The 85759-nt window shown below is 66.2% G+C and carries 63 protein-coding genes, 1 tRNA gene and 1 pseudogene; 44 read left to right on the top strand and 21 right to left on the bottom strand.

Annotated features, from left to right (window positions below):
* The 17 genes from AC1DOQ_RS24430 to AC1DOQ_RS24350 form a co-directional block, all read left to right on the top strand.
* The coding region (locus AC1DOQ_RS24430; protein ID WP_477370148.1) for an EF-Tu C-terminal domain-related protein at positions 1-271 on the top strand (271 nt) is incomplete at its 5' end.
* Between the two features lie 106 nt (positions 272-377).
* Positions 378-453: transfer RNA gene (locus AC1DOQ_RS24425), tRNA-Trp, on the top strand.
* 37 nt (positions 454-490) lie between these two features.
* Positions 491-880, top strand: a complete 390-nt coding sequence (gene secE / locus AC1DOQ_RS24420) for a preprotein translocase subunit SecE (protein WP_442124886.1) — start codon at positions 491-493, stop codon at positions 878-880.
* Entirely contained in the window at positions 880-1491 is a 612-nt protein-coding gene (gene nusG / locus AC1DOQ_RS24415; protein ID WP_442124885.1) for a transcription termination/antitermination protein NusG, read from the top strand. The genes secE and nusG overlap by 1 nt, the downstream gene beginning before the upstream one ends.
* A 110-nt stretch (positions 1492-1601) precedes the next feature.
* Positions 1602-2033: a 50S ribosomal protein L11 gene (rplK, locus tag AC1DOQ_RS24410; protein ID WP_258846865.1), complete on the top strand. Its 432-nt coding sequence runs from the start codon at positions 1602-1604 to the stop codon at positions 2031-2033.
* Positions 2034-2729, top strand: coding sequence for a 50S ribosomal protein L1 (gene rplA, locus AC1DOQ_RS24405; RefSeq protein WP_442124884.1), 696 nt, complete (start codon positions 2034-2036; stop codon positions 2727-2729).
* 355 nt (positions 2730-3084) lie between these two features.
* Positions 3085-3618 carry a 50S ribosomal protein L10 gene (gene rplJ / locus AC1DOQ_RS24400; protein ID WP_477370145.1) on the top strand — a complete coding sequence of 178 codons (534 nt, stop codon included), beginning with the start codon at positions 3085-3087 and terminating at the stop codon, positions 3616-3618.
* A gap of 54 nt (positions 3619-3672) precedes the next feature.
* On the top strand, positions 3673-4053 hold the full coding sequence (gene rplL, locus AC1DOQ_RS24395) for a 50S ribosomal protein L7/L12 (protein ID WP_036239073.1): 381 nt from the start codon (positions 3673-3675) through the stop codon (positions 4051-4053).
* Positions 4054-4342: 289 nt separating this feature from the next.
* Positions 4343-8452 carry a DNA-directed RNA polymerase subunit beta gene (rpoB, locus tag AC1DOQ_RS24390; protein WP_477370142.1) on the top strand — a complete coding sequence of 1370 codons (4110 nt, stop codon included), beginning with the start codon at positions 4343-4345 and terminating at the stop codon, positions 8450-8452.
* A 124-nt stretch (positions 8453-8576) separates the two neighbouring features.
* Positions 8577-12824, top strand: a complete 4248-nt coding sequence (rpoC, locus tag AC1DOQ_RS24385; RefSeq protein ID WP_477370139.1) for a DNA-directed RNA polymerase subunit beta' — start codon at positions 8577-8579, stop codon at positions 12822-12824.
* Positions 12825-13144: 320 nt separating this feature from the next.
* Complete coding sequence (locus AC1DOQ_RS24380) at positions 13145-16168, top strand: outer membrane beta-barrel protein (RefSeq protein ID WP_477370136.1); 3024 nt, start codon at positions 13145-13147, stop codon at positions 16166-16168.
* A gap of 108 nt (positions 16169-16276) precedes the next feature.
* Positions 16277-16834, top strand: a complete 558-nt coding sequence (locus tag AC1DOQ_RS24375; RefSeq protein ID WP_477370133.1) for a cysteine hydrolase family protein — start codon at positions 16277-16279, stop codon at positions 16832-16834.
* Positions 16835-16885: 51 nt separating this feature from the next.
* Positions 16886-17470 (top strand): helix-turn-helix domain-containing protein, encoded by a 585-nt coding sequence (locus tag AC1DOQ_RS24370; protein ID WP_477370131.1) that lies wholly within the window; start codon positions 16886-16888, stop codon positions 17468-17470.
* On the top strand, positions 17467-17988 hold the full coding sequence (locus AC1DOQ_RS24365) for an N-acetyltransferase family protein (RefSeq protein ID WP_477370128.1): 522 nt from the start codon (positions 17467-17469) through the stop codon (positions 17986-17988). The genes AC1DOQ_RS24370 and AC1DOQ_RS24365 overlap by 4 nt, the downstream gene beginning before the upstream one ends.
* Positions 17989-18080: 92 nt before the next feature.
* Positions 18081-18665, top strand: coding sequence for a superoxide dismutase [Cu-Zn] SodC (gene sodC, locus AC1DOQ_RS24360; RefSeq protein ID WP_477370125.1), 585 nt, complete (start codon positions 18081-18083; stop codon positions 18663-18665).
* A 176-nt stretch (positions 18666-18841) separates the two neighbouring features.
* Positions 18842-21493: a hybrid sensor histidine kinase/response regulator gene (locus AC1DOQ_RS24355; RefSeq protein ID WP_477370122.1), complete on the top strand. Its 2652-nt coding sequence runs from the start codon at positions 18842-18844 to the stop codon at positions 21491-21493.
* 149 nt (positions 21494-21642) lie between these two features.
* Positions 21643-22659 (top strand): helix-turn-helix transcriptional regulator, encoded by a 1017-nt coding sequence (locus AC1DOQ_RS24350; RefSeq protein ID WP_477370118.1) that lies wholly within the window; start codon positions 21643-21645, stop codon positions 22657-22659.
* Between the two features lie 60 nt (positions 22660-22719).
* On the opposite strand, the gene AC1DOQ_RS24345 is transcribed toward AC1DOQ_RS24350, so the two are convergent.
* From AC1DOQ_RS24345 to AC1DOQ_RS24335, 3 genes are all read right to left on the bottom strand, one after another.
* Positions 22720-24357 (bottom strand): M28 family peptidase, encoded by a 1638-nt coding sequence (locus AC1DOQ_RS24345; RefSeq protein ID WP_477370115.1) that lies wholly within the window; start codon positions 24355-24357, stop codon positions 22720-22722.
* A 52-nt stretch (positions 24358-24409) separates the two neighbouring features.
* Positions 24410-26758, bottom strand: coding sequence for a M28 family peptidase (locus AC1DOQ_RS24340; RefSeq protein ID WP_477370112.1), 2349 nt, complete (start codon positions 26756-26758; stop codon positions 24410-24412).
* A gap of 73 nt (positions 26759-26831) precedes the next feature.
* The gene (locus AC1DOQ_RS24335) at positions 26832-27515 is read right to left on the bottom strand and encodes an energy transducer TonB (RefSeq protein WP_477370109.1); all 684 of its coding nucleotides are present in this window, start codon (positions 27513-27515) and stop codon (positions 26832-26834) included.
* A 195-nt stretch (positions 27516-27710) separates the two neighbouring features.
* Here AC1DOQ_RS24335 and AC1DOQ_RS24330 point away from each other — a divergent pair, with 195 nt between their 5' ends.
* From AC1DOQ_RS24330 to AC1DOQ_RS24315, 4 genes are all read left to right on the top strand, one after another.
* The gene (locus AC1DOQ_RS24330; protein ID WP_477370106.1) at positions 27711-28361 is read left to right on the top strand and encodes a response regulator transcription factor; all 651 of its coding nucleotides are present in this window, start codon (positions 27711-27713) and stop codon (positions 28359-28361) included.
* Between the two features lie 128 nt (positions 28362-28489).
* A complete protein-coding gene (locus AC1DOQ_RS24325) occupies positions 28490-29380 on the top strand; it encodes a hypothetical protein (protein ID WP_477370103.1) in 891 nt (296 codons plus the stop codon).
* Positions 29377-30894, top strand: a complete 1518-nt coding sequence (locus AC1DOQ_RS24320) for a sensor histidine kinase (RefSeq protein ID WP_477370100.1) — start codon at positions 29377-29379, stop codon at positions 30892-30894. The genes AC1DOQ_RS24325 and AC1DOQ_RS24320 overlap by 4 nt, the downstream gene beginning before the upstream one ends.
* A 41-nt stretch (positions 30895-30935) precedes the next feature.
* Complete coding sequence (locus tag AC1DOQ_RS24315; protein WP_477370096.1) at positions 30936-32624, top strand: M14 family zinc carboxypeptidase; 1689 nt, start codon at positions 30936-30938, stop codon at positions 32622-32624.
* 6 nt (positions 32625-32630) lie between these two features.
* On the opposite strand, the gene AC1DOQ_RS24310 is transcribed toward AC1DOQ_RS24315, so the two are convergent.
* On the bottom strand, positions 32631-33164 hold the full coding sequence (locus AC1DOQ_RS24310; protein WP_477370093.1) for a hypothetical protein: 534 nt from the start codon (positions 33162-33164) through the stop codon (positions 32631-32633).
* A 72-nt stretch (positions 33165-33236) separates the two neighbouring features.
* On the opposite strand from AC1DOQ_RS24310, the gene AC1DOQ_RS24305 reads away from it, so the two are divergent.
* Entirely contained in the window at positions 33237-34937 is a 1701-nt protein-coding gene (locus AC1DOQ_RS24305; protein ID WP_477370090.1) for a PQQ-dependent sugar dehydrogenase, read from the top strand.
* Between the two features lie 134 nt (positions 34938-35071).
* On the opposite strand, the gene AC1DOQ_RS24300 is transcribed toward AC1DOQ_RS24305, so the two are convergent.
* From AC1DOQ_RS24300 to AC1DOQ_RS24290, 3 genes are all read right to left on the bottom strand, one after another.
* Positions 35072-36883 (bottom strand): DUF885 domain-containing protein, encoded by a 1812-nt coding sequence (locus AC1DOQ_RS24300; protein ID WP_477370087.1) that lies wholly within the window; start codon positions 36881-36883, stop codon positions 35072-35074.
* Between the two features lie 86 nt (positions 36884-36969).
* Entirely contained in the window at positions 36970-38109 is a 1140-nt protein-coding gene (locus AC1DOQ_RS24295; RefSeq protein WP_477370084.1) for a branched-chain amino acid ABC transporter substrate-binding protein, read from the bottom strand.
* 50 nt (positions 38110-38159) lie between these two features.
* Positions 38160-38645 (bottom strand): Lrp/AsnC family transcriptional regulator, encoded by a 486-nt coding sequence (locus tag AC1DOQ_RS24290; protein ID WP_477370081.1) that lies wholly within the window; start codon positions 38643-38645, stop codon positions 38160-38162.
* 162 nt (positions 38646-38807) lie between these two features.
* Between AC1DOQ_RS24290 and AC1DOQ_RS24285 the strand changes: the two genes are divergently transcribed.
* Positions 38808-40886: an aminotransferase class V-fold PLP-dependent enzyme gene (locus AC1DOQ_RS24285; protein WP_477370078.1), complete on the top strand. Its 2079-nt coding sequence runs from the start codon at positions 38808-38810 to the stop codon at positions 40884-40886.
* Between the two features lie 110 nt (positions 40887-40996).
* Positions 40997-41890 carry an outer envelope protein gene (locus tag AC1DOQ_RS24280; protein WP_477370075.1) on the top strand — a complete coding sequence of 298 codons (894 nt, stop codon included), beginning with the start codon at positions 40997-40999 and terminating at the stop codon, positions 41888-41890.
* A 3-nt stretch (positions 41891-41893) separates the two neighbouring features.
* Here the strand turns inward: AC1DOQ_RS24280 and AC1DOQ_RS24275 are convergent, their stop codons facing one another.
* Entirely contained in the window at positions 41894-42379 is a 486-nt protein-coding gene (locus AC1DOQ_RS24275; protein ID WP_477370072.1) for an Lrp/AsnC family transcriptional regulator, read from the bottom strand.
* A 75-nt stretch (positions 42380-42454) separates the two neighbouring features.
* Between AC1DOQ_RS24275 and ilvB the strand changes: the two genes are divergently transcribed.
* The 3 genes and pseudogenes from ilvB to AC1DOQ_RS24260 all read left to right on the top strand — a co-directional run bounded on the left by ilvB (position 42455) and on the right by AC1DOQ_RS24260 (position 47021).
* Complete coding sequence (gene ilvB, locus AC1DOQ_RS24270; RefSeq protein WP_477370069.1) at positions 42455-44197, top strand: biosynthetic-type acetolactate synthase large subunit; 1743 nt, start codon at positions 42455-42457, stop codon at positions 44195-44197.
* Positions 44194-45177, top strand: a pseudogene (gene ilvA / locus AC1DOQ_RS24265) (threonine ammonia-lyase, biosynthetic); the annotation flags it as partial. The gene ilvB and the pseudogene ilvA, both read left to right, overlap by 4 nt.
* 179 nt (positions 45178-45356) lie before the next feature.
* The gene (locus tag AC1DOQ_RS24260; RefSeq protein WP_477370066.1) at positions 45357-47021 is read left to right on the top strand and encodes a CehA/McbA family metallohydrolase; all 1665 of its coding nucleotides are present in this window, start codon (positions 45357-45359) and stop codon (positions 47019-47021) included.
* On the opposite strand, the gene AC1DOQ_RS24255 is transcribed toward AC1DOQ_RS24260, so the two are convergent.
* Complete coding sequence (locus tag AC1DOQ_RS24255; protein ID WP_477370063.1) at positions 47018-47593, bottom strand: TMEM165/GDT1 family protein; 576 nt, start codon at positions 47591-47593, stop codon at positions 47018-47020. The two genes, AC1DOQ_RS24260 and AC1DOQ_RS24255, sit on opposite strands and share 4 nt — an antisense overlap.
* Positions 47594-47741: 148 nt before the next feature.
* Between AC1DOQ_RS24255 and AC1DOQ_RS24250 the strand changes: the two genes are divergently transcribed.
* The gene (locus AC1DOQ_RS24250) at positions 47742-49358 is read left to right on the top strand and encodes a serine hydrolase (protein WP_477370060.1); all 1617 of its coding nucleotides are present in this window, start codon (positions 47742-47744) and stop codon (positions 49356-49358) included.
* Positions 49359-49361: 3 nt separating this feature from the next.
* Here AC1DOQ_RS24250 and AC1DOQ_RS24245 read toward each other — a convergent pair whose 3' ends face one another.
* The 3 genes from AC1DOQ_RS24245 to AC1DOQ_RS24235 all read right to left on the bottom strand — a co-directional run bounded on the left by AC1DOQ_RS24245 (position 49362) and on the right by AC1DOQ_RS24235 (position 52693).
* A complete protein-coding gene (locus AC1DOQ_RS24245; protein ID WP_477370057.1) occupies positions 49362-50291 on the bottom strand; it encodes a hypothetical protein in 930 nt (309 codons plus the stop codon).
* Positions 50292-50293: 2 nt separating this feature from the next.
* Entirely contained in the window at positions 50294-51829 is a 1536-nt protein-coding gene (locus AC1DOQ_RS24240; RefSeq protein WP_477370054.1) for a S1C family serine protease, read from the bottom strand.
* 87 nt (positions 51830-51916) lie between these two features.
* On the bottom strand, positions 51917-52693 hold the full coding sequence (locus tag AC1DOQ_RS24235; protein ID WP_477370050.1) for a class I SAM-dependent methyltransferase: 777 nt from the start codon (positions 52691-52693) through the stop codon (positions 51917-51919).
* A 324-nt stretch (positions 52694-53017) separates the two neighbouring features.
* On the opposite strand from AC1DOQ_RS24235, the gene AC1DOQ_RS24230 reads away from it, so the two are divergent.
* The 10 genes from AC1DOQ_RS24230 to AC1DOQ_RS24185 all read left to right on the top strand — a co-directional run bounded on the left by AC1DOQ_RS24230 (position 53018) and on the right by AC1DOQ_RS24185 (position 66145).
* Positions 53018-54655: a TldD/PmbA family protein gene (locus AC1DOQ_RS24230; protein ID WP_477370047.1), complete on the top strand. Its 1638-nt coding sequence runs from the start codon at positions 53018-53020 to the stop codon at positions 54653-54655.
* 17 nt (positions 54656-54672) lie between these two features.
* Positions 54673-56010 (top strand): TldD/PmbA family protein, encoded by a 1338-nt coding sequence (locus AC1DOQ_RS24225; protein ID WP_477370044.1) that lies wholly within the window; start codon positions 54673-54675, stop codon positions 56008-56010.
* A gap of 84 nt (positions 56011-56094) precedes the next feature.
* The gene (locus AC1DOQ_RS24220) at positions 56095-57732 is read left to right on the top strand and encodes a TldD/PmbA family protein (RefSeq protein ID WP_477370042.1); all 1638 of its coding nucleotides are present in this window, start codon (positions 56095-56097) and stop codon (positions 57730-57732) included.
* 12 nt (positions 57733-57744) lie between these two features.
* The gene (locus AC1DOQ_RS24215) at positions 57745-59082 is read left to right on the top strand and encodes a TldD/PmbA family protein (protein ID WP_477370039.1); all 1338 of its coding nucleotides are present in this window, start codon (positions 57745-57747) and stop codon (positions 59080-59082) included.
* A 5-nt stretch (positions 59083-59087) separates the two neighbouring features.
* Positions 59088-59708 (top strand): DUF4159 domain-containing protein, encoded by a 621-nt coding sequence (locus tag AC1DOQ_RS24210; RefSeq protein WP_442124167.1) that lies wholly within the window; start codon positions 59088-59090, stop codon positions 59706-59708.
* Positions 59709-59711: 3 nt separating this feature from the next.
* Complete coding sequence (locus tag AC1DOQ_RS24205) at positions 59712-60704, top strand: AAA family ATPase (RefSeq protein WP_477370036.1); 993 nt, start codon at positions 59712-59714, stop codon at positions 60702-60704.
* Positions 60705-61598, top strand: a complete 894-nt coding sequence (locus AC1DOQ_RS24200) for a DUF58 domain-containing protein (RefSeq protein WP_477370032.1) — start codon at positions 60705-60707, stop codon at positions 61596-61598.
* Positions 61595-62578: a BatA domain-containing protein gene (locus AC1DOQ_RS24195; RefSeq protein ID WP_477370029.1), complete on the top strand. Its 984-nt coding sequence runs from the start codon at positions 61595-61597 to the stop codon at positions 62576-62578. The genes AC1DOQ_RS24200 and AC1DOQ_RS24195 overlap by 4 nt, the downstream gene beginning before the upstream one ends.
* Positions 62562-64598: a hypothetical protein gene (locus tag AC1DOQ_RS24190; protein WP_477370026.1), complete on the top strand. Its 2037-nt coding sequence runs from the start codon at positions 62562-62564 to the stop codon at positions 64596-64598. The genes AC1DOQ_RS24195 and AC1DOQ_RS24190 overlap by 17 nt, the downstream gene beginning before the upstream one ends.
* A 5-nt stretch (positions 64599-64603) precedes the next feature.
* Positions 64604-66145 carry a hypothetical protein gene (locus tag AC1DOQ_RS24185; protein ID WP_477370023.1) on the top strand — a complete coding sequence of 514 codons (1542 nt, stop codon included), beginning with the start codon at positions 64604-64606 and terminating at the stop codon, positions 66143-66145.
* On the opposite strand, the gene AC1DOQ_RS24180 is transcribed toward AC1DOQ_RS24185, so the two are convergent.
* A complete protein-coding gene (locus AC1DOQ_RS24180; protein ID WP_477370020.1) occupies positions 66146-68599 on the bottom strand; it encodes a TonB-dependent receptor plug domain-containing protein in 2454 nt (817 codons plus the stop codon). It abuts the gene before it with no gap.
* A gap of 196 nt (positions 68600-68795) precedes the next feature.
* Here AC1DOQ_RS24180 and AC1DOQ_RS24175 point away from each other — a divergent pair, with 196 nt between their 5' ends.
* Entirely contained in the window at positions 68796-69998 is a 1203-nt protein-coding gene (locus AC1DOQ_RS24175; RefSeq protein WP_477370018.1) for a M48 family metalloprotease, read from the top strand.
* Positions 69999-70002: 4 nt separating this feature from the next.
* On the opposite strand, the gene AC1DOQ_RS24170 is transcribed toward AC1DOQ_RS24175, so the two are convergent.
* The 7 genes from AC1DOQ_RS24170 to AC1DOQ_RS24140 all read right to left on the bottom strand — a co-directional run bounded on the left by AC1DOQ_RS24170 (position 70003) and on the right by AC1DOQ_RS24140 (position 78273).
* Positions 70003-70770 (bottom strand): spermine/spermidine synthase domain-containing protein, encoded by a 768-nt coding sequence (locus AC1DOQ_RS24170; RefSeq protein ID WP_477370015.1) that lies wholly within the window; start codon positions 70768-70770, stop codon positions 70003-70005.
* 138 nt (positions 70771-70908) lie between these two features.
* Entirely contained in the window at positions 70909-72270 is a 1362-nt protein-coding gene (locus AC1DOQ_RS24165; protein ID WP_477370012.1) for a sensor histidine kinase, read from the bottom strand.
* 19 nt (positions 72271-72289) lie between these two features.
* Positions 72290-73633, bottom strand: coding sequence for a sigma-54-dependent transcriptional regulator (locus AC1DOQ_RS24160; protein WP_477370009.1), 1344 nt, complete (start codon positions 73631-73633; stop codon positions 72290-72292).
* A 28-nt stretch (positions 73634-73661) separates the two neighbouring features.
* A complete protein-coding gene (locus tag AC1DOQ_RS24155) occupies positions 73662-74894 on the bottom strand; it encodes an ABC transporter permease (protein WP_477370006.1) in 1233 nt (410 codons plus the stop codon).
* A gap of 17 nt (positions 74895-74911) precedes the next feature.
* The gene (locus AC1DOQ_RS24150) at positions 74912-76222 is read right to left on the bottom strand and encodes an ABC transporter permease (RefSeq protein ID WP_477370002.1); all 1311 of its coding nucleotides are present in this window, start codon (positions 76220-76222) and stop codon (positions 74912-74914) included.
* Between the two features lie 13 nt (positions 76223-76235).
* Positions 76236-76949, bottom strand: a complete 714-nt coding sequence (locus AC1DOQ_RS24145; RefSeq protein ID WP_477369999.1) for an ABC transporter ATP-binding protein — start codon at positions 76947-76949, stop codon at positions 76236-76238.
* A 19-nt stretch (positions 76950-76968) separates the two neighbouring features.
* Positions 76969-78273: an efflux RND transporter periplasmic adaptor subunit gene (locus AC1DOQ_RS24140; RefSeq protein ID WP_477369996.1), complete on the bottom strand. Its 1305-nt coding sequence runs from the start codon at positions 78271-78273 to the stop codon at positions 76969-76971.
* Positions 78274-78418: 145 nt separating this feature from the next.
* On the opposite strand from AC1DOQ_RS24140, the gene AC1DOQ_RS24135 reads away from it, so the two are divergent.
* Positions 78419-80032: a MutS-related protein gene (locus tag AC1DOQ_RS24135; RefSeq protein WP_477369993.1), complete on the top strand. Its 1614-nt coding sequence runs from the start codon at positions 78419-78421 to the stop codon at positions 80030-80032.
* A 27-nt stretch (positions 80033-80059) separates the two neighbouring features.
* Here AC1DOQ_RS24135 and AC1DOQ_RS24130 read toward each other — a convergent pair whose 3' ends face one another.
* Positions 80060-81898: a phosphoethanolamine transferase gene (locus AC1DOQ_RS24130; protein WP_477369990.1), complete on the bottom strand. Its 1839-nt coding sequence runs from the start codon at positions 81896-81898 to the stop codon at positions 80060-80062.
* Between the two features lie 374 nt (positions 81899-82272).
* Between AC1DOQ_RS24130 and rpsL the strand changes: the two genes are divergently transcribed.
* From rpsL to AC1DOQ_RS24110, 4 genes are all read left to right on the top strand, one after another.
* Positions 82273-82656 (top strand): 30S ribosomal protein S12, encoded by a 384-nt coding sequence (gene rpsL, locus AC1DOQ_RS24125; RefSeq protein ID WP_036240557.1) that lies wholly within the window; start codon positions 82273-82275, stop codon positions 82654-82656.
* 135 nt (positions 82657-82791) lie between these two features.
* Positions 82792-83262 (top strand): 30S ribosomal protein S7, encoded by a 471-nt coding sequence (gene rpsG / locus AC1DOQ_RS24120; RefSeq protein WP_141835730.1) that lies wholly within the window; start codon positions 82792-82794, stop codon positions 83260-83262.
* Positions 83263-83351: 89 nt separating this feature from the next.
* A complete protein-coding gene (gene fusA / locus AC1DOQ_RS24115; RefSeq protein ID WP_477369987.1) occupies positions 83352-85457 on the top strand; it encodes an elongation factor G in 2106 nt (701 codons plus the stop codon).
* An 89-nt stretch (positions 85458-85546) separates the two neighbouring features.
* On the top strand, positions 85547-85759 hold a 213-nt coding region (locus AC1DOQ_RS24110; RefSeq protein ID WP_477369984.1), incomplete at its 3' end, for a GTP-binding protein.

The following is an 85759-nucleotide window of genomic DNA, read 5'->3' as shown; positions in this document are numbered from 1 at the left end:
CACCGGCGAAGTGTACGTGCTGTCGAAGGACGAAGGTGGTCGTCACACCCCGTTCTTCAACAACTACCGTCCGCAGTTCTACTTCCGCACCACCGACGTGACCGGCTCGATCGTTCTGCCGGCCGACAAAGAAATGGTGATGCCGGGCGATAACGTGTCGATCACCGTCAAGCTGATCGCCCCGATCGCGATGGAAGAAGGTCTGCGCTTCGCAATCCGCGAAGGCGGCCGTACCGTCGGCGCCGGCGTGGTTGCCAAGATCATCGCCTAAGTAACGTAGTACCTCCGGGAGGAACGTTTCTGTTCCTCCCAACAACAGAGTGTTGCGCGGTGCGTCCGCACCGCGTATAATACTCGATTCAGCTAGAAGTTTATGTAGGGGAGTAGCTCAATTGGCAGAGCGTCGGTCTCCAAAACCGAAGGTCGCGGGTTCGATTCCCTCCTCCCCTGCCACCGAATTCGGTGCTCAGCACCCGAAAGTAAATTAAGTATGTCTAATCAATCCGTGCAAACCGTCAGCACCTCGAACGACAAGTTCAAGGTTGCGCTGGCAGCGATTGCTACGATTGCAGGCGTGGTTGGCTTTTTCATTCTGAAAGGCCAGAACAAACCAGCTCTGGTGTGCGCAGGCGCACTCGTGGCTGGTTTGGTCGTTGCCGTCCTGCTGTTGTGGACTTCCGCTACCGGGCGCGACTTCCTGGGCTTCGCAAAAGAAGCCGTGCGCGAGACGAAGAAGGTTGTTTGGCCCACGCGCAAGGAAGCGACCCAGATCACCATGGTGGTCTTCGGCTTCGTCCTCGTGATGGCGATTTTCCTGTGGGGCACGGATAAGATTCTCGAATTCCTGATGTACGACGTGATCCTGGGGTGGAAACAATAATGAGCGAAAACGTACAAGATAACGTGCCGGGCGACGCCCCGGCACAAGACGCTGGTGCGCCGCTGAGTACTCCGGTCAGCAACAAGCGCTGGTACGTCGTGCATGTCTATTCCGGCATGGAAAAGAGCGTGATGCGCGGCCTGACCGAGCGCATCGAACGCGGCGGCATGCAAGAACAGTTCGGCCGCATCCTGGTCCCGACCGAAGAAGTGGTCGAGGTCAAGAACGGCAGCAAATCGGTGTCCGAGCGCCGCTTCTTCCCGGGTTATGTGCTGGTCGAGATGGAAATGACCGACGAGTCCTGGCACCTCGTGAAGAACACGCCGAAAGTCACCGGCTTCATCGGCGGCAAGAGCAACAAGCCGACCCCGATCCCGGCCCGCGAAATCGACAAGATCATGCAGCAGGTCCAGGAAGGCGTCGAGAAGCCGAGGCCCAAAGTGCTGTACGAAGTGGGCGAGCAGGTGCGGATCAAGGAAGGCCCGTTCACCGACTTCAACGGCAACGTCGAAGAAGTCAACTACGAAAAATCGAAGGTGCGTGTCACTGTCACCATCTTCGGCCGCGCAACTCCGGTGGAACTGGAGTTCGGGCAGGTAGAAAAAGTCTAACAGCGCTTAATCGGAGCGTCGCAGCAGCAAGGCGGAATCCGGTAAGAGGAGCCCCGCCGGATAAGTAGTAGCGGTGGGGCGCTACTACTCAATCGAGATTAGGAGCCATCATGGCAAAGAAAATCATCGGTTTTATCAAGCTGCAAGTGCCGGCTGGTAAAGCAAACCCCTCCCCCCCGATCGGTCCGGCCCTGGGCCAGCGCGGTCTGAACATCATGGAATTCTGCAAGGCCTTCAATGCCAAGACCCAAGGCATGGAACCGGGCATGCCGATTCCGGTGGTGATCACCGCCTTCGCGGACAAGTCCTTCACCTTCGAGATGAAGACCCCGCCGGCGACCTACCTGATCAAGAAGCTGTCGGGCGTCACCAAGGGTTCGGCCAAGCCGCACACCGACAAGGTCGGCACCCTGACCCGTGCCCAGGCTGAAGAAATCGCAAAAACCAAACAGCCGGACCTGACCGCTGCCGACCTGGACGCCGCTGTGCGCGTCATCGCCGGCTCGGCACGTTCGATGGGCATCACGGTGGAGGGTATCTAAATGGCTAAGCTGTCCAAGCGCGTCAAAGAAATGAAAGCCAAAGTGGATCGTAACAAGGTCTACGCTTTCGACAACGCAGTCGCAATCGTCAAAGAATTCGCTACCGCCAAGTTCAACGAGTCGATCGACGTCGCCGTCCAGCTGGGCGTGGACCCGAAGAAGTCGGACCAGGTCGTTCGCGGTTCCGTCGTTCTGCCGGCAGGTACCGGCAAGACCGTCCGCGTCGCTGTGTTCGCACAGGGCGACAAGGCCGAGCAGGCTAAAGCCGCCGGCGCCGACATCGTCGGTATGGAAGACCTGGCAGAGCGCGTGAAGGCCGGCGACATGCCGTTCGACATCGTGATCGCTTCGCCGGACACCATGCGTATCGTCGGTACCCTGGGTCAGATCCTGGGCCCGCGCGGCCTGATGCCGAACCCGAAGGTCGGCACCGTGACCCCGGACGTCGCCACCGCCGTCAAGAACGCCAAGGCCGGTCAGGTTCAGTACCGTACCGACAAGGCTGGTATCGTTCACGCCACCATCGGCCGCAAGTCGTTCTCGGACGAACAGCTGAAGACCAACCTGGTCGCGCTGATCGACGCCCTGAACAAGGCCAAGCCGGCATCGTCGAAAGGCGTGTACCTGCGCAAGGTTGCTCTGTCGTCGACCATGGGCGCTGGCGTCCGCGTCGACCAGGGCACCCTGGCTGCCTAAGAAATAACGGAGCGTTAGCGCTCTTCGACGAAGCCAGGTTGACTGGCTTCTTCGACGAAGCCAGGTTGACTGGCTTCGTCGTCCCCGCGAAGGCGGGGATCCAAGTTTTAGACCCTGTAGTCGTTATGCGGGGCAGATCTTTGGGCTGGCGGGGCAACCCGCCAGGCAATCAAAGACCGTTGGGCCGAAAGCAGAGCAAGTTTTAGCACTGGCCGGAGGTTAATAAAGCAAACCCAACGCAGATGGCGAACCCGAACAAGTTTTGTAGTCGATGCTTTGTCGTACTTCTTAACTTCGGACGCCGTGTTCGAACCGATGCGGGGGATGTCCCTCACATCATTTAAGGAGATTGACCGTGGGTCTTAATCTGAATGACAAAAAGGTCGTCGTCGAAGAAGTTAGCGCAAAAGTAGCAACCGCGCAAACCATCGTCGTCGCCGAGTACCGTGGCATCCAGGTTAGTGCTCTGACGAAACTCCGTGCAAATGCTCGTTCGCAGGGTGTGTACCTGCGTGTTCTGAAGAACACGCTGGCACGTCGCGCTGTGGAAGGCACCCAGTTCGCCTCCCTGGCTGACACCATGGTTGGTCCGCTGATCTACTCGATCTCGGACGACGCCGTGGCAGCAGCCAAGGTCATCAGCGACTTCTCGAAGACCAACGACAAACTGGTGGTCAAGGGCGGTAACTACGCTGGTAAGAACCTGGATGTCGCTGGCGTCAACGCGCTGGCAAGCATCCCGAGCCGTGAAGTCCTCATCGCCCAGCTGCTGGGTGTCATGCAGGCTCCGGTTTCCGGCTTTGCACGAGTTCTGGCTGCCGTGGCAGCACAAAAAGGCGAAGGCGCCGCTCCGGCAGAAGCCGCAGCGGAACCGGCAGCGGCTGAATAAGCCCTGGCCTTTTTGCTCAAGTACTAATCACACATCAAATATTTGGAGTTTCAAATGGCAATTAGCAAAGAAGAGTTCCTGGACGCAGTTGGCGCAATGTCGGTCATGGAACTGAACGACCTGGTCAAGGCTTTCGAAGAGAAGTTCGGCGTGTCGGCAGCTGCAATGGCAGCCCCGGCAGCTGGCGGTGCCGCTGGCGGCGCAGCTGCTGCTGCTGAAGAGCAGACCGAATTCAACGTCGTGCTGGCTGAAGTCGGCGCGAACAAGGTCGGCGTCATCAAGGCCGTCCGCGAAATCACCGGTCTGGGCCTGAAAGAAGCCAAGGACCTGGTCGACGGCGCACCGAAGACCGTCAAGGAAGCCCTGCCGAAAGCTGACGCTGAAGCCGCCAAGAAGAAGCTGGAAGAAGCTGGCGCCAAGGCCGAGCTCAAGTAATACATATGCAAAGGGCGCTGGCAACGGCGCCCCGAGCCGGAGTCAAAGCTTGCAGACCCCCGCCGGAAGGTAGGGTATGCGGCTTTGGCTCTTTTGTCGTCCCTGCAGCACTTGTAATACCCCGGCGGGGCCGGCAGCACAGCAGTAATCAGCAGTAATCGTATCACAGCAGTACCGGCTGTCCCTTAATACCTGGCGGACCGCGACGAGTTTTGAGGCCTTGCATGTGGTGCGTCGACCACTGGCAATTCCTGAAGTCTCATCCCTTTCTGTCACTCACGGAGTGTCCATGCACTACTCATTTACTGAGAAGAAACGCATTCGCAAGTCGTTCGCGAAGCGCGCCAACGTTCACAACGTTCCCTACCTCCTGGCTACGCAGCTGGAGTCCTACGAGAATTTCCTGCAGGCGGACGCTGGTCCCTCCGCACGCAAGAACGAAGGCCTGCAGTCGGCTTTCAGCTCCATTTTCCCGATCGTGTCGCACAACGGTTTTGCGCGCCTCGAGTTCCTCTCATACGTGCTGGGTGACCCCGCTTTCGACGTCAAGGAATGCCAACAACGCGGTCTGACCTTTGCGTCGCCGCTGCGCGCCAAGGTGCGTCTGGTGATCCTGGACAAGGAATCGCCGACCAAGCCGGTCGTGAAAGAGATGAAGGAACAGGAAGTGTACATGGGCGAACTGCCGCTCATGACCGCCAACGGCTCGTTCGTCATCAACGGCACCGAGCGCGTGATCGTCTCGCAGCTGCACCGCTCGCCGGGCGTGTTCTTCGAGCACGACCGCGGCAAGACCCATTCGTCGGGCAAGCTGCTGTTCTCGGCACGTATCATTCCTTACCGCGGCTCCTGGCTGGACTTCGAGTTCGACCCGAAGGACATCCTGTTCTTCCGCGTCGACCGCCGCCGCAAGATGCCGGTGACGATCCTGCTGAAAGCCATCGGCATGACGCCGGAGCAGATCCTCGCCAACTTCTTCGTGTTCGACAACTTCAATCTGCGCTCGGAAGGCGCGGAACTGGAATTCGTGGCCGAGCGCCTGCGCGGCGAAGTCGCGCGCTTCGACATCGTCGATCCGAAGACCGGCAAGACCCTGGTGCAGAAAGACAAGCGCATCAACGCCAAGCACGTGCGCGACATCGAAGCCGCCGGCATCACCTATATCTCGGTGCCGGAAGACTACCTGGTCGGCCGCGTGCTGGCCAATAACGTGGTCGACGGCGAAACCGGCGAGATCATCGCCAACGCCAACGACGAGCTGACCGACGAGCTGCTGGGCAAGCTGCGCGACGCCAACATCGCGTCGATCCAGACCCTGTACACCAACGACCTGGACCAGGGCGCCTACATCTCGCAGACCCTGCGCACCGACGACACCGCCGACCAGACCGCCGCACGCGTGGCGATCTACCGCATGATGCGTCCTGGCGAACCGCCGACCGAAGAGTCGGTGGAAGCCCTGTTCAACGGCCTGTTCTACAGCCCGGAACGTTACGACCTGTCGGCCGTCGGCCGCATGAAGTTCAACCGCCGTATCGGCCGTGACGAACTGGTCGGCGACATGACCCTGTCGAACGAAGACATCCTGGCCGTGATCAAGATCCTGGTCGAGCTGCGCAATGGCCGCGGCGAAGTCGACGACATCGACCACCTGGGTAACCGCCGCGTGCGTTGCGTGGGCGAACTGGCCGAAAACCAGTTCCGCGCCGGTCTCGTCCGCGTCGAGCGCGCCGTCAAGGAGCGCCTGGGCCAGGCCGAAGCCGACAACCTGATGCCGCACGACCTGATCAACAGCAAGCCGATCTCGGCCGCGATCCGCGAGTTCTTCGGTTCGTCGCAGCTGTCGCAGTTCATGGACCAGACCAACCCGCTGTCGGAAATCACGCACAAGCGCCGTGTTTCCGCACTGGGCCCGGGCGGCCTGACCCGCGAACGCGCCGGCTTCGAAGTGCGCGACGTGCACCCGACCCACTACGGCCGCGTGTGCCCGATCGAAACGCCTGAAGGCCCGAACATCGGCCTGATCAACTCGCTGGCACTGTATGCCCGCCTGAACGAATACGGCTTCCTGGAAACCCCGTACCGCAAGGTCGAAGGTTCGAAAGTCACCGACAAGATCGAATACCTGTCGGCGATCGAAGAAGGCCGCTACATCATCGCCCAGGCAAACGCCGCGATCAATGCCGAAGGCCAGCTGGTCGACGAACTGGTGTCGGCACGTGAAGCCGGCGAAACCATCCTGGTCTCGCCGGAACGCATCCAGTACATGGACGTGGCCCCGGGCCAGGTCGTGTCGGTGGCAGCTTCGCTGATTCCGTTCCTCGAGCACGATGACGCGAACCGTGCACTGATGGGCGCCAACATGCAGCGCCAGGCCGTGCCTTGCCTGCGTCCGGAAAAAGCCTTCGTCGGTACCGGCATCGAGCGCACCGTGGCGGTCGACTCGGGCACCACCGTGCAGGCAACCCGTGGCGGCCTGGTCGACTACGTCGACGCCGGTCGTGTGGTGATCCGCGTGAACGACGACGAGGCGCAAGCCGGCGAAGTCGGTGTGGACATCTACAACCTGATCAAGTACACCCGTTCGAACCAGAACACCAACATCAACCAGCGTCCGATCGTGAAAGTGGGCGATCGCGTGGCACGCGGCGACGTCATCGCCGACGGCGCTTCGACCGACCTGGGCGAACTGGCACTGGGCCAGAACATGCTGGTGGCGTTCATGCCGTGGAACGGCCTGAACTTCGAGGACTCGATCCTCATTTCGGAGAACGTCGTCAAGGACGACCGCTACACCTCGATCCACATCGAGGAACTGTCGGTGGTTGCCCGCGACACCAAGCTGGGCCCTGAAGAAATCACCCGCGACATCTCGAACCTGGCTGAGAACCAGCTGGCGCGTCTGGATGAATCCGGCATCGTCTACATCGGCGCCGAAGTGCAGGCCGGCGACGTGCTGGTCGGTAAGGTGACCCCGAAAGGCGAAACCCAGCTGACTCCGGAAGAGAAGCTGCTGCGCGCGATCTTCGGCGAAAAGGCGTCCGACGTGAAGGACACCTCGCTGCGCGTGCCGTCGGGCATGGTCGGTACCGTGATCGACGTGCAAGTCTTCACCCGTGAAGGCATCGTCCGCGACAAGCGCGCCCAGCAGATCATCGACGACGAGCTGAAGCGCTTCCGCCTGGACCTGAACGACCAGCTGCGTATCGTGGAAGGCGACGCCTTCCAGCGTCTGGAACGTCTGCTGGTCGGCAAGACCGTCAACGGCGGTCCGAAGAAGCTGGCCAAGGGCGCCGTGATCAGCAAGGAATACCTGGCCGATCTGGACAAGTTCCACTGGTTCGACATCCGTCCGGCCGACGACGAAACCGCCAACGCACTGGAGGCGATGAAGGAGTCGATCAACGAGAAGCGTCACCAGTTCGACCTGGCCTTCGAAGAGAAGCGCAAGAAGCTGACCCAGGGCGACGAGCTGCAGCCTGGCGTGCAGAAGATGGTCAAGGTCTACCTGGCCGTCAAGCGCCGCCTGCAGTCGGGCGACAAGATGGCAGGCCGTCACGGTAACAAGGGTGTGGTCTCGCGTATCGTTCCGGTGGAAGACATGCCGTTCATGGCTGACGGTACCCCGGCCGACGTCGTGCTGAACCCGCTGGGCGTTCCGTCGCGTATGAACGTCGGCCAGATCCTGGAAACCCACCTCGGTTGGGCAGCGAAGGGTCTGGGCCTGCGCCTGGGCGAAATGATCAAGGCCAAGGCGGAAACCGAGAAGCTGCGCGCTTTCCTGGGCAAGATCTACAACGAAACCGGCAAGAAGGAAGACCTGGACAGCTTCAGCGACGAGGAAATCGTCACGCTGGCGAACAACCTCAAGAACGGCGTGCCGTTCGCGACCCCGGTGTTCGACGGTGCGCACGAAGAAGAAATCCGCCGCATGCTGGACCTGGCTTTCCCGGACGAGATCGCGGCGCACCTGGGCATGACCCCGTCGAAGAACCAGGTCACGATGTACGACGGCCGCACCGGCGAAGCGTTCGAGCGCAAGGTCACCGTCGGCTTCATGCACATGCTGAAGCTGCACCACCTGGTCGACGACAAGATGCACGCCCGTTCCACCGGCCCGTACTCGCTGGTGACCCAGCAGCCGCTGGGCGGTAAAGCCCAGTTCGGTGGCCAGCGCTTCGGTGAGATGGAGGTGTGGGCACTGGAAGCGTACGGCGCGTCGTACGTGCTGCAGGAAATGCTGACCGTGAAGTCGGACGACGTGAATGGCCGTACCAAGGTGTACGAGAACCTGGTCAAGGGCGACCACGTGATCGATGCAGGTATGCCGGAATCGTTCAACGTGCTGGTGAAAGAGATTCGTTCGCTGGGTATCGATATCGACCTGGAACGCAGCTAACAGCAGCATGCCGTCGCCCCCGCAAAGGCGGGGGCCCAAGTTTGCGGCTCAGCTACGAACTTGGGTTCCCGCCTTCGCGGGAACGACGAATTGAAGTAAAGAATTCAATCACCCGGAGTGATAAATGAAAGCACTGCTCGATCTATTCAAGCAAGTTCAGCAAAACGAGAGCTTCGACGCCATCAAGATTGGCCTGGCGTCGCCCGAGAAAATCCGTTCGTGGTCGTACGGCGAAGTCAAGAAGCCGGAAACCATCAACTACCGTACGTTCAAGCCGGAGCGTGACGGCCTGTTCTGCGCCAAGATCTTTGGCCCGATCAAGGACTACGAGTGCCTGTGCGGCAAATACAAGCGCCTGAAGCACCGCGGCGTGATCTGCGAGAAGTGCGGCGTCGAAGTCACCCTGGCCAAGGTGCGCCGTGAGCGCATGGGCCACATCGAGCTGGCCTCGCCGGTCGCCCACATCTGGTTCCTGAAATCGCTGCCGTCGCGTCTGGGCATGGTCCTGGACATGACCCTGCGCGATATCGAACGCGTTCTGTACTTCGAAGCATACGTCGTGACCGATCCGGGCATGACCCCGCTGAAGAAGTGCCAGATCATGTCGGAAGACGACTACGCCGCCAAGTACGAAGAGTACGGCGACGACTTCACCGCGTTCATGGGCGCCGAAGGCATCCGTGAACTGCTGCGCTCGATCGACATCGACCGCGAAGCCGAAGCGCTGCGCGTCGAACTGAAAGAGTCGAAGTCGGAAGCGAAGATCAAGAAATACGCCAAGCGCCTGAAAGTGCTCGAGGCATTCCAGCGCTCGGGCATCAAGCCCGAGTGGATGATCATGGAAGTGCTCCCGGTTCTGCCGCCGGAGCTGCGTCCGCTCGTCCCGCTGGATGGTGGCCGTTTCGCGACCTCCGACCTGAACGACCTGTACCGCCGCGTCATCAACCGTAACAACCGTCTGAAGCGCCTGATGGAACTGCGCGCGCCGGAAATCATTACGCGTAACGAGAAGCGCATGCTGCAGGAAGCAGTGGACTCGCTGCTGGACAACGGCCGTCGCGGCAAGGCGATGACCGGCGCCAACAAGCGTCCGCTGAAGTCGCTGGCTGAAATGATCAAGGGTAAGGGCGGCCGCTTCCGTCAGAACCTGCTGGGCAAGCGCGTCGACTACTCGGGCCGTTCGGTCATCGTGGTGGGTCCGCAGCTGAAACTGCACCAGTGCGGCCTGCCGAAGCTGATGGCCCTCGAGCTGTTTAAACCTTTTATCTTCAACAAGCTGGAACTGATGGGTCTGGCTACGACCATCAAGGCCGCGAAGAAGCTGGTAGAGCAGCAAGAGCCAGTCGTGTGGGACATCCTCGAAGAAGTCATCAAGGAACACCCGGTCATGCTGAACCGTGCGCCGACCCTGCACCGTCTGGGCATCCAGGCGTTCGAGCCGGTGCTGATCGAAGGTAAGGCGATCCAGCTGCACCCGCTGGTCTGCGCGGCGTTCAACGCCGACTTCGACGGTGACCAGATGGCAGTCCACGTCCCGCTGTCGATCGAAGCGCAGATGGAAGCCCGCACCCTGATGCTGGCCTCGAACAACATCCTGTTCCCGTCGAACGGCGAACCGTCGATCGTGCCGTCCCAGGATATCGTGCTGGGTCTGTACTACGCGACCCGCGAGGCGATCAACGCCAAGGGCGAAGGCATGATGTTCCCGGACGTGTCGGAAGTCATCCGCGCGTACGACAACAAGGAAGTCGAGCTGGCGACCCGCATCACCGTGCGTATCGTCGAGTTCCCGAAGAACGAGCAGGGCGGTTTCGACCAGACCCTGACCCGCTACGAGACCACGGTCGGCCGTGCGATCCTGTCCGAGATCCTGCCGAAAGGCCTGCCGTTCTCGGTGCTGAACCGCGCGCTGAAGAAGAAGGAAATCTCGAAGCTGATCAACACTTCGTTCCGCAAGTGCGGCCTGCGCGCCACCGTCGTGTTTGCCGACAAGCTGATGCAGTCGGGCTTCCGCCTGGCGACCCGCGCCGGTATCTCGATCGCCGTGGACGACATGCTGATCCCGGACGTCAAGAAGACCATGATCGCGACCGCCGAAGCGGAAGTGAAGCAGATCGAGCAGCAGTACGCCTCGGGTCTGGTCACCGCCGGCGAGCGTTACAACAAGGTCGTCGACATCTGGGGCAAGACCTCGGACGAAGTCGGCAAGGCGATGATGGACCAGCTGAAAGTGGAACCGGTCGTCAAGCGCGACGGCACCCACGGCACCCAGGAATCGTTCAACGCGATTTACATGATGGCCGACTCGGGCGCCCGTGGTTCGGCAGCCCAGATCCGCCAGCTGGCCGGTATGCGAGGCCTGATGGCCAAGCCGGACGGCTCGATTATCGAGACGCCGATTACCGCGAACTTCCGCGAAGGCCTGAACGTTCTGCAGTACTTCATCTCGACGCACGGCGCCCGTAAAGGTCTGGCCGACACCGCGCTGAAGACCGCGAACTCGGGTTACCTGACCCGCCGCCTGGTCGACGTGACCCAGGACCTGGTGGTGATCGAGGACGATTGCGGCACCACCAACGGCACGCACATGAAGGCGATGGTCGAAGGCGGTGAAGTCATCGAGCCGCTGCGCGACCGTATCCTCGGCCGTGTGGCAGGTACCGACATCGTCAATCCGGAAACGCAAGAGACCCTGTTCGAAGCCGGCACGCTGCTGGACGAAGACATGGTCGAAGAGATCGAGCGCGTCGGTATCGACGAAGTCAAGGTCCGCACCCCGCTGAACTGCGACACCCGTTATGGCCTGTGCGCGAAGTGCTACGGCCGCGACCTGGGCCGCGGCATGCTGGTGAACAGCGGCGAAGCCGTCGGCGTGGTTGCTGCGCAGTCGATCGGTGAGCCGGGTACCCAGCTGACCATGCGTACCTTCCACATCGGTGGTGCGGCATCGCGTGCGGCGGTGGCATCGTCGGTCGAAGCCAAGTCGAACGGCACGGTCCGCTTCACCGCGACCATGCGTTACGTCACCAACGGCAAGGGCGCGCAGATCGTCATCTCGCGTTCGGGCGAAGTGCTGATCACCGACGACCACGGCCGTGAGCGCGAGCGTCACAAGGTGCCGTACGGCGCGACCCTGACCGTCCATGACGGCATGGTGGTGAAGGCCGGCGTGGCGCTGGCAACCTGGGATCCGCTGACCCGTCCGATCATCACGGAATACGGCGGCACGATCAAGTTCGAAAACGTGGAAGAGGGCGTCACCGTCGCTCGCCAGGTGGACGAAGTGACCGGCCTGTCGACCCTGGTGGCGATCGATCCGAAGCGCCGCGGTTCGGGCAAGACCCTGCGTCCGCAGGTCAAGCTGCTGAACGAAGAAGGCCAGGAAGTCAAGATCGCCGGCACCGAGCACGCCGTGACGATCGGCTTCCAGGTCGGCGCGCTGATCATGGTGAAGGACGGCCAGCAGGCGTCGGTGGGTGAAGTGCTTGCACGTATCCCGACCGAGTCGCAGAAGACCCGTGACATTACCGGTGGTCTGCCGCGCGTTGCCGAGCTGTTCGAAGCCCGTTCGCCGAAAGATGCCGGCATGCTGGCGGAAGTCACCGGTACGGTCGCCTTCGGTAAGGAAACCAAGGGCAAGCAGCGCCTGGAAATCACCGACATGGACGGCAACAAGCACGAGTTCCTGATCACCAAGGACAAGCAAGTGCTGGTGCACGACGGCCAGGTGGTGAACAAGGGCGAGATGATCGTGGACGGCCCGGCCGATCCGCAAGACATCCTGCGCCTGCTGGGTATCGAAGCGCTGGCCCGCTACATCGTCGACGAAGTGCAGGACGTGTACCGTCTGCAGGGCGTGAAGATCAACGACAAGCACATCGAGGTGATCGTTCGCCAGATGCTGCGCCGTGTCCAGATCGTCGAAGCCGGCGACACCGACTACATCGTCGGCGAGCAGGTGGAGCGTTCGGAACTGCTGGAAGCGAACGACCGCATCGAAGCCGCGGGCAAGCTGCCGGCGACTTACGAAAACGTGCTGCTGGGTATTACCAAGGCATCGCTGTCGACCGACTCCTTCATCTCGGCCGCCTCGTTCCAGGAAACCACCCGCGTGCTGACCGAAGCGGCGATCATGGGCAAGCGCGACGGTCTGCGCGGCCTGAAGGAAAACGTGATCGTCGGCCGCCTGATCCCTGGCGGTACCGGCCTGGCCTTCCACCGCGCCCGCAAGGAAAAAGAGGCGTGGGAAGCGGAAGAGCGCCAGCAGCTGCTGCAGCAGGAGAAGGCCAATATGGCTGCCGAGCTGCAGGCGATGGAAGACCAGCAGAATGCTGCGGCTTCGATCGAGCAGCATCATGGCGACGGCGAGTAATCCACTGCGCTTCAGCTTCTAGCCGCTGATAACGGCTAGGCAAGAACGGCACCTTCGGGTGCCGTTTTTTTCGCCTGTCCGAAATGTCAATTCGCCGTGCATACCTCATGCATATGTTGTACATATGCCACCTTGTCTAGACATTTGCATTGACACAACATTACCAAATGTTAATACTCGTGAAGTTTTCAGAATGAAAATTTTTGTCAAGGGCTGATACAAGTTTTCGTGTGTAAAGTTATGTAAAGAGAACCTGCCGGGAAGACTTGTCGTTTGCTGATGTATCTGTTGTCCAGTTGTCTTAATACATAGGGAGAGATATGTTGCATAAAGAAAAACAAGTGTCGAGAGTGTCCGTGCTACGCCGGTCCGCAGTGTCGCTGGCAGTCGGTATGTGCTTCATCGGCGCAGCATGGGCTGCCGAAACTGGCGGCCTGCGTATTTCGATTACCGGAGCGGGTGGCAAGCCTGTCGCTGGCGCGACGGTGAAGATCAGCTCGCCAAGCAGCCTGGTGACCAAGACGGTCGTGACCGAGGCGGACGGTTCGGTCCGCGTCGCCGGCCTGGACCCGGCAACCGACTACAAGATCGAAGTGGTGGCGCCTGGCTATTCGGCCTTCAATGCCACCGGCGTGGCGGTGGTCAGCGGCTCGAACCCCAGCGTCAGCTACAACCTGGCAGACGCCGGCACCGGCGCGGGTGCGCAACAGGTGGTCGTCACCGGTTCGCGCCTGGCACAGGTGGACACCACCTCCGCCACCGTCGGCACCATCCTGAACCTCGCCGTCGTGGAAGCGCTCCCGACCACCCGTAGCTACCAGGGCTATCTGCAGCTGGTGCCGGGCGTGAAACCTTCCGCCGGCGGCAACCCGTCCTCGAAATCCGGCGTCAACTACGCGGACATCGGCGGCGCCACCGGCACGTCCTCGGACAACGTCTACATCCTCGACGGCGTCGACGTCACCGATCCGCTGACCGGCACCTTCGGTTCGAACATCAACTCCGAGATCATCCAGGAACAGCAGATCCTCACCGGCGGCATTCCGGCCGAGTACGCAGGCGGTGCGGGCCTGGTCTCGAAGGTGATCACCAAGTCGGGTGGTAACGAGTTCCACGGCTCGGTCAACTACTACTTCCAGAACGACAGGCTGGTCTCGAAGAACCAGCACAACACCAACTCCGGCTTCTCCACCTACGACACGGCCTTCACGCTCGGCGGCCCGATCATCAAGGACAAGCTGTGGTTCTTCACCTCGTACCAGAAGAAGGGCCGCGACACCGACGTGACCAACGCCTCGACCGGCGAATTCCTGCGCAAGGTGAAGCGCGACGACAAGCTGGGCTTCGCCAAGCTGACTTGGCAGGCGACCGACAACGACCGCCTGTCGTACAGCTTCTTCAACGACCCGACCAAGATCAGCGGTTCGACCACGCCGACCACCCTGAACAACCGCGACACGCGGCAGGAGCAGGGCGGCACCAACAACAAGGTCGAATACTCGCGCGACATGGAAAACCTGCGCGTGAACGCCTACGCCTTCAAGCACAAGGGCCAGCTGTCGACCTTCGCGGCCGACCAGTCGACCCTCAACAACGTTGCCTTCTTCAGGCCGACCACGACCCCGACCATCGCCGAGCGCAGCCTGGGTGGTGCCGGTTCGAACTCGGTCTCGTGGCGCAACCGCAAGGAATGGGGCCTCAACGCCGAGTACTTCCTCGAAACCGCCACCGCGGGTACCCACACCTTCAAGTCCGGCTTCGTGAATTCCACCGACTCCTACACCTCGGATGCCTACCGGACCGGCCCGGAGAACGCGAACTACACCTCCATCGCGGCAGCCAACGCCGGCGTCACCTTCGCCCAGCACGTCGGTTCCGGCTGGACGGGTTCGAAGAGCCTGGCCGCCGGCGATATCCCGCGTATCATCGACGCGATCAACGCCAGCCCGAACAAGACCTACTTCCTGGGCCTGCTCGACACCAACCACGACGGCGCCGTCACCGACCCCGAGATCCGCGCCTACAAGTTCGCCAGCACGGCCGGCAATCCGAACGGGCAGGTGAACGCCTATCGCATCTTCAACTCGCGCGTTGCGCCGTACACCGTGGAAGCGACCGGCAAAGCCTTCTACCTGCAGGATACGTGGACGAAGGACAGGCTGACGGTCAATGCCGGCGTGCGCACCGAAGAGTGGGTGCACCGCGATTCGGCCGGCAAGCAGACCGCCAAGTTCAAGTGGGAACTGGCGCCGCGCCTCTCGACCGTGTATGACCTGAACGGCGACGGCCGCAGCAAGGTCTGGGCATTCCTGGGCCGCTACTACGACCCGATCCGCAACAACATGTCCGACTTCGCCGGCAACGTGACCGGTCCGGTCCTGGATGAACAGGTCTACCTGGGCAACCAGTGGCTGACCTTCCGCCAGCGTGGCGGTTCGGATGCCGCGATCGCGCCGTCGACCAAGACCCCGTACACCGACGAGTTCATGCTCGGCTATGCCACCAACCTGGGCAAGGATTACACGCTGTCGGTCACCTACACCAAGCGCCGTACCCGCGACCTGCTCGAGGACTATGACCTGGCCCTGTACTCGGATCCGAGCCTCACCGCCGCCACCGCGCCGGAAGGTTCCGCCTACCCGGGTTCGGCTTACTATCTGCCGTACTCCTACTTCGGCTACTCCGCGGCACCGAAGACGAACTATGTGATCGGCACGCTGGCAGGTGGTAAGCGCGACTACCAGGGCATTGAAGTCAGCCTGAACAAGGCAAAGCGCGACAACTGGATGGGCCAGGTTTCGTACACCTACAACGACGCCAAGGGCAATACCAACTCCGACAGTACCGCCGACTTCCAGGGCGACTGGATCGCGCTCGATCCGCGCGCCCCGAACGCCTACGGTCCGCAGCCCGGCAACATCAAGCACCAGTTCAAGGGCTACGGCACCTACTTCTTCAACAACGGCCTCGAGCTGAGCGGCGTGTTCAACTGGAACAGCGGCGTCCTGTACAGCAAGACCCAGCTGGTCTCCAGCCGCTACCTGCCGGTCATGGACGATCCGTACGTGAATGGCGGCGTGCTCGATACGTGGATCACGCCGGGTTCGATCGGCGCCTTTACCGGCCCGTCGTACTACACCTTCGACGTGCGCCTGAAGTACCAGTACAGGTTCGCCGGCAGCCAGAAGGTCGAGTTCTTCCTCGACGTCTTCAACGTGCTGAACAAGCAGTCGGCCACCACGGCGATGCCGCTGGCAGCCGGCAACGGCGTCTACAAGTTCGGCGAGGCGAACGCGTGGAACGACCCGCGTCGTTTCTACTTCGGCGCACGCTACAGCTTCTAAGCTGACAACAACGGAAGTTTCTTAAGCTTTGCCGGCCTTCGCGAGGGGGCCGGTTTTTTTATGCACAAGGATGTTACTGTCGGGAGAAGCCAGCTCCGACGGAAAACCATGAACGAACACGCCGCACTGATCATCATCGACATGCAGAAGGGCATGCGCAGCCCGGCCCTGCCACCGAGGAACAACCCCCAGGCCGAAGACAACATCGCCCGCCTGCACGCCGCCTGGCGCGAATCCGGCCGTCCGGTCGTCAGCGTACGCCACATCAGCCGCTCGCCGGCCTCCGTGTTCGCGCCCGGGCAGGGCGGCGTCGAGTTCCAGGAGCGCTTCCTGCCGCTGCCGCACGAACACGTGGTCGAAAAGAACGTGCCCGATGCCTTCATCCACACCGGTCTCGAACGCTGGCTGCATGCGCGCGGTATCCGGCATCTGGTGATCGCCGGCGTCAGCACCAACAATTCGGTGGAGGCGAGCGCGCGCACGGCCGGCAACCTGGGCTTCGAGACGGTGGTCGTGGCGGATGCCTGCTTCGCCTTCGACAAGCAGGACTTCGGCGGCACCTGGCGCAGCGCCGAGGAGGTGCATCTGATGGCGCTGGCGAACCTGAATGGGGAGTATGCGCAGGTGCTCTCCACGGAAGAAGTCATCGCGCAACTGACGTCCTGAGCGTCAAAAAATCCAGTTTACAGGATTTATATTTCCTATATACTGGATTTCATGGACATCAACCACCTCATCGCCCAACGCCTGCGCGAACTGCGCGACGCGCGCGGACTGACGCTCGCGCTGCTTGCCGAACGCAGCGGCGTCAGCAAATCGACCATCTCGCTGATCGAACGCGGCGAGAGCAGCGCCACCGCCACCGTGCTGGACAAGCTCTCCGCCGCCCTCGGCGTCACGGTCGCCTCGCTGTTCGAGAAGCCGGCCGGCGATGCGCCGTCGCCGGTAGCGCGCCTCGAAGACCAGCCGGTATGGACCGATCCCGCCTCCGGCTACGTGCGGCGCAACCTGTCTCCCAGGATGTACTCGCCGGTCCAGCTGGTCGAGGTCAGCTTCCCGGCCGGCCAGCGCGTGGCTTATGAAACCAGCGCGCGCGACGTCGACGTCCACCAGCAGGTCTGGATCATCGAGGGCACGATGGAAGTCGGCGTCGGCGGCACCTCCTGGACCCTGAACGCGGGCGACTGCCTGGCCATGCGGCTCGACCAGCCGATCGCCTACCACAACCCGACCGGCAAACCGGCGCGCTATCTGGTCGCGCTGGTCTCGCAGGCGCACAAGCCACCGAGGAGGGAAGCATGACGAAGGTCCCGGGCATCCGCCAGCTGCGCGCCGATGAAGTCCTGAACCGCATCGGCCCGCTGGCCGACGTGCTGCTCGATTGCGTCGAAGGCGGCGCCTCGGTCAGCTTCATGCTGCCAATGGCGCGCGAGACGGCCTTGGATTTCTGGCGCAAGGTGGCCGACGGCGTCGCCCGCGGCGAGCGCACCCTGATCGTGGCCGAGGATGACGAGGGCATCGCCGGCACCGTCCAGCTGATCACGGACATGCCCGAGAACCAGCCGCACCGCGCCGACGTCGCCAAGCTGCTGGTGCACCGGCGCGCCCGCGGCGCCGGCATCGGCCGGAAGCTGATGGAAGCGGTGGAGGATGCGGCGCGCGGGCAGGGCAGGCGCGTGCTGGTGCTGGATACGGCCAGCAGCACCGCCGAAAGGCTGTACGGGCGCCTGGGCTGGCAGCGGGTGGGGGTGGTGCCGGATTATGCGCTCATGCCGGACGGCGCGCCGTGTGCGACGGTCTTCTACTACAAGCACGTCTGAGGCGCGCCGCCGGTTTCTCGCGTCCGCCCTCATGCATGGCAATGTCATACACTGTTTCCGCTTCACTTTCCCACACCTGAAAGGAGACGGTAATGAAGAACACGAATACCAGGACCGCCCTGCTGGCCTGCACCCTCGCCGCAACCGCCATCGGCTGCGCCAGCGCACAGACCTCCGTGCCGCCGACGGCGCCGACGCCGGCGTCCTCCGGCGACAAGCTGCAAGCCCCGATGACCTTGGTGACCGCCGGCGGCACCGGCAAGATGATCGGCACGGTGACGATCACGGAATCGCCGAACGGCCTGGTATTCACGCCGGCGCTGACCGACCTGCCGGCTGGCCCGCACGGCTATCACGTGCACGAAAACGGCAGCTGCGGCGTCAATGAAAAAGACGGGAAGAAGGTGGCGGCGGGCGCCGCCGGCGGACATTACGACCCGCACGGCAGCAAGCAGCACCTCGGCCCCACCGGCAACGGCCACCTGGGCGACCTGCCGCCGCTGGTGGTCGGCGGAGACGGCCGCGCCACCGTGTCGGTGACGGCGCCGCATCTCACCAGGCTGGCCGACGTCAAGGGCAAGGCGCTGATGATCCACGCGGGCGGCGACAACTATGCCGACAAGCCGCAGCCGCTGGGCGGCGGGGGCGAGCGCATCGCCTGCGGCGTCATCCAGTGAATCTCCGGCCACGGTAATGTAAAAATTGTTCATTACTTGTATGCATTGATTTAACAATGCCTGCTATGATGAGCCAGCGAGCCGACCCTCCGGCTCGGCTTTGCTGACGAATACCTATGTCCTGGCCTTTCGACCCTGCCGCATCCGGCGATACGTCGCCACCGAACGTGAGTGAGATGGAACTGCGGATGCGGCGCCATCCCTGGGAAAGCACACCCGTCGGCCCGGTCGCCTCCTGGCCTTTCAGCCTCAAGCTGTCGGTGCGCACCCTGCTCGACTGCCGGCTGCCGATGTGCCTGGCCTGGGGCGAAAGCCAGATCCAGTTCTTCAACGACGCCTACCTGCCTTCCCTCGGCAACAAGCAGGACACGGCCCTGGGCCAGGACGCGCGCGTCACCTGGGCCGACATCTGGCCGGTGATGGCCGAGCGCTGGGGGCGCGCCTGGCGCGGGGAGTCGATCGGCTCCGACAAGCTGGCCCTGACGGTCACCCGTTTCGGCTATCCCGAAACCTGCTGGTTCCATTATTCGTACAGCCCGGTCTACGACGATGCCGGCCGGGTCGGCGGCGTGCTGGCCGCCTTCGTCGAAACCACCGGCGGCGTGCGGGCCGAGCGCCGCCATGCCTTCCAGCTGGCGCTGGCCGACATCCTGCGCCGCGAAACCGAAACCGGTCCGCTGCTGCAGGCCGCCGCCCGCCAGGTGAGCGGCCACGCGGCCGGCGCGGTGACGATTTTCGCGACGGTCGACCATGCGGCGCAGGCGGCGGTGATCCGCGAGCAGTGGCGCAACGGCGCGCCGGACGGCGAGCCGGGACGCGCGGTGCCGCTCGGGATGCTCGCGTTCGGGCGCGAGGCCCAGCTGCTGCGCGGCGAGATCGTGTGCGTGCCGGACGTCGCCGCCGAGCCGGACATTGCCGGCCCTGAAGCCTGGCTGGCGCAGGGCATTGCCGCCGGCCTGGTGGTGCCGCTGATGGACGAAGGGCGCCTGCAAGCCGTGCTGGCGCTGCATGCGCCCACCGCACAGAGCTGGGAAACCGCCGACGTCGAGCTGATCGACGACAGCGCGCACCGGATCGCGGATGCCTTGCGCCGCATCCGGACCGAGCAGGCGCTGCGCGAAGAGAGCCGCCTGCTGGCGCTGATGAAGGACGCCACCGGGCAGCTGGCCTCGACCCTCGACCTCGAAACCCTGATGCAGGCGATTACCGACGCCGCCACCCAGCTGACCGGCGCCGAATTCGGCGCCTTCTTCCACAACGGCACCGACGGCAACGGCGACGCCTATCTGCTCTACACCCTGAGCGGAGCGCCGCGCGAGGCCTTCCAGAACTTCGGCCAGCCGCGTCCCACCAAGGTGTTCGGCCCGACCTTCTACGGCAGCGCGCCGATCCGCAGCGACGACATCACCAGGGATCCGCGCTACGGCTCGATGGGGCCGCACCACGGCATGCCGCCCGGCCACCTGCCGGTGCGCAGCTACCTGGCGGCGTCGGTGGTGTCGCGCTCGGGCGAGGTGATCGGCGGGCTGTTCTTCGGCCATTCGGCGCCGGGCATGTTCAGCGCGCGCACCGAGGAGCTGATCGGCACCTTCGCCGGCCAGGCCGCGATCGCGATCGACAACGCGCGCCTGTACGACATGGCGCAAAAGGCGGCCCAGGAGCGCGAAAGCCTGCTGGCCAGCGAGCGCGCCGCACGCGCCGAGGCCGAGCGCCACAACAAGATGAAGGACGAGTTCCTGGCGATGCTGGCGCACGAACTGCGCAATCCGCTGGCGCCGATCACCAACGCCGCCCAGCTGCTGCGCCTGCCGGAAGCGAACGAGGGCCTGCGCCTGAAGGCCAGCAACATCATCTCGCGCCAGGTGCGCCACATGAAGGAACTGGTCGACGACCTGCTGGACGTCTCGCGCGTGACCCGCGGCCTGGTCAAGCTGGAGAACGAGGTGCTCGACCTGAACAAGGTGGCGATGGCCGCCGTCGAACAGGCGCGCCCGCACATCGAGGAGCGCGGCCATGCGCTGACGGTCGACCTGCCGCCCGAGCAGGTGCCGGTCGAAGGCGACCGCACCCGCCTGATCCAGGTGCTGGTCAACCTGCTCAACAACTCGGCCAAGTACACGCCGGCCGGCGGCCGGATCACGCTGTCCGTCGCCGGCGCCGGGACCTCGGCCGAGGTGAGCGTGCGCGACAACGGCAGCGGCATCGACGCCCAGCTGCTGCCCCACATCTTCGACCTGTTCACCCAGGCCGACCGCGCGCCCGACCGCTCGCAGGGCGGTCTCGGCATCGGCCTGGCGCTGGTGAAGAGCATCGTGCGCATGCACAACGGCGCGGTGGCCGCCAGCAGCGACGGTCCCCAGCGCGGCACCACGATGACGGTCACGCTGCCCCTCGCGCAGACGCAGGCCGGCGAGACGCCGCGCGCGGGCGGCATCGCCGGCGAGACCCGGCCGCTCTCGGTCACCATCGTCGACGACAACCTGGACGCCGGCCACTCGCTGGCGGTGCTGCTGCGCGCCCACGGCCACCATGTGCAGGTCTACGAGGACGCCTCGACCACCTTGCGCGCGCCCGAAGTGGAGGGCACCGAAGTCTTCATCCTCGACATCGGCCTGCCCGACATGACCGGCTACGAACTGGCGCGCCGCCTGCGCCGCCGCCCCGGCCACGCCGGCGCGGTGTTCGTGGCGCTGACCGGCTACGGCCAGGAGCGCGACCGCGAACTTTCTCGCCAGGCCGGCTTCGACCACCACCTGGTCAAGCCGGTCGATATCGCCAAGCTGGGGCAGATCCTGGCGAACGTACCTGCCGTCGTTCCTGCTCCTTAAGCCGCCGTTCCCGCATCGAACCTCGTCGTCCCCGCGCAGGCGGGGACCCAAGTCGAGCCGGCGTCGCAGTAACGCATGCAAACCTGGGCCCCCGAGCGGGCCGGCCGTGGCATATTGACAATTAATTACCAACCGCTCAGTATTCGGTGATGTCCCGCAAAAAGAACAGCCGTCAGTGGGCCCGCCTGCGCATCCTGTGCCATGCGGGTCTCGACCTGATGACGATCGTCCCCGATGCCTTCGGGCTGGTGCGCGAGCTCATCCCGAATTCCTGCGCCCACCTGACGCTGCTTCCGCAGCTGCCCGCGCAGCCGGCGCCCGGCGCCGGCCAGGGCGATGCCGTCTTCGCCCAGGTGCTGCCGCCGCCGCAGGGCTATTTTTACAGCGACCATGCCGGCTTCGATGCGCCGTCCGCGCCGCCCGTCCACGTGCTGGAGGCGGCGCTGCAGGGCGGCGGGCGCAGGCGCGGCGAGATCGTCCTGTGGCGCGCCGAGGGACCGGCCTTCGACCATCATGACCGGGAAGACCTGCAGCGCGTCGCCGGCTATTTCGAGCATGCGCTGCGCAATGCGCCGGAACTGGGCGCCGGCGGCGCCGGCGTGGTCGAGGACGAAGCCATGCTGCTGGCTACCGGCGACGGCCAGATCCTGTATTTGAGCGACTCGGCCCGCGGCCTGCTGGACCAGCTGGCCGCGCAGGAGCGCCAGCGCTTCGACCGCCGCGCCGTGCCGCCGTTCTGCATGCGCCTGGTGGAGTCGGTGGTGCACGGCGACCGCTATCCCTGGCTGCTGCCGCTGGGAACCCTGGCGATGGCCGGCGGCATCCTCGAGGCGCGCGCCCAGTGGATGAGCGTGGGCGGCGCCGCGGCCCTGCACACGGGCGGCGATGCCGGCGCCGCCAGCCGCACGGTGGGCATCTTCATGAAGTTCGTGGTGCCGCTGCCGCTGCGGATCTGGCGCGCGATCGGTTCGGTGGAGCTGTCGCCGCAGCAGGCCGAGGTGGCGTTCTGGATGGGCGTCGGCGGCGGGCGCGAATCGGCGCGCGCGAATATGGAAGTCAGCGACGCCGTGCTGCGCGACTGCGTGAAGGCGGTCTACGAAAAATTCGGCTGTTCGTCCGAGGCCGGCCTCCTGGAACAGCTCCGCCCCGCCATCGCCCGCATGTAAGCCAGCTTTCGACAGCTGGCCCGCACACGAAGACGGCGTGCTTTCATGTCGATGGCCCGCTCAGTTGGCGGCGCGGGCTTTCGCGAACTGGTCGCCCGGCTTCCAGGTCGGCATCGCGGGCGCGTCCGCCACCGCACGGCCCAGGTTCAGCGTGTACTGCGCCTGCTGCACCATGCCGGACAGGTCCCAGTTGGGATCGTATTCGTCGTTGGCCTGGTGGTAGCGCGGGCCGTAGGCCTTGCGCTTGGCGTCGTTGGCTTCCTTGTCCTTCACCCAGTCGTGGCCGCCGCCCACCGAGAACGCCGGCACGCCGGCCTTGGCGAAGCTGAAGTGGTCGCTGCGGAAGTAGCCGCCGCCCAGGTCCGGACGCGCTTCAGCCACCTTCAGGTTCATCGCCTTCGCGGTGCCGGCCGCAAGCAGCCCCAGGCTGCTGCGTTCGCTGCCCTGCACGCCGATATCCTTGGCCATGGCGACGAAGTTCAGGCTGTCCAGGTTCAGCGCCGCTGCGGTCTTGTTCAGGGGCCAGAGCGGGCGCGCCGCATAGGCCGCGCTGCCCAGCAGGCCTTGTTCTTCGGCCGCCACCCACAGGAACATCTGGCTGCGCTTGGCCGGATGGCGCACGGCTTCCTGGGCCATCGCCAGCAGGCCGGCACTGCCCGAGGCATTGTCGACGGCGCCGTTGAAGATCGTGTCGCCGCTGTCGCCCTGCTTGCCCAGGTGGTCCCAGTGCGCGCTGTAGATCACCAGTTCGTCCTTCAGCTTCGGATCGGTACCCGGCACGATGCCGGCCACGTTGAACTGTTCCAGGGTACGCACGGCGGCCTTGGCCTGTCCCTGCACGCGGGCGTTCAGCACGACCGGCTTGAAGGACTTGTCTTCGGCGGCGGCGCGCAGCTGGTCGAGGTCCTGGCCGGCGGCGCCGAACAGGGCGCGCGCGCTGGCCTCCGTCATCCAGCCCTGCAGGCCGGTGCCGAGGTCGGCGTCGGCCAGCTGGAAGCGCTCGGCGGTCCAGCTGTTCTGCACCACGCTCCAGCCGTACGAGGCCGAGGCATCGGTGTGGATCAGCAGGACGCCGGCGGCGCCGCGGCGCGCGGCTTCCTCGAATTTATAGGTCCAGCGGCCGTAGTAGGTCAGGCCCTTGCCATTGAAGCGGTCCGGCTCCGCGCTGGTCGGCGCCGGGTCGTTGACCATCATGACCAGTATCTTGCCCTTGACGTCGAGGCCCTTGTAGTCGTCCCAGCCGCCTTCTTCCGGCGCGGTGATGCCGTAGCCGACGAAGACCAGTTCGGCGTCCATGTCGTGCACCGGTTTGGCATCGCCGGGCGCCCACACCCAGTCCTTCGCGAAGGCCAGCGGCAGCGGCTTGCCGCCCGCGACCAGGGCCACCGAGCTGTCCTGCGGGTGGGCCTTCACGCCGGCGATCCTGACGCTCTGGCGGTAGCTGCCCTGGTTGGCCGGCAGCAGGCCGACGGCCATCGCCTGGGTCTCCAGGTAGGTGACGGCCAGTTCGCCGCCGCGCTGGCCGGTGCCGCGGCCTTCCAGAGCGTCCGAGGACAGGAAGGCCAGGTGGGCGCGCAGCGGGGCTTCCTGGACGGTGGCGCCATGGTTGGCGCCGGCGGGTTTCGCGGGGCTGGCCGCGTGGGCTGCAAAGGCCAGCGCCAGGCTGGCGGCGAGGGTCGGGCGGACGATCTTGTGCATKGATTCCTGGTGCGAGAATGGATGGTGTTAACAAAGCCGAAGCTCGGCCATTCTAGCGGAAGAGAAGCACGTCGGAAGAAACCGTGGTGGCGGTTTGCGGCAGCAGGCGCGGAAGCATGCCGTCGGGGCGCGGCGGCAGGTCGCGCTCCGGCAGGCCCGGCATGCGTTCCTGGACATACACCAGGAAGGAGGGATCGCCGACCAGGTCGAAGGCGAAGTGCAGCTCGCGGTCCTGCATGCCGTGCAGGTCGAGCCGCCACCCGCGGTAGCGGCTGGCCGTGAGCACGCGGCCGTTGACGCTGGTCTTGAGGCTGTCGGCGCCGACGATGCGCAGCATCAGCGCCGGCGCCCGGTTCTTCGAGCGCAGCCGGATCTCCACGTGGCGCACCGGGCCGCCGCGCACGTCCTTTTCGATCAGCAGGTCGGGCCAGGCGATGCTGTCGTCGCGCCTGGCCGCCGCCGACCATACCGACGGCGAGCCGGGCGGGAACAGATAGGGCAGCTGGTCGGGATGCAGGTTGTTGGGGAAGATCTTGCGGGTCCAGTCGTCGAGCGGCACCGGTGGATACAGCCAGAAGGATTGCCAGCTCGGGGTGTCCTTGAAATACAGCAGCCGGTTCGGCTGCGGCAGCTCCGGCCGCAGCGTGCCGCCGTGGTGGGCCAGCAGCAGGCAGGCGCACACGCCCAGCAGCAAGGGGCGCACCACCAGGCGCGCGCCGACCCCGGCCAGCAGCGGGCCGCACAGGGCCGGCAGGCAGCACACCAGGCCACAGGGCAGCAGCAGCCAGGCCGGCGACAGGAACAGCAGGCTGTCGCGCGCCGCCGGCAGGATCAGCAGCGCGGCCGGCACCGCGGCCAGCAGCATCGCGGCCAGCCGCTGCGGCGCCGTCCACGCGCGGGCGCGGCGGCTGCCCAGCACCAGATACGCCGCCTGCGCCGCCAGCAGCGGCCAGGCCAGCACATAGCTGGCGCCCGGCGCGAACCAGCTGACGACGGCCAGCGCCGTGGCCAGCAGGCACATCGCCCCCAGCAGCGCGGCGGCGGTGCCGATCCGCGCCTGCAGCCTGCGCTGCAGGGCGATGAAGACGGTCAGCGGGATCAGCGTGAAGGCCAGCAGTTGCCAGCGCACGGTGGCGGCCAGGCTGGCGCCGTCGGCCAGCAGGCCGGCATCGTAGCGCTCGGCGAGGCCGGGCAGGGCTTCGCGGCACAGCCAGGCGGCGAAGGTGGCCAGCGCGCCCATCGCGAGCATGCCGAAGACGCCCTGCACGATGTCGGTGACGTCGATGTTCTGGCGCCGGATGCCGGTGCGGCAGGCAGGCACGCACAGCAGGCAGGCGAGCAGGGTCAGCGGCCACACCATCGCATAGCCGTAGTGCAGGATGCCGAGGCCGGGCAGGGCGAAGAAGACCTGGCCGCGCGCGCCGGGTTCCGGCAGCGTGGCGGCACCGAAGTGGCGCAGCAGGGCCAGCATGGTATCGCCCTCGTGCCGCAGGCTGGCGCGGTCGAGGCGTTCGGCGATATCCCAGGCGCCGCCGCCCAGCGGTCCGGCGGTGGTGGCGAAGTGCAGGACCGCCGGCCCGTGATCGGGATCGGGACCGGCCAGCAGGGCCGCGCCCTCGTGATGCGGCAGCGTGGCGTACAGCTCGCCCATGAAGGAGGAGCCCTGGGGAGCCGGCGCCACCGCCGCCCAGTCGCTCAGCGTCGAAGCGTCCGCGCGGTCGGCGCCAATCAGTTGCAGGGCGCCGCGGTTGCCCGGATTATCGAAGCGCAGCACGACCCTGGCGCGGCGCGCCCAGGGGTGCGACTGCACGAAGCCGCGCGTGCCGAGGGCCTGGCCGGCATCGCCGTCGGTGAAGACGACCAGCAGGTCGTTGTCGAGCGGCGGCCCGGCCTGCAGCACGCGCAGGGTTTCCAGCAGCGCGGCGCTGGAGGCGGCGCCGTCGGCCGCCCCCAGGGTGTCGCTGCCGGAATCGTAGTGGGCGACCGCCAGCACCGCCGGCCGGCCTCCATGGCCGGACAGCACCCCCGGCTTCCTGACGATCACGTTGTGGACCTCGGCCATGGTCACGCGCACGTTGGCGGTCAGGTCGGAGGAGGCGGTCCGCACCGTCTCCGTCTGCACTTCCGGCTCCAGGCCGAGCGCGCGCAGCCGGGCCAGCAGGTAGTCGCGCGCCTGCTGGTTGGCCTGGCTGCCGACCGGGCGCGGCGCCGCCGCCAGCTCGCGCACATGGGTCTGGGCGCGAATGGCGGAAAACCCGGGCATCGACGGCGCCGTGGCGATCGTGGGCGGCGCCGGCAGGTGGCGTGGGGCCAGCGCGAGCCAGGCCAGCAGCGCGCCGAGCAGGCATGCGGCGGCCAGGCCCTGGACCCCGGCGGCGGGCAGGACGGATTCACGGGACATGACATCTCCAGGCAAAAAAAACCCGCCAGGCCTTGAGGAGGGGGCGGGCGAAGGGACGCTTGACGGGGCAGGCTCAGTCCAGCTTCCAGACATAGGCCATCTGGGCCCAGCCGGCTTCCGGCGTACCGTTATTGGTGGCCGGCTTGAACTTGCACAGGCTGAGCGCGTTGAGGGCGGCACGGTCCAGCACGCGCGAGCCGCTCGACTGCTGGATGCGCGCCGAACTCACGCGGCCGTCCGTGCCGACCAGCAGGGCCAGCGTGGTGGTGCCGGTGTCGCCGTTGCGGGCCGCACTGGCCGGGTAATCGGGCAGGGCGCAGCTGTTGGCGTCGGCGAATACGGCGGTGCGTATCTGGCCGCTGTTGGCATTCGCGTTCGCATTCACGTTCGCGGCGGGTGGCGCATCGAGCGCGGTCGCCGGTGGCGTGAACGGATGCGGCGAGGGCTCGGCTTCGGTGGTGGCCGTCACCGGCGCCGGATCGGGCGGCGGGGCGACGTCCACCTCGACTTTCGGGATCACGACTTCCGGCGGCGCCAGCTGCTGCGCGGGCTGCGGCGGATCGGGCGGCGTGGGGGGCGGCTCGAGGCGCTCCGGCTCGAGCATCACCAATACCTGCTCGGGCAGGATCGAGAGCGCCATATGCCGGGTGCCCAGGCTGTGGACGATCAGGACGCCGAGCGCCACGTGCAGGCCGGCAACCAGCGCAAACTTGCCGGCCTTGCTGCCATTCGCATGGTTCGAGTAAGAGAAATGCATGGCCATCCTCCTTGTTGTTGTCGGACATGAAGCGGTTTGGCTAAGCTGTAGAATCAATATATGCTAGGTGCTAGCAATGTGTAAAGCGAATTCTTGGTAAATTTACTTCCAACTGTTTCATCAGATACCTTCGTTGGCCTTACCGTCCTTGTGTGGAATAATCACACCATTCACATGCCAGAGAATGGTAAGACGATGCAGAAAGAGCAAAAGCCGATCCGCGTGATGCTGGCGGACGACCACCCGATCGTGATGACCGGTTTCGCCATGTCGCTTGGCGCACAGGGGATGGAAGTGGTGGGCCAGGCCAAGTCGCCCAGCGAGGCGGAGGCGATGTACGCCGAGCAGAAGCCCGACGTGGCGGTGCTGGACATCCGCTTCGGCACCGAGCTGACCGGCATGGACGCCGCCCAGAACATCCTGAAGGCCGATCCGCAGGCGAAGATCGTGTTCCTCAGCCAGTTCGACCAGGACAGCCTGATCAAGGAAACCTACCGCCTCGGCGCGCACGCCTTCGTCACCAAGGACTGCGACCCGGCCGACCTGGCCGAGGCCGTGCGCCACGCCCACGCCGGCAAGCTGTACTTCCTGCCGCAGATCGCCGAGCGCCTGGCCAGCCTGGCGGTGCGCGGCGACGTCTCGCCGCAATCGATGCTGGACGAGCGCAGCCTGGAGATCTTCAAGCTGATGGCCGAGGGCCTGACCAACAACGAGATCGCCGAGCGATTGAACCTGTCGACCAAGACCATCAGCAATATCAGCCAGTCGGTGAAGGAGAAGCTGGGGGTGCATCGGCAGGCGTATATCACCAAGCTGGCTGTCAAGCATGGTTTGATCGAGCCGTAAGGGATATGCACAGGAACTTGGGTCCCCGCCTGCGCGGGGACGACGTTTTAAGGCAGCAGGCCGCCGGAGCGACCGCAGCCTGCACTTCGTCGTCCCCGCGCAGGCACTTCGCTGTGCGAGGCGCCAAGTTGACTTTCGTAGCCAGCATCCTCGCAGCACTAAGCTTCAGTGCCCAAGCCGCCAAACCCCTTCAGGAACCCGCCCAGGGCTTCCGCTTCCAGTTCGTCACCGCCGACGACAGCGCCCTCACCCAGCGCATCACCGAAGACCTGTACAAACGCCTGGTCCCGATCTTCTCCGCCTTCCGCACCGAACTGGCCCAGCGCCGCCGCATGCTGTATGTGGCGATCGGTCCGGCGGCCCTGCGCGAGGTGGCGTCGAAGCGCTGCGATTGCGTGGTGATCTCGGCCTTCACTTCGAGCCAGGTCTACCGCGCCATCATGGCCAAGGCCGCGCAGGGCGGGGCGCACCCGGTTGCCAGCACCGCCGTCTATGCCGAGCCGGCGCCGGGCGACCAGCTGCGCCTGGCCGCGCTGCTGTACCGCAGGCCGGTACGGGCGGCCGCCATCCTCGGCGCCGGCAGCAGTTTCATGCGTCCGGCGCTGGAGGCGGACAAAGTGACGGTGCTGGATGCCGGCGGCGAGGACATCAACCGCCTGCTGAACCAGATCGCCCAGACCGACGTGCTGCTGGCCCTGCCGGACAGCAGCGTCTACAGCACCGAGAGCATCCGCAACATCCTGCTCTCGACCTACCGCCACAAGCAGGGCGTGATCGGCTTTTCGAGCGACATGGTGAAGGCCGGCGCGCTGGCCACCACCTATTCCGAGATCGAGGACATCGACGCCCAGGTCGCCGAGATCGCTAGCGCCTACGTGTCCGGCGGCGAGCTGGCGCCGCCGCAGTTCCCGCGCTACTTCCGCACCATCGTCAACGAAGGCGTGGCGCGCTCGCTCGACCTCACGGTCAGCGACGAGGCGCGCGGCTTCTCCAGGCCGGCGCCGCCGCGCCGCCCATGATGCGCTACCTTTCCTTTTGGCGCGGCTGGAGCATCGGCCTGCGCATGGTCTTCATCACCATGCTGCCGGTGGCGCTGCTGTTCTCCTCCTTCGTCTGGTATTCCTGGTATTCGCACCGCGCCCAGGTCGACGAGGAGCTGGCCGAGCGCGGCCGCATCCTGGCGCGGGCGCTGGCCGAGACCAGCGAGTACAACGTCATCTCCGGCAACCTGTCCGACCTGCGCCTGACCATCAACGGCCTGGTGCAGTCGGACCGCAGCGTCTACCGCATCGACGTGGTCGACACCAATGGCCGCAACGCCGTCAGCGTGGTCTCCGAACATCCGATCCAGGCCGAGCAGCATTCCTTCGAGGCGCCGATCCGCAAGCAGGTGGTGTGGCTCAACCTGTTCTCGGACAACGGCACGCCGCACGTCTCCGCCTCCAGCGACACCCGCCCGCCGACCCTCACCTCCGAGGTGGTGGGGCGGGTGAGGGTGACGATGTCGCCGACCAGCATGATGGCCAAGCAGTTGCGGCGCTTTCGCGTCGAGCTGGCGATGGCGGCGCTGGCCCTGGTCGCGAGCGGCTTGCTCGCTTATTTCCTGGCACGCAGCCTGACGGTGCCGCTGCAGGAGGCGATCGCCGTGCTGCGCGCGATCCGCGGCGGCGACTACCGGGTCGAGCTGCCGGTCACCACCGGCGGCGAAGTCGGCGAGCTGCAGGCCTCGATCGGCGAGATGTCGGTGGCGCTCGACCGTTCCAAGCAGGACCTCGAGAACAAGGTGGCCGAGCGCACCCGCGACCTGCTGGAATCGCGCAACGAGGCGCTGCGCGCCGACGCCGACAAGCGCAAGCTGATCCAGAAGGTCAACAACATCATCGAGGACGAACGCAAGAGCATCGCGGTCGAGATCCACGACGAGCTGAACGCCTCCCTGATCGCGGTGCGGCTGGAATCGCAGACCATCCAGCAGTTAGCAAGCAAGGCCGTGCCCGGACCGGAAGTCGAGCAGATCGGCGCCAAGGCCCAGGCCATCACCAAGCTGGCGCTGGACCTGTACGCCAACGGCCGGCGCCTGGTGCGGCGCCTGCGTCCGGAAGTGCTGGACATGCTGGGCCTGCACGGCGCGGTCGAGGAGATGGTCAGCCATTACCGCTCCAGTTCGGGCATCGATTTCGAATTCCATACCGAGGGCGACTTCTCGCGCCTGAACAACGAGCTGGCGATCTCCGCCTACCGCATCGTGCAGGAGGCGCTGTCGAACATCATGAAGCACGCGAATGCCTCGGCCGCCCATGTCAGCCTGGTCCTCTCGGATGCCGACGATGCCCTGCACATCGAGGTCGGCGACGACGGCGAAGGCTTCGACCCGGCCGTGTCCTCGGAAGGCATCGGCATCATCGGCATGCGCGAGCGCGTGTTCGCGGTCGGCGGCAGGATACTGGTGCGCTCCCAGCCGGGCCGCGGCACGACGGTGGCCATCACCCTGCCGCTGAACGAGGCGGCCGGCGGCGCAACTGAGGTACATTAGCGATCTACGCATCACCCACCATCATCATCACAGCCACGACCATGTCCAATGAATTGAAGACGCCTTTCGAGAAGGGCAACCAGAACCAGACCACCACCTGGGCCGACTGCATCGCCTGGTACGAGGAGCTCGCCAAGCGCTACCCGCGCGTGCTGCGCTTCAGCCAGATCGGCACCTCGGATGCCGGCGTGCCGATCCACGCCGGCGTGGTGACCGCCGACGGCGTGTTCGACCGCTTCGAGATCAAGCGCGACAAGCGTCCGGTGTTCTTCAACAATAACGGCATCCACCCGGGCGAGCCGGAAGGCGTCGACGCCTGCATGGCGCTGGTGCGCGACTTCTGCCAGGAGCCGGAACGCCTGGCCGCGCTCGGCCGCACGGTGTTCATCTTCATCCCACTGTACAACGTCGACGGCGCCTTCAACCGCAACGACAGCTCGCGCGTGAACCAGGACGGCCCCGAGTCCTTCGGCTTCCGCGGCAACAGCCGCCACCTCGACCTGAACCGCGACTTCGTGAAATGCGATACCCTCACCGCACGCGTGTTCAACGAGTTCTTCTCGGCCTGGGATCCGGACGTGATGGTCGACACCCACACCTCGAACGGCGCCGACTACAGCTACACCATGACCCTGATCCAGACCCAGGCCGACAAGCTGGGCGGAGAGCTGGGCGACTTCCTGCGCGACACCATGCTGCCGGCGATGTTCGCCGAGATGGACAAGCGCGGCTGGCCGACCTGCCCCTACGTGAATCCGGTCAAGGACAGCCCGGACGACGGCATCGCCGACTTCCTGGAGACGCCGCGCTTCTCGACCGGCTACGCGGCCCTGCACCATACGATCGGCTTCATGCCCGAGACCCACATGCTGAAGCCCTTCGCCGACCGCTATCACTCGATGCGCGCGCTGGTGGAGACGGCGCTCGGCTTCACCGTCGCGAATGGCGACAAAATCGTGCAGCTGCGCCGCGCCGCCAAGGATGAGGGCCGCAGCCGACGCGAGTGGCCGATCCACTGGGCGATGGACGAGGCCAATCCGTCCAGCTTCCGCTTCAAGGGCTACGCCGCGAAGTACAAGCAGAGCGTGCTGGGCGACTACCAGCGCCTGTGGTACGACCGCAGCGCGCCGTATGAGAAGGACATCCCTTACTTCAACCGCTTCCCGGCCGACGTCGTCGTGTGGGCGCCGCGCGCCTACGTGGTGCCGCAGCAGTGGCGCGAAGTGATCGAACGCCTGCAGTGGAACGGCGTGCGCATGGAGCGCGTCGAGGCCGAGCGCGTGCAGGAACTTGCCTGCTACCACATCAAGTCGGTCGGCTCGCGCCCGCATGCCTACGAAGGCCACATGTTCCACGACGACGTGCAGCTCGAACGCCGCTGCGCCACCGTCACCGTCCGGGCCGGCGACTACATCGTGCCGCTGGACCAGGACAATGCGCGCTACGCGGTCGAGATGCTGGAGCCGCTGGGCCATGACAGCTTCTTCCGCTGGGGCTTCTTCAACAGCGTGCTGGAGAAGAAGGAAGCATATTCGGACTACGTGTTCGAGGACGAAGCCGAGAAGCTGCTGCGCGACGAGCCGGAGCTGGCCGCCAAGTTCGCGGAGTGGAAAGAGCTGAACCCGCAAAAGCTGTCCGACCAGTACGCGGTGCTGGACTTCATCTTCGCCCACTGCGCGCGCTACCGCGAGCCGGAATGGCGCCGCTACCCGGTGTTCATGATCGACTGAAGCGCCTCAGTCCTGGCAGCTCTCCCAGGTCCAGTCGACCCGGGCGAGCACCTTGTCGCGGAAGGTGAGGGTGATGGGATCGGCGCAGCCTTCACCCTCGGTGCGCTTCAGGACCAGGGTGTCGCCGCCGCTGGCCGACGCGCCGAGGACGTCCTCGACCGCGCCGCGCCGATCGCCGATGTGCAGTCCCAGCGGCAGCGGATAGCCCGCGCGCGAGATCGCCAGCGAGCCCGGAAACGTATTGCCGCCGCCCGACTCGGTCGTCAGTTCGATGCCGGGCTGGCGGTAGGTCTTGCGCGTGAGCTTGCCGTTGAAGCCCTCGACGCGCCTGGTGCGTTGGGCGGACGAGGAAGCCGCCAGCGCCGCGGCCACGCCCTCGCCGAAGCCGTGCAGGTGGGCGAAGCCGTCCGCCATCCGGGCGGCCTGCCGCTGCCGCAAGGCTTCCTGCTCCGGCGCCTGCGCGGTTTCCTGGGCCGCGGCCGGCAGGGCCGCCAGCATGGTCACGCCCAGCAGGGCACACGCCAGCCGTTTTCCTTCCATCCGCGCCTCCTTTTGTTGATTGTTCTGGCAATATTGCGCCTATTATTTGGCGGATTCAACAAGGAGAAGAACATGCATCGCACCATTCTCGCGGCCCAGGTCGCCGCGCTGGCCTGGCTGGCCGCCGGGGCCGCGCAAGCCGCGGCCCCGGCCGGCCAGACTTACTTCGAGCGCAACTGCGCCAGCTGCCACACGGTCGATCCCAAGCTGGGTTCGCGCGCCGGTCCCGGCCTGTACAACGTGGTCGGCCGCAAGGCGGGCGCGGTGCCCGGCTATAACTACACCGACGCGCTGGCCAGGGCCGGCGCCGCCGGCAAGACCTGGACCCGCGAAGAGCTCGACGTCTTCCTGCGCGATCCGACCAGGGACGTGCCGGGTACCGCGATGCCGATCGGGATCGCCGATGCCAAGGCACGCGCCGCCGTGATCGGCTACCTGGTCGCGCAAAGCGGCAAGGCGGCGGCACCGGCGGCGGCCTCGAAAGCGGCGGACGGCAAGGTGAGCGATGGCGCCGGCGGCTGGCTTGACGACAAGCCGGGCGACCTGCACCACATCACCGTCGACAAGCTGGCGGCGCCCTTCGCCAGCGAGAGCGCCGGCAACGGCCCGAAGGTCGCCGCGCGGCCGAGCGGTGCGATGCCGGCCGTGCCGCAGGGATTCAAGGTGTCCGTGTTCGCCGGCGACACCGGCAAGGCGCGCCTGGCGCTGCGCGCGCCGAACGGCGACATCATCGTCTCCGAAGCGGGCAAGGGCCAGGTCAGCATCCTGCGCCCCGGCAGCGGCGGCGAGAAGGCCGAGACGGCCAGCGTGTTCGCCAGCGGCCTGTCGCGGCCCTACGGCCTGGCGCTGTGGCCGTCCGGCCCGAACCCGAAATACCTGTACGTCGCCAACGTGAACTCGGTGGTGCGCTACCGGTATTCGGCCGGCGACCTGAAGGCCAAGGGCGAGCCGGAAACCGTGGTCGAGAAGATCGCCGACACCGGCGGCGGCCACGTCACCCGCACGCTGGCATTCTCGAAGGATGACAAGACGCTGTTCGTGTCGGTGGGTTCGGCCACCAACATCGCTTCCGGCATTGGCAAACAGCCGCCGCAGCCGCTGGCGCAATGGGAGAAGGAGCACGGCCTGGGCGGTGCCTGGGCCGAGGAAGCCGACCGCGCCACGGTGCTGGCCTTCGACGTGGACGGCAAGAACCGCCGCAACTTCGCCAACGGCCTGCGCAACTGCGTCGGCATGCTGGTGCACCCGCAGACGGGCGACCTGTACTGCAGCGTGAACGAGCGCGACGAACTGGGCGACAACCTGCCGCCGGACTACGTGACGCGCGTGAAGCAGGGCGGTTTCTACGGCTGGCCGTGGTATTACCTGGGCGCCCACGAAGACCCGCGCCTGAAGGGCATCCGCCCCGACCTGAAGGACAAGGTGACGATTCCCGACACCCTGATCCAGGCGCACTCGGCGCCGCTGGGCATGGTGGTCTACCAGGCCCCGGCGGGCGCCAGGCACGCCTTCCCGAAAGAGTACGAGGGCGACATCTTCGTGGCCCTGCACGGCTCCTGGAACCGCGGCATCCGCACCGGCTACAAGGTGGTCCGCGTGATGATGAAGAACGGCGTCCCGACCGGCCAGTACCAGGACTTCATGACCGGCATGGTTCTGAGCGACCGCGACGTCTGGGGCCGCCCGGCGGCGGTGACGGTGGCGCAGGATGGGGCGCTGCTGGTGGTGGATGATGCGGGCAGCGTGGTGTGGCGCGTGGCGCCGGAAAAATAATCGCGTCGACTCGCGACGTTCAAACCGTCGTTACCGCGATCTTAAATACCGTCGTCCCCGCGAAGGCGGGGACCCAAGTTCTGTATGCGCCATCGTTACGCATGCAAACTTGGCGGGAACGACGGTTCATGTGCCTACCTGGAGTCCGCAATCCACCGATCCACCTTCTTCTCCAGCAAGGCCAGCGGCAGCGTACCCTCGCCCAGCACGATCTCGTGGAACTTCGGCAGGCTGAACTTCGGTCCCAGCGCCTTCTCGGCGCGGGCGCGCAGTTCCTGGATCTTCAGGGCGCCGATCTTGTAGCCCAGCGCCTGTGCCGGCCAGGCCATGTAGCGCTCGGTCTCGCTGCGCGCCAGCGCTTCCGGATAGCCCAGGGTCTCGCGCATGTACTTGATCGACTGCTCGCGGCTCCAGCCCTTGGCGTGCATGCCGGTGTCGACCACCAGGCGCACGGCGCGCAGCATTTCGTCGTTCAGGTGGCCGAACCAGTCTTCCGGCTTGCCGTACAGGCCCATCTCGGTGCCGAGGGTTTCGGCGTACAGCGCCCAGCCTTCGGTGAAGGCGTTGTTGCCGCCGAAGGTGCGGAAGTTCGGCAGGTTCAGCTCCTGCATCAGGGCGATGTGGAAGTGGTGGCCCGGCTGGCCTTCGTGCAGGAACAGCGTGACCATGCCGGGGCCGCTGTACTTGCCCGGGTCGTTCACCACGGTCCAGAACACGCCCGGACGCGAGCCGTCGGCCGCCGGCGGGGTGTAGTGGTCCGAGGCCGTGGCGCGCGTCAGTTCCGGCTCCAGGCGGATGTCGAGCGGGGTCTTCGGCCGCAGCGAGAACAGCTTTGGCAGCTTGAGATTCAGCTCGGTGTTCAGCTTGCGGTAGACCTCGATGATCTGGCCCTCGGTCTTGAAAGGCGTGTACTTCGGCTGCTCCGAGACCCAGGTCGGCAGGCCCGATGCCGGACCGGTGTAGCCCATTTGCGGCCCGATGCGGGCGTATTCCTGCTGGATGCGCGCGACTTCCTTCAGGCCGGTCTGGTGGATCTGCTCCGGCGTCAGGTCCGTCGTGGTCTGGCTGGCGACGCGCGCCAGGTACCAGTCCTTCCCTTGAGGCAGGGCGTCGTAGCCGGTGCTGGTGCGGCAGGCCGGCAGGTAGTCGTGCTCCAGGAAGTCGGCCAGGCGTTTCACGGCCGGGTTGACCTTGGCGGCGATCGTGCCGTGGTAGGCGGCCGTCAGCTTCGCCTTGTCGGCGTTCGAAAAGCCGGCCGGGAAGTGCTTCACCGGCGAGGCATAGATGCTGTCCTCGGCCTTGGCGGCCACCAGGTGCTGGATCTGCGGCAGGGTCGAGGCCATCACCGCCTTCTGCGCCGTGACGCCGCGCTTCATCCCCTCGCGCATATTCGCGATGGCCTGGTCGATCCAGGGGGCGAGCTGGTTCAGGCGGCTCAGGTAGGCCTGGTAATCCTTCACCGTGGCGAGCGGCTGGGCGCCCTGGCCGCTCGAGTAGTTCGCCAGGTCGACCGGGACGTTGTCCATCTGGTTCAGCGGCAGCAGGTGCTCGGGGAAGGGCTCCAGGCGCAGCGCGGTCTTCAGCTCGTAGTCGAGGATGTCGTAGCTGGTCTGGTCGCGCCGGGGCAGGGCGTCGCGGCGGATCGCGTGCAGGCGTTTCAGGTAGTCCTTGTACAGGGCGAACTGGCGGGCGCGGTTCTGCGGCGCGATCGACAGGCCGATCTGGTCGGCGAAGCGGTTGTCGCCGGCCTCGCCGGCCATGATGGGGTCGAAGCGCGCTTCGGCGTCCCAGTAGTCGTCGGCCAGCTTGTTCAGGCGCTGGGATTCGGCGCCGGCGCTGGCGGCGGCCGTCTTGGCGGCGGCGGGTTTCGGCTCGAGTGCGCCGGCGGGTGCGCAGGCGAGCATGGCGGCGCAGGCGATCGCGCCCAGCTTCAGGATCTGTTTCATGTGCGGTTCTGTGTGCGGAATAAAAACGAAGGCGGCGACAAGGATACGCTTGTCGCCGCCCGCGGCCCAGTCTTTACGGGGTGTTCTCAATAACTGGCCAGGGGAGCCAGCGCGCCGTTCTTGAAGGTGTAGACGGTGACGGCGGTCTTTTTCAGGTTGCCGCTCGGGTCATAGCCATAGGTGCCGGCCACGCCCTGGTAGCTCATGGTGTGCAGAAGCTTGCTCACCGCGGCCGCGTCGATCGTGTTGGCGCTCTTGATGGCCTGGGCGATGAACATGGTCTGGTCGTAGAAGGCCGGCGCATAGACGTCCGGGTCGCGCTGGAAGCGCTGCTTGAAGCGCTGCTTGAACGCCGGGCCGCCGGGCTGCTTGTCCAGCATGGCGCCGGCCTGGGCGCACAGCACGTTTTCGCCGACGGCATCGCCGCCCAGCTTGGCCATCTCGGGGCTGCACAGGGTGTCGCCGCCGAGCAGGCGGACGCCGCCCATGCCGAGTTGCTTCATCTGGCGCGCCATCGGCGCTCCCTGCGGGGCATAGCCGCCGAAGAAGATCGCGTCGACCTTCTTGGCGCGGAAGGCGGTCAGGATCGCCGAGAAGTCGCTCGCCTTTTCATTGGTGAACTCGCGGCCGGCCACGGTCAGGCCGGACGCGCGCGCCTGTTTGGCGAATTCGTCGGCGATGCCCTGGCCGAAGGCGGTGCGGTCGTCGATCACGCCGACGGTCTTGATTTTCAGTTCCTTGGCCGCGTAGGCCGCCATCGAGCCGCCGACCTGGTTGTCGCTGGCGACGATGCGGAACACGTTCGGATAGCGCGACTGCGTGATCTTCGGGTTGGTGCCGACCGTCGACATCAGGATGCCGGCATCGTTGTAGACGCGCGAGGCGGGAATCGCGACGCCCGAGTTGTAGGGGCCGAGCACGAACTTGACGCCGGCGTCGGCGAATTTCTGGGCCACGTTCACGCCGGCCTTGGGATCGCCCTGGTCGTCCTCGGACATCAGTTCGAAGCGCAGCAGCTTGCCACCCGCCTTGATCTTCTGTGCGTTGAGTTCCTCGACCGCGAGCCGCACGCCGTTCTCGTTGTCCTTGCCGGCGAAGGCATTGGCGCCCGACAGCGGCCCGCTCACGCCGATGCGCACCAGCTGGTCCTGGGCGGTGGCGGCGGCGCCGAGCGTCATCAGGCCGGCGGCCAGCGCCAGCGGCGCAATCTTGAATTTCGATGGCATTACCTAGTCTCCGTTATGTTCCAACGGGCGCCATCATCGCATGATTCAGTTCAGGCAGCGAGACCGTGCGAGATCAGTTCCAGCGGCAGCGCGGTGGTGCACTTGATCTGCTCCATCGAGAAGGCCGAGGACACGCCGGCCAGCTGGGCGGTCTTGATCAGCTTCTTGTAGAAGCGGTCGTAGCCTTCGATGTCGGTGGTGACCACCTTCAGCAGGTAGTCGACGTCGCCGCTCATGCGGTGGAATTCGAGTACCTCGGGCAGGGCGATCACGGCCGAGGCGAAGCGCTCCAGCCACTTTTCGTCGTGCTCCTTGGTGCGCACGCTGACGAAGACCGTGACCGGCAAGCCGACCTTGTTGCGGTTGACGATGCTGACGCGGCTCTCGATATAGCCCTCTTCTTCGAGGCGCTTGACGCGCTTCCAGCAAGGGGTGCTGGACAGCCCGACCTTCTCGCTCAAACCGGAAATCGACAGGGTGGCGTCCGCCTGCAGGGCGGCCAGAATCGCACAATCGTATTTGTCGAGTGAGTTCATTTCTCTTATGCAGTAAGAATGAGAATGCCAGTTCTTCTTTTTAACGAAAACCAAGGAATTTTAGTACATCTTATTCTGCGTCAGTCCGTAACATATTACTCAACTATGGCACGTTGTGTGCATATTATTTTTTGTTTTTAGCAATTTTTTCGCTTGTCATTCATGAGCCACGATATTTACCTCGACGCCAACGCCACTTCGCCCGTGCTGCCGGCCGCCGCCAGCGCCGCGCTGGAGACGATGCAGGCCTGCTTCGGCAATCCGAGCAGCAGCCATGCGACCGGCCTGCGCGCCAAGGCCATCCTCGACGCCGCGCGTGCGCGTGCGCGCCGCGTGCTGGGCGCCGGTGCCGGACGCGTGCTGTTCACCAGCGGCGCCACCGAGGGCATCCAGACCGCGGTGCTGTCGGCGCTGTGTGCGATCCGCGAACGGCGTGCGGCGGGCGAGGAATGTGGCGACCTGCTGATCTATGGCGCCACCGAGCACAAGGCGGTGTCCGAAAGCCTGGCGCACTGGAACCGCCTGCTCGGGACCAGGCTGACCCTGTGCGCGCTGCCGGTCGACGGCTTCGGCCGCCATCGCCTGGACCTGCTGCGCGAACTGGCGCCGCGCGCGGCGATGGTCTGCACCATGGCCGCCAACAACGAAACCGGCACCGTCTCCGACCTCGAGGGCATCGCCGCCGTGCTGGCCGAGCGTGCGCCGCGCGCGTTCTGGATGGTCGACTGCGTGCAGGCCCTCGGCAAGCTGCCGCTGAATCTGGCCGGCAGCCGCATCGACTACGCCCCGTTTTCCGGCCACAAGCTGTATGCGCCGAAGGGCATCGGCATGCTGTACGTGAAGGAGGGCACGCCCTACACGCCGCTGATCATCGGCGGCGGCCAGGAAGCGGGCCAGCGCTCGGGCACCGAGAACATGGCCGGCATCGCGGCGCTCGGCGCCGTGCTGGAAGCATTGGAAACGGGCGGCACCTTCCGCGGCCATGCCGAACTGGCGGCGATGCGCGACCGGGTCGCGGCCAGCCTGGCCGAGGCCTTCCCGGGCATCGTGTTCAACACGCCTTTCGAACTGGCGCTGCCGACCACCCTGAACTTCGCGGTGCCGGACATGGCGAGCAAGGAGCTGCTCGACCTGTTCGACGCCGCCGGCATGCGCGTCAGCGCCGGTTCCGCCTGTTCGGCGGCGAAGGCCGCGCCCAGCTACGTGCTGGAAGCGATGGGCCTGCCGGCCTGGCGCACCAGCGGCGCCGTGCGCTTGTCCTTCGGGCCGCTGGCCACCGATGAATTCATCGATGAAGCCTGCGCGCGGATCCGCCGCTGCGGCCAGGCGGCGCGGCGCCCGGCGCTGGCGTCGTCGAGCCTCAGCGGCGAGCGCCGCGGCCTGCTGCAGGTGAGCTGCGAGGGCCGCCACGGCTGGATCCTGTTCAACCTGGAAGCCGGCGCCTGCGTGGCGATCGATCCGCCGGCCGGCATGGCGGCGCGGATCGCGGCCCAGATCCGCGACAGCGGCCTACGCACCCTGGCCGTGCTGGGAACCGACGGCGGCGCGGACGGCGACCCCCGCGCCGTGCTGCGCGCGACCCTCGGCCTGGATGCCTGCGAGCCGGGCGCGCTCGGCTGGCCGCGCGAAGGCGGCGCGGTGACCCTGGCCGACGGCAGTGCCGCGCCGGCGCTTGCGCTGGGCGATGAAGTGCTGGTACGGCTGGCGGACCGGGACGGGCGCGGCGCCGCCTATCTGCTGGGCCGCGCGCAGGAAGGCCGGCTCGAGGCGGCGGCGGTGCGCCTGGCCTTCATCGGCGGGATCGCGATGGACGGCGCCGATGCGCGGGAGCTGGCGGGACTGATCGACGGCGCCACGGTGCTGTGCCACGGGGCCGACGTCGGCGGCGCGCCCTGCACCACGCTACAGGCGGCACCGGCCGGCGAGCTGCGCCAGCTGGCGCCGCAGCAGCTGGACGCCTTCCTGCGCAGCCACGAGGATGCGCTGCTGGTCGACGTGCGCGAAGCCTGCGAACTGGAAGCCGGCGGCATGCGGCTGCAGGGCCGTGCCGCGCAGGCGCTGCCGATGTCGCGCCTGGCCGAACACCTGGGCCAGCTGCTGGCGGCGCCGCGGCGTCCGCTGGTCTTCGTCTGCCGCAGCGGCAACCGCAGCGCGCGGGCAGCGCTGTGCCTGCAGCGCCTGGGCCATGCCGAGGCCTGGAGCCTGAGCGGGGGCCTGGCCTTGGCCGGATCGGAGGCCTAGTCTCGTTGACACTGCGGCGTGCGCGCCACAGGCCCCTGCCGGCCGGGCCGGCTTCCGGCTACACTAGCGTCAACCCGGCTTGCCGATAACCCATCCGACAGAGAAAAACAATGAGTGAACGTACGAGTGCCGCGTCCCTGGCCGCCACAGTTGCCGCAGTTGCCGTCCTGGCGGCCAGCGTGGCGCCGCCGGCCGCCGCCGCCGACTGGAGCGACACGGCGATCAGCTGGCGCTATGGCCAGCGCTTCCGCGAGCCCTTCAACCCTTCCGACATCAAGAAGAACATCTTCGCGCTGACCCACGCCAGCGGCTACAAGTACGGCTCGAACTACTTCAACGTCGACCTGCTGCAGTCCGACAGCAACGATCCCGGTTCCCTGAACCAGCTAGATGGCGCCCAGGAAGCCTACGTCGTCTACCGCCACACGCTCGACATCGGCGCCCTGCGCGGCGCGCCGATCGCCTACGGCCCGGTGAAGGGACTGGGCCTGGTGCTGGGCTTCGACTGGAACACCAAGAACGACGTCGGCTACAACTCGCGCAAGCGCATGCTGGTGGCCGGCCCGACCCTGATGTGGGACGTGCCGGGCTTCCTCAGCACCGGCATCCTGCTGCTCCGCGAGAGCAATGCGCCGAGCGGCGCCTTCCCGCCGATCTCGGAAGTCCGCGGCCGCTACACCTACGACTACCACCCGATGTTCTCGGCCAGCTGGGGCATCCCGGTGCCGGAGAGCTGGATGCCGGGATGGTCCTTCGAGGGCTACCTGAACTACATCGCCGCCAAGGGCCGCGACGAAGTCGGCAACGGCACCGGCGCCGAGACCAATCTCGACATGCAGCTGATGTACGACCTCGGCAGCCGCTTCGGCCAGCCGAAGAACCGCTTCCGCGTCGGCCTCGAATACCAGTTCTGGAACAACAAATTCGGCAACACCGCGGCCACCACCGGCAACCGCGGCCAGCGCGCCAGCACGCCGATGGTGCGCGCCGAATACCACTTCTGATCCTCAGCGCGTCAACGGGGTATCCGCCTTCTTCAGCGTCCGCAGAACGAAGCTCGATTTGCTGTGGCGGATACCCGGTATCTTGTACAGCTGCTCCCTCAGCAGCCTTTCGTAGTCGCGCGTGTCCTTGACCGCGATCCGGATGAAGTAATCGTAGTCGCCCGAAATCAGGAAGGCTTCCAGGACTTCGGGAATGGACTCCAGCGCCTGCGCAAACTCGTTCAGGGTCTCCTGGCTGTGGCTGCCCAGGGTCACCTGCACGATCACCGTGTCCTGGTAGCCGATCTGGGCCAGGTCCACTTTCACCGTATAGCCCTGGATGGCGCCGGAGTCGGTCATGCGCTTGATGCGGTTCCAGCAGGAGGTGGTCGACAGCCCCACCGCCTTGCCGATCTCCTGCAGCGGCGTGCGTGAGTCCTCGAGAAGGATGCGCAGGATCGCCTGGTCTTGCTGGTCGAAAAATTTTCCGTTGAAGTCGCCAGTTTCCATAAATTTTTCCATATTTCCACGAATATTGTGGAAATTATGAAGCACTTTCAGGGGGTGCGTCGATAAAATTTAAGGATGAGAACTTCTTCCGCAGACCCCACCCAGACCGGCGCGCAGCTGCTGTTGCGTGCCCTGATCGACGCCGGTGTCGACACCGTCTTCGGCTATCCCGGCGGCGCCGTGCTGCCTCTCTACGATGCCTTGTACCTCGAACCGCGGCTGCGCCATGTGCTCGTCAGGCACGAGCAGGCGGCGGTGCATGCCGCCGAGGGCTATGCCAGGTCGACCGGCCGCCTGGGCGTCGTGTTCGTGACCTCGGGACCCGGCATGGCCAACACCACCTCCGGGCTGCTCGACGCCCTGTGCGACTCGGTTCCGGTGCTGTGCATCAGCGGCCAGGTCGCCACAAACCTGATCGGCACGAACGCCTTCCAGGAGTGCGATGCGCTCGGCATCTCGCGCACCGTCACCAAATGGAATGCCCAGGTCCGCAGCGCAGACGAGATCGTGGACATCGTCGGCGCCGCGGTGCGGCAGGCGACCCGGGGCCGCCCCGGTCCGGTGCTGGTCGATGTGCCGAAGGATGTCCAGCTGCAGGCAGTCCCGGTATCCGCATCGCGCTCGATGGCCGCAAGTCCGCCGTCCCGTGTGCCGGAGATCCCGGGGGCGCTGCTGGAGCAGGCGGCCAGGCTGATCGCCGCATCGAGCCGTCCCATCTTTTACGGCGGCGGAGGCTTGACCGCTTCCGGCAGCGCGGCCTGCACCACCTTCGCGGACCTCGTGCGCAGGAAAAACGCGCCATGCACGCTGACCCTGATGGGACTCGGGGCCTTTCCCGCATCGGATCCGCGATGGCTGGGCATGCTCGGCATGCACGGCACGCTGGAAGCCAACCTGGCGATGCACGGGGCCGACCTGGTGGTCTGCGTGGGTGCGCGTTTCGACGACCGGGTCACCGGCAAGCTCGAACACTTCTGTCCGGACGCGCGCATCGTCCACATCGACATCGATCCGGCCTCGATCGGCAAGATCGTGCGCGCCGACGTCGGCCTGGTGGGCGATTGCCACGCGGTGCTGGCGGCCCTGGAGCGGGAGCTCGCCGCCATGCAGGCCGAGGTCGCGCCCACGGACGCGTGGTGGCAGCGCATCCAGGCCTGGCGGGACGTGGACTGCCTCGGCGTTGCCGCCACCTCGCCGACGATCGTTCCCCAGCAATTGATGAAGACCCTGGCCGGTGCGCTGGCCGGACGGGATGCCATCGTCTCCACGGACGTCGGCCAGCACCAGATGTGGGCGGCGCAATACCTGCCCTTCGATGCGCCGCGGCGCTGGCTGACCTCGGGCGGCGCGGGGACGATGGGCTACGGCATCCCGGCCGCGATCGGCGCCCAGATCGCGCATCCGGAAAAGACGGTCGTGTGCGTGAGCGGCGACGCCTCGATCCTGATGAACATCCAGGAACTCGCCACCGCCGTGCAGCATCGCTGTCCGATCAAGGTCGTGCTGTCGAATAACGCCTGCATGGGCATGGTCCGGCAATGGCAGGAGCTGCACCACGGCGCCCGCTACAGCCACAGTTATGCGGAGGCCTTGCCGGACTTCCTGGCGCTGGCGCGCGCCTTCGGATGGCAGGCCCGCCGGGTATCCAGGGCGGACGAACTCGACGAGGCGATGGCCGAGTGCATGTCGGCGGACGGTCCTTTCCTGCTCGACGTGGTGGTCGAACAGGCCGAGAACTGCTTCCCCATGATTCCGGCCGGCCGCGGACACCACGAAGTCATGCTGTCGAAAGACCGGACCTACGAAAGCGGCCGATGACGGCCGATTATCTAAAGCGAATCCTCGACGCACAGGTGTATGAGGTCGCGGGCGTGACGCCGCTGGACATGCTGCCCTCGCTCTCCCAGCGCCTGGGCAACAGCATCCGCCTCAAGCGCGAAGACATGCAGAGCGTCTTCAGCTTCAAGCTGCGCGGCGCCTACAACAAGATGGCCAGGCTGTCGCCGGCGCAGCGCCGGCGCGGCGTGATCTGCGCATCCGCCGGCAATCATGCCCAGGGCGTGGCGCTGGCGGCGGCCCGGCTGGGTTGCCGGGCACTGATCGTGATGCCGACCACCACGCCGAGGATCAAGATCGATGCGGTGGCACGGCGCGGCGGGCCCTGCGTCGACATCGTCCTGCACGGGATCTCCTATACCGATGCCCACGACCACGCGGCCGCGCTCGAAAAAGAGCGGGGACTCACCTTCGTCCATCCTTTCGACGATCCCGATGTGATCGCCGGCCAGGGGACGATCGGCATGGAGATCCTGCACCAGCATAGGGAGCCGATCCATGCGATCTTCGTCGCCATCGGCGGCGGCGGGCTGGTCGCCGGCATCGGCGCTTACGTCAAGGCCTGCCGGCCCGGCATCAGGATCGTCGGCGTGCAGACCGTCGATTCCGATGCGATGGCGCGCAGCCTGGCGGCGGGCGAGCGCATCGCGCTGCCGGAGGTCGGCCTGTTCTCCGACGGGACCGCGGTCCGTCTGGTCGGCGAAGAGACCTTCCGCATCGCCAGGCAGGTCGTGGACGAGATCGTCCTGGTCGGTACCGACGAGGTTTGCGCGGCCATCAAGGAGATATTCCAGGAGACGCGCAGCGTGCTCGAGCCGGCCGGCGCCCTCGCGGTGGCCGGACTGCAGGCCTATGTGAAACGCGCCGCGCTGGCTGGAACGCCGGTCCGGGACCAGACCCTGGTGGCGGTCGCCGGCGGCGCCAACATCGACTTCGACCGCCTGGGCTTCGTGGCCGAGCGCGGACTTCATGTTTGAACACAAGCCAAGCCACACGGACCAAGGCGCCAGCTCAGCCGTGGAAGCACTGCAAACCATCTATCCCGCCTGGCTTTATTTTTGTCAATTATTTAATAACAATTTAATATCGTTATGATCCAGGGATCAAGATGACAGGGTGATGCAATTGCAAAAATTGCATCATGAAAACCTCATCCCTTATCCCCGCCCTGGCCTGGTCCCGCTGCTTCGTCTTCGCAGCGGCCAGCTTCTTCCACCTTCCTGCCGCTGCCGCCCCGGTGCAGCGCATTGAACCAGCCCCGCACGAGCACCAGGAATTCGAGGCGACCCTGGAGGCGCCCTATCGAGGCGAAGCCCGCGGCGCCGAATCGCGCACCTTCCGGCTGTCCTTCGACTATCCCGGCCTGCAGGGCCGCCGCAGCGTGCACTGGCGCCTCGAGTTGATGGCGCCCAACGGCCGCGACGTAGCGCGCTGGCAGGGACAGGCGATCCTGACGGGGCGCCCGGTCGACGTGCCGGTGCGCTGGCAGGGCAAGTTGGCGAAGGGGCTGCCCGCGCCAGGCGTGTATCGGGTGCGCCTGCGCGCCACGGCCGGGGATGAAGCGGTCGAGCAGTCCTGGGACATCGCCGTCGGCAACCCGCCGGCGCCCGCGTTGCCGGCCTTTTCGCCCATGCCGGGCCGGCGCAGGGTGCTGCAGGCGGCGCCGGCGGCGGGCGCGCTGCCGTTCACGGTCTATTACGGCAACCYGCACAGCCAGACCAGCCACAGCGACGGCGGCGCCGCCATCGACAACTGCAGGGGCGCCCAGGACCCGCAGACCGCGCCCTTCGGCCCGGACACCGCCTTTCCCTACGCCCGCGAACACGGCCTGGACATGCTGATGGTCTCCGAGCACAACCACATGTACGACGGCTCGGACGGTACCAGGCTCGATGCCGATCCGGCCGCGGCCAGGGCGCTGTACCAGTCCGGCCTCGGGATGGCGCGCGCGTTCAATGAGCGGCATCCGGACTTCCTGGCCCTGTACGGCATGGAGTGGGGCGTGATCAGCAACGGCGGCCACCTGAACATCTTCAACAGCGACGAGCTGCTCGGCTGGGAAAAGAACGGCAAGGGCGAGCTGCTGGCCGACACGCTCAGCAGCCGCAGCGACTACGGCGCGCTGTACACGCTGATGCGAAAGCAGGGCTGGATCGGCCAGTTCAACCACCCGGCGCTGAAGGGCCAGTTCAAGGTCGGCGGCGTGCCGCTGGCCTGGACGGCGGATGGCGACGAGGCGATGGCGCTGTGCGAAGTGATGAACACCTCGGCCTTCTCCACCAACGACAAGGAGGGCGAGACCCGCCGCAGCAATTTCGAGGCGGCCTGCAACAAGCTGCTGGAAGCGGGCTACCACGTGGCCTTCAGCAGCAACCAGGACAACCACTGCGCCAATTGGGGTAGCTCGTACACCAACCGCACCGCGGTACTGGTGCCGAACGGCGTGCCGCTGACCCGCGACAGCTTCGTCGACGCCCTCAGGGCGCGGCGCGTGTTCGCGACCATGGACAAGGCATCGCAGATCGTATTGACCGCCAACGGCCACCTGATGGGCGAGCGCATCGACAACCGCGGACCGCTCCAGCTGTCGGTGCAGTTCGCGAACGATGCCGGGCGGCGCGCGGCCACGGTGGCGATCATGGAAGGGGTGCCGGGCCGGAACGGCAACGTGAGCCGGCTGGCGGCGCAGGCGAGCGTCACGCTGACGCCATCGCCGGGGCCGCATTTCTACTATGCGAAGCTGACCCAGGACGACGGCAAGGTGCTGTGGTCGGCGCCGGTGTGGGTCAACCAGCGGAACGATTAAAAGCCGAGATTCTTCCCGAGCCCGAACAGGGTCGCAAGGCCCAGCACCACGAAGATCAGGGCCGCGATGCCGTGCACGAGCTTGAGCGGCACGCGGCCGGCGATGCGGTCGCCGAAGTACACGGCCGGCACGTTCGCCAGCATCATGCCCAGGGTGGTGCCGGCCACTACCGCCACCGCGGAGGGATAGCGCGCGGCCAGCGCCACCGTCGCCACCTGGGTCTTGTCGCCCATCTCGGCCAGGAAGAAGGCCAGCACGGTGGTGAGGAAGACGCCGAAGCGCGCCGGCGTCGCCTCGTTCTCGTCGATGTCGTCCGGGACCATGATCCAGGCCGCCATGCCGATGAAGGCCAGGCCCAGCACCCAGCGCATCACCTCGGGGCCGAGCAGCTTGCTGACCAGCGCGCCGACCGCGGCGGCAAAGGCGTGGTTGGCGATGGTGGCGACGAAGATGCCGAAGACGATGGGCAGCGGGCGGCGGAAGCGCGCGGCCAGCAGGAAGGCCAGCAACTGGGTCTTGTCGCCGATTTCGGCGAGGGCGACGATGCCGGTGGAAACGAGGAAGGCGTCCATTGAAGCGACAGGGCGGGGAAAGGCAAAGGCGCGATCATAGCAGAGGCGGATGGCGGCTACCTATCGGGATGGGTTTCGAAGTGCTATCCTGCTTGCGCCTGAATTCAGCTTCCGATCATCACGCCAAGGAATCCCACAAGTGCACTCCATGAACCGCATCGCAGCAGCCCTCCTGATCGCATTCTCCGGCGCCGCCCTGGCGCAAGTTCCCGCCACCGTCCCGGCTTCCGTGCCCGCCGCCAGCAGCGCGGCGCCGCTCCAGCTGAACCACCTCGACGCCGACGTCGAACGCGTCATGAAGCAGTTCGACGTGCCGGGCATCGCCATCGCCATCGTGAAGGACGGCCAGGTGCTGGCCACGCGCGGCTTCGGCGTGCGCAAGCTGGGCGCCCCGGAAAAAGTCGACGGCAAGACCCTGTTCGAAGTCGCCTCGAATTCGAAGGCCTTCACGGCCGCGGCGCTGGCGATGCTGGTCGACGAGGGCAAGCTGGCCTGGGACGATCCGGTCACCAAGCACCTGCCGGACTTCCAGATGTACGATGCCTACGTCACCCACGAGATGACGGTGCGCGACCTGCTGACCCACCGCAGCGGCCTGGGGCTGGGCGCGGGCGACCTGCTGTGGTGGCCGACCACCGGCTTCTCGACCGACGAGATCATCCACAAGCTGCGCTTCATCCAGCCGGCGACCAGCTTCCGCAGCAGCTACGCCTACGACAACCTGCTGTACATCGTGGCCGGCAAGATCATCGCCGCGAAATCCGGCAAGAGCTGGGGCGAGACCATCCGCGAACGCATCCTGACCCCGGTCGGCATGGCCACCACGACCACCAGCCTGCTCGAGAATGAAGGCAACCCGAACGTCGCCAACGCCCACAGCAAGATCAACGACAAGATCGCCGCCGTGAAGTCGATGCCGGTACCGAACGCGGTCGGCGCGGTCGGCATCAACACCAACGCCGAAGACATCGCGCGCTGGATGAACGTGCTGCTGGCGCAGGGCAAGCTGGGCACCGGCGCCGACGGCAAGGAAACGCGCCTGTACAGCGCCAAGCAGGCGCGCGAACTGTGGACCGCGCAGACCCCGATGCGCATCGGCGAGCCGAATCCCAAGCTGGCCGCTACCAAGCCGAACTTCGCGGCCTACGGCCTCGGCTTCCAGCTGCGCGACTACCACGGCAGGCTGCTGGCCATGCACAGCGGCGCGCTGCAGGGCTTCTACTCGAAGGTGGTCCTGGTGCCGGAAGAGAAGCTGGGCATCGCCATCCTCACCAATGCCGAAAGCGGCGGCTCGCTGAACGCGCTGCAGTGGCAGCTGCTGGGCCGCCTGGTGGACCGCGACGACAAGACCGACTGGATCGGCGCCGTCGCCGCCGTCGAGGACGAGATGCATGCCAAGGAAAAGGCGCGCCTGGCCAAGAACAGCGCGGCCCGCGCGGCGAAATCCCAGCCTTCGCTGCCGCGCACCGCCTACGACGGCGACTATCAGGACCCGTGGTACGGCATCGCCACCATCAAGCACGTCGGCGGCAAGCAGATCCTGTCGCTGACGCGCACGCCGGACCTGACCGGGGAACTGGAGCACTTCCAGCACGACACCTTCATCGTGCGCTGGAAGGAGCGCAACTTCAACGCCGACGCCTACGTGACCTTCGCGCTGAACCCGGACGGCAGCATCGAGCGCATGAAGATGCAGCCGATTTCCACCGAGACCGACTTCAGCTATGACTTCCAGGATTTGAACTTTACGCCGGTGAAAAAATAAGGATCAGATCGGCGGCACCGGATTGAACCCCGAAATCGCCCGGTATTTCCCATCGCTGTAGCGCAGCACCTGGCGCTGGTCGATGGCGCTGGGTGGCGCGGCGTGGGATTCGGCGCGGCTGATCGCGCCCTGGTAGCGGATCACGAGGTCGCCCGGCTGCTCGCGCGAGGGTTCGATGCTCCAGTCGCTTTCGATGGCGTAGCAGTCGTGGCCGTCGGGCGGGATGCGGTCGTCGTCCGGGTGCGTGTCCTGCGGGTGCGGCTTGATCAGCGGCTGCAGGCGGCGCATGCAGTCGCCGGTACTGTCAACGTTGATGCCCGACAGCGCCATCTCGACCGCCGCTTCGTGGCGCACCGTGCCCTTGTCCAGTTCGTACAGCGACATCCAGGTGCCGCAATAGCCTTGCCAGCAGCTGCCGTATTCCACCGCGATTCCCTGGCGCTGGCCTGACAGCGGCACCGCGCGCACATTGGCCTCACCGAAGAAGCCGCGCAGCGCGAATACGCCCTGGCGGCCCACGAGCTTCCATTGGCCGCCGCTCTGCTCGAACTGGTAGGCGGCCAGCGCCATCGGCGTCGTATGGTTGACCGCGGGCGTGCTGCCTTCTTGCGACGGCACCAGGCCGGCGATCAGGGTCAGGTGCGAGGCATCGGTGCGCAGCAGCAGCCGTGGTTCGGCGACTACCCGGTTGGTTCCCGCGGTCCAGCCGCCGTGGCCGGCCTTGCGGGACACGCCGGGCAGGCGCGGCAGGCTGACGTTCACGACCCGGCCCGCCGGGTTGTCGCTCCAGCCCGGGAAGGCCAGCGCCGCCAGCCTGGCCGGCGTCACGCCGGGAGCGGGATCGGCCGCCGCCTGCGGCGATGCCGCCAGCGCCAGGCCGGTCGCCGGCGCCAGGCCCAGCCAGGCCATCCGCTGCAGGAAGGATGCTCGCATGCTCAGATCTTCTTGCCGTTCCAGATATCCATCATGTCGGCCGATCCCTGGGAACGGATGCCGTTGTCGGACAGGATTCCCTCGGTGGCGGCCACCATCTCCTTGCGCGGCAAGACCATGGTCTCGCCCTCGCGCTGGTCGAAGCGCAGCACCACCATGTCGTCCTTCAGGTCGCGCAGCAGGGCCACCAGGTGGCGCAGGCTGCGCACCGGCACGCCGTTCACCGACTCGACCACCGCGCCCATGCGGTTGCTGTAGCCGGCCACCAGCTTGTGCGGGAAGAAGGGGGAGCTGATCACCACCAGTTCCTCGTGCTGGGCGTCGGGCGAATCGCCGCGGCGCGTGACCAGCGGACTGGCGTTGAAACTGAAGCCGTTCAGCGCGGCCGCGTTGGCGGCGATGAAGGACAGGTACTCCGCGGTGGCGCGCGTGAACACGATCGGGCCGTACACGAAATACGACGGATAGCCGCCGGCCAGGTCCGGGATCAGCAGCTGGCGCGCGCCGCCGACCGGTACCTGCACCTGCATGGTCTTGCCGCCGCGGACGATGGTCAGCGGCACCTTGCCGTCCTTCGCCACCTGCTGCACGCGGTACTGGAAGCGCACGCGCAGGTTGGGGCCCAGCTTGACCATGCCCTGGTTATCGACCGGATGCTCGCCGATGCGGGTGATGACGTCCCATTCCTTCAGCGGATAGCCGGCGTCGCTGCGCGCGGGGCGGTGCACGACCGCGCCCTCGACCGACTTGTCGAGCTTGAGGTACTGGCGCAGCACCGGGTTCTCCAGCGTCTGCACGCTGTCGAGCAGCAGCGGCTTGCCGTCGTAGCGGCCGTCGGCGACGTCGCTCAGGAACAGCTCGATCTCCTCGTTCGGGATCACGTAGCCGATGTTGTTGGCGCCGGCCACGCCGGAGAAGGCCAGGCCGATCATCTTGTCGCCGGCGATCACCGGGCCGCCGCTGTTGCCGGGATTGATCGGGGCGTCGATCTGCACCCGCAGGCCGGCGTTGCCGAAGCCGTAGGGGACGAACTCGACGCGCGAGACGATGCCCTTGGTGATCGACAGCGAGTTGCCGCCGACCGGATAGCCGTAGGCGAACACCTGCTCGCGCACGTCCGGCAGCACGCTGGCGCGCGGCAGCGCGGGGTGCTTGTCGAAGTAGGACTCGTCGTCGAGCTTGAGCAGGGCCAGGTCCATGCCGCGCGCCACCGCCACCACCGTGGCGCCGACCTTGTCGCCGTCCTGGCTGGCCTGGATCTCGACCTGGCTGGCGTAGCCGACCACGTGGGCATTCGTGAGAATCCGCTTGCCCTCAATGATCACGCCCGAGCCGGTGACGTCCTGCGGCGTGGCTTTGGTCCAGGGTTTATACGGGTCGGGCCGGCGCAAGGTCGAGAAGATCTTGACGACCGAATTTTCGACGCGGGATGGAATGGCGGATTTGGTCGGTGCGGCCTTCGCATCGAGGTCCTGGGCCTGGACCATCGCGCAGGCGGCGGCAAGCGCTGCGGCGGCAGCGAGTCGGAAAAGTGTCATGCGTCTCTTTGAATCGGAAAGATTGCTGAGCGAATATACACCGTGGCGAAGCGTGAAAGTTCACAAATACTCACCACGGCGTGACATTTACGGTTTGACGAACTTGAGGGTCATGCGGTCGCTTTCGCCGATGGCCTGGTATCTGGCGCGGTCCTCGTCACGGTTGGTGAGGGTCGGCGGCAGGGCCCAGACGCCGCCCTTGTGGTCGGCCTTGTCCTTCGGGTTGGCGTTGATCTCGGATTTCCCGGCCAGCTTGAAGCCGGCGCTTTCGGCCATCCTGATCACATACGACTCGTGGATGTAGCCGCTCGTGGCCTTGGCATCCTGCGGCATGGATTCCGGCAGGCGGTGGTCGGTCACGCCCAGCACGCCGCCCGGCTTCAGGCTGGTGTACAGCGCCTTGAACATGTCCTTGACCTTGTCGTCGCCCAGGTCGACGAAGTTGTGCACGTTGCGGAAGGTGAGCACCATGTCGACGCTGTTCGGCGGGGCGAAGTCGTAGATGCCCTTTGGCGGATTGAAGGCGCCCCGCACGACCTTGTCATACACCGCCGGGTTGGACTCCAGCATCGTCTTGGAGATGAGGCCGGCGCCGATCAGTTTGCCGTCCTGGCGCAGGTAGGGGGCCAGGATTTCGGTGTACCAGCCGCCTTCCGGCAGCAATTCGACCACCGTCATGTTCGGCTTGATGCCGAAGAAAGTAAGCGTTTCGTAAGGATGGCGCCAGGTGTCGCGCGCCACGTTGGCGCTTGAGCGGTGGCTGCCGGCGATGGCCGCGCGTAGCTGGGCGTCGTCGGTTTGGTTGGCGGCCAGCGCCGTGCCGGCCAAGCCTGCCAGTACGGCGGCCAGGATGAATCGTTTCATGTCTCGGTCTCCAATGTCGGTGGGGCATCGGCGCCATGCCGTGCCGCCCGCCGATCATCGGCCAGGCCCTAGTTGTCGTCAAGTAAAGATTGTATATGCATTAAGCCTGTCCGACCGGACACCCGCCGGACACAGGGCGGACGCGTCCCGCGCGGACACTGTCCGCCCCGGCCGCGCTGGCAACCAAGACCCAGGCGCCTGGCATAAAGATTGCCTATTCAAAAACTTTACTTGCTGCTATGGTTCAGCAGATAAAGAAGAAGTAAAGCGCAGCACAACAAGAGCGGTCCGCCCGCCGGACCACTGTCCACCTCAGGAGACGTCATGGAACGCCGTACCTTCCTCAACATCAGCGGCCTGGCTTTCGGCACGATGCTGGTGCCCGTATTCGGCCGCGCGATCGCCGCCGAAGAGCTGCTCAATCCGATGCCGGTCGCGGCCAAGAAGCTGCTGGCCGACACCGCGCTGAACGCCGCCACCAAGGCCGGCGCCAGCTACTGCGACGTGCGCATCGGCCGCTACCTCAACCAGTACGTGATCACCCGCGACCTGAACGTCGAGAACGTGGTCAATACCGAGTCGGCCGGCATCGGCGTGCGCGTGGTCTGCAACGGCGCCTACGGCTTCGCCGCCACCAACGACATGAGCCCGGACGGCGTGGCCGGCGCGGCGCGCCAGGCGGTGGCGATCGCCAAGGCCAACGCCAGGCTGCAGCTTGAACCGGTGCAGCTCGCCCCGGTCAAGGGCGTGGGCGAGGTCTCGTGGGCGACGCCAGTGCAGAAGGACTGGCGCACGGTGCCGATCAAGGAGAAGGCCGAGCTGCTGATCGCCGCCAACAAGGCCGGCATGGAAGGCGGCGCGACCTTCATGAACTCGATGCTGTTCCAGGTGAACCAGCAGAAGTACTTCGCGTCCACCGACGGCTCCTACATCGACCAGGACATCCAGCGCATGTGGGCGCCGCTGACCGCCACCGCGGTCGACAAGGGGACCGGCAAGTTCCGCTCGCGCCAGGGCCTGTCGGCGCCGGTCGGCATGGGCTACGAATACCTGGCCGCGCGCAAGGAAGACAAGATCAGGGCCGCCGGCGGCGTCGCCACCCTGTACACGAAATCCTATGACATCGTCGAGGACGCCCGCGCCGCCGGCCGCGACGCCAAGCGCAAGCTGACCGCCAAGAGCGTCACCCCGGGCAAGTACGACCTGGTGCTGTCGCCCGAACACCTGTGGCTGACGATCCACGAATCGGTCGGCCACCCGACGGAACTGGACCGCGTGCTGGGCTACGAGGCCAACTACGCCGGCACCAGCTTCGCCACCCTCGACAAGTGGGAGACCAGGAAATTCAACTACGGTTCGCCGCTGGTGAACATCGTGGCCGACAAGGTCACCCCGGGCTCGCTGGGCGCGGTCGGCTACGACGACGAAGGCGTCAAGTGCAAGCGCTGGGACATCATCAAGGACGGCATCCTGGTGAACTACCAGGCCACCCGCGACCAGGCCCACATCATCGGCGAGAAGGAATCGCACGGCTGCTCGTATGCCGACAGCTGGAGCAATGTGCAGTTCCAGCGCATGCCGAACGTCTCGCTCCAGGCGGGCAAGAAGAAGATGACCCCGGACGAGATGGTCAAGGACGTCAAGAAGGGCATCTACATCGTCGGCGACGGTTCGTTCTCGATCGACCAGCAGCGCTACAACTTCCAGTTCGGCGGCCAGCTGTTCTACGAGATCAACAACGGCAAGATCGGCCAGATGCTGGAAGACGTGGCCTACCAGTCGAACACCCAGGAATTCTGGAACGCCTGCACCGCGCTGTGCGACGAACGCGACTGGCGCATGGGCGGCTCCTTCTTCGACGGCAAGGGCCAGCCTCCGCAGATTTCCATCGTCTCGCACGGCGCGGCTACCACCCGCTTCAACGGCATCAACGTCATCAACACCGCCCGCAAGATCGGCTAAGGCAGGGAGCACACCACATGACCATCCTGACCCAGGAACAAACCAAACGCATCTGCGACCGCGTGCTGTCGCTGTCCAAGGCCGACGAATGCAGCGTGACCGTGAACGGCAGCCGCCAGGGCAATATCCGTTTCGCGCGCAACGCCGTCTCCACCGCCGGCCTGGCGGAAGATACCAACATCGCCGTGCAGGTCGCCTTCGGCAAGCGCCAGGGCGTCGCCACCATCAACGAGTTCGACGACAAGTCGCTGGAAAAGGCCGTGCGCCGCGCCGAAGACCTGGCGCGCCTCGCGCCGGAGAATCCGGAATTCATGCCGGCCGTCGCCAAGCAGAACTACCGCGCCTCCGAGACCTTCAACAAGAAGACCGCGGCCATCGATCCGGAATACCGCGCCCAGGCCGCCGCCTACGCGATCGAAGCCTGCCGCAAGAACAAGCTGGTGGCCGCCGGCTTCTTCACCGACAGCACCTCGTTTACCTCGGTCGCCAATTCGAACGGCGTCTACGGCCACCAGGACGAGACCGGCCTGGACTTCACCTGCACCGTGCGCACCGAAGACGGCCGCGGTTCGGGCTGGGTCAAGCGCACCGCCACCGACGCTGCCCGTTTCGATCCGCGCGAAGCGGCCGACGTGGCGATCGAGAAGGCGCTGCGCTCGGTCGACGCCAAGGCGCTGGAGCCGGGCCGCTACACGGTGATCCTGGAGCCGGCCGCGACCTCCGACCTGATCGGCTACATGCTGTCCGGCTTCGACGCCCGCCAGACCGACGAAGGCCGCAGCTTCCTGTCGAAGAAGGGCGGCGCCTCGCGCCTGGGCGACAAGCTGTTCGACAGCCAGGTCAACATCTGGGCCGACCCGTGGAATCCGGACGTGCCGGTGCTGCCCTGGGACACCCAGAACCTGATCGCGCGCGAGCGCATGGACATCATCAAGGACGGCAAGGTCAACGCCCTGAACTACTCGCAGTACTGGGCCAAGAAGAAGGGCGTGAAGCCGACCGCGACGCCGGGCAACATCATCATGGCCGGCACCGACAAGTCGACCCTGGACCTGATCGCCAGCACCAAGAAGGGCATCCTCGTCACCCGCACCTGGTACATCCGCATGGTCGACCCGCAGTCCGTGCTGCTGACCGGCCTGACCCGCGACGGCACTTTCTACATCGAGAACGGCAAGATCAAGTACCCGATCAAGAACTTCCGCTTCAACGAGAGCCCGGTGACCATGCTGAACAACATCGAGGAAATCGGCAAGCCGGTGATCATCGGCGGCGACGAAGCGCCGTTCCAGATGGCGATTCCGCCGATGAAGGTAAGGGACTTCAACTTCACTTCGCTGTCCGACGCTGTGTAATACACGGCGTGGGCACGGGGTGCCCACCCTACGTTATCGTGGTTCGTAGGGTGAGCTCCCCGAGCCCACGCGCATGGAGAATCAATGGAACGCCGTACCTTCCTGACCTTGGCCGCCGGCACCGCCGGCGCCATGCTGGTCCCCGTCTTCGGCAACGCCATCGCCGCCGAAGAGCTGCAAAGCAGCATGCCCCTCAGCCTCAAGAAGGCGCTTGCCGATGCCGCCCTGAACGCGGCCACCCGCGCCGGCGCCAGCTATTGCGATGTGCGCATCGGGCGCTACCTGAACCAGTTCATCAACACCCGCGACCTGGCCGTGCAGAGCGTGACGAATACCGAGTCGAGCGGCGTCGGCGTGCGCGTGATCGCCGACGGCGCCTACGGTTTCGCCGCCACCAATGCGATGAATCCGGACGCCGTCGCCAACGCCGCGCGCCAGGCGGTGGCGATCGCCAAGGCCAACGCCAGGTTGCAGACCGAACCCGTACGCCTCGCCCCGGTCAAGGGCGTGGGCGAGGTGGCATGGGCCACGCCGATCAGGAAGGACTGGCGCACCGTGCCGGTCAAGGAAAAGGCCGAGATGCTGATCGCCGCCAACAAGGCTGGCCTGGACGCCGGCGCCAACTTCATGACGGCCAACCTGTTCCAGGTGAACCAGCAGAAGTACTTCGCCTCCACCGACGGCTCCTATATCGACCAGGACATCCACCGCCTGTGGGCGCCGCTGACCGCCACCGCGGTCGACAAGGCGACCGGCAAATTCCGTTCGCGCGCGGGGCTGGCGCCGCCGGTCGGCATGGGTTACGAATACTTCGACGTGCGCCCCGAGCACAAGCTGCAGGCCGCGGGCGGCGTCACCACCCTGTACAAGGGCGGCTACGACATCGTCGAGGAAGCGCGCAACGCCGGCCGCCAGGCCCGCGAGAAGCTGGGCGCGAAGAGCGTCGAGCCGGGCAAGTACGACCTCGTGATCGCGCCGGAAAACCTGTTCCTGACCATCCACGAATCGGTCGGCCACCCGACGGAGCTGGACCGCGTGCTGGGCTACGAGGCCAACTACGCCGGCACCAGCTTCTGCACGCTGGACAAGTGGGAAACCCGCAAATTCAAGTTCGGCGCGGACAACGTCAACTTCTTCGCCGACAAGAGCACGCCGGGCTCGCTGGGCGCGGTCGGCTACGACGACGAGGGCGTGCAGCCGAAGCGCTGGGACATCATCAAGGACGGCGTCCTGGTGAACTACCAGGCCACGCGCGACCAGGCCCACATCATCGGCGAGAAGGAATCGCACGGCTGCTCCTACGCCGACAGCTGGAGCAAGGTGCAGTTCCAGCGCATGCCGAACGTCTCGCTGGCGCCGGGATCGGCGCGCCTCACGCCGGACGAGATGGTCAAGGACGTCAAGAGAGGCATCTACATCCTCGGCCGCGGCTCCTACTCGATCGACCAGCAGCGCTACAACTTCCAGTTCGGCGGCCAGCTCTACTACGAGATCAAGGACGGCAAGATCGGCCCCATGCTGGAAGACGTGGCTTACCAGTCGAACACCCAGGAATTCTGGAACGCCTGCAGCGCCATCTGCGACGAACGCGACTGGCGCATGAGCGGCTCCTTCTTCGACGGCAAGGGCCAGCCGAGCCAGGTCAGCGCGGTCTCGCACGGCGCGTCGACCACCCGTTTCAACGGCGTCAAAGTGATCAACACCGGTCGCAAGATCGGATAGGAAGGGACGGACATGAAACACCTGAACCAGGATGAGGCCAAGCGCATCTGCGACCGTGTGCTGTCCTTCTCGAAGGCCGACGAATGCAGCGTCGCCATCAACGGCAGCCGCCAGGGCAATATCCGCTTCGCGCGCAACAGCGTCTCCACGGCCGGCCTGAACGAAGACCAGCGCCTGACCGTCACCGTCGCCTTCGGCAAGCGCCAGGGCACCGCATCGGTGAACGAATTCGACGACAAGTCGCTCGAGCAGGCCGTGCGCCGCGCCGAGGACACCGCGCGCCTGGCGCCCGAGAATCCGGAATACATGCCGCTGCCGGACAAGCAGGCCTTCAAGGCGAGCGGCGAGTACTTCGCGCCGACCGCGGCGATCGATCCGGACTACCGCGCCGAGGTGGCCTCGCAAGCGATCCTGGCGGGCCGCAAGAACAAGCTGGTCACCGCCGGCTTCTTTACCGATACCACCGGCATCGAGACCATCGCCAATTCGAAGGGCCTGTTCGGGCACCGCGAATTCACCCGCCTCGGCTTCACCTGCACCGCGCGCACCGAGGATGGGCGCGGCTCCGGCTGGGTGACCCGCTCGGCCAGCGACGCCAAGCGCTTCGACGCGCGCGAGGCAGTCGACGTCGCCATGGAAAAGGCATTGCGGTCAATCGACGCCAGGGCGCTGGAGCCGGGCCGCTACACCGTGATCCTGGAACCGGCCGCGGCTTCCGAGCTGGTGGGCCGCATGTTCGGCGGCTTCGGCGCGCGCCAGGCCGACGAGGGCCGCAGCTTCCTGGCGAAGAAGGGCGGCGGCAACCGCCTGGGCGAAAAGCTGTTCGACGAACAGGTCAACGTCTGGTCCGACCCCTGGGACCAGGACGTGCCGGTCAGCCCCTGGGACAGCGGCTCGATGCTGGCGCGCCAGCGCCGCGACCTGATCAAGGACGGCAAGGTCGCCAGTCTCGAATACTCGCGCTACTGGGCCCAGAAGCAGGGCCAGGCACCGACCGCGCGCGCCGGCAACATGATCATGGCCGGCGGCGGCAAGTCGCTCGAAGAGCTGATCGCCGGCACCAAGAAGGGCGTGGTGGTCACCCGCACCTGGTACATCCGCATGGTCGATCCGCAATCGCTGCTGCTGACCGGCCTGACGCGCGACGGCACCTTCTACGTCGAGAACGGCAAGATCAAGTACCCGATCAAGAACTTCCGCTTCAACGAAAGCCCGGTCGCCATGCTCAACAACGTCGAGGAGCTGGGCAAGCCGGTGATCGTCGGCGGCGAAGAAGTGTCGTACCAGATGGTGATTCCGCCGATGCGGCTGCGCGACTTCAACTTCACTTCCCTGTCCGACGCGGTCTGAGTTTCGTGGCCAATTACGACTTCTACTTCACGCGCCTGATGTACGAGTCGGGCGACTGGGATGTGGACATCCGCATGCCCAGCAACGTGCTCAACTCGCTGGTCGAATACACGACCCTGCGGGTGGATCCAGCCGAGCGCGTGATCGCCCTGTCGGATCCGAAGATGCTGCAGGCGCCATTCTGCTACCTGGCCGGGCACAAGCTGGTGCAGTTCACGCCCGCCGAGCGCCGCAACTTCGAGCGCTACGTGAAGGGTGGCGGCTTTGTCTTCGTCGACGACTGCAACCACGACATCGACGGCCTGTTCGCCAAGTCCTTCGAGGCCGAGCTGGCGAAGATGTTCGGCCCGAAGGCCCTGAAGAAGATTCCGAATACGCACCGCCTGTATTCGAGCTTCTTCAAGTTCGACGGCCCGCCGAACACCGCGGTGGAATTGAACGGCTGGGGCGACGACCTGGTCCACGAATACCTGCGCGCCATCGAAGTCAATGGCCGCATCGGCGTGCTGTATTCGAACAAGGACTACGGCTGCGAGTGGGATTACGACTTCCGCAACAAGCGCTGGCTGGCGGTCGACAACACCCGCTTTGCGGTCAATATCATTCAATACGCGTTGGGAGCATAGCAAGTGGGTCAAGCATGGACTGAGAACGAGATCGCGGACCTGGTCGCGAAAGTCGACGACCTGAAACGGAGCATGGGGCAGGTGATCATCGGCCAGAAGGACGTGATCGGGCTGCTGGTGACCTGCCTGCTGGCCGGCGGCCACGCGCTGGTCGAGGGCGTGCCGGGCCTGGGCAAGACCCTGCTCGTCAAATCGCTGGCCCAGGCCACCGACATGCAGTTCCGGCGCGTGCAGTTCACGCCCGACCTGATGCCCTCGGATATCGTCGGCACCGAGATCCTCGAGGAAGACCAGGCCACGCGCCAGCGCGTGTTCCGCTTCCAGCCCGGTCCCGTATTCACCCAGGTGCTGCTGGCCGACGAGATCAACCGCGCACCGCCGAAGACCCAGTCGGCCCTGCTGGAAGCGATGCAGGAACGCTCGGTCACCTTCGCCGGCCAGACGCACAAGCTGCCGAAGCCCTTCTTCGTGCTGGCGACCCAGAACCCGATCGAGCAGGCCGGCACCTATCCGCTGCCGGAAGCCCAGCTCGACCGCTTCCTGCTGCGCATCGACGTCGGCTACCCGACCGAGGACGAAGAGATCGCGATGGTCGGCGCCACCACCCATGCCGGCCTGCGCGACGCCGAACCGGCGATGACGCTCGACACCTTGCTGCGTCTGCAGCAGCTGGTGCGCGACATCGAAATCGCCGATCCCATGCTGCGCTACGCGACCCGGCTGGTGCGCGCGACCCGTCCAACGGAGTCGCCGGTCGAGGCGATCCGCAAGCACATCGGCTGGGGCGCCGGTCCGCGCGCCGGCCAGGCGCTGGTACTGGCGTCGAAAGCGCGCGCCCTGATGCACGGCCGCCTGGCGGTTACCCGCGAAGACATCGGCGCCATGCTGCTGCCGGTGCTGGCCCACCGCGTGCTGCGCAACTTCGAGGCGGAAGCGGACGGCATCCTGATCGCCGACGTGCTGGCGGCGTTGCGCAACGAAGTACGGATAGCCTAAGTGGCCGGATTGGCGAGCGCCGCGCTGGCGGCGCACACGGGCAAGCTCGATCTCGCGATCCGCCACGTGCTGGCGGGGCTGGGCCACGGCATCCACGCCGGGCGCGAGCGTGGCGCCGGCGTCGAGTTCTCCGAGTACCGGGCCTATGCGCCCGGGGACGAGTGGCGCCGCGTAGACTGGAAGCTGATGGCGCGCGCCGACCGATATTATGTGCGCGAGGCCGAGCGCGACAGCCATGTCGCGGTCTGGCTGGTGCTGGACGCCACCGCCTCCATGCTGGAACCGAGCCGCAGCATCGACGGATTGGACAAGCTGGGCTATGCGCGCCTGCTGCTGGGCTGCGTGGGCGCGATCGCCCAGCGCCAGGGCGATGCCTTCGGCCTGGTCGTCTGCCAGGGCGAGCGCGCCCACTTCACCCCGGCCGCGCGCGGGCCGCGCCAGCTACAGCGCGTGCTGTCGCAACTGGAGCGCCTTGATGCCGCCGGCACGCTGCCCGGCAGCGAGGTGCTGCGCGCCAGCCTGCATTTCGCGCGCGCGCCCAGCGTGGTCTGCGTGGCCGGCGATTTCCTGGAATGGCCTTCGCCGCTGTCGGAAGCGATGGTTCGCCTGCGCAGCATGCGCCACGACGTGCGGGCGCTGTGCCTGCAGACCGAGGCCGAGATCGCGGCAAGCTTCGATACGGCGCAGGCCTGGCGCGACCCGGAAGGGGACGGGAAACTGTTCCGCTTCGGAGCCGACGTAAGGGACGGCTATGCGCGCCAGCGCGACGACCATTTCGCCATGATCGCCCAGCAGTGCCGCTCGCACGACATCCCCTATGTGGCGGCGCCGATCGAGCGCGCACCGGGCGAGGTCTTGCGCGCATGGTTGCGGACGCGCGGAGGGCGCGCATGAACAGCCTCTGGTGGTGGGCGCTGCCGATACTGCTGCTGCCGATCCTGTGGCACCGGCAGAAGCGCGAACAGACGCGGGCGCTGCCGCTGGCGACGGCGCGCTTCCTGCCGGCCTCGAAGCCGGTGCAACTGCGCGTGTGGAGCTGGGACGAGGTGCTGCTCCTGATCCTGCGCTGCCTGCTTCTGCTGGCCTTGATCGCGCTGCTGGCCGACCCCGTGCTGCCCTGGCGCGGCGACAGCGTGCTGGTTGTGCCCGGGACCGACCCGGCCTTCGTCGACCGGCAGGCGCGCGCCGCCGGCCTGGCGGATGCGCGCCGCATCGACTTGCCCGGACGCGAGGGCTACCGCTGGCTGCACGAGCATGAGCGCGAATTCAAGCCGCAGGCGCGCCTGCTGCTGGTCGGCGACGTGGCGATGCCGGCCGCACTGCCGCGCCTGCGCCACCCGCTCACGGTGCGCCCCCAGGCCGCGCCGGTGGCGCCGCTCGAACAGCATGTGGCCGTGTACAGCCGCCGCGCGGACGAATGGCGTACCCTGTTCGGCGCGCCCGGCGGCGCGCAGCGCTACGTCATCGACGAGCAGGCCGGCCCCGGCACCGGACTGGTGATCTGGGATTTGCCGGAGCCGCCGCCGGCCGGCCTGCGTGCGCCGCTGTGGTGGGTGGCAGACACCGCCGCCTTCCCCGAGCTGCAAACGGCACCCCAGGCCGGCGGCCTGCATTACCTGGACAGCCAGCGCGGGCGCCTGTGGAGCGCCGCCTGGCTGCCGCCACGGGACGCCGCCGCCGCGCGCATCATGTTCGAAACCTGGCAGCGCCTGCATGTCGGCATCCGGCCGCACACCGCGCCTGCGCAGGCGCCCGCTGTCGATGCGCGCGCGCCTGCCGGCCCGGTCGGCGGCGCCTTGCGCGACGTGCTGGCGACGGCGCTGCTGGTCCTGTTTGCCCTGGAGAGGATGGTGACCCATGTCCGCCGGCGCTGATATCTTCGGGCGCCTGATCGGTCCGATCTGGCGCGCCGCCTTGCTGCGCCGCGCCGGCCTGTGGGTCGCGGGCGCGCTGCCCTGGCTACTGCTGCGCTCCGGCCCCGGCCTGCTGGCCTGGTCGGCGTTCTGCGCCTGGGACGGCTTGCGGCTGCAGCGTCGCGTCGCCCACGGCTGGGTGGCCTGGCTGGACGGCGCGCTGCCGGAAATGGAGGACAGCGCCGCGCTGCTGCTGCATGCCGATTCGCCTGTGGCGCAACTGCAGCGCCAGCGCCTGCTGGGCCGCATCGAGGCCAGCCTGACGCGCGCACGCATCCGCGCCATCGTACGCGAGCACGTATCGTTCGGCCTGCCCTGGATGGCGGGGAGCCTGGCGCTGGCGGCATTGACCTGGGGGGCAAGCTTGCTGCCGCATGGCGGCCAGCCCGCCGCCGCCGGTCTGCCGGGTGCGAAAGCCGGCACCGCCGCGCCGGCCGCCGCCGCCTTGATCGTGAAACTGGCGCCGCCGCGCTACACCGGTGTGGAAGCATCGAGCTCGGCCCCGCGCGACCTGCAGGCGCCGGAGCAGACCGCGGTCGAGTGGTGCCTGAAGCAGCCCGCGGCCGGCGTGCTCGAGACCATCGAGCTGAGCGACGGCCAGATCTTCCAACTGGGGACTGAATGCGCACGCTGGACCGCCACCGAATCCATCTTCTGGCGCTGGCGCGGCGCCCGCTACACGCTGAAGGTGCTGCCGGACCAGGCACCCGAAATCGTGGTGACCCAGCCGAACGAGATCATCAAGGAACTGGCGCGCGATGCCAGCCAGGCGGCGATGGCGGTGTCGGTGCGCGACGACTACCAGGTGAAGCAGGCCACCCTGCACCTGACCCTGGCGCGCGGCAGCGGCGAGAACATCCGCTTCAGCGACCGCGAGCTGCCGATTCCGTCAGGGTCCGATCCGCGCCGGCGCGACTGGAGCAAGCACTGGACCCTCGGCGAACTCGGGATGGAGCCCGGCGACGAACTGTACTTTTTCGTCCGCGCCACCGACAACGCGTCCAGGCCGCATACCGTGCAGTCGCCGACCTACACGCTGCGCCTGCCGGCGCCGCCGCAGGACCAGGACCAGGACGTCTCGGCGCTGCCGGTGATGGTCAAGCCGGAGAGCCTGCGCAGCCAGCGCCAGATCATCATCGACACCGAACAGCTGATCGCCGACATGCGCGCAGGCGATATGAAGACGAAAAAGATGGACACCGCCACCGTGCGCGAGCGCAGCGAAACCATCGCCGCCGACCAGGGCGCGCTGCGGCGCCGCTACGGCCAGTTCCTGGGCGAGGAATCGACCCTGTTCGGCAAGGACGATCACGACGGTGATCACGGCAGTGAGCACGGCAGTGAGCACGGCAGCGGCCATGGCAAGCCGCAGGACGTGCTGCACGAGTTCGGTCACGCCCATGACCAGGCCGAGAACGCGACCCTGTTCGACGAGGCGACCAAGAAGATCCTGCGGCGGGCGCTGTCCGCGATGTGGGATGCCGAGAACGCGCTGCGCGCCATCAACCCGAAGACGGCGCTGCCGCCGGAACACAAGGCGCTCGACGCGATCAAGGAATTGCAGCAGTCCGAACGCATCTACCTGCACAAGACGGCGTTCGCGCCGCCGCCGATCAAGGAGGACAAGCGCATGACGGGCGACATGGCGGGCGCCGCCGGCAGCAAACGCGAACAGTCGCCGGCGCCCGATGGCGTGCCGGCCGAGCTGCGCGAGCTGGTGCGGACCCTGGGCGGCGACGGTCCATTGCCGGCGCTGTGGAGCCGCACCGCCCACGATTGGGTGCGCGAGCGCATCGCCGCCGACGAACAGCGACTGGCCGCCCAGCGCGCGATCCAGGACGTGGCCGACGGCTGCCTGGCCTGCCGTCCGGTGCTGCGCGCCTGGCTGCGCGGCGCCGTGCATGAGGCGAAGGTAACGCTGCAGGCCACGCCGCAGGTCGAGACGCCCTTCGAGCGCGCCGCGCGGGCAGGTGTGCGATGAACTGGATGAGCATCGCCGCACTCGTGCCGGGCCTGGGCAGTGCCTTGCTCTACGCTGGGCGCCGGCGCTGGATCGACGCCGTGCTGGCTGCCGTGGCGGCTGTCGCGCTGGCCGGCACGGTCGGCAGTTTCGCTTTGCCTGGCGAGGCGGGCAGTACCCTGGTCTTGTCCGCTTCCGCGCCGCTGGCGTCGCTGGATGGCGTGCGCAGCCTGAAACTGGACGGCGACGGCCTGCGCGCCGCCGAATGGGAGGACCTGCCGGCACGGCCGCTCGCCTGGAGCGTGCCGGCCACGTCCACCATCCGCCTCGCCTTCCCGCGCACGATCGCGCTGGGCCGTATCTTCACGCTGCGCCTGGAACGCTCCTGGCAGGAATCCGGCCGGCTGCAGCTGCTGGCGGAGAACGGCGAGATGCTGGCCGAGAGCAAGGGCGAGGGCGTGCTGTCCGTGCAGTGGCTGCCGCCGCTGGCCGAGCGCCTGGTCCTGAGCGCGCGCTTGCTGGATGCGAACGGCAAGACGGTCGACCAGGGACCGGTGCCCGTCACCGTGACGGAGCCGGCGCCGCTGCAGGTGCGCGGACGCTTCGGCGCTCCATCCTTCGACCTGCGCACCCTGGACGACCTGCTGGGCGCCAGCAATGCCGTGATCGACTGGCAGGTCGAGCTGGGCAAGAACCTGCGCCGTAGCGAAAGCGCACGCACCGATATGAAGGCGCCCGATCTGGAGATCGTCGACGCCGCCTGGTTCGAACGCGCCGGGGACGCCGGCCGCGCGGCCTTGCTGGCACGGGTCGCCGAGGGTGCGCCACTGCTGGTGCTGGGTGCGAATGCGAACGACCCCGGGGTCTGGTCGCGCGGCATCGGCCTGCGCCTGGCGCCGCAGCCGGCCGACCGCAGCATCGGCGCCCGTTTGCCGATGGCGTCGGGCGGCCTGAATCCGGCCATTGGGCGCGCCGGCGAGTGGCAGGGCGAGGATGGCCTCTGGACCCGCGACTGGCACAAAGGCCGCATCGCCTGGCTGGGCGTGGGCGGCTGGCACCGCCACGCGATCGAAGAGCCGCGCGCGCTGGCGCTGTGGTGGCAGGACGTACTCGACCGCCTGCGCGTGCGGCGTGCCGATGACCTGGCCTGGCTCGACCCGATCGAGCTGCCGCTGCCGGAGCGGCGCCTGGAAGTATGCGCACGGGGCGAGGCCCTGGCGAAGTCGGCGTCGCTGGACTTTCCGGCGCTGGCGCTCACGCTGCCCTGGCAGCGCCGCCCCGAGCGTGTCGATGCCGCCTGCGTGGCGGTGTGGCCGAAGCAGCCCGGCTGGCTGGGCATGACGTCGCAGGTCCAGGGCGGCCGCGCGCTGGAGAACGCGGTGTATGTGTACGCGGAGCGCGACTGGGCCTTGTGGCAGCGCGCCCAGCGCCGCGAGGCCACCGCGCGCTATGCGGCCCGCACGCCGGCGCCGGCAACGGGCGCTGCACTGCGCACGCTGCCGGCCTGGCCCTTCGGCCTGGTGTTCGCGCTGGCCATGCTGGGACTGTGGTGGCGCGAACGGCGCTGATCAGAAGTTGTAGTCGGCCCTGGCGTACAGCGAGCGCCCGTTGATCCCGAACGGGCAGGTCTCCCAGCAATAGGTGAAACCCATCTGCGGGAAAGGGGCGGCCTTGACCGGGGCCCAGCGGCTCGGATAGGTGTCGAACACATTGTTCACGCCGACGCTCAGGGCCAGCGCCTTGCTGAAGGCGTAGCGCGCGCTCAGGTCCAGCAGCCATTTTGCGTCCCAGGTCTGCACATAGGGTGCGGTGAAGCCCTGGCCGGCCACTTCGCCGTAGTAATTGGCGCGCGCATTCAGGTTCCACGGCCCGCTCGTGAAGTCGGCCGCCACCACGTGGTGCTGGCGTGGCTGGCCGCGTTCGATCAGCGTGACCTGGGCGTCGTTGAACAACTGGGTGCCGGTCAATACCTTCGATGAGGACTTGCGCGAATCGACTTCCGTACGATTGAAGCCGAGCTGGCCGGACAGCACCAGGGTGCCGTCGGCGAATCCGCGCAGGGTGCGTTCGGCGATCAGGTCGAGGCCGCGCGTGGTGGTGCCGATCGCATTGGTAAAGAACTGGGCCTGGCCGACGCGCAACGGATCCAGCACCGCCTTGATCGGGCAGGCCGAGGCGGTCCGGCAGGGGCCGCTCTCGGGCGAGATGGTGCTGGAGAAGACGATGCGGTCGGCGATGCGGGTGCGCCAGGCGTCGGCGGTGAAGGAAAAGCCGGGAGCGGGGCGCAGCACCAGGCCGGCGCTGGCGCTGCGCGAGGTCTCTTCCTTCAGCGGCGCGATGCCCAGCGCGCGCGTCACCGGACTGCCTTCGCGCGCGGTGAGGGTCTCGGTCAGCACGCCGGCGCCGTTCAGGTTGGTCGATACCGAGCTGTAGAACTTTTGCTGCACGCTGGGCGCACGGAAGCCGGTCGAGACGCTGGCGCGCAGGCCGAGCTGGCGGCTCGGATCGTAGCGCAGCGCCAGCTTGCCGGTGGTGGTGCCGCCGAAGTCGGAATAGCGCTCATGGCGCAGCGCGGCCGCCAGCGTGAGCGGCAGCGCGAACCGGTGTTCGGCGTCGAGGTAGATCGCGCTGTTGTGGCGCGCCTCGTTCACTTCGGTCGCCGGGGTATAGCCGGGGAAGCCCTGGATGCCGGCCGCCGCCAGGTGCCCGGCCTGGTCGAGGATGCGGATCGCCGGGTCGTTGGTGCGGCCGAACTGGTAGGACACCGGGTCGCCGGCCACGATCCGGTAGCCGTCGCGCCGGTATTCGAGGCCGGCGGCCAGCTGCAGCGCCACGCCCGCCAGGGTCAGCGGGCCGCGCAGGTCGAGGTTGACGGTGGTCTGGGTGAAGCGCAGCTTGCCGGTGTCGGCTTCGAGCGGCGACTCGTTGAAGTCGGCGCAGCTGCATTTGGGCTCGTACCAGTAGCTGACGTTGATCGAATTCCGTTCGTGGAAGGCGAGCTCGCTGCGGCCGTGGTTGACGCTGGCGTCGAGGTTCCAGTCGGCGCCGAGGCCGCGGCGGAAGCCGACCGCCAGCGAGGCGTCGCTGACCCTGGTGAGGATGTTCGGCAGGAAGCCGTTCGGGTAGACCGCGGGGACGTTGCGTCCATCTTCCTTCGGCCGGAAGAAGCCGGCGGCGTCGCCGGTGCGGCGCGAGATGCCGCCGAAGGCATACAGTTCGCCGTCGCTGCCGCCGGCCGGCAGCATGGCGTTGGCCCACAGATAAGCGTCCCTGGCCAGCGAATCGCCGATGCGCTGGGTCACGCGCGGCGGATTCACGCGCAGGGTGTCCAGGCCGGCGCGATTGGTCTCGCCGCGGCGTCGGCTCTCGACGGCAAGGTTCAGGTAGCCGCCCGAGGACCCCAGCGCCCAGCCGTGGCTTTCGCCGACGCCGATGGTGTCGCCGTCGCCTTTCGAGGTGGTGCCGCCGGCCACGCTCAGCTGGCCGCCCGGGCCCTGCTTGAGCACGATATTGATCACGCCGGCGATCGCGTCCGAGCCGTACTGGGCGGCGGCGCCGTCGCGCAGCATCTCGATGCGCTGGATCGCCGACAGCGGGATCGCATTGATGTCGGTGCCGGCCGAGCCGCGGCCGATGGTCTGCTGGACGTTGACCAGAGCTTGCTGGTGGCGCCGCTTGCCGTTGACCAGCACCAGCAGCTGGTCCGGTCCCAGTCCGCGCAGGGTGGCGGGGCGGATGATGTCGGTGCCGTCGCTGATGAAGGTGGTGGTGAAGTTGAACGAGGGGTCCAGCTCCTGCAGCACCTTGCCCAGTTCCGGCGTGCCGGCCGACTGCAGGTCCTTCTGGTCGATCAGGCCGACCGGGACGGCGGTGTCGAGTGCGCTCTTGGCAGTAGTGCGCGAGCCGAGCACGATGACGGTGGCGGGGGCGTCGCCGGCGGAGGCGGCCTGTTGGGCCAGGGCGGGAGCGCAGGCTGCCAGTACGGCGGAAGCGAGCACGGTGCGTTTGAGGTGACTGGTCATGGTACTTCCTCTGGTTGGGCCTGTCGGCGGCCAAGCCATCTTGCGCGCCCTATACGAACAGAAATTGAGCAGTGACAACCCATGCCCTGTCATGGCGCAGGGCTGTGTCTATAAAGCAACACTCCTGACTATTTCAAAATAGTAAACACAGGTAGTATCTGTTCCGTTTCCTGAAGACAATAAAAATGGGGTGTCCATGCAACTGGTATATAAAAACGAAAAGCGTTTGTTCGGCCTGATGTTGGTGCTCTCCGGCCTGGTCTGGGCCGGACTGCTGCTCGGCACCAAAGGACTGGTCCTCGTGTACGCCTTGTTCGGCTTCCTGTTCTACTGCTTCGCACAGTCGGCCCTCGTCTCTTACATCAAAGGCACCGGGGTACACATCACGGATGAGCAGTACCCGGACCTGAAGCGGCAGATCGACGCCTGCTGCCGCAAGCTGGATGTCGACAAGGAGCCGCAGGCCTACCTGCTGCAGATGGGCGGCATGATGAACGCCTTCGCAACCCGCTTCCTCGGCCGTGATTTCCTGGTGCTGTATTCGGACGTCGTCGACGGGCTGGCACACAACCCCGATGCGCTGAACTTCTACATCGGCCATGAGCTCGGCCACATCAAGCGCAAGCACCTGAGCTGGACGACCGTGCTGATGCCGGCGTCGGTGCTGCCGCTGGTGGGCGCGGCCTATTCGCGGGCCCGCGAATATACCTGCGATCGTCATGGTCTGGCTGCCTGCGACAACCCGGTGAACGCCGAACATGGGCTGGCCGTGCTGGCCGCCGGCGGCAAGCGCGGGCGCGGACTGAATGCACAGGCCTATGTCGACCAGTCGCGCCAGACCGAGGACTTCTGGATGTCCTTCCACGAACTGGTGGGCGATTATCCCTGGCTGGTGAAGCGGATGGCGGCGGTGCGGGAACTGGCTGCGGGACGCGAGCCGCGCCAGCCCGCGCGCAGCGTGCTGGCCAGCCTGCTCGCCCTGTTCGTGCCGCGCCTTGGCGTGGGTGGCGGCGGCGCGGTGGTCACGGTGGCGATGATCGGCATCCTGGCGGCGGTCGCGATCCCGGCTTACCAGGGTTATACGCAGAAAGCCAGGACCATGGCGGCCTATCATGTCGGCCAGGACGCCACCGTCAAGGTCGGCGCCTATTACATGGTCAACGATGCGATTCCGGCCAAGCTGGAAGACGCGGGCGTGAATCTTGCGTCGAACGATGCTGTCAACGAGGTCCAGTTCGATCCGGACAATGGCCAGCTGCGCGTGGTGACCTCGATTGCCGGCATGCAGGGGCCGGGCGCGCTGGTGTTTTCGCCGTCGCTCGACGCCGACAAGCACGTCGTATGGCGCTGCAGCGGCGAGAACCTGGCCGCGGCGGCGGTGCCGGCCGCCTGCCGCTGATGCCTCAGCCCTGCCGGTCGCGCATCCACTCCTTCAGACCGTTGACCCAGTTCTTGGCCGGCAGGTTGTAGCGCCGCTTGATGTCGGCCGCGCGTTCGTACAGGACCGCGAAATCGATCTGCGGCGCCTCCTTGAAGGCGATGACGACGATGTTGGCGTCGTGGACCTCGGGCAGCCAGACCACGGCGTCGAAGGCCAGCTCCATCGCCTGCAGGTTCTTGTCGTAGTTGATGAAGTCGCCGAATACATTGGCGGTCATTACGCCGCCGTCAACCAGGCAGTCGGCGCAGGCCTGGTAGAACTCGGGGGTATCGAGCACCGGACCGCGCGCCTCCTCGTCGTACAGGTCGACCTGCAGCACGTCGAGCGTGCCGTGGTTGGCAGGGTCCATCACGAAATCGAGGGCGTCCATCTCGAGCACGCTGAGCCGGGCGTCGTTCGGCGGCAGGCCGAAATAAGCGTGGCAGATCGCGATCACGTTCGGATTCAGCTCGGCGGCAGTGACTCGCGCCGCCGGGAATTTCTGGTAGCAGAACTTGGTGAGCGCGGCGCTGCCGAGGCCCAGCTGCGCGATGCGGCGCGGCTGCTGCACGAACAGCATCCACATCATCATCATCTGCACGTATTCGAGTTCGATCGCATCCGGCCGATTGAGCCGCATCGCGCCCTGCACCCAGGAAGTACCCAGGTGAAGGGAACGGACGCCTTCGAATTCGGTGATGGTGGCGGGCGGATGGCCGGGCTGGGAAAAGCGGGGGTCCTGAGCAGGCATGGCGACTTTCAAAATTCGGGGTCAGAGCACATTTATTTTAGCAGTTGAGGCGAACATGGCTGGATCGTCGCGCATGTCTTGCCGAACTGTTCGCAAATTGCGCTGACGCGCCAGAATAATGTGCTCTGACCCCGAATTTCAGGCGGGGCCTGGACCCACCGGCAGGATCATGGTGACGGCGAGGCCGCCGCCTTCGCGGTTGGCGAGCGTGATGCGGCCGCCGTGGGCTTCGGCGATTTCGCGGGCCAGCGCCAGACCCAGGCCGGTGCCGCTGCGCTTGGTGGAGTAGAAGGGCACCAGGGCGTTGGTCAGCACGGCGTCGTTCATCCCGCTGCCGCGGTCGAGTACGTCGATGCGGATCACGTCCTGGACGCGGCGGATCTGCAGTTCCACGTGGTCCGGCCAGGAGCCCGATTCGTGGGCGTTCTTGAGCAGGTTGAGCAGGGCCTGCTCCATCTGCGCGGTGTCGATCCGGGCCGGTTCGGGCGGCAGTTCGCCGATCAGGTGGAACTTGACCTGGCAGGCCAGGCGCGCCACCAGCGCGTCCCAGGGCACGGCCTCGATGCGCGGCGTCGGCAGCTTGGCGAAGCGGGCGTAGCCGAGGATGAAGGTTTCAAGGTGGCGCGTGCGCTCGCCGATCGTCTCGAGGATCTGCGGCAGGCGCTCGGTCTGGCCGCGCCGCACCAGCTCCGCGCCCGAATGCGCGAGCGAGGCCAGCGGGGCCAGGGAATTGTTCAGTTCATGGCTGATGACGCGGATGACCTTCTTCCAGGTCTGCACTTCCTGCCGGCGCAACTCGGTGGTCAGCTGGCGCAGCAGCAGCAGTTCGTGCTTGCGGCCGTTCAGGCTGAAATTGCGGCGTGCGAGGTGGTAGACCTCTTCGTCCTCGCCTTCGCCGGCGGTGAACAGGCCGTCGCCGCCGCGTCCCAGGGCTTCGATCAGGGCCGGCGCCGCCTGCTGCAGCACCTCGTTCAGCGCGTGTCCCTCCAGCTTGCGTCCGCCGGACAGCAGCTGGCGCGCGGCCAGGTTGGCGTAGACGACGGTGAGCCCGGCCTGCTCGCCGCGGTTGGCCAGCTCGGTCACCAGCAGCATGGCCACCGGCGTGTTCTGCACCATGGTGTCGAGCAGCAGCTCGCGCTGCACGAGGTCGAGGCGCTGTTCGCGCAGCACCTCGCCGAGGGCGTTATGGGCGCCGATCAGGTCGGCCAGCTCGTCGTTCTGGCCCCAGTGCAGGCTGAAGGAAAAGTCGCCGTCGCGATAGCTCGCCACCGTCCCTTCGAGGGCGCGAAACAGGGAGAGGATGGGCTGGATCTGCGAGCGGATGGTGATCAGGGCGATCGGCACCACGCACACCAGGCAGATCCCGAGCACGGCCAGCGGCTGGCCGGGCAGCAGGTGGTCGAGGGCCAGCGCGATCAGGATCCCGACCGCCAGCAGCGTGCCGACCAGGGCCGACCAGCGCGTGGCGAGCGAAAGCCTGAAGCGCTTGCCTGAACTCATGCGAGCTCGATGACCACGCTCATGCGGCGCGCGCGATGCCCAGGCGCTCCATGCGCCGGTACAGGGCCTGGCGCGACAGTCCGAGGTCGGCGGCGGCCTGGGCGATCACGCCGCCCGCGCGCGCCAGCGCCTGCACGATGGCGTCGCGGTCCGGTTCCGCATCCGCGCCGTTGCCGGCGGCGCCCGCGGGTCCCGACAGGCCCAGTTCGGCGGGCTTGATGACGTCGCCGTTGGCCAGCAGGCTGGCGCGCGCCATCACGTTCTTCAGCTCGCGCACGTTGCCCGGCCAGCCATGCGCCATCAACGCGGCTTCGGCGCTCGGATGCAGGGTCTTGCCGGGCGGGAGGAAGGACTGGGCCAGCGGCAGGATGTCGCCGGGCCGGCTTGCCAGCGGCGGCAGCTTCAGTTCGATCACGTTCAGGCGGTAGAACAGGTCTTCGCGGAAGGTCCCTAGACGGATCATGGCCTGCAGGTCCGCATTGGTGGCGCTGACCACGCGCACCCTGACCTGGCGTTCGCGGTTCGAGCCGAGACGTTCGAAGCGGCCGGTCTCCAGCACGCGCAGCAGCTTCATCTGCCCGGCCAGCGGCAGGTTGCCGATCTCGTCGAGGAACAGGGTGCCGCCGTCGGCCGCCTCGAATTTTCCTTCCCGCGCTTTCGAGGCGCCGGTGTAGGCGCCGGCGTCGGCGCCGAACAGTTCGGCCTCGATCAGCTCGGAGGGCAGGGCGCCGCAGTTGAGCACCACGAAGGGGCCGTTGCGGACCAGCGAATTGGCCTGGATGATCTCGGCGATGCGTTCCTTGCCGGTGCCGTTCGGTCCCGTGATCAGGATCGGCACGTCGGCGCGCGCCACCTGGCAGGCCAGGCTCAGCACGCGCTCGGTGGCCGGATCGGCCCACACCAGGCCGCGCAGGTCGTAGTTCTGTTCCAGCTCGCGGCGCGCGCGGCGTTCGCGCAGCAGGCGCTGGTTGAGGGCCCGGTTGGCCTGGCCCAGTTCGATCAGGTTGGTCACCGTCGCCAGCAGGCGGTCGTCGTTCCAGGGCTTGGACAGGTAGTCGGCCGCACCGGCCTTGACCAGGTCGACCGCGGCGTCCAGGTGGGTCCAGGCGGTCAGCAGGATCACCGGCAGGTCCGGATGGCGCTTGCGGATTTCGCGGAACAGCGCCACCCCTTCCTCGCCCGAGGTGGTATCGGCCGTGAAGTTCATGTCCTGGATCACCAGGTCGACCGGCTGGCGCGCCAGCAGCGCCAGGCCTTCCTCCGGGGACGCCGCGTGCAGTGCCGCGATGTCGTGCAGCGAGAACAGCACGTCGAGGGCGACGCCGACGGCGGCGTTGTCGTCAATGATCAGAACGGTAGGCATGGGCATGGGCGCTAGCATACCATCGTGTTCAGACGCTGCGGGTGGCGGTGGCCGGGGATATGCTGGCCGCGCGCCACGCCGGTCCGTAGGCCGCCAGCACGCCCAGCGCCCAGAACACCAGCGCACCGCCGATCAGGTAGCCGCCCGGCAGGCGCGCCATCTCCAGTTTGCTCACCAGCAGATGGTTCAGGCCCAGGCCCAGGGCCACGCCGCCGAACACGCCGGCACTGGTGATCATGAAGTTCTCGGCGATGAAGTAGCGCAGGATGTCCACCTTGCGCGCCCCCAGTGCGCGGCGCACGCCGATCTGCTTGCGGCGCTGGGTGACCCACAAGCTGGCCATGCCGACGATGCCGGAGCAGGTGATCAGGAGCAGCAGCACGCTGACGGTGACCAGCATCCAGGACAGGGCGGCGTCGGCGCGATACAGCTCCTTGCGGTCCTGGTCGACGGTCTTCAGGCGCAGGATCATCGGGCTGGCCGAGGATTTGCGCAGCGCCGCCTCGGCTTCCTTCATCACACGGTCGCGCTGGCCGGCCTCGGCGCGGATCGCGTACAGGTTGCCCGGATTGCCGTACACGCGCGCCGGCACGAGGGTCGAATACTCGGAGCGCTCTTCCAGGTTGACGTGGGCGGCCTGCAGGCGTTCGACCACGCCGACCACCTGCACGCCCTGGGCGCCTTCGCCGGTGCCGAAGTACATGGTCTTGCCGACCGCCGGGGCGCCCGGCCACAGCTTCTCGGCCAGCGGCTTGGTGATGATCACCTGGTGCGGGTACTGGTTGCTCTCGTTCTGGTTGACGTCGACCAGTTCCTGCGGCTGGAAGTCGCGGCCTTCGACCAGCTTCAGGCCGAAGGTGTCGATGACCGAGTCGCCCGAGACGAACACCGAGGTGCTGGTGGTCTGGCGGGTCTGCTTGCGGTCGACCGCGACGCTGTTGTTGCTGCCGCTGCGCGACAGCGGCATCTGCGACACGTTCGCCACCGACGCCACGCCCGGCACCGCGCGCAGAATGTCGGCTTCGCGCTTCATGCTGGCCAGCTGCTGCTCGGCGCTGTCGTTGTTCAGGGTGCGCGCGATGATGTAGAAGGTCGCGTGTTCGTCGGACAGGCCGGACGGACGCGCCATCGCGGCGCGGCGCTCGTTCACGATGTGCATGGCGTTGGCCAGGATCGCCAGGCTGAGCGCGACCTGCAGGGCCACCAGGATCGGGCCCGTTTTATTGCGCATCAGCGCGGACAGGATGGGACGGATTTCCATGGATGTCTCCCGTTCGTTTACTGCGATTTGAGTTGGATCGCCGGCGTCACCTGGCAGGCGCGCCAGGTCGGCAGCAGGCCGGCGAGGATGGCCGCCGACACCGACATCACGAAGGTCAGGCCCAGCATCTGCCAGTCCATGTGGGCGACGTTCGCCATGCCCTTGCTCTGCATGCCGATCAGGGCCAGGGCGCCGAAAGCCAACACCAGGCCCAGTCCGCCGCCGACCAAGCCGACCACGCCGGTCTCGATCAGGAACTGGTGGAAGATCTCGCTGCGCGAGGCGCCCAGTGCGCGCCGGACGCCGATCTCGGAAGCGCGCACCGAGAACTTGGCCAGCAGCAGGCCCACCGTGTTCACCAGGCACAGCACCAGGAAGCCGAAGGCCAGCCAGGCGGACAGCTTGCTGTCGTTGCCCACCACCTTGAGCTTTTCCATCCACTCGTTCACGTTGTACAGCATGTTCGGGGCATTGCGCTTCAGGCGGCCCAGCTTGCGCTGCTCCTTGGCGTAGTTGTCGATCCAGGTCTGCAGCTCGGCGCGGTCGCCGCTCGATCGGGTCTCGAACCAGAACTGGATCCAGGTGCATTCCGAGGCCAGCAGGCTGGCGAAGCCGGGGTCGCGGTTGGCGTTGCAGCTCATGCTGCCGGCATGCGGGCTCTCGTGGCGGATCGCGGTCGAGAACGGGATGAAGAACTCTTCCGGCGTGCCGAAGCGGTTACCGCCGATCAGTTTGTAGTAGCGCGGCAGCGGCGCCCAGGTGTCGGTCACGCCGACGATGGTGAAGGGAGAGCCCATCAGCATCAGGCGCTGGCCGACCGGATTGGCGTCGCCGAACATCTTCTCGGCGGTTTCGCGGCCCAGCACCACGACGTCTGCGCCGCGGGTGTCGTCGGCTTCGCTCCAGGCCTGGCCGTGCAGGAAGGGCACATTGAACATGGCGAAGAAGTCGCGGGTCGGCGCCAGGCCGGTGGCCGAGAACGCCGGCATGTCCTTGCGCGGCGGCTCGATCGCCGCCGGCACGCCGTACATCGCGGTGCGGCGCTCGCCCTGGCCGCTCTTGAGCAGGTTGGCGGCGTCCGGATAGCTCATCTGCATATCGCCCGGATCCTCGCCCGGGGTGTAGTCCTCGACCTGGCCGTTGTCGAACTGCGGCACGAACAGGCGGCTGCTCTTTTCCGGGATCGGATCGGCCGACATCACGTGCAGGATGGTCAGCGTGGAGACGCTGGCTGCCACGCCGACGGCCAGCGTCAGCACCATCAGGGCCGTCAGCGCCGGGTTGCGGCGCAGGCTGCGCACACCCAGCTTGAAATAGTAGGCGAACATGGCGGCGCTCTCCTTATGCGCTCACGGTGGCTTTGGTGTCGACCAGGGTCGGCCCGCGGCGCACCAGGTCGGACACCTGGCCGTCGATGATGTGGACGTTGCGGGTGGTGCGCACGGCCAGCTCGGGGTCGTGGGTCACCATCAGGATGGTGGTGCCGGCGGCGTTGATCTCTTCCAGCAGCTCCATCACGCCGCGCGCCATCGCGGTATCCAGGTTACCGGTCGGTTCGTCGGCCAGCAGCAGCTTGGGGGTGCCGGCCAGGGCGCGCGCGATCGCCACGCGCTGCTGCTGGCCGCCCGACAGCTCGGCCGGGTAGTGCTTCATGCGCGAGGCCAGGCCGACCTTGGACAGCGCATCCTCGATGCGCTTCTTGCGCTCGGAGGCGTTGAAGCCGCGGTAGCGCAGCGGCACGTCGACGTTGTCGTACAGGTTCAGGTCGGGGATCAGGTTGAAGCCCTGGAAGATGAAGCCGAGCTTTTCGTTGCGCAGGCGCGAGCGCTGGTTGTCGTCCAGGCCCTTCACGTTCACGCCGTCGAGGACGTATTCGCCCGAGGTGAATTCCTCCAGCAGGCCGGCGATGTTCAGGAAGCTGGTCTTGCCCGAGCCCGAGGGACCGGTCACGGTGACGAATTCGCCTTCCTTGACTTCGATCTCGAAGCCGCGCAGGGCGTGCGTCTCGATCATGTGGGTGCGGTACACCTTGGAGAGGTTGGTCATGCGCAGCATGGTCTTGTCCTTTGATTGATTATTGATTGATCGAGACGCGGGTCGCGTTGTTGAATGCATCGGTGCCTGCCACTACCACTTTGTCGCCCTGCTTCAAACCTTCGATAATTTCGACCGCCGAGACGCTGGTCGCGCCCAGCTTGACCGGGGTGCGGGTGGCGATGCCGTCGCGGACCACGTAGGCGTAGCGGCCGCCGTCCTGTTCGACGAAGGGGCCGCGCGGCAGCATCATGACGTTCGGCTTTTCCTCGATCAGCAGGCGCGCGGTCACGCGCTGGCTCTGGCGCAGGCCTTTCGGCTGCTCGCCGTCGAAGCGCACGCGCGCCAAGACCATGTTCTTGACCACTTCCGGCGACAGCGCCGACAGCTTGCCGGTGGCGGTGCCACCCGGCAGGGTGATCTCGGCGTTCATGCCCAGGCCCATGTCGGCCACATAGGTTTCCGGCACCTCGACTTCGACTTCGAGCTTGGACAGGTCGACCAGGGTCATCAGCGGCGCGTTGGCGGCCACCACCATCCGGTTCTGCACGTTCAGGGTGCCGATGAAGCCGTCCACCGGGGCGCGCACGGTCAGTTCGTCGACGCGGCGCTGCGCCTCTTCCATCGACAGCTTGGCGCGTTCCAGCTCGTTCACCTTGGTTTTCAGGGCCAGCTGGACGTCGTCGCCTTCCAGGACCGCGGCCTGGCCCGCGTGCTTGGCGCGGATCTCGGCCGACTGCAGCGCGTCCTTGGCCTTCTGGTAGTCGATCTTGGCGATCACGCCGACCTGGGCCACGCTCTCGTAGCGCTCCAGGGTGCGCTGGGCCGACAGGCGCTCGATCTCGGCGGTGTCGGCCTCCTTCTGCGCCAGCAGCTTCTGCTTGCGCGACAGGATCTGCTGGCGGGCCACCTCGGCCTTCAAGCCTTCGTAGGCCGAGACTTCGCGTTTCAGCACGTCGGCCAGGTCGGGCGATTCCAGCACCGCCAGCACCTGGCCCTTCTTGACGGTGTCGCCGGCGGCGACCTTCAGGTTGACGGTGGATGCCGCCTTGGCGTACAGGGTCGGGCTGACGGCGGCGACCACGCGGCCGTTGACGGAGGCATCGCGCACCAGGGTGCCGCGGGTGACCTCGGCCACGCGGATGCGGGCGGCGTTGACCGAGGCGTCGCTGCTGCGCCAGGTCGAGAACAGGCCGGCGCACAGCGCGGCGGCGGCGACGGCGGCGCCGATCCAGATGGCGCGGCGCTTGATGGCGTGTCCGGCCGGCGGGGCGATGACGGCGTCTTGATGTGAGGTATCGCGAATCATGGTGTGGACATTCCTGGGTTTGGACAGTGCTGTCATTGCACGATCCGTGCCAGTTCTTAAGTCCTTGATTTATAGAGGGGCGGGTGTCCCGGACGAGTTGTCCGCCGTGTCCGCGCGACCTGTGTTACGGACAGGTCCGGACAGGGCTTGAAATTTTGCCAACAGGCACAATTTCCTGCGCATGAGCCCGAATCCCTTCCTGTCCCTTTCCGCCTGGCGCCCCATGCTGACGCAATTCCTGAGCGGGCTTGCCCCGGTCGAGACCGAGCCGCCCGCCTATCCGTTCGCGCCGACCGACGTCGCCCGGCTGCACCGCCTGACGGCGGCGGACGACGCGGCGATCGACGACCAGACCTGGCGCGACCTGCTGGTCGACCGCTATGCGGACAGCCTGTCCGGAGAGGTCAGCATCTTCGGGCGCCAGGAGCTGCACCGCCGCCTGCGCGCCGGCGCTTCGGCGGAGGAGTGCGCGGCGCGGCGCGGACGCATCGAAGGCCTGCTGCGCGAGCCGGGGCAGCTGGACGGCCTGCAGCGGACCCTGCGTTCGCTGCGCCGCGCGGACACCGAGGTGGCCGGGCTGCTGTTCGATCCGCAGTGGCAGGCGCCGCCGCGGCCGCGCTGGCTGGCCTGGGTGCGGCTGCTGCCGCTCGGCCTGGCCGCCTCGCTGGCGGCGGTGCTGTGGACGCCCTGGGCCTGGATCCCCTTCGGCATCGTGATGTACTTCCTGATGATGCTGCAGATGCGCTACACCGAACAGGTGGGTGCCTGGCGCCGCAGTACCTGGGCGCTGCGGATGCTCTTGCGAACGGTAGCGCTGCTGGATGGCGGCGGGCAGGCGCTGGCGGAAGATTTTTCGGGACGCGGCGCGCGGGCGGGGAAGGTCGGCCGCAGCCTGTCGCGCGGCCTGGTGGCGGAAGCCGTCCCCGACGCGGCGGCCTACGGCGACTGGTTCATGCTGGCCAACGTCAGGCACTACTTCAAGACCGCATCCATCGTGGCCGCCGAGCGCGGCTTTTTGCGCGAATGCTACCGGCTGTGCGCGGAACTCGAGGCCGACGTGGCGCTGGCGCGGCACCTGCGCGGCGTGGGCGCCTGGTGCTGGGCCGGGCGCGGCGACGGCAGGGCGCTGGCGATCGAGGAGGCCGTGCATCCGCTGCTCGAGGGCGGCAATCCGCTCTCGCTGTCGCTGGCGGACAAGGGCGCCTTCATCTCCGGCCAGAACGGCGTCGGCAAGAGCACGTTCTTGCGCATGCTGGGCCTGAACCTGGCCGCCGCGCGCGCTTTCGGCTTCTGTTACGCGCGCCGTGCCGTGCTGCCGGCGCTGCCAGTGGTGGCCAGCATGCAGAACGAGGATTCGCTGCTGGACGGGCAGAGCCTGTACATCGCCGAGCTGGAGCGCGCCCGCGAACTGCTGGCGGCCAGCGAGCGCCGGCCCGTCATCTGCCTGGTCGACGAGATCTTCCGCGGCACCAACCACGAGGAATCCGTGGCGGCGGCAGCGGCCGTGGTGGACGAGCTGGCGGCGCGCTCCATCGTCGTGGTCTCCTCGCACAACCTGGTGCTCGGACCCTTGCTGGCACACCGGCTGGAACCCTGGCGCATCGTGCGGACGCAAGGCGACGGCCTGCGCCTGGAGCCCGGCGTGCTGGGGCAGACCAACGGCGTGGCCCTGCTGGCGCAGCGCGGCTTCGGCGTGGACATCCAGAGGAAGGCGGAGCGGGTAGCGGCCTGGCTGGCGGAAATTCGGGGTCAGAGCACATTTTCGGAAAAAATGGCTTTGTTTTCAGAAGCTTAGCGAAAATAATGTGCTCTGACCCCGGTATCAGGTGCGGGGTTTGGGCCGGCCCTTGGCGATCACTTCGTGGCATTCGCCCTTGATCGTGGCGTTGTCGTAGTCGGTCCAGCCGTAGCTGTCGACGTAGCGCTTGTGCTGCTTGAAGCCGGGGTTCACGAAGCTCCATTCGAGCCGTTCGTCCGGGTAGCGCACGTCGCCCATGTCGAGCAGGGTGTGGAACATGTTTTCGGTCGCCAGTTTCGCCTTGCGGTGCTGCAGCAGCTGGGCGACCTTGTCCGGATAGCGCTCCTGGTAGGCGTCCGAGTACCAGGCGAAGGCCGGGATGTGGAATTCGTACTGCGTGTTGTGGCCGTGGAAGACCAGGCGGCAGCTGTTGTCGTACAGGGTCTGGCCGTGGTCGGCCACGTACAGCATCGAGGCCGGCAGGCCGGTGTCGCGCAGCGAGTCGATCACATGGGCCAGGAACCAGTCGGTGTACAGGATCGAGCTGTCGTAGCTGTTGTTGAGCTGTTCCTTGAGGCGGATGTCGGTATATACCGGCTTGTCGACGCCGTACAGCGAGGGCTGCCATTTGTCGAACTGCTTCGGATAGCGGCGGCTGTAGTTCCAGTGGCTGCCCAGGGTGTGCAGCACCACCAGCTTCTTCGGCGCCGGGTCGAGCAGGGCGTGCCTGAGCGGGGCGAACAGGATCTCGTCGTAGTTCGACTGGTCGCTGTAGCCGCCCAGGTTCAGGAAATCGACCACGTCGGCTTCCTTGGCGAACACCGAGACCGGGGTGTCGAACTTGCCGAACGAGATCTGGTTCGACAGCCAGAAGGTCTTGAAGCCGGCTTCCTTGAAGGCGGTCAGGAAGGATTTTTCAGAGAACCCGTCCTTCAGGCTCTGGATCGCCGGCTTGCGCGAGACGATCACCGGCACCGACAGGCGGGTCGCCGAGACCGAGGTGATCACATCCGGCAGCACCACCAGGTTCGACTCCTGCGCCAGTTGCGGATTGGTCTCGCGCGCATAGCCGTTCAGGCTCCAGCGGTCGTAGCGCGAGGATTCGCCGATCACCATCACCACCAGCTGCGGCTCGTCCTGCGGCCGTCCGGCGTGGGCGTGGAAGCGGAAATGGGCGCTGCGTTCGTTCAGGTCGGCCAGGTAGCGCCGTTCTTTATAGAAGTCGAGCCCGCGCGCCGTCAGGCCGAAGGGCCAGGAGCGGGTAAAGGCGTCCAGGTCGAGCGGCAGGCGGGCCCAGTGCGCGAGCGGCGGCAGGCGGCCTGCGGAGGGCAGGCTGCCCGCGCGCGGCGCGGCGGTCTGCTCGGCAGCGGGCTTCGCGGAAGCGGCCTTCGCCGAGTCGCCGGCCACGCTGGCCAGCGGCGGCGGCGCGATGCCGAAGGTATGGCCATAGCCGAACACCGCCACGCCCAGGCCCAGCACGCCCATCACCACGACGCGCGAGACGTCGTCCCAGTCGAGGTCGCGGGTGCGCCAGGCTGCGATCCAGCTGCTGACGAACCAGGCGAGCACGCCGATGAAGACGGCGCCCAGCAGCCAGACTTTGCTGCCCAGGAATTCCATCGCTTCTTCCGGGCTGGTCTCGGCGATGATGCCCAGATGGTGGGTCGAGATGCCCTGGCCGTAAAAGGCGCGCAGATAGAACTCCACCGGCAGGCCGAGGAAGGCCGGCAGCAGCAGCCAGTGGAAGCGGGCGGGACGCTTGAAGAAGGCCCAGGCCGCGATCCAGCAGACCAGTTCGATGCCCACCAGCTGGCCCGGGTGCGCGACCGGCTCGCCGAACAGCCAGGGGACGAAGGGCATGCACGACAGCACGAGGTAACTCAGCAGCACATACAGGTTGCGCGGACGCAGCAGGGATCGCATCGAAGCCAGGACAGAGAAATAAGTCAGTCATTATCCCGCCTTTGCTAGTTGGAACGCTATTACCTCTGCACAAGGATCGAAAACCGGCGTACACTCGATGTGTCGCCAGCGCGACATTCTTCCGGCAATTTCGCCTATCTTCCGCCCTTGCCGCGGTGCCCGGACAGTAAGTTGGTTGACCTTGACATGGTTCGGGTCTATACTCGCGAGTTCTCGAATTTATTCTGCACATCGTATACGCATCCGAGCCGCTCCCTTTGGTGAGTGGCTTTCTTCGCCTGTACAGGAAGCAATCCGGGACTAGGTTTCAGTCCCCGGGCAGTTGGACAGTCCGGGTCATCAACGTAGTAGCAAATTTTGTTGGATTAAGAACGATGCCAACCATCAATCAACTGATTCGCAAGCCGCGTGAAGCCGCGGTTGTGAAGAGCAAGTCGCCGGCACTGGAAAACTGCCCGCAAAAGCGCGGTGTTTGCACCCGTGTCTACACGACGACCCCGAAGAAGCCGAACTCGGCACTGCGTAAGGTCGCCAAAGTTCGCCTGACCAACGGTTTCGAAGTCATTTCGTACATCGGCGGTGAAGGCCACAACCTGCAAGAGCACAGCGTCGTCCTGATCCGCGGCGGCCGTGTGAAAGACTTGCCGGGTGTGCGTTACCACATGGTCCGCGGTGCACTGGATACCCAGGGCGTGAAAGACCGTAAGCAGGCCCGTTCGAAGTACGGCGCCAAGCGTGCGAAGGCTGCGAAGAAGTAATTCTCCGCCCCCGTCACACCGAGGTCACATTTAATAGTTAAGTTGAGCCGGCCGGAAGGCCGAGTAAGTGAAGGGTCATGAGGGCCTTTCGCGAGTGCGGATTAAGCACTCAACTGAAGACAGGAAGGAATTGAAATGCCACGTCGTCGTGAAGTACCCAAGCGCGAGATTCTGCCGGATCCGAAATTCGGCAACACCGATGTCGCCAAGTTCGTCAACGTTCTGATGCTGTCCGGCAAGAAGTCGGTCGCAGAAAACATCATCTACGGTGCGTTCGAATACATCCAGACCAAATCGGGCAAGGACCCGCTGGAAGTGTTCGTGACCGCGATCAACAATGCCAAGCCGATGGTCGAGGTGAAGTCCCGCCGCGTCGGCGGTGCCAACTACCAGGTGCCAGTGGAAGTTCGTCCGGTTCGTCGTATGGCTCTGTCTATGCGTTGGTTGCGCGAAGCCGCAAACAAGCGTAGCGAGAAATCCATGCCGCAACGTCTGGGTGGTGAACTGATGGAAGCCGCGGAAGGCCGTGGCGGCGCAATGAAGCGCCGTGACGAAGTCCACCGCATGGCTGAAGCGAACAAGGCGTTCTCGCACTTCCGCTTCTAAGCACAAAGCAGTATCCGTTGTTCAGGCCGGGCGCGTTTTGATTTCAAAATGTTGCCCGGTTTTGTCCATTCAAAGATTTAGGAAAATTTATGGCACGCACTACCCCCATTGAGCGCTACCGCAATATCGGTATTTCCGCTCACATTGACGCCGGTAAGACCACCACCACCGAGCGCATCCTGTTCTACACGGGTGTGAATCACAAGATTGGTGAAGTGCACGACGGCGCCGCTACCATGGACTGGATGGAGCAGGAGCAGGAGCGCGGCATCACCATTACCTCGGCAGCGACGACCTGCTTCTGGAAGGGTATGGCCAACAACTTCGAGCCGCACCGCTTCAACATCATCGATACCCCGGGCCACGTCGACTTCACCATCGAGGTGGAGCGTTCGATGCGCGTCCTGGACGGCGCCTGCATGGTCTACTGTGCAGTCGGCGGCGTGCAGCCGCAGTCGGAAACCGTGTGGCGTCAGGCCAACAAGTACAAAGTCCCGCGTCTGGCATTCGTCAACAAGATGGACCGTACCGGTGCGAACTTCTTCAAGGTGTACGAGCAGATGCGTGCCCGCCTGAAGGCCAACCCGATCCCGCTGCAGATCCCGATCGGCGCCGAAGACAACTTCAAGGGCGTGGTCGACCTGGTCAAGATGAAGGCGATCTTCTGGGACGACGCATCGCAGGGCATGAAGTTCGACTACCGCGACGTGCCGGCCGAGCTGGTCGATCAAGCCAACGAATGGCGTGAGAAGCTGGTCGAGACCGCTGCTGAAGCGAACGAAGACCTGATGAACAAGTATCTCGAAGAAGGCGAACTGTCGGAAGCCGAGATCAAGACCGCACTGCGTCAACGTACCATCAACGGCGAAATCGTCCCGATGATGTGCGGCACCGCCTTCAAGAACAAGGGCGTGCAGGCCATGCTGGACGCGGTCATCGAGTACCTGCCGTCGCCGGTCGACATCCCGCCGGTCGGTGGTACCGACGAAGACGACCAGCCGGTCACCCGTAAGGCTGACGACAACGAGAAATTTGCTGCGCTGGCATTCAAGATCATGACCGACCCGTTCGTCGGCCAGCTGATCTTCTTCCGCGTGTACTCGGGCGTCATCAATTCGGGCGATACCGTCTACAACCCGATCAAGGGCAAGAAGGAACGCGTCGGCCGTATTCTGCAGATGCACGCCAACCAGCGCGAAGAGATCAAGGAAGTCCGCGCAGGCGACATCGCCGCTGCAGTCGGCCTGAAGGAAGCGACCACCGGCGAAACCCTGTGCGATCCGTCGGCACCGATCATCCTCGAAAAGATGGTGTTCCCGGAGCCGGTGATCCAGCAGGCCGTCGAGCCGAAGACCAAGGCTGACCAGGAAAAGATGGGCCTGGCACTGAACCGTCTGGCTCAGGAAGACCCGTCGTTCCGCGTGCGTACCGACGAAGAATCGGGCCAGACCATCATCGGTGGTATGGGCGAGCTGCACCTGGAAATTATCGTCGACCGCATGAAGCGTGAATTCGGCGTGGAAGCGACCGTCGGCAAGCCGCAGGTTGCATACCGCGAAACCATCCGCAAGGGTGTTACCGACGTGGAAGGCAAGTTCGTCAAGCAGTCGGGCGGCCGCGGCCAGTACGGTCACGCTGTCCTGAACGTCGAACCGCAAGAGCCGGGCAAGGGCTTCGAGTTCATCGACGCCATCAAGGGCGGTGTGGTTCCGCGCGAATACATCCCGGCAGTCGAGAAGGGTGTTCGCGAGACCCTGACCACCGGCGTGCTGGCTGGCTACCCGGTCGTCGACGTCAAGGTGACCCTGGTCTTCGGTTCGTACCACGACGTGGACTCGAACGAAAACGCGTTCCGCATGGCCGGTTCGATGGCATTCAAGGATGCCTGCCGTAAAGCCAACCCGGTCATCCTCGAGCCGATGATGTCGGTGGAAGTGGAAACGCCGGAAGACTACGCCGGTACCGTGATGGGCGACCTGTCGTCCCGCCGCGGTATGGTGCAGGGCATGGACGAAATCCCGGGCGGCGGCGGCAAGATCATCAAGGCCGAAGTCCCGCTGTCGGAAATGTTCGGTTACTCGACCGTGCTGCGTTCGGCAACCCAGGGCCGTGCGACCTACACGATGGAATTCAAGCACTATGCTGAAGCTCCGAAGCACGTGATGGACGCCATCGTGACTGCCAAGTCGAAGTAATTCAAAGCTGCAAACCGGGGGTGGGACACAATCCTGCGCCCGGTGAACTAACAAATAATTAAATATTGTTCTTTTAAAGGAAGATCAAAATGGCAAAAGGTAAATTCGAACGGACCAAGCCGCACGTCAACGTCGGCACCATTGGTCACGTTGACCACGGCAAAACCACCCTGACGGCTGCAATCGCAACCGTTCTGTCGAAGAAATTCGGCGGCGAAGCCAAGGCCTACGACCAGATCGACGCGGCTCCGGAAGAGAAAGCACGCGGCATCACGATCAACACCGCGCACGTCGAGTACGAG

The sequence above is a fragment of the Massilia sp. 01N417 genome (assembly GCF_056399645.1).
This window is presented reverse-complemented; position numbering and strand designations above follow the sequence as displayed.

Bases quoted from the DNA above. Each gene is read 5' to 3' on its own strand.
- secE (WP_442124886.1), top strand. From the start codon at position 491: ATGTCTAATCAATCCGTGCAAACCGTCAGCACCTCGAACGACAAGTTC.
- nusG (WP_442124885.1), top strand. From the start codon at position 880: ATGAGCGAAAACGTACAAGATAACGTGCCGGGCGACGCCCCGGCACAA.
- rplK (WP_258846865.1), top strand. From the start codon at position 1,602: ATGGCAAAGAAAATCATCGGTTTTATCAAGCTGCAAGTGCCGGCTGGT.
- rplA (WP_442124884.1), top strand. From the start codon at position 2,034: ATGGCTAAGCTGTCCAAGCGCGTCAAAGAAATGAAAGCCAAAGTGGAT.
- rplL (WP_036239073.1), top strand. From the start codon at position 3,673: ATGGCAATTAGCAAAGAAGAGTTCCTGGACGCAGTTGGCGCAATGTCG.
- rpoB (WP_477370142.1), top strand. From the start codon at position 4,343: ATGCACTACTCATTTACTGAGAAGAAACGCATTCGCAAGTCGTTCGCG.
- rpoC (WP_477370139.1), top strand. From the start codon at position 8,577: ATGAAAGCACTGCTCGATCTATTCAAGCAAGTTCAGCAAAACGAGAGC.
- AC1DOQ_RS24380 (WP_477370136.1), top strand. From the start codon at position 13,145: ATGTTGCATAAAGAAAAACAAGTGTCGAGAGTGTCCGTGCTACGCCGG.
- AC1DOQ_RS24375 (WP_477370133.1), top strand. From the start codon at position 16,277: ATGAACGAACACGCCGCACTGATCATCATCGACATGCAGAAGGGCATG.
- AC1DOQ_RS24370 (WP_477370131.1), top strand. From the start codon at position 16,886: ATGGACATCAACCACCTCATCGCCCAACGCCTGCGCGAACTGCGCGAC.
- AC1DOQ_RS24365 (WP_477370128.1), top strand. From the start codon at position 17,467: ATGACGAAGGTCCCGGGCATCCGCCAGCTGCGCGCCGATGAAGTCCTG.
- sodC (WP_477370125.1), top strand. From the start codon at position 18,081: ATGAAGAACACGAATACCAGGACCGCCCTGCTGGCCTGCACCCTCGCC.
- AC1DOQ_RS24355 (WP_477370122.1), top strand. From the start codon at position 18,842: ATGGAACTGCGGATGCGGCGCCATCCCTGGGAAAGCACACCCGTCGGC.
- AC1DOQ_RS24350 (WP_477370118.1), top strand. From the start codon at position 21,643: ATGTCCCGCAAAAAGAACAGCCGTCAGTGGGCCCGCCTGCGCATCCTG.
- AC1DOQ_RS24345 (WP_477370115.1), bottom strand. From the start codon at position 24,357: ATGCACAAGATCGTCCGCCCGACCCTCGCCGCCAGCCTGGCGCTGGCC.
- AC1DOQ_RS24340 (WP_477370112.1), bottom strand. From the start codon at position 26,758: ATGTCCCGTGAATCCGTCCTGCCCGCCGCCGGGGTCCAGGGCCTGGCC.
- AC1DOQ_RS24335 (WP_477370109.1), bottom strand. From the start codon at position 27,515: ATGCATTTCTCTTACTCGAACCATGCGAATGGCAGCAAGGCCGGCAAG.
- AC1DOQ_RS24330 (WP_477370106.1), top strand. From the start codon at position 27,711: ATGCAGAAAGAGCAAAAGCCGATCCGCGTGATGCTGGCGGACGACCAC.
- AC1DOQ_RS24320 (WP_477370100.1), top strand. From the start codon at position 29,377: ATGATGCGCTACCTTTCCTTTTGGCGCGGCTGGAGCATCGGCCTGCGC.
- AC1DOQ_RS24315 (WP_477370096.1), top strand. From the start codon at position 30,936: ATGTCCAATGAATTGAAGACGCCTTTCGAGAAGGGCAACCAGAACCAG.
- AC1DOQ_RS24310 (WP_477370093.1), bottom strand. From the start codon at position 33,164: ATGGAAGGAAAACGGCTGGCGTGTGCCCTGCTGGGCGTGACCATGCTG.
- AC1DOQ_RS24305 (WP_477370090.1), top strand. From the start codon at position 33,237: ATGCATCGCACCATTCTCGCGGCCCAGGTCGCCGCGCTGGCCTGGCTG.
- AC1DOQ_RS24300 (WP_477370087.1), bottom strand. From the start codon at position 36,883: ATGAAACAGATCCTGAAGCTGGGCGCGATCGCCTGCGCCGCCATGCTC.
- AC1DOQ_RS24295 (WP_477370084.1), bottom strand. From the start codon at position 38,109: ATGCCATCGAAATTCAAGATTGCGCCGCTGGCGCTGGCCGCCGGCCTG.
- AC1DOQ_RS24290 (WP_477370081.1), bottom strand. From the start codon at position 38,645: ATGAACTCACTCGACAAATACGATTGTGCGATTCTGGCCGCCCTGCAG.
- AC1DOQ_RS24285 (WP_477370078.1), top strand. From the start codon at position 38,808: ATGAGCCACGATATTTACCTCGACGCCAACGCCACTTCGCCCGTGCTG.
- AC1DOQ_RS24280 (WP_477370075.1), top strand. From the start codon at position 40,997: ATGAGTGAACGTACGAGTGCCGCGTCCCTGGCCGCCACAGTTGCCGCA.
- AC1DOQ_RS24275 (WP_477370072.1), bottom strand. From the start codon at position 42,379: ATGGAAACTGGCGACTTCAACGGAAAATTTTTCGACCAGCAAGACCAG.
- ilvB (WP_477370069.1), top strand. From the start codon at position 42,455: ATGAGAACTTCTTCCGCAGACCCCACCCAGACCGGCGCGCAGCTGCTG.
- AC1DOQ_RS24255 (WP_477370063.1), bottom strand. From the start codon at position 47,593: ATGGACGCCTTCCTCGTTTCCACCGGCATCGTCGCCCTCGCCGAAATC.
- AC1DOQ_RS24250 (WP_477370060.1), top strand. From the start codon at position 47,742: ATGAACCGCATCGCAGCAGCCCTCCTGATCGCATTCTCCGGCGCCGCC.
- AC1DOQ_RS24245 (WP_477370057.1), bottom strand. From the start codon at position 50,291: ATGCGAGCATCCTTCCTGCAGCGGATGGCCTGGCTGGGCCTGGCGCCG.
- AC1DOQ_RS24240 (WP_477370054.1), bottom strand. From the start codon at position 51,829: ATGACACTTTTCCGACTCGCTGCCGCCGCAGCGCTTGCCGCCGCCTGC.
- AC1DOQ_RS24235 (WP_477370050.1), bottom strand. From the start codon at position 52,693: ATGAAACGATTCATCCTGGCCGCCGTACTGGCAGGCTTGGCCGGCACG.
- AC1DOQ_RS24230 (WP_477370047.1), top strand. From the start codon at position 53,018: ATGGAACGCCGTACCTTCCTCAACATCAGCGGCCTGGCTTTCGGCACG.
- AC1DOQ_RS24225 (WP_477370044.1), top strand. From the start codon at position 54,673: ATGACCATCCTGACCCAGGAACAAACCAAACGCATCTGCGACCGCGTG.
- AC1DOQ_RS24220 (WP_477370042.1), top strand. From the start codon at position 56,095: ATGGAACGCCGTACCTTCCTGACCTTGGCCGCCGGCACCGCCGGCGCC.
- AC1DOQ_RS24215 (WP_477370039.1), top strand. From the start codon at position 57,745: ATGAAACACCTGAACCAGGATGAGGCCAAGCGCATCTGCGACCGTGTG.
- AC1DOQ_RS24195 (WP_477370029.1), top strand. From the start codon at position 61,595: ATGAACAGCCTCTGGTGGTGGGCGCTGCCGATACTGCTGCTGCCGATC.
- AC1DOQ_RS24190 (WP_477370026.1), top strand. From the start codon at position 62,562: ATGTCCGCCGGCGCTGATATCTTCGGGCGCCTGATCGGTCCGATCTGG.
- AC1DOQ_RS24185 (WP_477370023.1), top strand. From the start codon at position 64,604: ATGAGCATCGCCGCACTCGTGCCGGGCCTGGGCAGTGCCTTGCTCTAC.
- AC1DOQ_RS24180 (WP_477370020.1), bottom strand. From the start codon at position 68,599: ATGACCAGTCACCTCAAACGCACCGTGCTCGCTTCCGCCGTACTGGCA.
- AC1DOQ_RS24175 (WP_477370018.1), top strand. From the start codon at position 68,796: ATGCAACTGGTATATAAAAACGAAAAGCGTTTGTTCGGCCTGATGTTG.
- AC1DOQ_RS24170 (WP_477370015.1), bottom strand. From the start codon at position 70,770: ATGCCTGCTCAGGACCCCCGCTTTTCCCAGCCCGGCCATCCGCCCGCC.
- AC1DOQ_RS24165 (WP_477370012.1), bottom strand. From the start codon at position 72,270: ATGAGTTCAGGCAAGCGCTTCAGGCTTTCGCTCGCCACGCGCTGGTCG.
- AC1DOQ_RS24160 (WP_477370009.1), bottom strand. From the start codon at position 73,633: ATGCCTACCGTTCTGATCATTGACGACAACGCCGCCGTCGGCGTCGCC.
- AC1DOQ_RS24155 (WP_477370006.1), bottom strand. From the start codon at position 74,894: ATGGAAATCCGTCCCATCCTGTCCGCGCTGATGCGCAATAAAACGGGC.
- AC1DOQ_RS24150 (WP_477370002.1), bottom strand. From the start codon at position 76,222: ATGTTCGCCTACTATTTCAAGCTGGGTGTGCGCAGCCTGCGCCGCAAC.
- AC1DOQ_RS24145 (WP_477369999.1), bottom strand. From the start codon at position 76,949: ATGCTGCGCATGACCAACCTCTCCAAGGTGTACCGCACCCACATGATC.
- AC1DOQ_RS24140 (WP_477369996.1), bottom strand. From the start codon at position 78,273: ATGACAGCACTGTCCAAACCCAGGAATGTCCACACCATGATTCGCGAT.
- AC1DOQ_RS24135 (WP_477369993.1), top strand. From the start codon at position 78,419: ATGAGCCCGAATCCCTTCCTGTCCCTTTCCGCCTGGCGCCCCATGCTG.
- AC1DOQ_RS24130 (WP_477369990.1), bottom strand. From the start codon at position 81,898: ATGCGATCCCTGCTGCGTCCGCGCAACCTGTATGTGCTGCTGAGTTAC.
- rpsL (WP_036240557.1), top strand. From the start codon at position 82,273: ATGCCAACCATCAATCAACTGATTCGCAAGCCGCGTGAAGCCGCGGTT.
- rpsG (WP_141835730.1), top strand. From the start codon at position 82,792: ATGCCACGTCGTCGTGAAGTACCCAAGCGCGAGATTCTGCCGGATCCG.
- fusA (WP_477369987.1), top strand. From the start codon at position 83,352: ATGGCACGCACTACCCCCATTGAGCGCTACCGCAATATCGGTATTTCC.